Annotated in this window: 96 protein-coding genes and 1 pseudogene (1 of these 97 only partly in view); 43 read left to right on the top strand and 54 right to left on the bottom strand. The window is 55.0% G+C overall.

What is annotated here, in order from left to right:
* The 5 genes from lon to bolA form a co-directional block, all read right to left on the bottom strand.
* Nucleotides 1-1,092 carry the beginning of an endopeptidase La gene (gene lon, locus AB1287_RS02315; RefSeq protein ID WP_312624768.1) on the bottom strand. It extends 1,263 nt beyond the left edge of the window, so only the first 1,092 of its 2,355 coding nucleotides appear in the window; its start codon is at nt 1,090-1,092; the stop codon falls past the left edge of the window.
* Between the two features lie 183 nt (nt 1,093-1,275).
* On the bottom strand, nt 1,276-2,550 hold the full coding sequence (gene clpX / locus AB1287_RS02320) for an ATP-dependent protease ATP-binding subunit ClpX (RefSeq protein ID WP_312624769.1): 1,275 nt from the start codon (nt 2,548-2,550) through the stop codon (nt 1,276-1,278).
* A 107-nt stretch (nt 2,551-2,657) separates the two neighbouring features.
* Complete coding sequence (clpP, locus tag AB1287_RS02325) at nt 2,658-3,281, bottom strand: ATP-dependent Clp endopeptidase proteolytic subunit ClpP (RefSeq protein WP_097161504.1); 624 nt, start codon at nt 3,279-3,281, stop codon at nt 2,658-2,660.
* Nucleotides 3,282-3,538: 257 nt separating this feature from the next.
* Entirely contained in the window at nt 3,539-4,837 is a 1,299-nt protein-coding gene (gene tig, locus AB1287_RS02330) for a trigger factor (RefSeq protein WP_435616827.1), read from the bottom strand.
* Nucleotides 4,838-5,184: 347 nt separating this feature from the next.
* Nucleotides 5,185-5,502: a transcriptional regulator BolA gene (bolA, locus tag AB1287_RS02335; protein ID WP_312624771.1), complete on the bottom strand. Its 318-nt coding sequence runs from the start codon at nt 5,500-5,502 to the stop codon at nt 5,185-5,187.
* Between the two features lie 321 nt (nt 5,503-5,823).
* Between bolA and AB1287_RS02340 the strand changes: the two genes are divergently transcribed.
* The 8 genes from AB1287_RS02340 (at nt 5,824) to AB1287_RS02375 (ending at nt 14,687) form a co-directional block, all read left to right on the top strand.
* Nucleotides 5,824-6,402, top strand: coding sequence for a lipoprotein (locus tag AB1287_RS02340; RefSeq protein WP_097161501.1), 579 nt, complete (start codon nt 5,824-5,826; stop codon nt 6,400-6,402).
* A gap of 43 nt (nt 6,403-6,445) precedes the next feature.
* A complete protein-coding gene (gene ampG / locus AB1287_RS02345; RefSeq protein ID WP_435616877.1) occupies nt 6,446-7,921 on the top strand; it encodes a muropeptide MFS transporter AmpG in 1,476 nt (491 codons plus the stop codon).
* Between the two features lie 468 nt (nt 7,922-8,389).
* A complete protein-coding gene (gene cyoA / locus AB1287_RS02350; protein ID WP_435616828.1) occupies nt 8,390-9,334 on the top strand; it encodes a cytochrome o ubiquinol oxidase subunit II in 945 nt (314 codons plus the stop codon).
* A gap of 18 nt (nt 9,335-9,352) precedes the next feature.
* Complete coding sequence (gene cyoB / locus AB1287_RS02355) at nt 9,353-11,344, top strand: cytochrome o ubiquinol oxidase subunit I (RefSeq protein ID WP_435616829.1); 1,992 nt, start codon at nt 9,353-9,355, stop codon at nt 11,342-11,344.
* Nucleotides 11,334-11,948, top strand: a complete 615-nt coding sequence (locus AB1287_RS02360; RefSeq protein WP_154160238.1) for a cytochrome o ubiquinol oxidase subunit III — start codon at nt 11,334-11,336, stop codon at nt 11,946-11,948. Before cyoB ends, AB1287_RS02360 begins: the two co-directional genes overlap by 11 nt.
* Entirely contained in the window at nt 11,948-12,274 is a 327-nt protein-coding gene (locus AB1287_RS02365; RefSeq protein WP_312624776.1) for a cytochrome o ubiquinol oxidase subunit IV, read from the top strand. The genes AB1287_RS02360 and AB1287_RS02365 overlap by 1 nt, the downstream gene beginning before the upstream one ends.
* An 11-nt stretch (nt 12,275-12,285) precedes the next feature.
* A complete protein-coding gene (gene cyoE, locus AB1287_RS02370; protein WP_312624777.1) occupies nt 12,286-13,173 on the top strand; it encodes a heme o synthase in 888 nt (295 codons plus the stop codon).
* A gap of 149 nt (nt 13,174-13,322) precedes the next feature.
* Nucleotides 13,323-14,687, top strand: coding sequence for an MFS transporter (locus tag AB1287_RS02375; RefSeq protein WP_435616830.1), 1,365 nt, complete (start codon nt 13,323-13,325; stop codon nt 14,685-14,687).
* 68 nt (nt 14,688-14,755) lie between these two features.
* Here AB1287_RS02375 and exaC read toward each other — a convergent pair whose 3' ends face one another.
* Nucleotides 14,756-16,273 carry an acetaldehyde dehydrogenase ExaC gene (exaC, locus tag AB1287_RS02380; protein WP_435616831.1) on the bottom strand — a complete coding sequence of 506 codons (1,518 nt, stop codon included), beginning with the start codon at nt 16,271-16,273 and terminating at the stop codon, nt 14,756-14,758.
* A gap of 257 nt (nt 16,274-16,530) precedes the next feature.
* Here exaC and AB1287_RS02385 point away from each other — a divergent pair, with 257 nt between their 5' ends.
* Nucleotides 16,531-18,312 (top strand): sigma-54-dependent Fis family transcriptional regulator, encoded by a 1,782-nt coding sequence (locus AB1287_RS02385; protein WP_435616832.1) that lies wholly within the window; start codon nt 16,531-16,533, stop codon nt 18,310-18,312.
* On the opposite strand, the gene AB1287_RS02390 is transcribed toward AB1287_RS02385, so the two are convergent.
* Nucleotides 18,309-18,800, bottom strand: a complete 492-nt coding sequence (locus AB1287_RS02390; RefSeq protein ID WP_312624783.1) for a YajQ family cyclic di-GMP-binding protein — start codon at nt 18,798-18,800, stop codon at nt 18,309-18,311. The genes AB1287_RS02385 and AB1287_RS02390 overlap by 4 nt on opposite strands.
* A 144-nt stretch (nt 18,801-18,944) precedes the next feature.
* On the opposite strand from AB1287_RS02390, the gene panE reads away from it, so the two are divergent.
* Both panE and yajL read left to right on the top strand, forming a co-directional pair.
* The gene (gene panE / locus AB1287_RS02395; protein ID WP_312624785.1) at nt 18,945-19,859 is read left to right on the top strand and encodes a 2-dehydropantoate 2-reductase; all 915 of its coding nucleotides are present in this window, start codon (nt 18,945-18,947) and stop codon (nt 19,857-19,859) included.
* Nucleotides 19,819-20,412 carry a protein deglycase YajL gene (gene yajL, locus AB1287_RS02400; RefSeq protein WP_312624787.1) on the top strand — a complete coding sequence of 198 codons (594 nt, stop codon included), beginning with the start codon at nt 19,819-19,821 and terminating at the stop codon, nt 20,410-20,412. Before panE ends, yajL begins: the two co-directional genes overlap by 41 nt.
* Before the next feature lie 98 nt (nt 20,413-20,510).
* On the opposite strand, the gene thiI is transcribed toward yajL, so the two are convergent.
* Complete coding sequence (thiI, locus tag AB1287_RS02405) at nt 20,511-21,962, bottom strand: tRNA uracil 4-sulfurtransferase ThiI (protein WP_312624789.1); 1,452 nt, start codon at nt 21,960-21,962, stop codon at nt 20,511-20,513.
* Between the two features lie 197 nt (nt 21,963-22,159).
* Here thiI and xseB point away from each other — a divergent pair, with 197 nt between their 5' ends.
* From xseB to AB1287_RS02425, 4 genes are read left to right on the top strand one after another with little or no spacing between them, the layout of a single operon-like run.
* A complete protein-coding gene (gene xseB / locus AB1287_RS02410; protein WP_312624790.1) occupies nt 22,160-22,402 on the top strand; it encodes an exodeoxyribonuclease VII small subunit in 243 nt (80 codons plus the stop codon).
* A 4-nt stretch (nt 22,403-22,406) separates the two neighbouring features.
* Entirely contained in the window at nt 22,407-23,306 is a 900-nt protein-coding gene (gene ispA, locus AB1287_RS02415) for a (2E,6E)-farnesyl diphosphate synthase (protein ID WP_435616833.1), read from the top strand.
* A gap of 23 nt (nt 23,307-23,329) precedes the next feature.
* Nucleotides 23,330-25,192 (top strand): 1-deoxy-D-xylulose-5-phosphate synthase, encoded by a 1,863-nt coding sequence (dxs, locus tag AB1287_RS02420; protein WP_435616834.1) that lies wholly within the window; start codon nt 23,330-23,332, stop codon nt 25,190-25,192.
* Between the two features lie 57 nt (nt 25,193-25,249).
* On the top strand, nt 25,250-26,224 hold the full coding sequence (locus AB1287_RS02425) for an aldo/keto reductase (protein WP_312624793.1): 975 nt from the start codon (nt 25,250-25,252) through the stop codon (nt 26,222-26,224).
* A 91-nt stretch (nt 26,225-26,315) separates the two neighbouring features.
* Here the strand turns inward: AB1287_RS02425 and pgpA are convergent, their stop codons facing one another.
* The 6 genes from pgpA to nrdR all read right to left on the bottom strand — a co-directional run bounded on the left by pgpA (nt 26,316) and on the right by nrdR (nt 30,409).
* Complete coding sequence (gene pgpA, locus AB1287_RS02430) at nt 26,316-26,828, bottom strand: phosphatidylglycerophosphatase A (protein ID WP_312624794.1); 513 nt, start codon at nt 26,826-26,828, stop codon at nt 26,316-26,318.
* Complete coding sequence (gene thiL, locus AB1287_RS02435; RefSeq protein ID WP_312624795.1) at nt 26,809-27,783, bottom strand: thiamine-phosphate kinase; 975 nt, start codon at nt 27,781-27,783, stop codon at nt 26,809-26,811. The genes pgpA and thiL overlap by 20 nt, the downstream gene beginning before the upstream one ends.
* 71 nt (nt 27,784-27,854) lie before the next feature.
* Nucleotides 27,855-28,274, bottom strand: a complete 420-nt coding sequence (gene nusB, locus AB1287_RS02440) for a transcription antitermination factor NusB (protein ID WP_312624796.1) — start codon at nt 28,272-28,274, stop codon at nt 27,855-27,857.
* 19 nt (nt 28,275-28,293) lie between these two features.
* Nucleotides 28,294-28,764, bottom strand: a complete 471-nt coding sequence (ribH, locus tag AB1287_RS02445) for a 6,7-dimethyl-8-ribityllumazine synthase (protein WP_312624798.1) — start codon at nt 28,762-28,764, stop codon at nt 28,294-28,296.
* 88 nt (nt 28,765-28,852) lie between these two features.
* On the bottom strand, nt 28,853-29,956 hold the full coding sequence (ribD, locus tag AB1287_RS02450; RefSeq protein WP_435616835.1) for a bifunctional diaminohydroxyphosphoribosylaminopyrimidine deaminase/5-amino-6-(5-phosphoribosylamino)uracil reductase RibD: 1,104 nt from the start codon (nt 29,954-29,956) through the stop codon (nt 28,853-28,855).
* 3 nt (nt 29,957-29,959) lie between these two features.
* Nucleotides 29,960-30,409 (bottom strand): transcriptional regulator NrdR, encoded by a 450-nt coding sequence (gene nrdR / locus AB1287_RS02455; RefSeq protein WP_312624801.1) that lies wholly within the window; start codon nt 30,407-30,409, stop codon nt 29,960-29,962.
* Nucleotides 30,410-30,552: 143 nt separating this feature from the next.
* Between nrdR and AB1287_RS02460 the strand changes: the two genes are divergently transcribed.
* Together AB1287_RS02460 and AB1287_RS02465 are read left to right on the top strand one after the other, a co-directional pair.
* On the top strand, nt 30,553-31,095 hold the full coding sequence (locus AB1287_RS02460; protein ID WP_312624914.1) for a DUF3251 domain-containing protein: 543 nt from the start codon (nt 30,553-30,555) through the stop codon (nt 31,093-31,095).
* A gap of 309 nt (nt 31,096-31,404) precedes the next feature.
* Nucleotides 31,405-32,289 (top strand): nucleoside-specific channel-forming protein Tsx, encoded by an 885-nt coding sequence (locus tag AB1287_RS02465; protein ID WP_312624916.1) that lies wholly within the window; start codon nt 31,405-31,407, stop codon nt 32,287-32,289.
* 101 nt (nt 32,290-32,390) lie between these two features.
* Here AB1287_RS02465 and AB1287_RS02470 read toward each other — a convergent pair whose 3' ends face one another.
* The 6 genes from AB1287_RS02470 to queA all read right to left on the bottom strand — a co-directional run bounded on the left by AB1287_RS02470 (nt 32,391) and on the right by queA (nt 39,358).
* Nucleotides 32,391-33,782 carry a M24 family metallopeptidase gene (locus AB1287_RS02470; RefSeq protein ID WP_435616836.1) on the bottom strand — a complete coding sequence of 464 codons (1,392 nt, stop codon included), beginning with the start codon at nt 33,780-33,782 and terminating at the stop codon, nt 32,391-32,393.
* 112 nt (nt 33,783-33,894) lie between these two features.
* Entirely contained in the window at nt 33,895-34,866 is a 972-nt protein-coding gene (gene secF, locus AB1287_RS02475) for a protein translocase subunit SecF (RefSeq protein WP_312624805.1), read from the bottom strand.
* Nucleotides 34,867-34,876: 10 nt separating this feature from the next.
* On the bottom strand, nt 34,877-36,724 hold the full coding sequence (gene secD / locus AB1287_RS02480; RefSeq protein ID WP_435616837.1) for a protein translocase subunit SecD: 1,848 nt from the start codon (nt 36,722-36,724) through the stop codon (nt 34,877-34,879).
* 27 nt (nt 36,725-36,751) lie between these two features.
* The gene (yajC, locus tag AB1287_RS02485; RefSeq protein WP_097161468.1) at nt 36,752-37,084 is read right to left on the bottom strand and encodes a preprotein translocase subunit YajC; all 333 of its coding nucleotides are present in this window, start codon (nt 37,082-37,084) and stop codon (nt 36,752-36,754) included.
* A 22-nt stretch (nt 37,085-37,106) separates the two neighbouring features.
* A complete protein-coding gene (tgt, locus tag AB1287_RS02490) occupies nt 37,107-38,234 on the bottom strand; it encodes a tRNA guanosine(34) transglycosylase Tgt (RefSeq protein WP_435616838.1) in 1,128 nt (375 codons plus the stop codon).
* A 53-nt stretch (nt 38,235-38,287) separates the two neighbouring features.
* Entirely contained in the window at nt 38,288-39,358 is a 1,071-nt protein-coding gene (queA, locus tag AB1287_RS02495) for a tRNA preQ1(34) S-adenosylmethionine ribosyltransferase-isomerase QueA (RefSeq protein ID WP_312624812.1), read from the bottom strand.
* Between the two features lie 94 nt (nt 39,359-39,452).
* Between queA and acpH the strand changes: the two genes are divergently transcribed.
* Together acpH and AB1287_RS02505 are read left to right on the top strand one after the other, a co-directional pair.
* Nucleotides 39,453-40,034: an ACP phosphodiesterase gene (gene acpH, locus AB1287_RS02500; RefSeq protein ID WP_435616839.1), complete on the top strand. Its 582-nt coding sequence runs from the start codon at nt 39,453-39,455 to the stop codon at nt 40,032-40,034.
* Between the two features lie 169 nt (nt 40,035-40,203).
* The gene (locus AB1287_RS02505; protein WP_097161464.1) at nt 40,204-40,806 is read left to right on the top strand and encodes a peroxiredoxin C; all 603 of its coding nucleotides are present in this window, start codon (nt 40,204-40,206) and stop codon (nt 40,804-40,806) included.
* 205 nt (nt 40,807-41,011) lie between these two features.
* On the opposite strand, the gene AB1287_RS02510 is transcribed toward AB1287_RS02505, so the two are convergent.
* From AB1287_RS02510 to AB1287_RS02520, 3 genes are read right to left on the bottom strand one after another with little or no spacing between them, the layout of a single operon-like run.
* Entirely contained in the window at nt 41,012-42,880 is a 1,869-nt protein-coding gene (locus tag AB1287_RS02510) for an amidohydrolase (protein ID WP_435616840.1), read from the bottom strand.
* A gap of 20 nt (nt 42,881-42,900) precedes the next feature.
* Nucleotides 42,901-43,446, bottom strand: a complete 546-nt coding sequence (locus AB1287_RS02515) for an antibiotic biosynthesis monooxygenase (RefSeq protein ID WP_435616841.1) — start codon at nt 43,444-43,446, stop codon at nt 42,901-42,903.
* A 54-nt stretch (nt 43,447-43,500) separates the two neighbouring features.
* Nucleotides 43,501-44,142 (bottom strand): hydrolase, encoded by a 642-nt coding sequence (locus AB1287_RS02520; RefSeq protein WP_435616842.1) that lies wholly within the window; start codon nt 44,140-44,142, stop codon nt 43,501-43,503.
* Between the two features lie 294 nt (nt 44,143-44,436).
* Here AB1287_RS02520 and AB1287_RS02525 point away from each other — a divergent pair, with 294 nt between their 5' ends.
* Nucleotides 44,437-45,339 carry a LysR family transcriptional regulator gene (locus AB1287_RS02525; protein WP_435616843.1) on the top strand — a complete coding sequence of 301 codons (903 nt, stop codon included), beginning with the start codon at nt 44,437-44,439 and terminating at the stop codon, nt 45,337-45,339.
* A gap of 93 nt (nt 45,340-45,432) precedes the next feature.
* Here AB1287_RS02525 and malZ read toward each other — a convergent pair whose 3' ends face one another.
* A complete protein-coding gene (gene malZ / locus AB1287_RS02530; RefSeq protein WP_435616878.1) occupies nt 45,433-47,250 on the bottom strand; it encodes a maltodextrin glucosidase in 1,818 nt (605 codons plus the stop codon).
* 189 nt (nt 47,251-47,439) lie between these two features.
* Between malZ and AB1287_RS02535 the strand changes: the two genes are divergently transcribed.
* The gene (locus AB1287_RS02535) at nt 47,440-48,333 is read left to right on the top strand and encodes a LysR family transcriptional regulator (protein ID WP_435616844.1); all 894 of its coding nucleotides are present in this window, start codon (nt 47,440-47,442) and stop codon (nt 48,331-48,333) included.
* On the opposite strand, the gene AB1287_RS02540 is transcribed toward AB1287_RS02535, so the two are convergent.
* The 6 genes from AB1287_RS02540 to phoB all read right to left on the bottom strand — a co-directional run bounded on the left by AB1287_RS02540 (nt 48,311) and on the right by phoB (nt 55,859).
* Nucleotides 48,311-49,099 (bottom strand): extracellular solute-binding protein, encoded by a 789-nt coding sequence (locus AB1287_RS02540; RefSeq protein WP_435616845.1) that lies wholly within the window; start codon nt 49,097-49,099, stop codon nt 48,311-48,313. The genes AB1287_RS02535 and AB1287_RS02540 overlap by 23 nt on opposite strands.
* The gene (locus AB1287_RS02545; protein ID WP_312624822.1) at nt 49,096-50,418 is read right to left on the bottom strand and encodes an MFS transporter; all 1,323 of its coding nucleotides are present in this window, start codon (nt 50,416-50,418) and stop codon (nt 49,096-49,098) included. Before AB1287_RS02545 ends, AB1287_RS02540 begins: the two co-directional genes overlap by 4 nt.
* Nucleotides 50,419-50,675: 257 nt before the next feature.
* Nucleotides 50,676-52,049, bottom strand: coding sequence for a proline-specific permease ProY (proY, locus tag AB1287_RS02550; protein ID WP_435616846.1), 1,374 nt, complete (start codon nt 52,047-52,049; stop codon nt 50,676-50,678).
* Between the two features lie 75 nt (nt 52,050-52,124).
* Nucleotides 52,125-53,444, bottom strand: coding sequence for a branched-chain amino acid transporter carrier protein BrnQ (gene brnQ, locus AB1287_RS02555; protein ID WP_435616847.1), 1,320 nt, complete (start codon nt 53,442-53,444; stop codon nt 52,125-52,127).
* A 408-nt stretch (nt 53,445-53,852) separates the two neighbouring features.
* The gene (gene phoR / locus AB1287_RS02560; RefSeq protein ID WP_312624825.1) at nt 53,853-55,148 is read right to left on the bottom strand and encodes a phosphate regulon sensor histidine kinase PhoR; all 1,296 of its coding nucleotides are present in this window, start codon (nt 55,146-55,148) and stop codon (nt 53,853-53,855) included.
* Between the two features lie 21 nt (nt 55,149-55,169).
* Nucleotides 55,170-55,859: a phosphate response regulator transcription factor PhoB gene (gene phoB, locus AB1287_RS02565; RefSeq protein ID WP_435616848.1), complete on the bottom strand. Its 690-nt coding sequence runs from the start codon at nt 55,857-55,859 to the stop codon at nt 55,170-55,172.
* 173 nt (nt 55,860-56,032) lie between these two features.
* On the opposite strand from phoB, the gene sbcD reads away from it, so the two are divergent.
* Entirely contained in the window at nt 56,033-57,235 is a 1,203-nt protein-coding gene (gene sbcD / locus AB1287_RS02570; RefSeq protein WP_435616849.1) for an exonuclease subunit SbcD, read from the top strand.
* Nucleotides 57,232-60,372, top strand: coding sequence for an exonuclease subunit SbcC (gene sbcC, locus AB1287_RS02575; protein ID WP_435616850.1), 3,141 nt, complete (start codon nt 57,232-57,234; stop codon nt 60,370-60,372). Before sbcD ends, sbcC begins: the two co-directional genes overlap by 4 nt.
* A gap of 96 nt (nt 60,373-60,468) precedes the next feature.
* Here sbcC and mak read toward each other — a convergent pair whose 3' ends face one another.
* On the bottom strand, nt 60,469-61,374 hold the full coding sequence (gene mak / locus AB1287_RS02580; protein ID WP_435616851.1) for a fructokinase: 906 nt from the start codon (nt 61,372-61,374) through the stop codon (nt 60,469-60,471).
* A gap of 93 nt (nt 61,375-61,467) precedes the next feature.
* Here mak and rdgC point away from each other — a divergent pair, with 93 nt between their 5' ends.
* A complete protein-coding gene (gene rdgC / locus AB1287_RS02585; protein WP_097161667.1) occupies nt 61,468-62,379 on the top strand; it encodes a recombination-associated protein RdgC in 912 nt (303 codons plus the stop codon).
* 50 nt (nt 62,380-62,429) lie between these two features.
* Here the strand turns inward: rdgC and ppnP are convergent, their stop codons facing one another.
* From ppnP to aroL, 4 genes are all read right to left on the bottom strand, one after another.
* Nucleotides 62,430-62,714, bottom strand: a complete 285-nt coding sequence (gene ppnP, locus AB1287_RS02590) for a pyrimidine/purine nucleoside phosphorylase (protein WP_312624830.1) — start codon at nt 62,712-62,714, stop codon at nt 62,430-62,432.
* 84 nt (nt 62,715-62,798) lie between these two features.
* Nucleotides 62,799-63,476 (bottom strand): AroM family protein, encoded by a 678-nt coding sequence (locus tag AB1287_RS02595; protein WP_435616852.1) that lies wholly within the window; start codon nt 63,474-63,476, stop codon nt 62,799-62,801.
* 251 nt (nt 63,477-63,727) lie between these two features.
* The gene (locus AB1287_RS02600) at nt 63,728-63,919 is read right to left on the bottom strand and encodes a YaiA family protein (RefSeq protein WP_312624832.1); all 192 of its coding nucleotides are present in this window, start codon (nt 63,917-63,919) and stop codon (nt 63,728-63,730) included.
* A gap of 39 nt (nt 63,920-63,958) precedes the next feature.
* Nucleotides 63,959-64,513 carry a shikimate kinase AroL gene (aroL, locus tag AB1287_RS02605; RefSeq protein WP_312624920.1) on the bottom strand — a complete coding sequence of 185 codons (555 nt, stop codon included), beginning with the start codon at nt 64,511-64,513 and terminating at the stop codon, nt 63,959-63,961.
* 339 nt (nt 64,514-64,852) lie between these two features.
* On the opposite strand from aroL, the gene AB1287_RS02610 reads away from it, so the two are divergent.
* The gene (locus AB1287_RS02610) at nt 64,853-65,554 is read left to right on the top strand and encodes a DUF2076 domain-containing protein (protein WP_435616853.1); all 702 of its coding nucleotides are present in this window, start codon (nt 64,853-64,855) and stop codon (nt 65,552-65,554) included.
* Here the strand turns inward: AB1287_RS02610 and AB1287_RS02615 are convergent.
* Nucleotides 65,551-66,009, bottom strand: coding sequence for a YaiI/YqxD family protein (locus AB1287_RS02615; RefSeq protein ID WP_312624833.1), 459 nt, complete (start codon nt 66,007-66,009; stop codon nt 65,551-65,553). The genes AB1287_RS02610 and AB1287_RS02615 overlap by 4 nt on opposite strands.
* Nucleotides 66,010-66,122: 113 nt before the next feature.
* Here AB1287_RS02615 and proC point away from each other — a divergent pair, with 113 nt between their 5' ends.
* Nucleotides 66,123-66,932 (top strand): pyrroline-5-carboxylate reductase, encoded by an 810-nt coding sequence (proC, locus tag AB1287_RS02620; RefSeq protein ID WP_312624834.1) that lies wholly within the window; start codon nt 66,123-66,125, stop codon nt 66,930-66,932.
* 48 nt (nt 66,933-66,980) lie between these two features.
* Here the strand turns inward: proC and psiF are convergent, their stop codons facing one another.
* The 4 genes from psiF to AB1287_RS02640 all read right to left on the bottom strand — a co-directional run bounded on the left by psiF (nt 66,981) and on the right by AB1287_RS02640 (nt 69,937).
* Nucleotides 66,981-67,301 carry a phosphate starvation-inducible protein PsiF gene (psiF, locus tag AB1287_RS02625; protein WP_312624835.1) on the bottom strand — a complete coding sequence of 107 codons (321 nt, stop codon included), beginning with the start codon at nt 67,299-67,301 and terminating at the stop codon, nt 66,981-66,983.
* A 166-nt stretch (nt 67,302-67,467) separates the two neighbouring features.
* Nucleotides 67,468-67,728, bottom strand: coding sequence for an anti-adapter protein IraP (iraP, locus tag AB1287_RS02630; RefSeq protein WP_312624836.1), 261 nt, complete (start codon nt 67,726-67,728; stop codon nt 67,468-67,470).
* A gap of 190 nt (nt 67,729-67,918) precedes the next feature.
* On the bottom strand, nt 67,919-69,121 hold the full coding sequence (locus AB1287_RS02635; RefSeq protein WP_312624837.1) for a multidrug efflux MFS transporter: 1,203 nt from the start codon (nt 69,119-69,121) through the stop codon (nt 67,919-67,921).
* Between the two features lie 168 nt (nt 69,122-69,289).
* Nucleotides 69,290-69,937 carry an extensin family protein gene (locus AB1287_RS02640; protein WP_435616854.1) on the bottom strand — a complete coding sequence of 216 codons (648 nt, stop codon included), beginning with the start codon at nt 69,935-69,937 and terminating at the stop codon, nt 69,290-69,292.
* 94 nt (nt 69,938-70,031) lie between these two features.
* Here AB1287_RS02640 and ddlA point away from each other — a divergent pair, with 94 nt between their 5' ends.
* Nucleotides 70,032-71,132: a D-alanine--D-alanine ligase gene (gene ddlA / locus AB1287_RS02645; protein ID WP_312624839.1), complete on the top strand. Its 1,101-nt coding sequence runs from the start codon at nt 70,032-70,034 to the stop codon at nt 71,130-71,132.
* A 35-nt stretch (nt 71,133-71,167) separates the two neighbouring features.
* Here the strand turns inward: ddlA and AB1287_RS02650 are convergent, their stop codons facing one another.
* Nucleotides 71,168-71,386 carry a DUF2754 domain-containing protein gene (locus AB1287_RS02650; RefSeq protein ID WP_435616855.1) on the bottom strand — a complete coding sequence of 73 codons (219 nt, stop codon included), beginning with the start codon at nt 71,384-71,386 and terminating at the stop codon, nt 71,168-71,170.
* A 280-nt stretch (nt 71,387-71,666) separates the two neighbouring features.
* Between AB1287_RS02650 and AB1287_RS02655 the strand changes: the two genes are divergently transcribed.
* Nucleotides 71,667-71,969 carry a DUF2755 family protein gene (locus AB1287_RS02655; protein ID WP_312624841.1) on the top strand — a complete coding sequence of 101 codons (303 nt, stop codon included), beginning with the start codon at nt 71,667-71,669 and terminating at the stop codon, nt 71,967-71,969.
* Here the strand turns inward: AB1287_RS02655 and AB1287_RS02660 are convergent.
* The 3 genes from AB1287_RS02660 to AB1287_RS02670 all read right to left on the bottom strand — a co-directional run bounded on the left by AB1287_RS02660 (nt 71,960) and on the right by AB1287_RS02670 (nt 74,964).
* Entirely contained in the window at nt 71,960-73,069 is a 1,110-nt protein-coding gene (locus AB1287_RS02660) for a DUF1615 domain-containing protein (protein ID WP_435616856.1), read from the bottom strand. The genes AB1287_RS02655 and AB1287_RS02660 overlap by 10 nt on opposite strands.
* A 14-nt stretch (nt 73,070-73,083) precedes the next feature.
* A complete protein-coding gene (gene sbmA, locus AB1287_RS02665; RefSeq protein ID WP_312624843.1) occupies nt 73,084-74,304 on the bottom strand; it encodes a peptide antibiotic transporter SbmA in 1,221 nt (406 codons plus the stop codon).
* A gap of 126 nt (nt 74,305-74,430) precedes the next feature.
* Nucleotides 74,431-74,964: an isochorismatase family protein gene (locus AB1287_RS02670; protein WP_435616857.1), complete on the bottom strand. Its 534-nt coding sequence runs from the start codon at nt 74,962-74,964 to the stop codon at nt 74,431-74,433.
* Nucleotides 74,965-75,168: 204 nt separating this feature from the next.
* On the opposite strand from AB1287_RS02670, the gene ampH reads away from it, so the two are divergent.
* The 3 genes from ampH (at nt 75,169) to AB1287_RS02685 (ending at nt 79,269) form a co-directional block, all read left to right on the top strand.
* Complete coding sequence (gene ampH, locus AB1287_RS02675) at nt 75,169-76,326, top strand: D-alanyl-D-alanine-carboxypeptidase/endopeptidase AmpH (protein ID WP_312624845.1); 1,158 nt, start codon at nt 75,169-75,171, stop codon at nt 76,324-76,326.
* 145 nt (nt 76,327-76,471) lie between these two features.
* Nucleotides 76,472-77,446, top strand: coding sequence for a porphobilinogen synthase (gene hemB, locus AB1287_RS02680; RefSeq protein WP_435616858.1), 975 nt, complete (start codon nt 76,472-76,474; stop codon nt 77,444-77,446).
* A gap of 119 nt (nt 77,447-77,565) precedes the next feature.
* Nucleotides 77,566-79,269 carry a lysophospholipid acyltransferase family protein gene (locus tag AB1287_RS02685; protein ID WP_435616859.1) on the top strand — a complete coding sequence of 568 codons (1,704 nt, stop codon included), beginning with the start codon at nt 77,566-77,568 and terminating at the stop codon, nt 79,267-79,269.
* A 68-nt stretch (nt 79,270-79,337) separates the two neighbouring features.
* Here the strand turns inward: AB1287_RS02685 and tauD are convergent, their stop codons facing one another.
* From tauD to tauA, 4 genes are read right to left on the bottom strand one after another with little or no spacing between them, the layout of a single operon-like run.
* Nucleotides 79,338-80,189, bottom strand: a complete 852-nt coding sequence (gene tauD, locus AB1287_RS02690) for a taurine dioxygenase (RefSeq protein WP_435616860.1) — start codon at nt 80,187-80,189, stop codon at nt 79,338-79,340.
* Complete coding sequence (gene tauC, locus AB1287_RS02695) at nt 80,186-81,016, bottom strand: taurine ABC transporter permease TauC (RefSeq protein WP_312624852.1); 831 nt, start codon at nt 81,014-81,016, stop codon at nt 80,186-80,188. Before tauC ends, tauD begins: the two co-directional genes overlap by 4 nt.
* Complete coding sequence (gene tauB / locus AB1287_RS02700; RefSeq protein WP_435616861.1) at nt 81,013-81,780, bottom strand: taurine ABC transporter ATP-binding subunit; 768 nt, start codon at nt 81,778-81,780, stop codon at nt 81,013-81,015. The genes tauC and tauB overlap by 4 nt, the downstream gene beginning before the upstream one ends.
* Before the next feature lie 11 nt (nt 81,781-81,791).
* The gene (gene tauA, locus AB1287_RS02705) at nt 81,792-82,754 is read right to left on the bottom strand and encodes a taurine ABC transporter substrate-binding protein (protein WP_312624855.1); all 963 of its coding nucleotides are present in this window, start codon (nt 82,752-82,754) and stop codon (nt 81,792-81,794) included.
* Between the two features lie 524 nt (nt 82,755-83,278).
* Here tauA and AB1287_RS02710 point away from each other — a divergent pair.
* Both AB1287_RS02710 and AB1287_RS02715 read left to right on the top strand, forming a co-directional pair.
* On the top strand, nt 83,279-83,656 hold the full coding sequence (locus tag AB1287_RS02710; protein ID WP_312624858.1) for a DUF3302 domain-containing protein: 378 nt from the start codon (nt 83,279-83,281) through the stop codon (nt 83,654-83,656).
* Nucleotides 83,656-84,807, top strand: coding sequence for an HlyD family secretion protein (locus AB1287_RS02715; protein ID WP_435616862.1), 1,152 nt, complete (start codon nt 83,656-83,658; stop codon nt 84,805-84,807). Before AB1287_RS02710 ends, AB1287_RS02715 begins: the two co-directional genes overlap by 1 nt.
* 77 nt (nt 84,808-84,884) lie before the next feature.
* Here the strand turns inward: AB1287_RS02715 and AB1287_RS02720 are convergent, their stop codons facing one another.
* From AB1287_RS02720 to AB1287_RS02730, 3 genes are all read right to left on the bottom strand, one after another.
* Complete coding sequence (locus tag AB1287_RS02720; RefSeq protein ID WP_435616863.1) at nt 84,885-86,594, bottom strand: GGDEF domain-containing protein; 1,710 nt, start codon at nt 86,592-86,594, stop codon at nt 84,885-84,887.
* A gap of 220 nt (nt 86,595-86,814) precedes the next feature.
* The gene (locus AB1287_RS02725) at nt 86,815-87,261 is read right to left on the bottom strand and encodes a hypothetical protein (protein ID WP_435616864.1); all 447 of its coding nucleotides are present in this window, start codon (nt 87,259-87,261) and stop codon (nt 86,815-86,817) included.
* On the bottom strand, nt 87,254-87,985 hold the full coding sequence (locus tag AB1287_RS02730) for a transcriptional regulator (protein WP_435616865.1): 732 nt from the start codon (nt 87,983-87,985) through the stop codon (nt 87,254-87,256). The genes AB1287_RS02725 and AB1287_RS02730 overlap by 8 nt, the downstream gene beginning before the upstream one ends.
* A gap of 722 nt (nt 87,986-88,707) precedes the next feature.
* Here AB1287_RS02730 and AB1287_RS02735 point away from each other — a divergent pair.
* The 6 genes from AB1287_RS02735 to AB1287_RS02760 are packed head-to-tail and all read left to right on the top strand — an operon-like array spanning nt 88,708 to nt 94,736.
* On the top strand, nt 88,708-89,319 hold the full coding sequence (locus AB1287_RS02735; protein ID WP_312624866.1) for a LuxR C-terminal-related transcriptional regulator: 612 nt from the start codon (nt 88,708-88,710) through the stop codon (nt 89,317-89,319).
* Nucleotides 89,320-89,371: 52 nt separating this feature from the next.
* A complete protein-coding gene (locus AB1287_RS02740) occupies nt 89,372-89,926 on the top strand; it encodes a fimbrial protein (protein ID WP_435616866.1) in 555 nt (184 codons plus the stop codon).
* 56 nt (nt 89,927-89,982) lie between these two features.
* Nucleotides 89,983-90,654 (top strand): fimbria/pilus periplasmic chaperone, encoded by a 672-nt coding sequence (locus AB1287_RS02745; RefSeq protein ID WP_435616867.1) that lies wholly within the window; start codon nt 89,983-89,985, stop codon nt 90,652-90,654.
* A gap of 46 nt (nt 90,655-90,700) precedes the next feature.
* Entirely contained in the window at nt 90,701-93,214 is a 2,514-nt protein-coding gene (locus tag AB1287_RS02750) for a fimbria/pilus outer membrane usher protein (protein WP_435616868.1), read from the top strand.
* Nucleotides 93,205-93,729, top strand: coding sequence for a fimbrial protein (locus tag AB1287_RS02755; protein WP_436799815.1), 525 nt, complete (start codon nt 93,205-93,207; stop codon nt 93,727-93,729). The genes AB1287_RS02750 and AB1287_RS02755 overlap by 10 nt, the downstream gene beginning before the upstream one ends.
* A complete protein-coding gene (locus AB1287_RS02760; protein WP_312624873.1) occupies nt 93,726-94,736 on the top strand; it encodes a fimbrial protein in 1,011 nt (336 codons plus the stop codon). The genes AB1287_RS02755 and AB1287_RS02760 overlap by 4 nt, the downstream gene beginning before the upstream one ends.
* A gap of 11 nt (nt 94,737-94,747) precedes the next feature.
* On the opposite strand, the gene AB1287_RS02765 is transcribed toward AB1287_RS02760, so the two are convergent.
* Nucleotides 94,748-95,350 carry a LuxR C-terminal-related transcriptional regulator gene (locus tag AB1287_RS02765; protein ID WP_312624874.1) on the bottom strand — a complete coding sequence of 201 codons (603 nt, stop codon included), beginning with the start codon at nt 95,348-95,350 and terminating at the stop codon, nt 94,748-94,750.
* A 454-nt stretch (nt 95,351-95,804) separates the two neighbouring features.
* Here AB1287_RS02765 and AB1287_RS02770 point away from each other — a divergent pair, with 454 nt between their 5' ends.
* Both AB1287_RS02770 and AB1287_RS02775 read left to right on the top strand, forming a co-directional pair.
* Entirely contained in the window at nt 95,805-96,668 is an 864-nt protein-coding gene (locus tag AB1287_RS02770; RefSeq protein WP_435616870.1) for a transcriptional regulator, read from the top strand.
* On the top strand, nt 96,668-97,156 hold the full coding sequence (locus tag AB1287_RS02775; protein WP_312624877.1) for a hypothetical protein: 489 nt from the start codon (nt 96,668-96,670) through the stop codon (nt 97,154-97,156). Before AB1287_RS02770 ends, AB1287_RS02775 begins: the two co-directional genes overlap by 1 nt.
* A 99-nt stretch (nt 97,157-97,255) precedes the next feature.
* Here the strand turns inward: AB1287_RS02775 and AB1287_RS02780 are convergent, their stop codons facing one another.
* Nucleotides 97,256-98,809, bottom strand: coding sequence for a peptide MFS transporter (locus AB1287_RS02780; RefSeq protein WP_312624878.1), 1,554 nt, complete (start codon nt 98,807-98,809; stop codon nt 97,256-97,258).
* Between the two features lie 368 nt (nt 98,810-99,177).
* Between AB1287_RS02780 and AB1287_RS02785 the strand changes: the two are divergent.
* Nucleotides 99,178-99,563, top strand: a pseudogene (locus AB1287_RS02785) (integrase core domain-containing protein); the annotation flags it as partial.
* 204 nt (nt 99,564-99,767) lie between these two features.
* Here AB1287_RS02785 and AB1287_RS02790 read toward each other — a convergent pair.
* Nucleotides 99,768-100,661, bottom strand: coding sequence for a LysR family transcriptional regulator (locus AB1287_RS02790; RefSeq protein WP_435616871.1), 894 nt, complete (start codon nt 100,659-100,661; stop codon nt 99,768-99,770).
* Nucleotides 100,662-100,808: 147 nt separating this feature from the next.
* On the opposite strand from AB1287_RS02790, the gene AB1287_RS02795 reads away from it, so the two are divergent.
* Nucleotides 100,809-101,858, top strand: a complete 1,050-nt coding sequence (locus tag AB1287_RS02795; RefSeq protein WP_312624880.1) for an aldo/keto reductase — start codon at nt 100,809-100,811, stop codon at nt 101,856-101,858.
* Nucleotides 101,859-101,970 lie beyond the last annotated feature (112 nt).

Consider the following 101,970-nt stretch of genomic DNA (forward strand, 5'->3'; position numbering starts at 1 on the left):
AGAGGTTTTACCCACGCCAGGAGGCCCAACCAGGCACAGAATTGGCCCTTTAAGCTTGTTAACGCGGCTCTGGACTGCGAGATACTCAAGGATGCGATCTTTCACGCGTTCCAGACCGTAGTGGTCGGTATCAAGGATCTCCTGCGCCTGGCGCAGATCCTTTTTAACTTTACTGCGCGCGTTCCACGGAACCTGAACCATCCAGTCGATATAGCCGCGCACGACGGTCGCTTCTGCGGACATAGGCGACATCATTTTCAGCTTCTGAAGCTCGGCTTCCGCCTTCTCTTTTGCCTCTTTCGGCATCTTAGCGGCGTCGATTTTACGCTTCAGCGCTTCGTTTTCGTCCGGCGCATCGTCCATCTCACCGAGCTCTTTCTGAATGGCTTTCATTTGCTCGTTCAGATAGTACTCGCGCTGAGATTTTTCCATCTGTTTTTTGACGCGATTACGGATACGTTTCTCAACCTGCAGCAGGTCAATTTCCGATTCCATCATCGCCATCAGGTATTCCAGACGCTCGTTGATGTCAGACATTTCCAGTACAGACTGCTTGTCCGACAGCTTAAGCGGCATGTGTGCAGCAATGGTGTCTGCCAGACGAGCTGGATCGTCGATGCTGTTCAGCGACGTCAGCACTTCCGGTGGGATTTTCTTGTTCAGCTTGATATAGCCTTCAAACTGGCTAATCGCCGTGCGCACCAGCACTTCCTGCTCGCGCTCTTCGATATCCGGCGAATCAAGGTATTCAGCCTTCGCCGAGAAATGCTCGCCGTTGTCTGACAATGCGGAAATGCGCGCACGCTGAAGGCCTTCGACCAACACTTTTACGGTGCCGTCAGGCAGTTTCAGCATCTGCAAAATAGAGGCCACGGTCCCGACGGTGAAAAGATCGTTTACACCCGGCTCATCCGTTGACGCGTCTTTCTGAGCAACCAGCATGATTTTTTTATCATGGTCCATGGCAGCTTCGAGACAACGGATAGATTTTTCCCGCCCTACAAATAAGGGAATGACCATGTGCGGATAAACCACCACATCGCGCAACGGCAATACGGGGATTTCAATGCGTTCAGAACGCTCAGGATTCATAGAGCTCTCTCTTAGTTTAATGTCCGCCAGGGTAGTCAGTGGCGTTACTGTGATGACGCCACCGTTAACATGTAATCCAGTATATGGGGATGTTTCCCACACATTCAACGGCAGGAATACAGGAAAAGCAAAAGGGGGATAAAATATCCCCCTTTTCGTTAACTAACTGAGTAATTTGGTGAATTATTCGCCAGATGCCTGCTGCGTTTCGCTGGTACCGTAAATCAACAGCGGCTTGGTCTGGCCGTCGATAACGGACTCGTCGATCACCACTTTTTCGACGTCTTCCATGGAAGGCAGATCGTACATAGTGTCGAGGAGAGCGGCTTCAACGATAGAACGCAGGCCACGGGCACCGGTTTTACGGGCCATCGCTTTGCGGGCAATCGCGTCCAGCGCTTCATCGCGGAACTCAAGATCCACACCTTCAAGACTGAACAGCGCCTGATACTGCTTGGTCAGCGCATTTTTCGGCTCTTTCAGGATCTGAATCAGCGCGTCTTCACTCAATTCGTTGAGCGTTGCGACAACCGGCAGACGACCAATGAACTCAGGGATCAAACCGAATTTAATCAGGTCACCCGGTTCAACCTGCTCCAGCAGCTCGCCTTCGTTCGCTTTTTCAGATTTTGCCTTCACCGTTGCGCCGAAACCGATGCCAGAACCTGTTTCAACGCGGTTAGCGATCACTTTATCCAAGCCGGCAAACGCACCGCCGCAGATAAAGAGAATCTTAGAGGTATCGACCTGCAGGAACTCCTGCTGTGGATGCTTACGTCCGCCCTGTGGTGGAACCGCAGCCACGGTGCCCTCGATAAGCTTCAACAGAGCCTGCTGAACGCCCTCGCCGGACACGTCACGGGTAATCGACGGGTTATCCGATTTACGGGAAATTTTGTCGATTTCATCGATATACACGATACCGCGCTGCGCTTTCTGTACGTCATAGTCGCACTTCTGCAGCAGCTTCTGGATGATGTTTTCCACGTCTTCACCCACGTAACCGGCTTCGGTCAGGGTGGTGGCATCCGCCATGGTAAATGGCACATCCAGCAGACGCGCCAGCGTTTCAGCCAGCAGCGTTTTACCGGAACCGGTTGGGCCAATCAGCAGAATGTTACTTTTGCCGAGCTCCACGCCGTTGCTGGTATCGCCGTTACGCAAACGTTTGTAGTGGTTGTATACCGCCACGGCCAGCACTTTCTTCGCTCTTTCCTGACCGATAACGTAATCGTCCAGGTGGTGACGAATTTCATGCGGCGTCGGCAGTGCACTGCGCTCACGATGCGGAGCGACTTCCTTAATTTCTTCGCGAATGATGTCGTTACATAAATCAACGCATTCGTCGCAGATATACACGGACGGACCGGCGATCAGCTTGCGCACTTCATGCTGGCTTTTGCCGCAAAAAGAGCAGTACAACAGTTTGCCTGAACCGTCTTTGCGTTTATCTGTCATGAGTCCAAACCTCTTTCTATGTTCTTTGTGCCGCACATGACGACGCAAATGCCAGTCTTAACGGAATGCCACCCTTCTACAGTATAGCGGCACTCATCATAGTGGCATTAATTACGATGGGTCAAAATGGAGTCGACCAGTCCGTACTCCACGGCTTCTGCCGCGGACAGGAAGCGATCGCGCTCCGTATCGCGCTCAATCTGCTCAAGAGAGTGACCCGTGTGATGCGCCATAAGTTCATTCATGCGCGCTTTAACTTTCAGGATTTCTTTCGCGTGGATCTCAATGTCCGTCGCCTGACCCTGGTAGCCGCCCAGCGGCTGGTGAATCATTACGCGGGAGTTTGGCAGGCAGAAACGCTTGCCCTTCGCCCCGGCGGTCAGCAGGAATGCGCCCATGGAACAGGCCTGCCCCATACAAATAGTGCTGACGTCTGGCTTGATGAACTGCATGGTGTCGTAAATCGACATGCCTGCGGTGATCACGCCGCCCGGTGAGTTGATGTACAGGTAAATGTCTTTTTCCGGGTTTTCCGCTTCCAGAAACAGCATCTGCGCTACGATCAGGTTTGCCATGTGGTCTTCCACCTGGCCGGTCAGAAAGATAACGCGCTCCTTCAGAAGACGAGAATAGATATCAAAAGAACGTTCGCCGCGTGAGGTCTGTTCGATGACCATTGGCACCAGGGCCATATGGGGTGCAAAGTTATCTCGTTCGCCACTGTATGACATGTCCGTCTCCTGGATAAAAAGTGAATATACCTGCTGTACTGATTGTAACCTTGCGGACGGATCATCAGCCAGTCTGTCTGTTGCTTCCCCTTTTATGGGGGCGGCAGTGCCCTGTTTCAAGCATAACAATATTTTGCTGTAACGCTAACACCGAAACCGCGTTTTGGCACGCTTCGTCATCTATTACAGCAATAAAAAAACCCGTCACCAGAAGGTAACGGGTTTTTCGCTCAAACTTTAAACGGCAAAGGCGTTAATTACGCCTGCTGGTTCATCAGTTCGTTGAAAGAAGTGGCTTTTTCAGACACTTTCGCTTTGTTCAGAACGGCTTCAACAGCCTGCTCTTCCAGCGCGACGTTACGCATGTTGTCCATCAGCTCTTTATTTTTGCTGTAGAACTCGATCACTTCTTTCGGATCTTCGTAAGCAGAAGCCATCTCTTCGATCAGGCCTTTAACGCGGTCTTCGTCAGCTTTCAGCTCGTTGGTGCGAATCACTTCGCCCAGCAGCAGACCAACAACAACGCGGCGTTTAGCCTGCTCTTCGAACAGCTCGCGCGGCAGCTCCATCGCTTGTTTAGCGTTACCGCCAAAGCGCTGCGCAGCCTGCTGGCGCAGAACGTCGATTTCACCGTCAATCAGGGCTGCTGGCACGTCGATGTTGTTGGCGTTAACCAGACCTTCGATTGCCTGAGACTTGATGCGGTTTTTCACCGCGCCTTTCAGCTCGCGATCCATGTTTTTACGCACTTCAGCACGCAGGCCGTCTACGGAACCATCTTCAACGCCGAAACGCTTGATGAATTCTGCAGTCAGTTCTGGCAGCTCACGCTCTTCGACTTTCTTCAGGTTGATAGCGAATTTCGCTGCTTTACCTTTCAGATTTTCTGCATGGTACTCTTCAGGGAAGGTCACGTCGATGGTGAACTCTTCGCCCGCTTTATGGCCTTTGATTCCGTCTTCAAAGCCTGGGATCATACGACCCTGGCCCATTGCCAGTACGAAATCAGTGGCTTTGCCGCCTTCGAACTCTTCACCGTCTACGGAACCAGAGAAGTCAACGGTCACGCGATCTTCATCAGCAACAGCGCCGTCTTTCTCTTTCCAGGTCGCCTGCTGCTTGCGCAGGGTCTCCAGCATGCCGTCAACGTCAGCATCGGTCACTTCAACCACTGGTTTTTCAACTTCGATAGCTTCCAGACCCTGCAGCTCAACTTCCGGATACACTTCGAACTCAACGGCATAGGTGAAGTCTTCACCCTGTTTGTACTCACCTGGAACGTAGTTCGGGGAGCCAGCCGGGTTGATTTTCTCTTTGATGATCGCATCAACGAAGTTGCGGCTCATCAGGTCGCCCAGCACGTCCTGGCGAACAGAAGCGCCATAGCGCTGAGCAACAACATTCATCGGTACTTTCCCTTTACGGAAACCGTCGATGCGAACTTTTTTCGCTACGTTGACCAGCTCGCTTTTAACAGCGTTTTCGATGCTGTCAGCAGCGATAGTAATCGTTACACGGCGGCCAAGGCCCTGAGTGGTTTCAACTGAAACTTGCATCTTGTTACCTCAAAAAAATCACAGTGCTCGGTCAACTCTGGAAGCGCGTATCGCAAACTTCGCAGAACCGGGATGTCCGCTTCATTACAGAAGTACAATCCCTGTTGCCAGAATCATCCCGAAGACATTCCGAAAATAAGACGCAGCATTATAGCGGCATCACTGTAGTGAGTCGAGAACGGGAATGCCGCACGGGTGCGCCATTTTTCACAGTTTTGAGGTAATTTTGCCCTAAAAAATGCGTCTCTCGCTCAAAATTCAAGCAAAACAAAACGGCCCGCAGGCCGTTTCTCAATAATTCTGTACGCAACATACTGGAAAAGTTCCGACAGTTGCAAATGTGAATTCTATGCGATTGTACCTGCACCACGACATGGCGGGGAAGCAAAGATCGTATCCTGCAACCCTTCCCATTCCTTAACGGTATAGGTATGCAGCGCCAGCGCGTGCACGGTCGTGGACAATTCAGCGGTTAACGTGCCGTAAATCATTCGGTGACGATTAAGAAAACGTTCTCCAGAAAAGCGATCGCTGACCAGCACCACCTTAAAGTGACTTTCGGAGCCAGCCGGAACATTGTGGCGATAGCTTTCATCCACCACTTCGAGGAATAAGGGGTCAAACGCCGCCCTCAGTTTTTCTTCTATCTTTTCACGTATCATCATGAATTTACTCCTCCGACAACGCTGAGATGCCGCCCTTCCTTTTAAATGTTAGCCGCTTTTACCGTTTCCATAACATGAAAACAACAAAAATTTAGCTTTCGTCCTGGTTTCTCAGTCAAACGGATGAAGTTTGCGAACTCTGCCATGCGAATTATCGCAAAAAAGAGGATGAAACCAGGCCTGAGCTCAGAAAACAGTCAACACGATGAATTTACATGCATCACCCACTTCCCCTCGTCGTTGGCGATGTTATGATGGCGGGAATTTTTCGCCCGTTGAACTTTAAGTCCATTAAACAGCTGAAACGCCGAGAGTCTTAACATGTTAAAAAAAATCCTCTTCCCGTTGGTTGCGATGTTTATGCTGGCCGGTTGTGCCAAGCCGCAAACCACCATTGATGTCTCCCCTAAAATCACGCTGCCTTCCCAGGATCCAAGCCTGATGGGCGTTACCGTCAGCATCAACGGCGCGGATCAGCGTCCGGATCAGGCGCTGGCTAAAGTCACCCGTGACAATCAACTGGTTACGTTAACCGCTTCCCGCGACCTGCGTTTCTTGCTGCAGGAAGTGCTTGAGAAACAAATGACCGCGCGCGGCTATATGATTGGGCCAAACGGCGCTGTCGATCTGCAGATCATCGTCAACAACCTGTATGCAGATGTCTCTCAGGGCAACGTGCGTTACAACATCGCGACCAAAGCGGATATCGCCATCATTGCCACCGCGAAGAACGGCAACAAGATGACCAAAAACTACCGTGCAAGCTACCAGGTTGAAGGGGCTTTCACCGCCAACAACCAGAACATTGCTAACGCGGTGAACAGCGTGCTGACGGATACCATCTCCGATATGGCACAGGACACCAGCGTCCACGACTTCATCAAGCAGAACGCCCGTTAATCCTTTCTGACCCGGCCTCGTGCCGGGTCAGTTATTTATGCCCATGTCGACTCACTACTTTCGCTTTTTCCAGCAGCCCAAATCAGCCATTCTGCTGATTCTCGGCTTCGCCTCCGGCCTCCCGCTGGCGCTCACCTCCGGCACGCTTCAGGCGTGGATGACCGTTGAGAACATCGATCTTAAAACCATCGGCTTCTTTTCTCTCGTTGGCCAGGCCTACGTCTTTAAGTTCCTCTGGTCACCGATGATGGATCGCTACACGCCGCCGTTTTTAGGGCGACGTCGCGGCTGGCTGTTGACCACCCAGGTATTGCTGTTGCTCTCGATTGCCGCGATGGGATTCCTTGAACCGTCGAGTCAGCTGCGCTGGATGGCGGCACTGGCGGTCGTGATTGCTTTTTGCTCCGCCTCGCAGGACATCGTGTTCGATGCGTGGAAAACGGACGTGCTCCCTCCGGAGGAACGCGGAACCGGTGCGGCCATCAGCGTGCTCGGCTACCGTCTGGCAATGCTGGTATCCGGTGGTCTCGCGCTGTGGCTGGCCGATCAATGGCTTGGCTGGCAGGCGATGTACTGGCTGATGGCTGCCCTGATGATACCCTGCATTATCGCAACATTGCTGGCACCAGAACCGAGCGACGTCATTCCGGCACCGAAGACGCTTGAAGAGGCCGTGGCCGAACCCCTTCGCGACTTCTTTGGTCGTAATAATGCCTGGCTGATTCTGCTGCTGATCGTCCTTTATAAGTTGGGTGATGCGTTCGCGATGAGCCTCACCACAACCTTCCTGATTCGCGGCGTTGGGTTCGACGCAGGCGAAGTGGGCGTGGTGAATAAAACACTGGGTCTTTTCGCCACCATTCTTGGCGCACTCTACGGCGGCGTGCTGATGCAGCGTTTATCGCTTTTCCGCGCGCTGCTAATTTTCGGCATTTTGCAGGGTGCTTCCAACGCCGGTTACTGGCTGTTATCAATCACGGATAAGCACATGCTGAGCATGGGGACCGCCGTCTTCTTCGAAAACCTCTGCGGCGGCATGGGCACCTCGGCGTTCGTTGCCCTGTTGATGACGCTGTGCAATAAGTCATTTTCCGCAACCCAGTTCGCGCTGCTGTCAGCACTCTCCGCCGTCGGGCGCGTCTATGTTGGGCCGATTGCTGGCTGGTTTGTGGAAGCCCACGGTTGGCCGACCTTCTATCTGTTCTCCGTCTTTGCCGCCGTTCCGGGTATTTTGCTGTTGCTGCTGTGCCGCCAGACGCTGGAATACACCTGGCAAAGCGAAAGTTTTATGCCGCGTACGGCGTTTAAAGCTGGCTACTCAGTCGCACTGAGAGTACTGGCTATCGGCTGTCTGGTACTGGCTGTCTGGCTGGTGCTGCTGATCCTCAACGCGCTGGATCTGACAGCGTTTTCCTTCCTGACCGGCCTGCTGGAAATCGGCGCGCTGATTGCGGTGTTCGGGATTGTGCTGGGCGGGGCTCTTGACGCGCTGGCGCTGCGAAAAACACGTCTGGCTTGAGCAATAAATAAACATTATTTGCCGTTGTAGTTACCGTCTGTAATTATAACGGCAATAATCCATTCATTTTTTTCGATTGTTATTTTGTGCGTTATATATTTCGGAAATTACTGGAGCTATTTAAATTGAGGATATTTCCTTAACCGATTCAGCCAAAGAACGATTATTTTATTGTTTTCCCGATGTCGTCACTTTGATAATTAATTGTTAACCATTTGTGTTGCTTTGCCATTGGTTATACCTTTTACTAGGCGATTACATTTTTTCACTCCCGTTTTGTTATAAAACTGCGACAGTGCGCTATCTGCCTGGATTTTAGACACAATCGGCAACATCTGTGACAGGCCCGGCAGAACCCGGTAACACCCGAAAGACACTTCTCCAATCATGTTTACAGTAATGTAACCTTCCCGTAAAATGCCCCCACACTTTAAACGCCACCAAATCCCGTGGAATTGAGGTCGTTACATGAGACTCAGGAAATACAATAAAAGTTTGGGATGGTTGTCATTACTCGCAGGCACTGTTTTGCTCAGTGGCTGTGATTCTGCGCTACTTGACCCCAAAGGACAGATTGGACTGGAGCAACGTTCGTTGATACTGACGGCTTTTGGCCTGATGTTAATCGTCGTCATTCCCGCCATCTTGATGGCAGTTGGTTTCGCCTGGAAGTACCGTGCGAGCAACAAAGATGTGAAGTACAGCCCTAACTGGTCACACTCCAATAAAGTGGAAGCTGTGGTCTGGACGGTGCCTATCCTTATCATCCTGTTCCTTGCCGTGCTGACCTGGAAAACAACGCATGCGCTTGAGCCTAGCAAACCGCTGGTTCATGACGAAAAGCCGATCACCATTGAAGTCGTTTCAATGGACTGGAAATGGTTCTTCATTTATCCGGATCAGGGCATTGCCACCGTTAACGAAATCGCCTTCCCGGCAAACGTTCCGGTGCAGTTCAAAGTGACCTCCAACTCCGTGATGAACTCGTTCTTTATCCCACGTTTAGGTAGCCAGATTTATTCGATGCCTGGTATGCAGACCAACCTGCACCTGATCGCGAATGAAGCAGGCACCTACGACGGTATCTCCGCCAGCTACAGTGGCCCGGGCTTCTCCGGAATGAAGTTCAAAGCCATTGCCACACCGGATCAGGCAACGTTTGATCAGTGGGTCGCGAAGGTGAAACAGTCTCAGAGCACCATGAATGACATGGCCGCTTACGAGAAACTGGCTGCACCGAGCGAATACAACAAGGTGGAATACTTCTCCAGCGTGAAACCAGACCTGTTTGTTGATGTTATCAACAAATTTATGGGGCACGGTCACATGGACATGAGCCAGCCTGCCGGTGAGCACGCCTCACACGAAGGGATGGAAGGCATGGACATGAGCCACGCGGAAACCGCTCACTAAGGGGCCGAGGAAGAAACGATGTTCGGAAAATTAACACTGGATGCAGTGCCCTACCACGAACCGATTATCGTGGTTACGGTGGCTGCCATTATTATCGGGGGTCTGGCGCTGCTGGCGCTGATCACTTACTTCGGTAAGTGGACCTACCTGTGGAAAGAGTGGCTGACGTCTGTCGATCACAAAAAACTCGGCATCATGTACTGCATCGTCGGTATTGTGATGCTGATTCGTGGCTTTGCTGACGCCATCATGATGCGTAGCCAGCAGGTACTCGCCTCGGCGGGTGAAGCCGGCTTCCTGCCACCGCACCACTACGATCAGATCTTTACCGCTCACGGCGTTATCATGATCTTCTTCGTGGCGATGCCGCTGGTTATCGGCCTGATGAACGTGGTTGTTCCTTTGCAGATCGGCGCGCGCGACGTTGCGTTCCCGTTCCTGAACAACCTGAGCTTCTGGTTCACCGTCGTCGGCGTTATCCTGGTTAACCTCTCGCTCGGCGTCGGCGAGTTCGCTCAGACCGGCTGGCTGGCGTATCCGCCTCTGTCGGGCATTGAGTACAGTCCGGGCGTCGGGGTCGATTACTGGATTTGGGCGCTTCAGCTCTCCGGTATCGGTACGACGCTGACGGGGATTAACTTCTTCGTTACCATCATCAAGATGCGTGCGCCTGGCATGACCATGTTCAAGATGCCGGTTTTTACCTGGGCTTCCCTGTGCGCTAACATCCTGATTATTGCGTCGTTCCCAATCCTGACCGTCACCATCGCGCTGCTGACCCTTGACCGTTATATCGGTACCCATTTCTTCACTAACGAAATGGGCGGCAACATGATGATGTACATCAACCTGATTTGGGCCTGGGGCCATCCGGAAGTGTACATTCTGGTGCTGCCGGTGTTTGGTGTGTTCTCCGAAGTGGCGGCCACCTTCTCCCGCAAGCGTCTGTTTGGTTACACCTCGCTGGTGTGGGCAACCGTGTGTATTACCGTTCTGTCGTTCATCGTCTGGCTGCACCACTTCTTCACCATGGGTGCGGGCGCGAACGTAAACGCCTTCTTCGGTATTGCCACCATGATTATCGCCATCCCAACCGGGGTTAAGATCTTCAACTGGCTGTTCACCATGTATCAGGGCCGTATCGTGTTCCATTCCGCGATGCTGTGGACCATCGGCTTTATCGTCACCTTCTCGGTCGGCGGTATGACCGGCGTTCTGCTGGCGGTGCCGGGCGCGGACTTCGTGCTGCACAACAGCCTGTTCCTGATTGCGCACTTCCATAACGTCATCATCGGCGGTGTGGTGTTCGGTTGCTTCGCAGGGATCACCTACTGGTGGCCGAAAGCCTTTGGCTTCACCCTGAACGAAACCTGGGGCAAACGCGCCTTCTGGTTCTGGATCATCGGCTTCTTCGTGGCGTTTATGCCGCTGTACGTGCTGGGCTTCATGGGCATGACCCGTCGCCTGAGCCAGAAGATCGATCCGCAGTTCCACCCAATGCTGGTTGTTGCAGCCTGCGGTGCGGCGCTGATTGCCTGCGGTATCCTGTGCCAGCTGATTCAGTACTACGTCTCTATTCGCGACCGCGAGCAGAACCGTGACCTGACCGGTGACCCATGGGGTGGTCGTACGCTGGAGTGGGCAACATCCTCTCCTGCGCCGTTCTACAACTTTGCCCACGTACCGCACGTTCATGAGCGTGACGCGTTCTGGGAAATGAAAGAGAAAGGCGAAGCGTACAAGAAACCTGCAGGCTATGAAGAGATCCACATGCCGAAAAACAGCGGCGCCGGCATCGTGATTGCGGCCTTCGCGACTATCTTCGGTTTTGCCATGATCTGGCATATCTGGTGGATGGCGATCGTCGGCTTCCTCGGCATCGTGATCAGCTGGATTGTGAAAAGCTTCGACGAGGACGTGGATTACTACGTGCCGGTTGCAGAAATCGAAAAACTGGAAAATCAGCATTTCGATGAGATCTCAAAGGCAGGGCTGAAAAATGGCAACTGATACTCTGACAAACGCGCACGCCCACGCGCACGAACATGGGCACCATGATACAGGGCCGACGAAAGTCTTCGGCTTCTGGATCTACCTGATGAGCGACTGCGTTCTGTTCTCTATTCTGTTCGCGACCTACGCGGTGTTGGTAAACAACACCGCCGGTGGCCCGGCAGGTAAAGACATTTTCGAGCTGCCGTTCGTGTTGGTTGAAACTGCCCTGCTGTTATTCAGCTCCATCACCTACGGCATGGCGGCGATCGCCATGTACAAAAACAACAAGAGCCAGGTTATCTCCTGGCTTGCCCTGACCTGGCTGTTCGGTGCAGGGTTCATCGCGATGGAAATCTACGAATTCCATCACCTGATTGTTGAAGGTATGGGCCCGGATCGCAGCGGCTTCCTGTCCGCGTTCTTCGCGCTGGTCGGCACCCACGGTCTACACGTGACTTCTGGTCTTATCTGGATGGCAGTACTGATGTTCCAGATTAGCCGTCGCGGCCTGACCAGCACCAACCGTACCCGTATCCTGTGCCTGAGCCTGTTCTGGCACTTCCTGGACGTGGTGTGGATCTGCGTGTTCTCTGTAGTCTATCTGATGGGGGCGATGTAATGAGTCATTCAACCGATCACGGCGCTTCCCACGGCAGCGTAAAAACCTACATGACAGGCTTTGTCCTGTCGATCATCCTGACGATTATCCCGTTTGCGATGGTGATGAACGGTTCGGCTTCGCACCTTGCCATGATTGGCTGCGTGCTGGCAGCAGCGGTAGTACAGATCGTGGTGCATCTGGTGTGCTTCCTGCACATGAACACCAAGTCAGATGAAGGCTGGAACATGACGGCTTTCGTCTTTACTGTGCTAATCATTGCGATTGTGGTGGTAGGTTCAATCTGGATCATGTGGAACCTTAACTACAACATGATGGTTCGATAAGAGCGGCGAGTATGTTTAAGCAATACCTGCAAGTTACAAAACCAGGCATCATCTTCGGTAACCTGATCTCGGTGATCGGCGGTTTCCTGCTGGCCTCCAAGGGCCACATCGATTACCCGCTGTTTATCTACACTCTGGTTGGCGTGTCGCTGGTCGTTGCGTCCGGCTGTGTGTTCAACAACTACATCGACAGGGATATCGACAAGAAGATGGAACGAACCAAGAATCGGGTGCTGGTTAAAGGCCTGATTTCTGCGAACGTTTCGCTGGTGTATGCCACTTTGCTGGGTATTGCTGGCTTCGCTCTGCTGTGGTTCGGCGCGAATCCGCTGGCCTGCTGGCTTGGCGTAATGGGCTTCGTGGTGTACGTCGGCGTTTATAGCCTGTATATGAAGCGCCATTCCGTTTACGGCACGCTGATTGGTTCCCTTTCTGGCGCGGCGCCGCCGGTAATTGGCTACTGTGCCGTGACCGGCAGCTTTGACAGCGGTGCGGCCATTTTGCTGGCGATTTTCAGCCTCTGGCAGATGCCGCACTCCTACGCCATCGCGATTTTCCGCTTCAAGGATTATCAGGCGGCCAACATTCCGGTTCTGCCGGTTGTTAAGGGAATTTCCGTTGCCAAGAACCACATCACGCTCTACATCATCGCCTTCGCCGTTGCGACACTGATGCTCTCTCTGGGCGGTTATGCCGGATACAAATATCTGGTGGTGGCCGCCGCGGTGAGCGTCTGGTGGCTCGGGATGGCGCTGCGCGGGTACAAAGTGGCAGATGACAGAGTCTGGGCGCGCAAGCTGTTCGTCTTCTCAATCGTTGCGATTACCTCGCTTTCGGTGATGATGTCCGTCGACTTTATGGTGCCGGATTCACATTCCGTGCTGGCTTACGTCTGGTAAACCCAGCTAACCGGTCAAAAGGGTGCTTCGGCACCCTTTTTTATTCGCATTATCAATAAAATCCCGATGTAATATTTGTTACACAACCCCTTATTTACCCTGCCCTTCCCTGGCCTTACACTAAGCGCTGCTTTTATTCTGAGGTGGAAATGAACGATTTTAAAATGACGCCGGGCGAACTGCGCGCAACCTGGGGTTTAGGGACCGTATTCTCACTGCGCATGCTCGGCATGTTTATGGTTCTGCCCGTTCTGACCACCTACGGCATGGCGCTACAGGGCGCAAGCGAAGCGCTGATTGGCATCGCCATTGGTATTTATGGCCTCGCTCAGGCGGTGTTTCAGATCCCCTTCGGCCTGATGTCCGATCGCATTGGCCGCAAGCCGTTGATTATCGGCGGCTTACTGATTTTCGTCCTCGGCAGCGTGATTGCCGCACTCTCTGACTCCATCTGGGGCATCATTCTTGGCCGCGCATTGCAGGGTTCCGGCGCGATTGCCGCCGCCGTGATGGCGCTGCTGTCCGACCTCACCCGCGAGCAGAACCGAACCAAAGCGATGGCATTTATCGGCGTCAGCTTTGGCGTCACGTTCGCTATCGCCATGGTGCTCGGTCCGATTATCACCCACAGGCTTGGCCTGCATGCCCTGTTCTGGATGATCTCAGGACTTGCCACGCTGGGTATTTTACTGACGCTGTGGGTCGTGCCGAACAGCGAGAACCACGTCCTGAACCGCGAATCCGGCATGGTAAAAGGCTGCTTCAGCAAGGTGCTGATGGAGCCAAAACTGCTGAAGCTCAACTTCGGCATCATGTGTCTGCACATTCTGCTGATGTCGACGTTTGTTGCCCTGCCAGGCCAGCTTGAGGCCGCAGGATTCCCGGCAGCGGAACACTGGAAAATTTACCTCGTCACCATGGTCGTCTCCTTTGTCGCCGTGGTGCCATTTATCATCTATGCCGAAGTAAAACGCCGCATGAAGCGCGTCTTCCTGCTCTGCATCGCCCTGATTCTGATTGCGGAAATTGTGCTCTGGGGATCGGGGGCTTACTTCTGGGAGTTGGTTGCAGGCGTGCAGCTGTTCTTCCTTGCCTTCAACCTGATGGAAGCGCTGCTGCCGTCGCTCATCAGTAAAGAATCCCCGGCGGGCTATAAAGGCACCGCGATGGGCATCTACTCCACCAGCCAGTTTTTGGGTGTCGCTATCGGCGGCTCACTCGGCGGCTGGCTGGATGGATACTTCGACTCACAAACCGTGTTTCTGATGGGGGCTCTTCTGGCTACGGTCTGGCTACTGGTGGCGATGACCATGCAGGAGCCGCAATACGTCAGCAGCCTGCGTATCGCCATTCCTGATGGTATTGACGCCGACGAGCACCTGAAAAACCGCCTGCTGGCGAAAGAGGGCGTGAAAGAAGTACTCGTCATCGCCGCAGAACGTTCGGCGTACGTAAAAATCGACAGTAAAGTGACCAACCGCTACGACGTCGAAACCCTGATAGCCAATCCTTAAACGGGCGATACAGAAAAATGAACGGCTTCCCCAGGGAAGCCGTTGTGATATTTGCGCCTGATAAAAAATCAGAACAGGCCTAACGGTGCCGTGCCGTAGCTCACCAGAATATTTTTGGTGTGCTGATAAGCATCCAGCGCCATTTTGTGGGTTTCGCGTCCTACGCCGGACTGCTTGTAGCCGCCAAACGCCGCGTGTGCCGGGTAGACGTGGTAACAGTTCGTCCAGACTCGTCCCGCTTTAATTCCTCTTCCCATGCGGTAGGCAAGATTGCTGTCCCGCGTCCAGACGCCAGCCCCCAGGCCATACTGCGTGTCGTTGGCCAACGCCAGCGCTTCCGCCTCATCCTTAAAGGTCAGGATACCGATCACCGGGCCAAAGATCTCCTCCTGGAAGCTGCGCATGGCGTTGTTGCCTTTGATCAGGGTCGGCTGAATGTAGAAGCCGTTATCCAGATCGTTGACCATCGCCTTATCTCCGCCCGTGAGGATTTTCCCGCCCTCTTCGCGGGCAATATTGATATACGACATGATCTTATCGTACTGCTGACGCGAGGCCTGCGCGCCAATCATGGTGTCTGTGTCAAACGGATCGCCGCGGCGGATATTAGCGATTTTCGCCATCACGCGTTCCATAAACGGCTCGTAAATCGACTCGTGGATCAGTGCACGTGACGGACAGGTACAGACTTCACCCTGGTTGAAGAAGCCCAGCACCAGCCCTTCCACCGCTTTTTCAATAAAGGACTCTTCGGCGTCCATGACGTCGGCAAAGTAGATATTCGGTGATTTTCCGCCAAGCTCCACGGTACAGGGGATAATGTTCTCTGCCGCACAGGCCATAATGTGCCGCCCAACCGGCGTCGATCCGGTAAAGGCAATCTTCGCAATGCGCTTGCTGGTTGCCAGCGCCTCACCTGCTTCACGGCCGTAGCCCTGAACGATGTTTACTACGCCCGCCGGGAAGAGGTCACCGATAATTTCCATCAGCAGCGTGATGCTTAATGGCGTCTGTTCCGCAGGCTTGAGCACCACGCAGTTACCCGCCGCCAGCGCCGGAGCGAGCTTCCACGCCGCCATCAGCAGCGGGAAGTTCCAGGGGATAATTTGCCCAACCACGCCCAGCGGCTCGTAGAAATGGTACGCCACCGTATTTTCGTCAATCTCCGCCGTACTGCCTTCCTGGGCGCGTAAACAGCCCGCAAAATAGCGGAAGTGATCCACTGCCAACGGAATATCCGCATTCAGCGTTTCACGCACGGGTTTACCATTATCCCAGCTTTCGGCAATCGCCAGCCTCTCCAGATGCTCTTCAATCCGGTCAGCGACCTGCAACAGCAAATTAGAGCGATGCTGCGCGGAGGTTTTACCCCAGGCCACCGCAGCGCGATGGGCCGCATCCAGCGCCTTATCAATATCCGCTGCGCCGGAACGCGGGAACTGGCCGATGTTACTGCCATCCACGGGCGAGGTATTCATGAAGTACTCGCCGTTCACGGGTTCGACGAACTGACCGTCGATGTAGTTGCCGTAGGTGGCCTGAAGCGTGATCAGGGCACCCGGCTTGCCAGGATGTGCATAACGCATGGCGAACTCCTTCTGTAGGGTTGAGGAACAGCGGCGTGACTCTATTTGGTCTCGCGTACTGTTGTTCAACCAATGCATCCAGCATGCCAGAATTCACACGGCCTCATAATTTATTTAATATCAATAACTTAATAATTTAGATACATGGACAGAGTGCATTTATCTCAGCAATGTTCGCTTCCGTGTTGCGTAACGCAACATTAAACAAACCACTAAGCTACAATATCGCAACACTTTCTCGTCCATTGAGGTGTCTGATGCAGGGAAAATCAACCGACAGCGTTGGTCATACCCACTGCAGCCCGCTGCTGCGCGAGTCGTGGTTTCGCAGCGAGCTGTATGGCCTGGAGCGTAACGCCGAAGACTTCCCGCTTCTGGGGCAGGGAGAGCTGGCCGATCGTCTTGCCAGTCATTCCGGCTTACAGCGCTACGCCTTACCCATGGTCACTCAACTGGCGAAAAGCCTCACGGAAACCCAGTCGGTGGTGGTATTAACCGATGACACAGGCGTGGTGTTACAGACGGTAGGCAATCTGAGCGCAATGGAAAAAGCGCAGCGTTTCGCGCTTTCGCCCGGCACGCTCTGGAGCGAAAGCGGCCGTGGAACAAACGCGATTGGCACAGCCCTCGCCATTGATGACAGCTGTGAGATCGACGGCGAACAGCATTTCCTCACCAGCAATCAAAACCTTTATTGCGCCGCCATTCCTCTGCAAACGCCGGATGGTCAGATCGCGGGCGTGCTGGACATCTCCGGCCCGGCACACTTCTCTCATGCGCATACGCTGGCCTGGGTCAAAAGCGCCGCACGGCAGATAGAGTATCTGTGGGTCAAACAGAGTCTCCATCCGCAACAGTGGTTGATGAGCCTGCACCCCGATCCGCAAAAGCTCGACAGCGTTGAAGAGTTACTGCTGGTGTTTTCCGACAATACGTTGATCGCAGCCAACCGTCTCGCGCTGCGCAGGCTGGGCATCGACCCCGCCCGACTCGGCCATATCACTTTTGGGCAGTTATTCCCTTTACTGAAGCAAACCCCCTGCCCGCTGCCAGCACCGGTCACCCACTCCGCTCAGACCTACTATTACCGCCTGCGTGCGCCGACGCAAACCCTCGTCAGCGTGCCGCCAAAACCTGCCGCGGAGTGGCCTTTTTCACTGAAGCAGGACGGCGAAAAAATGGTGCGCCTGCTCAACGCTGGCGTGTCGTTGTGTATTCAGGGGGAAACCGGCAGCGGGAAAGAGTTTGTCAGCCAGACGCTGCATCAGCGCAGCCGCTGGCGGGAAGGGAAATTTATCGCGATTAACTGCGCGGCTATTCCGGAGTCACTGATTGAATCAGAGCTGTTTGGCTATCAGCCCGGCGCGTTTACCGGCGCGAACAAAAACGGCTATATCGGCAAAATCCGTGAAGCGGACGGCGGGATCCTGTTCCTTGATGAGATTGGCGACATGCCGCTCGCTCTGCAAACCCGTCTGCTCAGAGTGTTGCAGGATAAGGTCGTCGCGCCGCTGGGCTCAAGCCGTAGCTGGCCGGTGAATTTTGCCGTGATTTGCGCCACCCACCGTAATCTGGCGCAGCTTGTCGCCGACGGCGAATTTCGCGAAGACCTGCTTTATCGTTTGCAGGAATTTACCCTGACCATCCCACCGCTGCGGGAATGGCCGACGCTTCCGGCATTTATTGAACAGCAGTGGCAGGAGCTTGGTGGACCAGCGCGGCACATCACGCTTTCTCCGCCGCTGCTGAAAACGCTGGCACACTTTGCCTGGCCGGGGAATGTCCGCCAGTTACGCAGCCTGATGAAAGTGCTGCTGGCGCTGGCTGAAGAAGGGGAAACGCTTGGCGTTGATGCTTTACCGGCTGAGTACCGGCAGGCCACGCCTGAAGTTATGGAAAACCTGAAACAGCATGACACAGCCCTGATTGCCAGCACGCTAGCGCGCTTCAACGGCAATATCAGTAAGGCCGCCCAGGCGCTGGGCGTGGCGCGCAGCACGCTCTACCGGCGTGCCGCACGCGTCCGTGACGGGAATTAATCGCGGAAGTTTTTAAACTGGAACGGCTGGCCGAGATTGCCGCCGCGAACCAGCGCCATCACCGCCTGCAGATCGTCGCGGGATTTACCGGTCACGCGAATCTCTTCGCCCTGAATCTGCGCCTGCACCTTCAGCTTGCTGTCTTTGATCAGCTTGACGATTTTCTTCTGCACCGAACTTTCGATGCCGGTTTTCAGCTTCGCTTCCACAAACCAGGTCTTGCCGCTGTGAACGAACTCTTCCGGCACCTCGATTGAGCTGCCTTCGATGCCACGTTTAAGCAGCTTGGCGCGCAGGATGTCCAGCAGCTGATTCACCTGGAAATCAGATTCGCTCAGCACCTTGATGCTCTCATTCTTTTCATTCAGCTCGATGCTCGCCTCCACACCGCGAAAATCGAAGCGAGACTCCACTTCGCGCGCAGCATTATCCACGGCGTTTTTGGCTTCCTGAAGATCAACTTCAGAGACAATATCGAAAGATGGCATGTTTTATTCTCCCTCTCTTTTTGTTGCGATGCATAATACCCGCAACGTCAGAGAACACAACCTGTTATCCCGGTGACGGCGGGCATGCTGTCGGCGCTATACTGATAACATCACGCCCGATCCCGCAGCAGGTGAGGAGGAACAATGAAAATTACCGTGCTTGGATGCGGCGCCCTGGGACAATTATGGCTGACTGCGCTTATCCGGCAAGGGCATGACGTTCAGGGCTGGCTGCGCGTGCCTGCTCCGTGGTGCAGCGTCAACCTGCAGGATACTGACGGGCGCGTCTTTAACGAGCTGGTGACGGCCAACGACCCCGATTTTCTCGCCAGCAGCGATTTGTTGCTGGTTACTCTGAAGGCCTGGCAGGTATCGACCGCCGTCAAAAACCTGGCCCTCCAGCTTCCGGCTACCTGCCCCATTTTGCTGATGCACAACGGCATGGGAACAGTGGACGAACTGCGTTCGCTGAAACAGCCGCTGCTGCTCGGCATGACCACGCAGGCCGCTCGCCGGGATGGCAACCTGATTATTCATGTCGCCAACGGCACTACTCATATCGGCCCCGGTAACGCCGTCGCTCAGGAGTACAGCTTTCTGGCCGATACGCTGCATACCGTGCTGCCGGATGTCGCGTGGCATAACGATATCGGCAATGCAAGCTGGCGAAAGCTGGCGGTGAACTGCGTCATCAACCCGCTGACGGCGCTCTGTGATTGCCCAAACGGGCAGCTGCGCGATTATGCCAGCGAAGTAGAGCGCGTCAGCGCGGAAGTCGCCATGGTGATGGCGCGTGAGGGGCACCACGCCAGCCCCGAAGATTTGCTGGCCTACGTCTGGCAAGTGATTGACAGCACGGCGAATAACATTTCGTCCATGCTTCAGGATGTGCGCGCACAGCGCCAGACTGAAATCGACTATATCACCGGATACCTGCTCAAACGGGCCCGCGCCCATGGGATCGCGGTGCCGGAAAACGCCCGCCTGTTTGAACAGGTTAAACGTAAGGAGAATTCGTATGAGCGCATCAGCGCTGGTTTGTCTCGCCCCTGGGAGTGAGGAGATGGAAGCGGTGACCACCATCGATCTGCTGGTTCGCGGCGGCATCAAGGTCACTACCGCAAGCGTCGAAAGCAGTGGCGATCTGGTCATTACCTGTTCACGCGGCGTGAAGCTGCTTGCCGACGCGCCGCTGGTTCAGGTGGCCGACGGTGACTTTGATGCCATCGTGCTGCCGGGTGGCCTGAAGGGCGCAGAATGTTTCCGCGACAGCCCGCTGCTGGTGGAAACGGTAAAACAGTTCCATCGTTCAGGCCGAATCGTCGCCACCATTTGCGCCGCAGCAGGCACCGTGCTGGTGCCGCACGACATTTTTCCGATTGGCAACATGACGGGGTTTCCGGCGCTGAAAGAGACGATTCCGGAAGGGCAGTGGCAGGATAAGCGCGTAGTCTGGGACCCACGCGTCAACCTGTTAACCAGCCAGGGGCCCGGCACCAGCATTGATTTTGGGCTGAAGCTTATCGACCTGCTGGTGGGTCAGGAAAAGGCCTATGAGGTCGCCTCACAGCTGGTGATGGCTGCCGGGATTTACAACTACTACTCAGAGTAATTTAGCGCAGTGCCGGGTGGCGGCTATGCCGTACCCGGCCTACGGTCCGGTAGGCCGGGCAAACAACGTGCCGCCCGGCAGTTTTACGACGCGGCAGATTACTCCGGACGATAAACCTTCACGTTAGCAAAGCCCTGCTCGCGCAGATACAGCGCCTGCAGGCGGCTCATCACCCCACGCTCGCACCACAGCAGGTAGGTTTTGCTCTGATCCAGATCGCCGAATTTGGTGCTCAGCTTGTAGAACGGCAGAGAAGCGATTTCCACGCCTTCAACCTTCAGCGGCTTGTCGTCCTGCTCATCAATAGAGCGGATATCAAGGATCACGTCGTTGGCGCTGAAGCCGCTGACGGTTTCCACTTCCACGACGTCCTGCTGGGTCTGCTGCGCGATGTCACGGATATCGACATTGTTGGCTTCCGCCACCACTTTATCGAGGATCGTGAAATCGAAGTTCTGCTCTTCTGCTTCTATCTTCGCCTTCACCGCCTTCACGGTTGGGCTCTTCGAAATCACGCCGCAGTATTCCGGCATGGTACGGGCAAAATCTTCGGTACCGATTTCACGGGCCAGATCGATAATGTGCTCTTTATCGTGAGAAATCAGCGGACGCAGGATCAACGTGTCAGAAACGTTGTCGATGAGACGCAGGTTGGTCAGCGTCTGGCTGGAGACCTGGCCCAGCGCTTCGCCGGTGACCAGCGCCTGCACGCCGTAGCGTTCTGCTACCTGAGAAGCTGCACGCATCATCATACGTTTCAGCACCACGCCCATCTGGCCGTCGTCGATTTTTTCGAGGATTTCACCGACAACAGGCTCAAAGTTGATCGCCACGAAGCGTACGCGGTGCGAGCTGCCGTAACGGTTCCACAGATAGTGCGCCACCTGACGAACGCCGATTTCGTGCGCCGCGCCGCCAAGGTTGAAGAAGCAGTAATGCACACGACAGCCGCGACGCATCAACATGTAGCTGGAGACGCCGGAATCGAAGCCGCCGGAAATCAGCGACAGCACGTCTTCCTGAGTGCCAATCGGGAAACCGCCGATGCCTTCATAGCGGCCTTTCACCAGCAGCAGGCGATCGTTTTCGATCTCCAGATGCACGGTGACGTCCGGGTTGGTCAGCTTCACGCGCGCCGTTTCAATGTGCTGGTTCAGGCCGCCGCCGACGTAACGTTCCACTTCAATGGAGGTAAACTCATGTTTACCGCGACGTTTGACGCGCACGCAGAAAGATTTACCTTCCAGCTGTTCGCGCCACAGCGGCAGCGTCTGCTCGAAGATGTCATGAAGGGAAGTGAACGGCACATCTTCCACTTCCAGAATATGGTGAATGCCGGGAATGCGGGTCAGCGCATCGCGGATAATCGGGCGCTGGTTCTCATCTTTAGCGCGAACTTCGATGTGATCCCAGTGACGAACAACGGCGAGCGTCTCGTCATAGTGCTTCAGCACATTACGAATGTTCCCGGTGAGCATCTTAATAAAGCGTATGCGCACAGATTGGCTCTTGATGGTGATTTCCGGGAACAATTTAATGATAAACTTCATGGCGGCAATGGTTCGTTGGCAAACCCGACGGGGTCTGTAGAAAAAAATACAGCAGCCATGACTTCCCGGCTGCATCCAGGCGCGGAAGTATACCACCATCGCGGTCAACCTGCGCGTTACCATTATGCGTTATTTCATATGCCCGAGGACTTCGCTACCATAGGCAAGTCGCGATAAAACAGAGTCAAACATTCACTATGCCAAAGAAAAATGAAGCGCCAGCCACTTTTGAGAGTGCGCTGACCGAACTTGAGCAGATTGTTTCCCGCCTCGAAAACGGCGACCTGCCGCTGGAAGACGCGCTGAATGAGTTTGAGCGCGGCGTGCAGCTGGCGCGTCAGGGTCAGGTGAAGCTGCAGCAGGCCGAGCAGCGCGTGCAAATCCTGCTGGCCGACAGCGAAGATGCCCCGCTGACTCCCTTCACGCCGGACGCAGAGTAAAGAAATGGAGTTCTCGCAACAGTTGCAGTCCTGCGTTGAGCGGGCTAACGAAGCGCTGCGCCAGTTTATTGCGCCGCAGCCCTTTCAGAACACTCCGCTGGTGGAAGCCATGCACTATGGCGCACTCTTGGGCGGTAAACGTCTGCGCCCGTTTTTGGTTTACGCCACCGGCCGCATGTTTGGCGTCAGCCTCTCCACGCTTGATGCGCCCGCCGCTGCGGTGGAATGCATTCATGCTTATTCGCTGATTCACGACGATTTACCGGCGATGGATGATGACGATCTGCGCCGGGGTCAGCCAACCTGCCATATTAAATATGGTGAAGCGAACGCGATTCTGGCCGGAGACGCGCTGCAAACGCTGGCCTTTTCTATACTGAGTGATGCGCCGATGCCGTTCGTTACCGACGCGTTCCGCCTGAAGATGGTCTCCGAACTGGCGCAAGCCAGCGGCGTGGCGGGCATGTGCGGCGGTCAGGCGTTAGATCTGGAAGCCGAAGGCAAGCAGGTCGATTTGCAGGCGCTGGAGCGTATTCATCGCCATAAGACAGGAGCGCTGATTCGCTCCGCCGTGCGCCTGGGTGCACTCAGCGCAGGCGAAAAAGGCCTGGCTGCGCTGCCGGTGCTCGACAAATACGCCGAAAGCATTGGCCTCGCCTTCCAGGTGCAGGATGACATTCTGGATGTGGTAGGGGATACTGCGACCCTTGGTAAACGTCAGGGTGCCGATCAGCAGCTTGGCAAAAGCACCTACCCTGCCCTGCTGGGACTTGAGCAAGCCCAAAGCAAAGCCCGTGATCTCATTGAAGAGGCCCGCCAGTCGTTAACGGTACTGGCCGCACAGTCTCTGGACACCACGGCACTGGAAGCGCTAGCGAATTACATTATTCAGCGCGATAAATAAAAAAACACCACGATGAGTCTCTGATGAGTTTTGATATTGCCAAATACCCGACGCTGGCGCTGGTGGAGTCCACTCAGGAATTGCGTCTGTTGCCTAAAGAGAGCCTGCCGAAGCTCTGCGACGAGCTGCGTCGCTACCTGCTCGACAGCGTGAGCCGCTCCAGTGGACACTTCGCCTCCGGGCTTGGCACGGTGGAACTCACCGTGGCGCTGCACTACGTCTATAACACCCCGTTTGATAAGCTTATCTGGGACGTGGGCCACCAGGCTTACCCACACAAAATTTTGACCGGACGACGCGACCGCATCGGCACCATTCGCCAGAAAGGTGGCCTGCATCCGTTCCCGTGGCGCGGTGAAAGCGAGTATGACGTGCTGAGCGTTGGCCACTCGTCGACCTCCATCTCCGCCGGTATCGGCATTGCCGTTGCCGCAGAAAAAGAAGGCAAACAGCGCCGCACCGTCTGCGTGATTGGCGACGGCGCGATCACCGCAGGCATGGCGTTTGAGGCCATGAACCACGCAGGCGACATCAAGCCTGACATGCTGGTGATCCTCAACGATAACGAAATGTCGATTTCCGAGAACGTCGGCGCGCTGAACAATCACCTCGCCCAGCTGCTCTCCGGAAAGCTTTACTCCTCGCTGCGGGAAGGCGGCAAAAAAGTCTTCTCCGGCGTGCCGCCGATTAAAGAGCTGCTCAAGCGTACCGAAGAACATATCAAAGGCATGGTAGTGCCCGGCACGCTGTTTGAAGAGCTTGGCTTTAACTACATCGGCCCGGTTGACGGTCACGACGTGCTGGGTCTGGTCAGCACGCTGAAGAACATGCGTGACCTGAAAGGCCCGCAGTTCCTGCACATCATGACCAAAAAAGGGCGCGGCTACGAGCCCGCGGAAAAAGACCCAATCACCTTCCACGCCGTGCCGAAATTCGATCACACCAGCGGCGTGCTGCCGAAAAGCAGCGGCGGCCTGCCGAGCTACTCAAAAATTTTCGGCGACTGGCTGTGCGAAACGGCGGCAAAAGACGACAAGCTGATGGCCATCACGCCCGCCATGCGTGAAGGCTCCGGCATGGTGGAGTTTTCCAAAAAATACCCTGACCAGTATTTCGATGTGGCAATTGCCGAGCAGCATTCGGTCACCTTCGCGGCGGGACTGGCGATCGGCGGCTATAAGCCCGTGGTCGCGATTTACTCCACCTTTCTGCAACGCGCCTACGATCAGGTCATTCACGACGTCGCGATTCAAAAGCTGCCGGTGCTGTTTGCCATCGACCGCGCGGGCATCGTCGGTGCCGACGGTCAGACCCATCAGGGCGCGTTTGATCTCTCCTATCTGCGCTGCATCCCGGATATGGTCATCATGACTCCAAGCGATGAAAACGAATGCCGCCAGATGCTGTTTACCGGCTATCACTACAGCGACGGCCCAAGCGCAGTGCGCTATCCGCGCGGCAGCGGCACGGGCGCAGCGCTGGCCCCGCTGGAAAAACTGCCGCTCGGCAAAGGTATCGTTAAACGTCAGGGTGAGAAAATTGCCATTCTGAATTTCGGCACCCTGCTGGCAGATGCCGAAGTCGTGGCAAATAATCTCAACGCTACCCTGGTCGATATGCGCTTTGTGAAGCCGCTGGATGAAGCGCTGATTCTGGAGATGGCCGCGCAACACGACGCGCTGGTGACGCTGGAAGAAAACGCCATCATGGGTGGCGCAGGCAGCGGCGTGAATGAAGTGCTGATGGCACACCGCAAGCCGGTGCCGGTGCTGAACCTCGGCCTGCCGGACTTCTTTATTCCGCAGGGCACGCAGGAAGAAGCTCGCGCGGCTATCGGCCTCGACGCCGCAGGTATCGAAACCAAAATCACCGCCTGGCTCGCCTGATCCCTCCCCTTTCCGCTCCTGCTATGCTTAAAGGATGTTCATCGCAGGAGTGGAACCATGCAATACAACAAATTAGGATCGACCGACCTCAACGTCTCCCGCTTGTGTCTCGGCTGCATGACCTTTGGCGAGCCCGACCGCGGCAATCACGCCTGGACGCTGCCGGAAGAGAGCAGCCGCCCAATCATCAAACACGCCCTGGAAGGCGGCATTAACTTCTTTGACACCGCCAACAGCTACTCCGACGGCAGCAGCGAAGAGATTGTGGGCCGTGCGCTGCGGGACTTTGCCCGCCGTGAAGACGTGGTGGTCGCGACCAAGGTTTACCATCAGACCGGCGATTTGCCGCAGGGGCTTTCGCGGGCGCAAATTCTGCGTTCAATTGACGACAGCCTGAAGCGTCTGGGCATGGAGTACGTCGACCTGCTGCAAATCCACCGCTGGGATTACAACACGCCGATTGAAGAAACCCTCGAAGCGCTGAATGATGTCGTAAAAGCCGGAAAAGCGCGCTACATCGGCGCATCATCTATGCACGCCTCGCAGTTTGCCCAGGCTCTCGATTTGCAGAAAAAGCACGGCTGGGCACGCTTTGTCACCATGCAGGATCACTACAACCTGATTTACCGCGAAGAAGAGCGCGAGATGCTGCCGCTGTGCTACAGCGAGGGCGTGGCGGTGATCCCATGGAGCCCGCTGGCGCGCGGACGTCTTACGCGTCCATGGGGTGAAACCACCGCGCGTGTCGTGTCTGACGAGTTTGGTAAAACGCTCTACAGCACGACGGAAGATAACGATGCGCAGATCGCCGAGCGGCTGGCGGCAATCGCCGAAGAGCTGGGGGTTTCGCGTGCGCAGGTCGCGCTGGCATGGCTGCTAAGCAAGCCCGGCGTGGCCGCGCCCATTATCGGTACGTCCAGAGAGGAACAGCTGGATGATTTGCTGAACGCCGTCGATATTACGCTTAAGCCGGAGCAGATTGCCGAGCTGGAAACGCCTTATCAGCCGCATCCGGTGGTGGGGTTTAAGTAGAGCCAGATTGCCCGGTGGCGCTGTGCTTACCGGGCTTACAAACCGGGCCGGAGCAGGCCGGGAAAACGGCGTGCCGCCCGGAAAATCGCTGTCAGATCAATCCGATCGGCCAGTGATGCCCAATCAGATACAGCAGGCCCGCGGCGATGATCCCGGCGATAATGTCATCAACCATGATCCCCATCCCGCCGTGCACGTTGCGATCGAACCAGCGAATTGGCCACGGCTTCCACATGTCAAAAATGCGGAACAGCACAAAGCCGATCGCCACCCACTGCCAGGCGTTGGTCGGCAGCGCCATCAGCGTTATCCACATGCCGATAAACTCATCCCAGACGATGCTGCCGTGATCGTGCACGCCCATATCCTTCGCGGTGCGATGGCAAATGTAGACGCCGATGCAGATCCCAAGCATCACCACCAGCGAATAGAGCTGCCAGGGCAGGAAGGTCATCAGATACCAGAAGGGAATAGCGGCAATCGATCCCGCCGTACCGGGCATAATCGGGCTCAGCCCGCTGCCGAAACCGGTGGCTAACAGGTGCCACGGATTCAGCAGGTTCAGGCGGCTTTTGGCGACATCTTTACTGCGCAAAATGGTCATATCCCTTCCAGTCGAGCGTGACCGGCTTGCCGTCACGTTGAAAATGCAGGCCTTCCACGTCGGCGCTAATCTGGCCGATGCAGGTATATTTCATGCCAAAATGACCGAGCGCCACGTCCAGCGCACCGCGGTTGAGTTCAGGTACGGTGAAGCAGAGCTCATAGTCTTCGCCGCCGGACAGCGCCCAGCGCAGCGCCTGCTCAGGCTCCACGCAACGCTGCATCGCTTCAGAGAACGGCAGTGCATCCAAATCGATTCGGGCGCCGCACTCGCTGGCCTTGAGGATATGACCGAGATCGGAAATCAGGCCATCAGAAAGATCGATAGCCGCATTCGCCAGACCGCGCAGCGCCTGCCCCGCCAGGATTCGCGGAGTCGGGTTCAGATGACGCTTCACCAGATAGTCTGCGTCTTCTTTCACCGAAACCCGCAAACGCTCCTGCAAAATCGCCAGCCCTGCCGCGCTGTCGCCCGGCGTACCGGTGACGTAAACCCAGTCGCCCGGTTTCGCCCCGGAACGCTTGAGCGCTCGTCCTTCCGGCACAAAGCCGTGAATGCCCAGCGTCATCGACAGCGGCCCTTTAGTGGTGTCACCGCCAATCAGCTGCATATCGTAGTAGTTCAGCTGTTCAAACAGACTGTCGCTGAACGCGGCAAGCCAGGCTTCGTCGACGGCAGGTAAGGTCAGCGCGAGCGTGAGCCACGCAGGATCGGCGCCCATTGCGGCGAGATCGCTTAAGTTCACCGCCAGCGCCTTGCGGGCCAAATCAGCAGGATTAATATCCGGTAGGAAATGAATGCCCGATACCAGCGTATCGGTGCTGATCGCCAGGGTTTGTTTTTCGGGAACGTTCAGCAGCGCGCAGTCGTCGCCGATGCCGGTTTCAACATCCAGACGGGAGCTTCTGACGCGATCAAAATAACGGGCAATGAGAGAAAATTCGCCGCAAGCCATAGGTCATGCCTCGAGCCGGGAAAAGAGAATGCCGACGATAACGGAGTGCCCGTTAACGTCGGCTAAACAGATTACTTCTTGCGGGGACGGATGACCGGAGCTGCTTTATCCAGCACGCCGTTAACGAACTTGTGGCTGTCTTCAGCGCCGAAGGTTTTCGCAAGCTCGATAGCTTCGTTGATGGCCACTTTGTACGGCACATCGTCACGCTTAGCCAGCTCGAACAGCGCGATGCGCAGCACGGCTTTCTCAACCTGACCCAGCTCTTCGAGCAGGCGGGAGAGATACGGCTTCATCAGGCCGTCAAGATACGCGCTGTTGGTCGCCACTCCGGACAGCAGTTCGCGGAAGTACACGACGTCGACGTCTTTCACGTCCTGTTCCGCCAGGAACTGATATTCAACATCAGCGATGTCGTTATGGGACAACTGCCAGGAGTAAAGCGCCTGGACAGCACACTCACGGGCGCGGCGACGAGCAGCAGGTTTCACGGAATTCCCCTTACAAAATTCAGGCCTTGATGGCCTTCAATACATTAATCATTTCCAGCGCGGTCAGTGCAGCTTCTGCACCTTTGTTACCGGCCTTGGTGCCAGCGCGTTCGATGGCTTGTTCGATGCTTTCGGTGGTCAAAACGCCGAAGGCAACCGGAATTTCGCTCTCCTGCGCAACGTGCAGCAGGCCATTGCTTGCGCCACCGGCGACATATTCAAAGTGAGCAGTACCGCCACGAATTACGGTGCCCAGCGCGATCACCGCGTCGTATTTGCCGGTCTTCGCCAGTGCGCCCGCTGCCAGCGGCAGTTCGTACGCGCCCGGAACCCAGACAACGGTAATATTTTCGTCTTTCACCTGACCAATACGCTTCAGGGCGTCAACCGCACCTTCCAGCAGGCTTTCATTGATGAAGTTGTTGAAACGCGCAATGGTGATGGCGACGCGGGCTTCAGGTGCCGCTACGTTAGCTTCGATAATGTTCATACTTTTCCTTTTGGGATTCGACTTACCCCATGAGGGGGGCGGATTTTATCATAATATTTCGTGTGCTGCTTCGGTTATTGAGAGCAACTTACGCAGGTCTTAAATGCAAACAGAGATCCGGGCCAACGTGGCGTATCTCGCTGAAACTGAACTGGGGTGCATCGGCGAGTTTCTCAAGCCCTGGCAGGACACATAATCCACGGGCATCGCTGCCTAATAGTTTAGGCGCGACGTACACAATCAGCTCATCAACCAGCCCGGCCTGGAGCAGCGCTCCCGCGAGCGTCGGACCTGCTTCCACCCAGATGCTGTTAATTTGCTGTTTGCCAAGCTGCATCATCAGCAGGACGAGATCGAGATGGCCGTTGTGTTCCGGAATTTGCACAGTGCGCACAGACTCCGGCCATTCACGTGAGTCAGGCTGAGTTCGGGCAAACCAGGTTTCGCCCGGCTGCTGCACGATGCGATGCTCCGGCGTGACCTGATTCAGCCTGTCGAGCACGATGCGCACGGGCTGCCGCAGATTTTCCTGCGGATAGCTGGCCTTCACCTCTTCGTTGAGCTCTTCCCAGCGCACGGTCAGCGCCGGGTTATCCGCCAGCACCGTGGCGCTGGTGGTTAAAATTGCGTGGCTTTCGGCGCGCAGACGCTGCACGTCACGGCGTGCCTGCGGGGAAGTTATCCACTGGCTTTCACCGCTCGCCATTGCCGTACGGCCATCGAGGGATGCGCCCAGCTTGAGCTGAATATACGGAAAGCCGGTGCGCATACGCTTCAGGAAGCCTTTATTGAGCGCTTCTGCTTCGCTCATCATCAGCCCGTGGCTGACTTCGATGCCTTCCTGCTGCAAACGATACAGCCCACGCCCGGCCACCTGAGGGTTAGGATCCTGCATCGCGGCCACGACGCGACTGACGCCTGCAGTAATGAGCGCTTCGCAGCACGGCGGCGTGCGGCCATGATGGCTGCACGGTTCGAGAGTAACGTAGGCCGTTGCGCCTTTGGCTTTTTCGCCCGCCATGCGCAGAGCGTGCACTTCCGCGTGAGGTTCCCCCGCACGATAGTGTGCCCCTTCCCCGACGATTTCGCCGTCTTTCACGATAACGCAGCCGACGCGTGGATTAGGATGCGTGGTAAAACGCCCCAGAGCGGCCAGCTGCAGGGCTCGCGCCATGTACATTTCGTCTTGCATCGGTCAATCCTGTAGGCGGGCGATCTCTTCGCCGAATTCTTTAATGTCTTCAAAGCTGCGGTAGACGGAAGCGAAACGAATGTAGGCGACCTTATCCAGTTTCTTGAGCTGTTCCATCACCAGATTACCGATTTGCTTGCTCGGTACTTCACGTTCGCCTGTTGCACGAAGCTGAGATTTAATGTGATTGACCGCCATCTCGACGTCATCTGAGCTCACCGGGCGTTTTTCCAGCGCTTTCTGTAAACCACTGCGCAGCTTATCTTCATTGAACGGTTCACGCACATCGTTACTTTTCACCACCCGCGGCATAACGAGTTCTGCCACTTCAAAGGTGGTGAAGCGTTCGTTACACACCAGGCACTGGCGGCGGCGGCGTACGGAGGATCCTTCCCCGACCAGGCGGGAGTCGATCACTTTGGTATCTACAGCGAAACAAAATGGGCAATGCATGGCGCGTCCTGACGAAGAAGTGTGACATCTTTCTATTTTACCACGACCCGCACTCAGCCGTCATTTTGAGACAATCCCCCGTGAGGAATAATCCCCTCTCCTGCTACCATTATCCCCGGCAGACCCCTACAAGGATCCTCATGATGACAAGACGTTTCGTTCGACTTCTCGCGCTGGGCAGCCTGTTTACCCTGAGCGCCTGTGCACAGCAAACCGAAATTCACCAGATGCAGCAGAGCGTCAGCGCGCTGAATCAGGATATGAGTAAGCTCAATCAGGAAACGGTGAAAATCACCCAGCAAAATTCGCTGAACGCCAAATCGGCAAGCGGCGTCTATCTGCTGCCGGGCTCTCATACGCCAGCACGTCTGGAAAGCCAGATTGGCACCCTGAAAATGTCGCTGATTAATATTGCGCCAAACGCCGATGGCCTGCGCGCCACGCTGCGTATTCAGGGCGAATCCAACGATCCGCTCCCCGCATTTAGCGGCACAGTCGAGTGGGGCGTGATTCAGGGCACCACCGATAGCTTCCAGGAAGTGAACGTTAAAAACCAGCTGATCAACGCTCCGGCCAGCGTTCTGGCCCCGAGCGATGTGGACATTCCGCTGCAGCTGAGCGGCAGTGATGCCAAACAGCCGGTATTTGTGCGCATCCACGATATTCAGCCCGTCACGCCGCAGTAATCCTTTATGGCCGGATAGCGCCCGTTATCCGGCAACGTTTGACTCCTTCCGCTTATCTTTCGACACCCTCTGCAATCTTTTCCGTTTTTCAGAAAACCCTGGAAACATTTACGATAATCCGTACAATCCCCGCCGACAATGTACGCAAACGTGAACGCAATCGATTACGTACTTGAGAAAACTGTGAAACACCACATATTTTTGTGAGCAATGATTCTTATAATAGGCCTCGCAGAAAACCGTTACATTTAGAAACGCTCCGGCGATTCTTTTCACTCCCCGCGAGGGATTTCAACAAGTGGCATCATGATGAAAAAAACATTACTTGCAGCCAGTGCAGTGCTCGCTCTTTCTACATCTTTCACCGCAGGCGCAGCAGAAAACAGCAAACCTGAATACGTTTCTGACTGGTGGCACCAGAGTGTCAACGTGGTAGGAAGCTATCACACCCGTTTCGGACCACAGATCCGTAACGATACCTATCTGGAATACGAAGCCTTCGCCAAGAAAGATTGGTTCGATTTCTATGGTTATATGGATGCACCCGTCTTCTTCGGTGGCAACACCGACGCAAAAGGTATCTGGAACCACGGCTCTCCATTGTTTATGGAAATTGAACCGCGCTTCTCCATCGATAAGCTGACCGGTGCTGATCTGAGCTTCGGCCCGTTCAAAGAGTGGTACTTCGCCAACAACTACATCTACGATATGGGCCGCAACGCCTCGGGTCGTCAGAGCACCTGGTATATGGGCCTGGGTACGGATATCGACACCGGCCTGCCAATGAGCCTGTCCATGAACGTCTATGCAAAATACCAATGGCAAAACTACGGTGCAGAAAACCAGAACGAGTGGGACGGCTACCGCTTCAAGGTGAAATACTTCGTGCCAATCACCCAGCTGTGGGGCGGCCAGCTGAGCTATATCGGCTTCACCAACTTTGACTGGGGTTCTGAGCTCGGCGACATTGGCTTCCGCGACAATAACGGCAACAAGGCACGTACCAATAACTCTATCGCCTCCAGCCACATCCTGGCGCTGAACTACGATCACTGGCACTACTCCGTAGTTGCCCGTTACTGGCACAACGGCGGCCAGTGGAACGACGACGCCAGCCTGAACTTCGGCAACGGCGACTTCAGCGTCCGTTCAACCGGCTGGGGTGGTTATCTGGTCGTGGGTTACAACTTCTGATAAGCGTGATGCCCGGCGGCGCAGGCTTGCCGGGCCTACAGAAGTCAATCCTGATATGAACCACAGGCCGGGTGGGCATTGCGGCCACCCGGCTTTTTTTATTACCTCAGACTCAACGCGTTACTCTGATCCAACAGCCACGGGCGCAAATACCCAACGGTATTGGAAAACGGCAGCACGCACTCCGGTAAGTTAATCCCCACTTCTCTCTGGATCCACTCACGCCTTGCCTGAACTCGCGCCCAAAGTTGCGGATACTCAGAAGCAAGCTGTTGACGCAGCGCTTCATCGGCCAGCGCCACGGTGTCCTCAATGCTTGCCCCCGCATAACCCGCGCGGGAGGGAATAATATCAATTTGCAGCAGCATACCGCTGGCTAATGGAATGTCCGACCGGGCTGACACCGGCGAGCAGAGCCACTCTTCATCCGCCACCAGGTGTCCAGGATTCAGATGCCAGTGATAGTCGGCTTTCGGTAAAACGCCTTCGATAAGCTGATACAGCTCACCGCCGGTCATGCCCGGATGGATGTTCTCCAGCCACGCTACAACAGCACGGAAATAAGGTATCGCAACCACGTCCAGATAATCACTGACGGCTTCCGGCAGCTGAGAAGCGCTTTCCACCACGTAGGCTGCACGACTGCTGAGGCCGCCTTTGTAGCTGACGGTCAAAGAGAATTTGTCACCCTTCTGAACCTGCTTATCGCCAGGATAGAGATTCGCATGTGCAAAACGATCGCCGGTGGCAGCGATGGTCACAACGTTATTGAGCTGCCCGTCTGCCGCCAGGAGGCTGGCAATCTGCTTTTCAGTTTTCCCCACCTCTATCGCATTCAGCGCACGCTGGATAGCCGTCGAAGCCAGATTTGCGCCGTACTCGTAGTGCGCAAGCTCATTGGCATTATTGATAACGCGCGCACCGTTTGCCGGTGAGATAAACAGGCCGGTGGCATTGCACAATTCTGCGTCCGGGGCCGCTTCGCGAATGGCATCGACAATGAACGCCGGCATGTCGAACATCTGGCGTACGTTTTCATTCAGGCCTGTAAACAGCTTCCAGCCCGCCAGCCCCAAAATTTTTCCCGACGCCAGGCCCGCATCCCGCAAAATTTCGGGCAAAGACTGCGTGTTATCCATCGGCTGATTCGGTAAAGAGAACCACGGCGCGTGCAGCACCCGGTTTTTGAGCCGCGCATGAGGGGCAAGCTTCAGGTTTTCGTTACCGAGCACCAGCACCGCTTCCCCATCCTGATGCAACACCAACAGCGCCTCTTCAAAACGCGGAATAAACCCGGTGAGGTATTCGAAATTGCCGCCGTGCTCTTTGTCGGCATAGATAATCAGCGTATCGAGTTTCTGCTGACGCATACCTGCCAGCACGCGGTTTTTACGTTCCGCAAGCGTGGCATCACTCAGGATGACGGATGGTAAGTCGGTCCAGGTTTGCGGTGGTGAAACATTTTGCAGGCGAATGTGATGAGACGTGGTCATTTCTGTAGCGTCCTTTAAACAGAGATAATCCGCTAACCCTACCGGAAACCCATAAATTTGGCATAAAAAAATCCCGGCCATTTGACCGGGATTCGATTTTGCAACGCAGGCCTTACGGCAGGATTGAAGGCTGATCGGCGCCCTCTTTCTCCACTTTCTGCTGCAGCAGATGCTCGCGCTTCATGCCCAGCTTCAGCGCCAGCGCAGATGCCACGTAGATGGAGGATGCAGTACCAATGGAGACACCGATAAGCATGGTCAGCGAGAAGCCTTCCAGCACCGGGCCACCAAACAGGAACAGCATCAGGATAACCATCAAAGTGGTACCGGATGTGATCAACGTACGGTGCAGCGTCTGGGTCAGGGAGACGTTAAAGATCTCGTAAGGCGTACCGCGACGGATCTTACGGAAGTTCTCACGAATACGGTCTGAAACCACGATGCTGTCGTTCAACGAGTAGCCGATAACCGACATCAGCGACGCGACGATAGTCAGGTCAATCTCAATATGGAACAGCGAGAGAATGCCCATGGTGATCACCACGTCGTGCGCAAGGGCGATAACCACCCCCGCCGCCAGACGCCACTCGAAGCGGAAACCAACGTAGACCAGAATGGAGATCAGTGCCGCCATCAGCGCCATTGCCCCGCTCTGCGCCAGATCGGCACCGACGCTCGGCCCTACAAACTCAATACGCTTCACCGCCGCGTTCTGAGAGGTAGATTCGTTAATCACGTTCAGCACTTTGCTGCCCAACTCCTGGCTGCCGCTCTCGGTTTTCACCGGAGGCATGCGCACCATGATGTCATGGCTGCTGCCAAAGTTCTGCACCAGTGGCTCAACGAAGCCTGCTTTTTCAAGCGAGGCGCGCGTTTGCTCCATATCCACTGGTTTTTCCAGGGTAATTTCAATCACCGTACCACCGGTGAAGTCGAGACCCCAGTTGAAGCCGCGCACGCCAATCACGATGATGGACGCCACCAGCAACAGGCCTGATATTGCAAAGGCCCAGAAGTCCCAGCGCATAAAGTCATAGACTTTACGGCCGTGGTTCAATTGTTCAACGGTATATTCCTGTGCCACAACGCACTCCTCAGATAGACAGCTTGTTGATGCGTTTGCCGCCGTACAACAGGTTTACGATGGCACGGGTGCCGACGATCGCGGTAAACATGGAAGTCGCCACACCGATACCGGTGGTGATGGCGAAGCCTTTAATTGCACCGGTACCGACCGCATACAGGATGATGACTTTGATCAGCGTGGTAATGTTCGCATCGAAGATGGAGCTGAATGCGCCACGGTAACCTTCGTCAATCGCCTGCTGAACGGTACGTCCGTTGCTGAGCTCTTCCTTAATACGTTCGTTAATCAGTACGTTAGCATCGACCGCTACCGCAAGGGTTAACACGATACCCGCAATCCCAGGCATACTCAGCGTCGCCCCCGGCAGCAGCGACATGATGCCGACGATCAGCACCAGGTTCGCAATCAGCGCAGAGGTCGCGATCAGACCAAACTTCTTGTAGAAGAAGATCATGAACAGAATCGACACCACCAGACCGGCCAGACACGCTTCCAGGCCCTGCTTGATGTTCTGCAGACCGAGAGTTGGACCGATGGTGCGTTCTTCAACAATCTGGATTGGCGCAATCAGCGCACCGGCACGCAGCAGCAGCGAAAGCTGACGCGCTTCGTTCGGGTTGTTGATCCCGGTAATACGGAAGCTGTTGCCCAGGCGAGACTGGATATTAGCGACGTTAATCACCTCTTCCTGTTTCACCAGAACGGCACGGCCTTTCGCATCTTTTTTACCGCTGTCTTTGTACTCCACAAACAGGGTCGCCATCGGCTTACCGATGTTGTCCTTGGTGAAGTTAGACATGATGTTACCACCGGCGCTGTCGAGCGAGATGTTAACCTGCGGCTGGTTGTATTCGTCCTGGCTTGAGGTGGAATCGGTGATGTGGTCACCGGTCAGGATCACGCGCTTGTACAGCACAATCGGCTGGCCTTCACGGGTGTTTTTCACCTCAGAGTCGCCCGGTACGCGGCCTGAAGCGGCAGCAGACTGATCGACGTTGGTATTCACCAGACGGAACTCCAGGGTCGCGGTCGCGCCCAGAATTTCTTTCGCACGGGCGGTGTCCTGAATACCAGGCAGTTCCACCACGATGCGGTCTGCCCCCTGACGCTGTACCACCGGCTCGGCAACGCCCAGCTGGTTCACACGGTTACGCAGGATGTTGATATTCTGCTGTACGGCATACTCGCGCGCTTCTTTCATGCGTGCATCGGTCATCACCGCGCGCAGCTGGTTGCCGCCCTGGTTTGAGATAACCAAATCACGATGGCGAGGCGCAAGATAGTCGATAGCCTGATCGCGCGCCGCGCTGTCGCGGAACGTAATGCTCAAACCGTAGTTATCGGCTTTTTGAACCGTGGTGTAGCCAATGCCCTTTTCACGCAGATCGCTGCGCAGGCCATCGATGTTTTGTTCCTGGAGTTTACCCAGCGCGGTGTCCATATCCACTTCCATCAGGAAGTGTACGCCGCCGCGCAGATCAAGGCCGAGCTTCATCGGCTCAGCTTTCAGCATAGCGAGCCAGCGCGGCGTCGCCGGAGCCAGGTTAAGCGCCACGACATACTTGTCACCCAGCAGATCGACCAGCGCTTCGCGCGCGCGCAGTTGGATGTCAGTGGAGTCGAAGCGAGCAAGAATTGCGCCCTCTTCCAGTGCCACAGACTTCGCGGTGATTTTTTCTTTTTCTAAAGTGTTCTGGACCTGGATCAGCGTTTGCTCACTGGCGGCGTTACCACGCACGCCAGTGATTTGAACAGCCGGATCCTCACCATACAGGTTGGGAAGTGCGTAAAGCAGGCCGACGAGAATCACGACGACCAGCATAATGTACTTCCACAAAGGATAACGGTTTAACACGGCAGTTCCCTTTGGGAAAACAAGAAATTACAGCGCCTTCATGGTGCCTTTCGGCAGCACGGCAGCGACGAAGTCACGCTTGATAACCACTTCGGTGGTATCGTTCAGCGCGATAGCGATGTAGCCCGCTTCAGCAACTTTGGTTACGCGACCAACCAGACCGCCGTTGGTCAGCACTTCATCACCTTTAGCGATGGAGTCCATCAGCTTTTTATGCTCTTTGGTACGCTTCTGCTGCGGGCGCAGGATCATGAAGTAGAAAATCAGACCGAACACCACCAGCATCAGGATCAGAGACATCGGGCTGCTTTGGCCCGGTGCACCGGTAGCGGCTACCGCATCAGAAATAAAAAAGCTCATTGAATTTCCCTCATTATTAAAATTAATCAACGTTTAAAGGCGGAACATCCCGACCCTGGCGTTGGTAAAACTCCGTCACAAAGCTCTCTAATTTACCCTCTTCGATAGCCTTGCGTAAACCAGCCATTAAGCGCTGATAGTAGCGAAGATTATGGATGGTATTGAGACGCGCGCCCAAAATCTCGTTGCAACGATCGAGATGATGCAAATAAGCGCGTGAATAATGGCGACAGGTGTAGCAATCGCACTCTGCGTCGAGTGGGCTGGTGTCGCTTTTATGCTTCGCATTACGGATTTTCACCACGCCGTCGGTGACAAACAGGTGACCGTTGCGGGCATTACGCGTTGGCATCACGCAGTCGAACATGTCAATACCGCGACGAACGCCTTCCACCAGGTCTTCCGGCTTGCCCACTCCCATCAGGTATCGTGGTTTGTCTGCCGGGATTTGCGGGCAGACATGCTCGAGAATGCGGTGCATGTCTTCCTTCGGCTCGCCGACAGCCAGGCCGCCGACAGCGTAGCCATCAAAACCAATCTCCACCAGACCTTTCACGGAGATATCGCGTAAATCTTCGTAAACGCTGCCCTGAATAATACCGAACAGCGCATTTTTATTCTCAAGCGAATCAAAACGATCGCGGCTGCGTTTCGCCCAACGCAGGGACATTTCCATTGAGCGCTTAGCGTAATCCCAGTCCGCCGGGTACGGCGTACATTCGTCAAAGATCATGACGATGTCAGAACCGAGATCGTACTGAATCTCCATGGATTTTTCCGGATCGAGGAAAATCGGATCGCCGTTGATCGGGTTGCGGAAGTGCACGCCCTCTTCCGTGATCTTACGGATGTCGCCGAGGCTGAACACCTGGAAGCCACCGGAGTCGGTGAGGATCGGTCCTTTCCACTGCATAAAATCGTGGAGATCGCCGTGCAGCTTCATGATCTCCTGGCCCGGACGCAGCCACAGATGGAAGGTGTTGCCGAGAATAATCTGCGCGCCGGTGGCTTCGACTTCTTCCGGCGTCATCCCTTTTACGGTGCCGTAGGTGCCAACGGGCATAAAGGCAGGCGTTTCAACCACGCCGCGATAGAAGACCAGGCGGCCGCGGCGTGCGCGTCCGTCGGTAGTATCCAGTTCAAATTTCATTATTGCTCCAGCGTCAGAAAGACAGTCTGACGTATTAACCCAGCGCCGCGGAATTATTCCCCAACGCGTTCATGAATAGCCGACGGATTGTACGTGATGTACATGGCATCCCCGTAGCTAAAAAAGCGATATTTTTGTTCTACCGCAGACTTATAGGCGTTCATCGTGTGCTGATAACCGGCAAAGGCCGAGACCAGCATGATGAGCGTCGACTCCGGCAGGTGGAAGTTGGTCACCAGCGCATCGATCACTTTGTACTGATAGCCCGGATAGATGAAGATTTGCGTGTCGCCGAAGAACGGTTCGATGAGATCCCCCTTCGCCGCCTGCGCCGCGCTTTCCAGAGAACGAACAGACGTGGTGCCTACCGCAACCACTTTGCTGCCGCGCGCTTTCGCTGCCAGCACCGCATCCACGACTTCCTGCGGCACTTCCGCATATTCGGAGTGCATGATGTGATCTTCGATGCTGTCGACACGTACCGGCTGGAAGGTACCCGCACCGACGTGCAGCGTCACAAACGCCATCTCAATGCCTTTTTCGCGCAGTTTCGCCAGCAGAGGCTCATCGAAATGCAGACCCGCCGTCGGCGCAGCTACCGCGCCGGGCTTTTGGCTGTAGACGGTCTGGTACAGCTCGCGGTCTGAGTCTTCGTCCGGACGATCGATGTACGGCGGCAGCGGCATATGGCCGATAGCGTTGAGGATATCGAGCACCGGGCGCTCATCGTTGAACTCAACTTCAAACAGCGCGTCATGGCGAGCGACCATCGTCGCGTTGATGCTTTCATCGTCGCCCAGCAGCAGTTCCGCACCAGGCTTAGGCGCTTTCGAGGCGCGAATATGTGCCAGAATACGTTTATCATCGAGCATCCGCTCAACCAGCACTTCAATCTTGCCGCCGCTGGCCTTACGACCGAACAGGCGCGCCGGGATCACGCGGGTATTGTTAAAGACCAGCAGATCGCCAGGGTTGAGCTTCTCGAGCAGATCGGTGAAAGTACCGTGCGTCAGCGCGCCCGTTGGCCCATCCAGCGACAGCAAACGGCAGCCACTGCGCTCCGGCTGTGGGTAGTGGGCAATAAGAGATTCGGGCAGTTCAAAAGAAAAATCGGCGACGCGCATGACGGTAACTCAAGCATAATAAAGAGGCGGGTAGTCTAGTGGCAGGCTGCTTTGGCTGCAACCTGTAAGCCCTTTAAATACGGATAACGGACTCATGAACTTTCTGGCTCACCTGCATCTCGCACACCTCGCCAACAGCTCGCTGCCGGGCAATTTGCTGGCCGATTTTGTTCGCGGTAACCCGGACGATGACTATGCCCCTGATGTCGTCAGCGGTATCTACATGCATCGCCGTATCGACGTGCTGACGGATAACCTGGCTGAAGTGAAAACTGCGAAAACGTGGTTTCGCCCGGAAACCCGCCGCGTGGCGCCCATTACGCTCGACGTGATGTGGGATCACTTCTTATCGCGGGACTGGGAAAAATTGTCACCAGAGATGTCGCTGCGCGCATTTGTTCGCCACGCTCACGCGCAGGTATCCACCATTTTGCCCGACTCGCCGCCGCGCTTTGTGAATCTCAACCACTACCTGTGGTCCGAACGCTGGCTCGAGCGCTACAGCGATATGGATTTTATTCAGAGCGTACTGAACGGCATGGCAAGCCGCCGCCCGCGCCTGGATGCCCTGCGTGATTCCTGGCAGGATCTGGACACGCATTACGCACAGCTCGAAGAAACTTTCTGGGCGTTTTACCCGCGCATGATGGCGCAGGCGAAAGCACAAGCGCTGTAAAACTTGCGCTTTCTCACAGAATCGCTAAGCTGGAACGGTTGTTAAAATAATAATTGATAGGTAAAACCTGTCTCAACGATTGTCAGCGCCTCATTGAGTCACCTGCTTCCTCTCCCTATACTGGCCCGCGTTGCGTTCCATTAACCTTATAAATTTAGAGGAGAACCTCATGGTTCTGGTAACCCGTCCTGCTCCTGACTTTACCGCCGCTGCTGTACTGGGTAACGGCGAAATCGTTGATAACTTCAACTTCAAGCAGCACACCGCTGGCAAAGCGACCGTGCTGTTCTTCTGGCCAATGGATTTCACCTTCGTATGCCCGTCTGAGCTGATTGCTTTCGACAAGCGTTACGAAGAGTTCCAGAAACGCGGCGTAGAAGTGGTTGGCGTTTCCTTCGACTCCGAATTTGTTCATAACGCATGGCGCAACACCCCTGTCGACAAAGGCGGGATCGGTGCAGTGAAATACGCGATGGTTGCGGACATTAAACGTGAAATCCAGCAGGCTTACGGCATCGAGCATCCGGACGCAGGCGTTGCGCTGCGCGGTTCCTTCCTGATCGACGCGAACGGCATCGTTCGTCACCAGGTTGTGAACGATCTGCCGCTGGGTCGTAACATCGACGAAATGCTGCGTATGGTTGACGCGCTGCAGTTCCACGAAGAGCACGGCGAAGTATGCCCGGCTCAGTGGGAAAAAGGCAAAGAAGGCATGAACGCCTCTCCAGCCGGTGTTGCTAAATACCTGACTGAGAACGTCAACGGCCTGTAATCAGCGCTGATTGATGAACGAAAGGCCCGCGAATGCGGGCTTTTTTATGTCTGGTGATTGAGGTTTCTCCCTCTCCCTAACCCTCTCCCGCAGGGAGAGGGAACTGTTCTGTGCGGTTTTCTCCCTCCCCCTCTTGAGCTGGGCTCTTTTTTCTCCCTCTCCCTTTGGGAGAGGGCCGGGGAGAGGGGATCAGGCCGCTCCGATCTCAAAAAGCAAAACAGCTGCACCCCAGCACGCCCCAGAAGGCCTGGTCATCCGATACCGGAATACCTGACTTCCGCGCAATATCATGCGAATGCCCATGCACACCACAGCTGCCGGCGCACTGATGCATCTGCACCACCGCGCCAACCTTCGCTGCGGCTGGCGGTGCGGAACGATAATGTCCGGGCACTTTCAACACCGGCGACCAGTCCGGTACGATTGGGATAGACGGCGGCGCAAGCGGGCTGAAGTGCCCGGCGGCGTAAACCACCTTGCCGTCGACAATTGTCAGCACCGATTCAATGCCTTTGATCTCCTCTTCCGGCACGCGGAAGTAGTCTTTCGACAACACCACCAAATCCGCCAGCTGATCGGCAACAATACGCCCTTTTTTACCCTGTTCGCTGGAGAACCAGGCGCTGCCCGCCGTCCACAGCTCCAGCGCCACGTCGCGCGGCAGTCGGTTGTTATCGTCATACATTGCCATCCCGCCGACGGTACGGCCAGACACCAGCCAGTACAGCGCGGTCCACGGGTTGTAGCTCGCCACACGAGTTGCATCCGTACCCAGACCAACCGGCACGTCCAGTTCGAGCATTTTTGCCACCGGCGGGGTGTGTTTCACCGCCTCTTTGCCGTATCTGTCGACAAAGTACTCCCCCTGGAACGCCATTCTGTGCTGCACGGCAATGCCGCCGCCCAGCGCTTTTACGCGCTCAATGTTACGCTCGGTGATGGTTTCCGCATGGTCAAAGAACCAGTGCAGGCCGTTGAAGGGAATATCACGGTTCACCTTCTCGAACACGTCAAGCATCCGACTGATGGACTCGTCGTAGGTGGCATGCAGACGGAACGGCCAGCGGTGCTCAACCAGGTGGCGCACCACGCGTTCCAGCTCGTCTTCCATCCCTTCCGGCAGATCGGGGCACGGCTGCAGGAAGTCTTCAAAATCGGCCGCCGAAAACACCAGCATCTCCCCGGCACCATTGGCACGGTAGAAATCAGTGCCCTGCCCCGGTTTAAGCATATCAGTCCAGCGTTCTAAGTCCTCCAGCTCCTGTTTCGGACGCTGAGTGAAGAGGTTATAGGCGATACGCACCGTCATCTGATCTTTGGCGTGCAGCTCGTCGATCACCTGATAATCTTCCGGATAGTTCTGGAAGCCGCCGCCCGCGTCGATGGCGCTGGTTAACCCAAGACGGTTCAGCTCACGCATAAACTGGCGAGTGGAGTTTACCTGCATCTCGATCGGCAGCTTCGGCCCCTTCGCCAGCGTCGAATAAAGGATCATGGCATTAGGCTTCGCCACCAGCATCCCTGTCGGATTGCCGTTTTTATCACGAACGATCTCGCCGCCGGCCGGATCGGGCGTATCTTTGGTGTAGCCCACCGCCTTCAGTGCCGCACGGTTAAGCAGTGCACGATCGTAGAGATGCAGCACAAACACCGGCGTGTCCGGCGCGGCGTCGTTCAGTTCTTCAATGGTTGGCATACGGCGTTCAGCAAACTGGAACTCACTCCAGCCGCCCACCACGCGCACCCACTGCGGCGAAGGCGTACGATCGGCCTGATCTTTCAGCATGCGCAGCGCGTCGGCAAGCGACGGCACGCCCTCCCAGCGCAGCTCCAGGTTGTAGTTCAGGCCGCCGCGGATCAGGTGCAGGTGGGAATCGTTCAGGCCGGGGATCACCGTATGACCTTTCAGATCGACAATCTGCGTTCCGTCATTGGCGAAACTCATCACGCGTTCGTGAGTGCCCGCAGCGATGATCTTCCCGTTAGCTATTGCAACGGCTTCCGCCAGCGGGTTCTGTTTATCAAGCGTATGAATGTCACCGTGGGTCAGGATCAAAGTGGCGTATTGAGACATTTCAGACTCCTCAGGCCGGCTCAGGCTTTTTTCAGCCAGCCGGCAAAAATTCGGGTAACGAGGGGCATCCAGAGCCAGACGACCAGTGCCACCACGCAGGCATCGTTTATCAGATGCAACAGCAACGAGCCTTTCAGCATCGGGAACAGCGTGCCGGTGACGGCAGGCACCAGGTTCGTGCTCGGGAAAATCACCAGCAGCGTAATGAGAAACTGCTTCCAGCGTTTAGGCTGACGAACGTTTGCGGCAGGCGGGGTGAACCAGAAGGCCGCTTCGGTGCGCACCTCTGTCCGGTCGCCTTCGGTCAGCAGCGGCGTGATCTCATCCACCAGTTGCCGGCGGGTTTCGGACTGCGTCCAGGCGTAGAGATGCTCAAGCGTATCGAAACGAATAATGATGTTCCACATCCCCTGGCCGTCGGCCGGACGAATAACGTTGGCCCCAAGATGGCCGGGAAATTCCGCCGCCACGGGCATAATTTTCCCCAGCCACGCTTCGTATCGGGAGCTATCCTGCGGGTTCAGCGCATGGGTGATGACCAGCGTCACGTGTTTCTGTTGGCTCATGGCGATGGATTCCTTACGGTCGCAAAAAGGCGGGCCATCGCCCGCCGGTCAGCATTACGCTTTACGTTCAGGCGCGCCGTGCACCAGGGTATAAGCGTAGTCCACGCCCATCCCGTAAGCGCCGGAGTGTTCACGCACCAGATCCATTACTGCGTCGTAAGTGGCTTTACGTGACCAGTCACGCTGGTACTCAAGCAGCACCTGCTGCCAGGTCACCGGCACCGCGCCCGCCTGCACCATACGATCGATAGCGCGTTCATGGGCATCGACGGACGTACCGCCTGAGGTATCAGTCACCACGTAAACTTCAAAACCTTCATCCAGCGCCATCAGCGCCGGGAAGGTCAGGCACACTTCGGTCCACAGCGCGGAAATAATGAGCTTTTTGCGCCCGGTTGCCTTCACCGCTTTCACAAACGCCTCATCCTCCCAGGAGTTCATGGAAGTACGCTCAATCGGTTTGACGTCCGGATGCACGGCCAGCAGCTCTGGCCAGATATATCCACTAAAGCTTTTGGTTTCCACGGAGGTATAAAGGGTTGGCACATTAAAAATTTTGCCGGCCTTAGCCAGTGCGACGGTATTATTTTTCAGCGTCTGACGGTCAATATTCGCTACGCCAAAAGACATTTGCGGCTGGTGGTCAATAAAAATAAGCGCAGAATTTTGTGGGTCAATCAGTTCCCGGATAGACATATCACACCTTCTTAATCAATAAGTTAAAAGGCAACGGTCTAAGACTGTTGTAAACAGTTGGATCCTGAGGGAGAAAGTCAGATGAGTATAGGCGGAAATTTCTAACGAGTTATTAAAGAAATTTTTCCGTTTGCTGACAGCAGGCCGAAATATATTTTCGCCACACTCATTCACCCGGCAATAATTATCAGGCTTAGTCAAAAAATTGCGCCGGAGCGTTCTTATTTTTTCACTTTTATCGATAAACGGGTTCAGGGAAAATCTCAGTATTGTTTCCTCTGACGCTTTCCCACCATGCGCTTAAACCTTGATGTCTTACTGATTCTGGATGCACTGGACAAACATGGATCCTTCGCCACGGCGGCGGAATCGTTGTTCAAAACCCCCGCCGCGCTCAGCTATATGATTCAAAAGCTGGAAAGCGATCTGAATATCACGCTGTTAGATCGTTCCGGTCACCGGGCTAAATTCACCGATACGGGCAGGATGATGCTGGAGAAGGGGCGTCTGCTGCTGAACGCGGCAAAAGATCTGGAGAAACAGGCGGTGCAGGTGCACTCCGGCTGGGAGAAAGAGCTGTCGATTGCGCTGGATGACTCCTTTCCATTCAAAGCCCTGCTTCCGCTGATCGATGAGTTTCACGCCCTCAACAAACAAACACGACTCAATTTCACCCATCACACACTCGCGGGCGCGTGGGAAGAGTTGACGCATCATGGGGCGGATATGATCCTCGGCGCCATCAACGAGCCACCCACGTCAGCCGCGTGGTCGTACAAAATGCTCGGCACGCTGGATAACGTCTTTGTTGTGGCCCCTTCACACCCGCTGGCGCAGATATATATGCCACTCTCCAACGATCAGCTCTGCCTGCATCGCGCAGTAGTGATCAGCGACAGCGCCCGCAGCTGTCAGCCTATCAACAGCAATCTGATGGACGAACAGCCGCAAATTCGCGTGGATGATTTTCATTCCGAAGTCATGCTGCTGCGGGCGGGCATGGGCTGCGGTTTCCTCCCCCGTCACATCGCCCGGCCGTGGCTTGAAAACGGTGAACTGGTGGAGAAAGAGGTGCTGTCGTTTCGTGAGAAGGACGTAGCCTACATGGCATGGCGCAACCATAACGATGGGCTGGCCCAGCGCTGGTGGCGGGAAGCGCTACTGGGTAAGGATTCTTTTATAAAGTTATATCATTAACATGCCGGGTGGCGGCTGCGCCTGACCCGGCCTACATGAGAACATTTCCGTTGTAGGCCCATGCAAGCGAAGCGCCGCCGGGCATCCTGACCGCTAATTACCAAACCACACAGAAGCGGAAATAGCCGGCAGCGCCAGCACATCGTCCGCCAACGTGCCTTTGCCCTCTTTGAGCAACCATTCTTTAACTGCCAGCAACGGAGAGGCTTCCAGCACGACTTCGCACGGCTCGCCCCGGTTTATCGCCACCAGCACGCGCTGCTGTTTCAGTACGCGGACGAACACCACCACATTATCCTCGGCGTAAAGAACCTGACAGCCACCGTGGCGCAGCGCCTGCGTGCGATGACGCAGCTTCGTCATCCGCTGATAGAGCGCCAGCAGATCTCTGTCCTGTTGCTCTTTATCCCACGGGAACGGCTTGCGGCAGAACGGGTCGTTGTTGCCATCAAGTCCTACCTCGTCACCGTAATAAATGCAGGGCACACCCGGCCAGGTGAACAGCCACACCACCGCCAGCGGCAGGCGCGCCACATCCTTGCCGAGCAGGGATTTAAAGCGCGCAGTGTCGTGGCTGTCCAGTTGATTAAACATCCTCAGCTGCTGCTGGTGCGACAGGCTGGCGCGGTAGTTATCCATCCACGCCATGCAGGTCTGCGCATCGATCATCTGCGGATCGTACGAGATATCGGTATTCGCGAGGAAGCCCCACAGCGGGAAGGTAAAACCGCGATAATTCATCGCCGCATCTTCCGCATCGGCCTGCAGCCACTGGCGCGCATCGCCAAAATGCTCGCCGAGAATATAGGCTTCCGGCTGCGTCTCTTTTGCCGCCCGGGTAATTCCTGCGATGTGCTGAAGGTTGTTGCGCGCCCCGCCGCCTTCGCCCAGCATATGCACCACGTCCAGCCGCCAGCCGTCCATGCTCCAGGGTGCCTTCAGCCAGTGGCGCACGATGCTGTCCTCATCGCGATAGATCTCATTGATCAGCGTTTCGGAACTGAAATCCAGCTTCGGCAGGCTGGCGTAGCCGAGCCAGTCCAGCGCTTTACCTTCTGCTGAGAAGCTATACCAGTCGCGCCAGTGTGAAGAAGAGTTGTGGCAGGCGCCATCGCTCCCACGGTTATGTCGGTCAAACCAGCTGTGCGAATCGCCGCTGTGGTTAAACACGCCGTCGAGGATAAGCCTCATTTCCTCCCGACGAGTATTGTGCCGAAGCCGCAGCAGTGCCTGGTCGCCGCCAAACTGCGGGTCAACGTGGCGGTAATCTTCGGTATCGTACTTGTGCACGCTGGGGGCGACGAACACCGGGTTCAGGTACAGCGCCGTGACGCCAAGTTTTTTCAGGTACGGCAGATTTTCGCTGATGCCGTCGAGATCGCCGCCGTAAAACGTCGATCCTCCGGCTTCTGCCGTTAAAGGATCATCCCAGCGGCGCAGCACAATATCGCGCCCGGCGGCATGGTGATAATAGACGTTGTCCTGTTCCGCGGTGCGCGGTTCACTGCGGGCGAAACGGTCGGGGAATATTTGATAGAAGACCTGATCGGCGACCCACTGCGGCCCGGTATCCGGCACGTCAACCGCAAACTGCTCCAGCCGCGCGGGTGGATACGCGCTAAAGCCCTGCGGCGTAAACCAGCGCTGACGGTTGGCCCACAGCAGCTTAAAGCTGTAGCGGCGGCGGGGCTGGCCGCGACTCAGATCGATTTCCGCACGCCAGGCGGTCACGCCCGGATGCGGCTCACTGCGCAAACGGTGCATCGGCAGCGAGATCTCCTCGTTATCCTCTTCCGCACGAAGCGTAACCTTCAGCGGCAGCGTCTCCCCGCTCAGCCACAGCGTAATCGTCAGTCGGTCCTGCTGCTGTTTAATGAACGGCGCAACAGGCAGATGCCATGCCTTCAACATCATCATTCCCCTTTGTTCAAAATGCGTTCACCATGCCACAGTCAGACGGCGTACAACTCATCATTATGGCGCTTTCTTTGGGTGGAGAGAGGGGGTGGAGAAACCGAAATAAGGCTGAAAAGTGTGAGTGCGTCGGCAAAGAGAGTTACGATACACTGTATGTTATCCAAATGTTAACTGAGACGCACCGTGCCTGATTTTGACCTCCAGGATCTGTACGCTTTTATCGCCCTGTGTGAACACGGCAGCTTTCGCTATGCGGCGGAAGCCATCTGTATTTCGCAATCGGCCCTCAGCCGCCGGATTGAAAAACTGGAATCGGCCCTTGGCGTTCGACTCTTCGACAGAACAACCCGCAGCGTCACCTTAACGCAGGTAGGCAGAACCTTTGCCCCGCGAGCCCAGCTGCTGCTGGCGGATTTCGAAGATGCGCTGACCGGCATTAGCGACAAAATGTTTTACGGCAGCGGCATTGTCACCGTGGCCTGTATCCCTTCTGCCGCCTACTATTTTATGCCCAAAGTGATCGCTCACTTTCGTCAACGCTTCGCCAGGGCCAGGATCAAACTGGTGGATACCAGCGCAGGTAACGTCTACTCCGCCGTGCAGAACCGGCAGGCCGATTTTGGGCTCAGCTTTCTTTCCAGCGGGGAATCCGATCTCACCTTTATGCCGCTGGTGGATGAAACCTATCAGCTCATTTGCCGGCACGATCACCCGCTGGCGCATCTGCCCTCCCTGAGCTGGAAAACGTTTTTCGAAGCCGATTACATCTGGCTCAATAAATCGTCCGGTAACCGGCATTTGCTCGACCAGGCATTAGGCGACATTACCGCGCGCAGACCTGCGGTTTGTGAAACCCGCCATGTCACAACGATGATCGGAATGGTGGAAGCCGGGCTGGGTATTGCCGCCGTGCCGTCCATGGCGCTACCGGAAGGCGGTAACCCGGCGCTGGTGCAAAAACCGCTGACTGACCCGATAGTAAAAAGACAGGTTGGCCTGATCAAAAAAGCGGGGACCGAACTTTCCCCGCTGGCAACCGAACTGGAGCAGATGATTATCGGCCTGTTCCGGCCTTAGCGGGCAGGGGATCAAGCCCGGTTTCGCGGACTATCGCCTGGGCCTGCGGCGAAGCAAGATAACGCAGTAAAGCACGGGCCTGGTTCTCATGTGCCGCTTTGTTAACCACCGCACCGGCAAAGCGTGTGACGTACTGAACCTGCTCAGGAATTCGCCCGACAAATTCCGCCCCTTTCACCGGCAGCAGCTCGCTAACCTGCTGGAAGCCCACGGCGTACTCTCCTTTTGCCACCAGCGAGGCGACGGGCGTTTTTTCGATCATCTTTGCTTTGCCCTGCACGTCCTGTGCAATGCCAAGTTTGGTGAAAAGCTCGCTTTGTACGTAGCGTCCGCTGGCGCTGTCAGAGTAGGCTATCGATTTGGCTTTCAGCAGCGTCGCTTTGAGTGCCGCTTCGGAACGGATATCCGGCGCGAGTTCACCTGCTTTCACCACCATGCCGATGCGGGAGTCTGCCAATTCCATTCGGCTAGCTGGCGCAATTTTTCCCGCTTTTTGCAGGTTATCCAGCGCATATCCCACCATGATCACCGCATCAGCAGGCTGCCCTGCCGCCAGCCGGTTCGGAATGGCCTCCGGAGATTTCCCCATCGACGGACCATGAACAATATGCACCGTATCGCCCGTTGCCTTTTCATACTGCGGGGCCAACTTATCGAGCGCTGCGGAAAAGCCACCGGAAATCATCACCGTGATCTCTTCAGCACTGGCGCTCAGGCTAAAGGTGCCCGCAAAGGTGAGTGCCATCCAAAAGGCTAAACGTTTCATCGTGTTGCTCCTGAAGGGTGAGAGTGACGGCTGCTCCAGCCGTGAGATGAGGCTCGATGATAGAGATAGAGCGTGGCAAGCAGCGCACAGATAGCAGCGAAACTCATCCAGTATCCCGGTGCCGCTTTATCGCCGGTGTATTGAATTAACGCGGTGGAAACGGCCGGCGTGAAGCCGCCAAAAAGCGCCGTCGCAAGGCTATAGGCCAGAGAGAAACCAGCGACGCGCACTTCCCCGGGCATGATTTCCGTTAGTGCCGGGATCATCGCGCCGTTGTATATGCCATAAATAAAGGAGAGCCACAGCAGCACAATCAGCATCATGCTAAAACTCGGCGCATGGGCGAGCACGGTTAACGCAGGCCAGCTGGTGAAAATCGCCAGCAGCGTCATGGCAATCAGCACCGGCTTGCGGCCAAACCGGTCCGAAATCATGCCGCCGATCGGTAGCCAGATGAAGTTAGAAATCGCCACCAGCAAAGTGACCAGCAGGCTGTCGGAGGCGCTGAGCAGCAGGACTTTTTTGCCAAACGTCGGAGCATAAACGGTGATCAGATAAAACGCGGTGGTCGTCATTGCCACCATCAGCATGCCTGCCACCACCACACGCCAGTTTTGCAGCAGCGTACTCATCGCCTGTTTCAGCGGCAAATGGTTGTCGCGCTGTTCGTACTCCTGCGTCTCCGTCAGCTGACGGCGCAGCATAAAGATGAACGGCACAATCAGACAGCCCACAACGAACGGGATACGCCATCCCCAGGCCTGCAGAGTGTCTGCCCCCATCATTTCATTCAGGGTAAAGCCCAGCAGCGCCGCCACCATGATTGACACCTGCTGGCTACCCGACTGCCAGCTGGTGTAAAACCCTTTGCGCCCCGGCGTGGCAATTTCTGCCAGATAGACCGACACCCCGCCCAGTTCGGCACCGGCAGAGAAGCCTTGCAGCAAACGTCCACACAACACCAGCAGCGGCGCCCACAGCCCGATGGACTGATAGCCCGGCACCAGCACGATCATAAACGTCCCGGCAGCCATAATGGAGAGCGTGACGATAAGCCCCTTGCGGCGTCCAACTTTGTCGATCCACGCCCCCAGGACAACCGCCCCAATCGGGCGCATCAGGAAGCCTGCGCCAAACACCGCGAAGGTCATCATCAGCGAAGCAAATTCGCTTTCTGCCGGAAAAAAGGTGTGGGCAATATAGGTGGCGTAAAAGCCAAACAGGAAGAAGTCGAACTGCTCAAGGAAGTTGCCCGACGTCACGCGCAGAATGGCCATCGCCCTGGCGCGGAATGCAGTAGTTTCAGTGGTGACAGGCATCTCGCCCTCCATGATTAACAAATCAGTTAACATATTTAACTTTTTATCAACCATGAGGATGCGTGAAAATGCGCGACTGAATAAGTGCATTTACCGCATCTGTTAATGCGTCAGACGCATTAATGCCGGAGAAGACGAGTCACCATGCACAAATTGCTCATATATGAGCAGGGAATCGCTTAACGCGTTTTGTGATTTCTCACACGTTTGAACCAGAAGGGAAACCCGGCAGCAGAACGCCGCCGGGCTTAAAAAGATTACTGCGCGAAAGCCCGCTGGCGCTCGCGACGAACCTTAAACTGCCAGCCAATCAGCAGCAGCACAATCCACGCGAAGCCGACGTAAAGCGAAATACGGGTATCCGGATGCCAGCCAATCAGCACAATGATAAAGACCAGGAACAGCAGACCGACAACGGTGGTAAATACGCCGCCAGGCACCCTGAATTTAAGATTCTTCACTTCTTCCGGCGACAGGCGACGACGGAAGGCAATTTGCGACAGCAGGATCATGATCCACACCCAGACGGTGGCGAACGTCGCGAGCGATGCAATCACCAGGAAGACGTTTTCGGGCATGATGTAGTTCAGGTAGACCGCCAGCAGCAGAGCAATGGTCATCACCGCCACCGTCACCCACGGCACGCCGCGACGCGAGGTTTTGGCGAACACCTTCGGCGCGCTGCCCTGCTCCGCCATGCCGTGCAGCATGCGCCCCACGCCGAAGACGTCAGAGTTAATCGCGGAAAGCGAAGCCGTCAGCACCACGAAGTTCAGGATGCTGGCCGCAAAAGTAATGCCCATATGCTGGAAGGTCATCACGAACGGGCTGCCGTTGGTGCCGACCTGGTTCCACGGGTAAATCGACATGATCACAAACAGCGTGCCCACATAGAACACCAGAATACGCATGGGTACCGAATTGATAGCGCGCGGAATAGATTTCTCCGGGTCTTTCGCCTCACCGGCAGTAATGCCGATGATTTCAATCCCGCCGTAGGCGAACATCACCATCTGCAAGGACATCACCATCCCGATCCAGCCGTTGCTGAAGAAGCCGCCGTTGCTCCAGAGGTTGTGAATACCCGTCGGCTGCCCGCCGTTGCCGATCCCCCAGATGATGATGCCAAACCCGGCAACGATCATCACGATGATGGTGGCAACCTTAAAGAACGAAAACCAGAATTCCAGCTCGCCGAAGACCTTCACGCTCATCAGATTAATGGCACAAATCAGCAGCACCACGCTCAGCACCCAAATCCAGTGCGGCACAGCCGGGAACCAGACGCCCATGTAGATGCCGAACGCCGTGACGTCAGCAATGGCGACAATCAGGATTTCAAAGCAGTAGGTCCAGCCGGTGATGTGGCCTGCAAGCGGGCCTAAGTTTTCCTGCGCGTAGCGGGAAAAAGAGCTGGCAGACGGGTTGTGCACCGACATTTCGCCGAGCGCACGCATGATGATGTAAGCGGCCACGCCGCCGATGAGGTACGCCAGCAGCACGCTGGGACCGGCCATTTTAATGGCGTCTGCCGAGCCATAAAAAAGACCGGTGCCGATAGCCGAACCGAGCGCCATAAAGCGGATGTGACGGGCGGTAAGCCCACGCTTTAGCTTGTTATCTGTTGCCATGAATTCCACTGCCTTAACAAAAACAAAACCACGGAGCCGATGGCCCCGTGGTTAATTTCAATCCTCGCCCGCTAATTAATGCGCGCTGGAGGTTACCTGACGACCTGCTGCGCGATCCCATCCCATCGCCAGCACGGCGGCGACAATCGTTGGCATCAGCCATGCAAGACCCTGCTGTGCCAGCGGCAGATGCGCGGTCCAGCCGGGAAGGATATCAGCAAACACGGAGGCTTTCACGCCATCCAGCAAGCCGAACACCAGGCTGATGAACATTGCCGGGGCGATCACGCGGGTCGAATTATGCCACCAACCGCGGGTAAAGCTTAATACTACCAGTGCAATACATGGCGGATAAATCGCGGTGAGCACCGGAATGGAAATCTGAATCAGGTGGCTCAGGCCCAGATTGGACACCACCATCGAGAAGATGCCAAGGATGAAGACCAGCGTTTTGTAAGAAAGCGGCAGGTACTGAGAGAAGAACTCGGCGCATGCTGTGGTCAGGCCCACCGCAGTCACCATACAGGCCAGGAAGATCAGCGCCGCCAGCAGGAAGCTGCCTGCGCCACCAAAGGTGTGCTGAACGTACGCGTGCAGAATAGTTGCGCCGTTGGCGTTCTGATCGACAAGCGATGCGCTGTCGGAACCCAGACGGAACAGCGCCAGGTACAGCAGCGTCAGGCCAACGCCCGCCATCAGGCCCGCCCACACGGTATAACGGGTCAGCAGGCGCGCTTCACTCACGCCACGGGAGCGTGCGGCATTCACGATAACAATGCCGAACACCATCGCACCGAGGGTATCCATCGTCAGATAGCCATTAACGAAACCGTTAGAGAACGGCGCAGTCTGATAGGCTTCCAGCGCGTGGCTGATTGGGCCCGCAGGCCACATGATAGCCGCCACGGCCAGCACCACGAGGGCAATGATTTTCAGCGGAGCCAGGAAGTTGCCAACGGTATCCAGCAGTTTGCCCGGATAGAGGGAAACCAGAATCACCAGCGCAAAATAGACAAGGCTGTAGAGGAACAGCGGCAGCGCGCCATCACCAGTCAGCGGGGCGATCCCCACTTCGAAAGAAACCGTTGCGGTGCGCGGCGTGGCGAACAACGGCCCCACAGCCAGATAGCACACCACTGCCAGCAGAACGCCCGCCACTTTACCAATCGGGGTACTGAGGTTGTCTACGCCACCACCCACTTTCGCCAGCGCGATAATCGTCAGCACAGGCAGGCCCACACCGGTAATCAGAAAGCCGATCGCCGCCGTCCAGACATGTTCGCCAGCCTGCAGGCCGACCATAGGAGGGAAGATAATGTTGCCCGCGCCAACGAACAACGCAAAGGTCATAAAGCCCAACGCGATGATATCGCGAGATTTTAACTGATGGGTCATAAACTCTTTACTGCCTGTGGATGTGGTGTTGAATGTCAAAACGTCGTACTTATTCCTGCGGAACAGAACAACGGTGAAAGCGTGTCATACAGTGGGAAACACTCCCGATGTTCACGCGAAAAGAATAGTTATTGGGTTTATCGCGTGAAGGCAGTCAGACTGCGACTGCATGGGGGGCAATTTAAACGCTTATAACGTTTTAATGCAACAAGGGATCGTAAAACCAGAGGATTATAGCAACAACTAATTCGCATGTAGCATGAACAACCATATATGCGAAAAACCTCTGGCTAATCATGCGAACAAAAAAGCAGCAGACGATTAATAATTATTCGCCGTTTGGCCGACCGGAAAGATAAAAAACCGGCTTTCGCCGGTCTTTGTCAACCAATCCTTCCAGACAGCTCTTCAGGCACTTTTATTGGCAACCAAACGTTCCGGCAGCACAAAGCTAAAGCGCGTCATCTTGCCTGGAATACTTTCAATATCGAGTCGGCTGTCATGGTGATTAACCGCATGCTTCACAATCGCAAGCCCCAACCCGCTGCCGCCTGTCTGCCGGGAGCGCGCTTTATCAACACGGTAAAAACGTTCGGTCAGCCGTGGAATATGCTCGGCCGCAATGCCTGGCCCGTTATCTTCCACGCTGAACTGCGCTCCGTGCGGAGCACGCTGCCAGCGCACCACTATCTCCGTGCCCTCCGGCGTATGGTTCACCGCGTTGTACACCAGATTCGACATCGCGCTGCGCAGTTGTTCTTCGCTACCCAAAGCCAGCAGCGAATCATCAATCTCAAAATGCAGAATGTGCTTTTTGTGGCTGAGGGTTTGCGCTTCACGTTCAACCACGCGCAGCATCATGGGCACATCGATACGCTCATTCAGCGCGGCCAGCGGTGCGGCCTCAATGCGCGACAGCGTTAACAGCTGACGCACCAGCCCTTCCATGCGCTGCGTCTGCTCACGCATAGTGTGCAGCGCTTTTTCGCGCGGTGCGCCCTCCAGCGTTTGCTCCTGCATCATCTCCAGATAGCCCTGCAACACCGTGAGTGGCGTGCGCAGCTCGTGGCTCACGTTGGCGAAGAAATTACGCCGCGCACCTTCCAGCTGGTGCATCTGGGTGACGTCACGCGCAACCAGCAGTAGCTGTTTTTCGCTGTAGGGCATCACGCGGATTTCCAGATGACGCCCGGTGTTGAGCACCAGATTGAGCGGTTTGGTGAAATCGCGGGATTTCAGGTAGCGGGAAAATTCCGGGTAGCGCAGCAGGTTGAGGATGTTCTGACCGCTGTCGTCCGGCCAGCGCAGGTTGAGCGTCTGCTGAGCCAGGCCGTTACACCAGAACATCGATCCCTCTTCCGTAATCAGCACCACCGCATCAGGCAACGATTCCGCCCCGCTGCGAAAACGCTTTATCAGGCTCCCCAGCTCACGGCGACGCTTTTTATTACGCATCTGCATCTGATGCAGACCGTAAAGCAGCGGCTCCCAGCTTCCTTTACCCGGCGGCGGCGTCATACTCCTGTCGACCCAAAGCCACCACGAAAGCTGAAGCAAATTCCAGAAATGCCAGATCAGCAGTCCGGTGACGGCCGCCAGCAGAAACCACGGCAGATAGCCGAAAAAAGCCCCGAGGATCAGGGCCGGTATACAACAGAGGATGAGCTCAAAAACCAGCCTTTTCCATGACAGCCGTTCCAGCACGGGTCACACTCCAGTCAATTGTCAGAAACGGGCGGAGAAACGATAGCCCGTGCCGCGGACGGTCTGCACCATCCGGTCGTGACCGCTGTGTTCCAGCGCTTTACGCAGACGGCGAATGTGCACGTCCACCGTACGATCTTCCACATAAACGTTGGTGCCCCAGACGTTGTTCAACAGCTGTTCGCGGCTGTAGACGCGCTCCGGGTGCGTCATAAAGAAGTGCAGGAGCTTAAATTCCGTTGGCCCCATGTCCAGCGGGTTTTCACCAGTCATGACGCGATGAGAGGACGGGTCGAGGCTCAGGCCCTGCATCTCAATCACCTCTTCAACCGCCATCGGCGAAATGCGGCGCATCACGGCTTTGATGCGCGCCACCAGCTCTTTCGGGGAAAACGGTTTGGTGATGTAATCATCTGCGCCGGTTTCCAGACCCCGCACGCGATCTTCTTCTTCACCTCGCGCGGTCAGCATGACCACTGGAATATCACGCGTCAGCGCTTCACGCTTAAGATGCTTAATAAACTGAATGCCTGAACCGCCCGGCAGCATCCAGTCCAGCAGGACTAAATCCGGCCACGGCTCATTGAGCTGATTCACGGCACCGTCAAAATCTTCGGCTTCTACAGGCTGAAAGCCATTTTGCTCCAGGACGAAGCAGACCATCTCGCGAATCGGGGCTTCATCTTCAACGACCAGAATACGTCTCGCCATTATTTATCCTGTTTATTAATCATATGCGTATCATGCGGCGTCATTATGCGTCAGATTTGTGACAGATTTATGATAGTGTTTTTTTCAATTATGACACCGAAAAACACGTCATCGCCCTGATATCCGTAACCGTTTATACTTGCCGTCACGCTTTTTTGCCACAGGCCACCTTAATGCGCATCCTCCATACCTCTGACTGGCACCTTGGCCAGAACTTTTACAGTAAAAGCCGCGCCGCCGAACACGAGGCGTTTCTCGACTGGCTGTTGAACACCGCAGAGGCGCAAGAGGCAGATGCCATTATCGTGGCGGGCGACATCTTCGATACCGGTTCGCCGCCGAGCTACGCGCGCGAACTTTACAACCGCTTTGTGGTGAAGCTCCAGCAGACCGGCTGCCAGCTGGTGGTGCTGGCGGGCAACCACGACTCCGTCGCCACGCTCAACGAGTCCCGCGATATTCTGGCGTTTCTCAACACCCTGGTGGTGGCGGGCAGCGGCACACCGCCCTGCGAACTGAAGTGCCGCGACGGCAAGCCTGGCGCCATTCTCTGCCCGGTTCCGTTCCTGCGCCCGCGCGATGTTATCGTCAGCCAGGCGGGTGCATCGGCGGGGGAAAAGCAGCAGCATTTATTACAGGCGATCACGAACTACTATCAGCAGCAGTATCAGCAGGCATGCGAACTGCGGGGCGAGCGCCCTTTGCCAATCATCGCCAGCGGCCATCTGACCACCGTCGGTGCCAGCAAAAGTGACGCGGTGCGTGACATCTATATCGGCACGCTTGACGCCTTCCCGGCGCAGAATTTCCCCCCCGTCGACTACATCGCGCTGGGCCACATTCACCGTGCGCAAAAAATTGGTGGCACGGAGCACATTCGCTACTGCGGCTCGCCGATTTCCCTGAGCTTTGATGAAACCGGTAAAGCCAAAACCGTCAACCTGGTGCATTTCAGCGAAGGCAGGCTGGAAAGCGTGGAGCCGCTCGAGGTGCCCGTTACGCAAAAGCTGAGCGTGCTGAAAGGCGATTTCGCCAGCATCAGCCAGCAGCTGGAACAGTGGCGCGACGCCGATCCCGCCTCACCGGTGTGGCTCGATATCGAAATCACCAGCGACGAATATCTGCACGATATTCAGCGCAAAATTCAGGCGCTGACCGATGATTTACCCGTCGAGATATTGCTGGTTCGCCGCAGCCGCGAACAGCGCGAGCGCATCCTGGCAAACGAGCATCGCGAAACGCTGAGCGAACTGAAAGTCGAAGACGTTTTTGAGCGACGTCTGGCGCTGGAAGCGCTGGAAGCCCCGCAGGAGCAACGCCTGCACCAGCTTTTCGCCGAAACCCTGAGCGAACTTTCCGGGGAGGAACAGCCATGAAAATCCTGAGCCTGCGGCTGAAAAACCTCAGTTCGCTGAAGGGCGAATGGAAGATTGATTTCACCGCTGAACCGTTTGCCAGCAACGGCCTGTTCGCGATTACCGGGCCAACGGGCGCGGGCAAAACCACGCTGCTGGATGCCATTTGCCTTGCGCTGTACCACGAAACGCCGCGCCTCAGTACGCTGTCGCAGTCGCAAAACGACCTGATGACCCGCGATACCGCCGAGTGCCTCGCGGAAGTGGAGTTTGAAGTGAAAGGCGTGGCCTATCGCGCCTTCTGGAGCCAGAACCGTGCCAGAAATCAGCCAGACGGCAATCTCCAGGCCCCGCGCGTGGAGCTGGCCCGCTGTGAAGACGGCAAAATTCTGGCAGAAAAAGTCAAAGATAAGCTGGAGTTGACCGCCTCACTCACCGGTCTCGACTATGGCCGCTTCACCCGCTCCATGATGCTCTCCCAGGGCCAGTTTGCCGCTTTCCTCAATGCCAAGCCGAAAGAGCGTGCTGAGCTGCTGGAAGAGCTGACCGGCACCGAAATTTATGGCCAGATTTCGGCGAGAGTATTTGAGAAACATAAAGAAGCCAAAACCGAACTGGAAAAATGCCAGGCGCAGGCTTCCGGTATGATTTTACTGACGGAAGAGCAGCAGCAGGCGCTGCAGCAACGTTTGCAGGCGCTTACTGACGAGGAGAAACAGCACCAGGCGGAGCAGCAGCGCGTCCAGCTCTGGCAGCAGTGGCTAACGCGCGAAGCGGAAATGCAGGACGCACAGCTTCGCTCACAGACAGCGCTCGCCGCGGCACAGGATGCATTAAACGCCGCCCGGCCGCGGCTGGAAGCCCTCGCCCTGGCACAGCCCGCCGACAGGCTGCGCCCGCTGTGGCTGCGCTTTCAGGACGATCAGGCGTCGCTGACGCAAACGCAGCAAAAAATTGAAGAAGTGAATACTCGCTTACAGGCTCAGCTCACACAGCGCGGGCGGTTACGCCTGAGCGCCGAACGCCAGCACGAGGAGCTCACCGGCCAGCAAAAGGTACTCTCAGCGTGGCTTACCGAAAACGCGCGCTTCCGCCACTGGTCGAGCGAACTGACTGGCTGGCGCGCGGCCTTTAACCAACAGGAGCGCGATGCCATACATCTGCAAGAGCTGACTCAGCGTGAGAACGAGCTCGCCCGTCAGCGTGATGCCCTGCCGCCGTCCACATTGACGCTGGATGAGGCCGCCGTGGCCGCTGCGCTCGAACAGCATCAACGCCTGAGGCCCCTTCGTCAGCAGCTGAACACGCTGCAAGGGCAGTTTCAGCCGCTCAGCAAGCGGCGCCAGCAGCTACTCCCTCTGTTGGCCCAGCGCCAGCAGGCGCTGGAAAAAGGCGGAGCGGAGCTCGCCGCGCGTCGCCAGCAATACAAAGAGAAGCTCCAGCAGTTCAATGACGTCAGAACGTTGTGCGAGCAGGAAAAAATCATTGCCGACCTCACTGCCGAACGCGCCCGTCTGCAACCCGGTGCCCCTTGCCCGCTTTGCGGATCGGTGGAGCATCCGGCGGTGGCGGAATATCAGGCGCTCAGGCCAGGCGTGAACGAAGCCCGCCGCGACGCGCTGGAAAAAGAGGTCAACCAGATTCGTGAACTCGGCGCCAGCCTCAAGGGTGAGCTTGATGCACAACAGAAGCAGCAACAGGCCGAACAAAGCGAGCTACAGTCGATCGCCGAACAGGAGCAAGCGCTCACCTCACGGTGGCAAGCCACCGTTGACGGGCTGCAAATCACCTTAACGCCGGACGAGGATGTCAGCGGCTGGCTTAACGAACAGGAGAATCTCGGGCAGCAGTTGTATCAGCACGGGCAGCGGCTGGCGCTGGAGCGGCAAATTCAGGCGCTGAACGCCGAGCGCCGGGCTCGTGAACAGGAAGCGAAAGCGCGACTCGCGGAGCTGAGCGAAGCCCTCGCCGCATTTAGCCTGACGTTACCCTCACAAGGCGAAGGAGCCGCATGGCTGGCCTCACGCGAAACGGAAAGCCAGCACTGGCAAAAGCAGAGCGAGCGCCAGCAAACCGTCGCACAGGAACTGTCCCTTCTTCAGCCTTTGCTGGACACCCTGCCGCCTGTTTCCGGGCAAGAAACATCGGGCACAGCTACGCTTGACGGCTGGCAGCAGGTTCACCACGACTGCGTTTCGCTGGAAAGCCAGCGGCAGACGCTACAGCAGCAGGAAACGCAGGCGCGTGAACGGCTTCTGCTCGCACAGAAAGCCTTCGACGATGCGCTGGCTGCCAGCCCGTTTGCAGACCAGCCGGCCTTCCTTGCCGCCCTGCTCGACGACGAGACGCAACAACGCCTGGAGCAGCTAAAGCAGCAGCTTGAAAGCCAGCTCACGCAGCAGCAAGCGCTGGCCGCTCAGGCGCAAACCACGCTGGCGGCGCACCAGCAGCAGCGCCCGGAAGATTTACCGCCAGCGCACACCCGCGAGCAGGTGCAGGCCGCGTTAGCTCAGCTGGCGCAGCAGCTGCGGGACAACAGCGCCGCGCAGGGCCAGATTCATCAGCAGCTAAAGCAGGACGCCGATAACCGCCAGCAGCAACAGGCGTTGATGACACGCATCGATGCCGCCGCGCAAACCCTCGAAGACTGGGGCTGGCTGAACCAGCTTATCGGCTCGAAGGAAGGCGATAAGTTCCGCAAATTCGCTCAGGGCCTGACGCTGGATAATCTGGTGTGGCTGGCGAACGAGCAGCTCAGCCGCCTGCACGGGCGATATCTGCTCAAACGCAAGGCCAGCGAAGCGCTTGAGCTGGAAGTGATGGACACCTGGCAGGCCGATGCCGTACGTGATACCCGCACGCTTTCCGGTGGGGAAAGTTTCCTCGTGAGCCTCGCGCTGGCGCTGGCGCTCTCGGATCTGGTCAGCCACAAGACTCGCATTGATTCGCTGTTCCTTGACGAAGGCTTTGGCACGCTCGACAGTGAAACGCTGGATACCGCGCTGGATGCGCTCGACGCCCTGAACGCCAGCGGGAAAGTGATCGGTGTGATAAGCCACGTCGAGGCGATGAAGGAGCGGATCCCGGTGCAGATTAAAGTGAAGAAAATTAATGGGCTGGGCTATAGCAGGCTGGATAAGGTATTTGCAGTGGAATGATATCGTGACAATGCCTGGCGGCGCTACGCTTGCGCAGGCCTACGCAACGAAAAGTAGGCCCGGAAAGGCGCAGCCGCCACCGGGCACATAACGAAATTACAAAGGCCATAGCCATGCCGCACCGCGCACGCCGCTTGAGTCGCCGTGCAATGCCTTGCGAATCGGGGTTTCACATTCGCCGCCAAAAACGAAGTGCTTCACTAAATCCGGCACTGTTTTGTACAGTCGCTCCACATTGCTCATGCCGCCGCCCAGTACAATGACGTCCGGATCCAGAATATTGACCACGTGCGCCAGCGACTTCGCCAGGCGCAGCTCGTAGCGGCTGAGCGCCAGCTCTGCAACGGCATCCTGTTCTTCCACAAGACGCATGATCTCATTCCCTTTGAGCAGGCTGCCGCTTAAGCGATGGTAATCAGTAGCAAACCCGGTGCCGGAGATAAACGTTTCGATGCAGCCCTGCTTGCCGCAGTAGCATGGCACTTCAGCGCGGTAGCGCAGCTCGTCCTCATCCATCCACGGCAGCGGATTATGGCCCCATTCACCCGCCGTACCATTGCCGCCAATATGCGCCCTGCCACCCAGCGCCACGCCAGCGCCGCAGCCTGTACCGATAATCACCGCAAACACGGTTTGAGCCCCGGCAGCCGCGCCGTCGATAGCTTCCGAAACCGCCAGACAGTTAGCGTCGTTGGCCAGCCGCACTTCACGATTCAGACGCTGACTCAGATCCTTGTCGAAAGGCTGGCCGTTAAGCCAGGTCGAGTTGGCGTTTTTGACCACGCCGGTATACGGCGAAATCGAACCCGGAATGCCCATCCCCACCGTCCCGGTTTGCCCGGTTTCTTTTTCGGCCATTGCGACCAGCGTGGCAATAGTTTCAATCGTCTGCCGATAGTCGTCACGCGGCGTAGGCAGGCGATGACGGAACAGTTGCTCCCCTCGATCGCTGAGCGCAATGACTTCAGTCTTCGTTCCACCCAAATCTATTCCTATACGCACAGATGCCTCCCCGGTGCCTGATTAACAATGCAAGCATAGTGACAATTCGCTATCATGCCCGCTGAATTTAACGTTAACCCCGTGGAAATTATCATGCTGTGGTTCAAAAATTTAATGGTTTACCGTCTTAGCCGCGACATTTCTCTGCGTGCTGATGAGATGGAAAAACAGCTGGCCGCGCTGGCGTTCACGCCCTGCGGCAGCCAGGACATGGCCAAAACCGGCTGGGTTCCGCCGATGGGTTCACACAGTGATGCTTTCACCCACGAAGCCAATGGTCAGATCCTGATCTGCGCTCGCTATGAACAAAAAATCCTGCCCGCTCCGGTTGTGAAGCAGGCGCTGGAAGCGAAAATCCTCAAGCTCGAGGCCGATCAGGGCCGCAAGCTCAAGAAAACTGAAAAAGACTCCCTGAAGGACGAAGTACTGCACTCGCTGTTGCCTCGCGCCTTCAGCCGCTTCAGCCAGACGATGCTGTGGATCGATACCGTCAACGGCCTGATCATGGTCGACTGCGCCAGCGCGAAAAAAGGCGAAGATACCCTCGCCCTGCTGCGTAAAACCCTCGGCTCACTGCCGGTAGTGCCGCTGGCGCTGGAAAATCCGATTGAGCTGACGCTCACCGAGTGGGTACGCTCCGGCAACGTGGCGCAGGGCTTCCAGCTGCTCGATGAAGCAGAGCTAAAAGCGATCCTCGAAGACGGCGGCGTGATCCGTGCGAAGAAGCAGGATCTGGTCAGCGATGAGATCGCGGTGCATATCGAAGCCGGAAAAGTGGTGACCAAACTCGCACTCGACTGGCAGCAGCGCATCCAGTTTATGATTTGTGACGACGCCTCCATCAAGCGTCTGAAGTTCTGCGATGAACTGCGCGATCAAAACCAGGATATTGAGCGGGAAAACTACGATCAGCGCTTTGACGCCGACTTTATTCTGATGACCGGAGAGCTGGCGGCGCTGGTTGCGCAACTGGTGGAAGGTCTGGGCGGCGAAGCCCAGCGTTAAGCGAATGCCTTCCTGTGCAGACAGGAAGGCGCATTACTTCAATAAAGAGATTACAGGTAGCGGCAAAGATAAGAGGTCGGTTCAGCGACCTGAAGATGGAACTCGCTGTGGCCCGGCACGTTAAACACCTGGCCGGCAGCATAGGTTTTCCACTCTGTTTCACCCGGCAGCAGCACGTGCAGCGCTCCGCTCACGACGGTCATTTCTTCAGGCTGCGCCGTACCAAACGTATATTCCCCTTCCAGCATCACGCCAACGCTGGCACGACCAGTACTGCTGCTGGTAAACCCGATGGACTTCACTTTCCCGTCAAAGTATTCATTGCTTTGGAGCATAACTGGCCCTTATTGGTGTCGTTGTTGTGTACCAATCCAATATAGGGGGCGTGACAGCAGGCTGTCACGCAAAAAAAAATCAGCTCAGACCAGCAGTTCCGCCGCAAGCCTTGCCACCAGCACATTAGACAGCAAAACCGGCACATCAAGCGCTTTCTGCAGCAGGTCGCGGTGCCGTTGATGGAAGCCGAGGCAGTCGAGCATCAGCACATCCGCGCCAAGGCCAATCAGCTGCTGTCCGGCGGCGATAAGCTCGTCGCTTGTGCCATGAACAGGGTTGGCGAGCGCGTAATGTGGCGCATTCTGTAACGCCTGCCATTTGCTGCGCTGGGTGTTCATCAGCTCAGGAATGGGCACGATGACGCCGACCTGATGACCGTCGACAATGGAGCCAACCAAAGGCGGAATAATACGCTGGGGTTCGATAAGAATGGCATTGCGGGCAACGAGACCGCCGATCGGCGCGGTGCTCATCAGCAGGATAACGTCATAATCCTGATTATCCAGAACCTCCACCACCGACTGCAGATCGCGTTCAACCTTCGCGCGAGACACTTCAGCCAGTTGATTATCATTGAGAAGAGTAATCAGCACCTCTTCGCCGGGGCTTGCGGCGTACTCTTCCATGACCGCTTCACGCGTCATTTTACCCAGCAGACTGACATGGGTTATTTGATCTTCCCTGATGTGCTCCGTTAGTAGCGGCAACACCTCACGCAACGGAACCACACCGATGGTAAGAATGGCCAAAGTCGCACTCATGTTATGACCCTTTTATTACAACACCACAGCTTCGATACAGGCTTACTGCTGCTGACAGCCCCCTGGATGGCTAAAAAACAACCGTTCAGAAGCGTAGCAGCTTCATTCCAGAACTGTTTGTAAAGTTTCCAGTTAGATCCAGTTTACGTCAGCATTATCTGGATATTAACTTTTTATTAACATCAATGTTTAGCTAAAAAGTGTGATTTACGCCCGCATTGGGCGGGCGTTGCGCAACGCTTTTGTGCAAATTATGACTTGCCTGGATCTTCGTAACGCCGTTTGGCATCGAGCGCTTCCGCCTGAGTTGAATGTTCGCTAATCAATGAGTCGGGTTTAGGGTGATCGGCCCGCAGCTCATACCAGGTCACCGACTGACCCGGCTCACCTTTCTCGACGGTGACAATACGGGCTTTACGTGGATACGGGGGATTGGACGGCATAGCTCTTCCTCTTTAGGTTCAGAGCTTTAAGTATAGGCGTTAGCCAGCAGTTGCTGACTTTAATGGCTGGACCGGTGCGCGATCTGCGGCGAGGACCGCCAAAATCTGCGCAACGACTTCAACAGGCTCACCGGCAGCATCAACCACGTAGTGCGCGGTTTCACCGTATAGCGCATCACGTTGGGCGAGAATTTCACGCACTTCTTCAACGATGGGCTTACCGGTCAGCGTCGGGCGCTGTGAATCCTCCGGGGAGAGCTCGAGGCGCCCTGCAAGCACCGATACGGGCGCTTTCAGGTAAATCACGATCCCATTATCACGCAGAAATTCCCGGTTCACCGGCGCCAGAATAATGCCGCCACCGGTCGCAACGACCGCGTGCGATGCCGCCAGCGACTGTAATGTCCGGGTTTCAAGTGCGCGAAACGCAGGCCAGCCTTCATCAGCCACAATATCCGCAATGCTTCGCTGCGCGCGCTGTTGCAGGATCTGGTCGGTATCGATGAAAGTAAACTGGCAGGCCTGAGCAAGCTTTTGCCCGACCGTGGTTTTACCGCAGCCGCGGGCGCCGATAAGAAAAATGGGCTGTGTTATCACTGAGTTCCCCCTGGTACGGCGGTATTACGAGCCGTGCGCATGAGCGACGATAATATCATCAAACTAGTACGCAAGTAAGTGTAAAAATAGAGTTACACACGCAACATCTACTCTCTCTTTTCGTTGTGGTTATTGGTCGGAAGAGAATGTGCGAGTGTAAAGAAATAGTGTCATTAAGTGTTGCGGCAACCTTACATGAAACGGCCGTCTGTTGACAAGCACGCCCCGCTGCAAAAGGTAACACATTTCCGCACAGCTTTACGTTACTCGCCTTTACAGCACGAAGGTTTCAGACAAACTAAGCGCTATCGTGTCCGTGCTATTGAGGAGTCACTCATGCAATCCGAAGAACAACGGCTGATCGACGGGCTTTTCTCTCGCCTGCAGCAGGCCGAAACCCAAAGCGCGCCGCGCGATGCTAACGCCGAGCGCATCATTGCGCAACATGTTCAGGCACAGCCTGCCGCGCCCTACTACATGGCGCAAACCCTGCTGATTCAGGAAGCGGCAATCAAACAGCTGAACGAGCGAATTCAGGCGCTGGAAAGCGATCTGGCACAGCTTCAGGCTACAAAACAGAGCAGCGGTGGCTTTCTCGCTGGGCTGTTTGGCGGCAGTCAGCCTCAGCCGCGCGGGGCAGACCCTATTCCCGGCGCGCAAAACTATGGTCGCCCAACGGCACCGCCGCAGACCGGTTATACCGCTCCTCAGGCTCAGAATTACGCACCAGGGCGCAGCGGCGGCGGTTTTATGGCCGGAGCATTGCAGACAACCGCAGGCGTCGCGGGCGGCGTGGTGCTCGGCAACATGTTGATGAACATGTTTTCGGGCTCGCATCCCCAGGAAATCGTCAACATCATCGAGGAAACGCCGGCTCCGGCCGCCGATGACCTGACGCAGGCCAGCGACGCGCAGTTCCTGCCGGATGACGGCACCGATTTCGCCGCTAGCGGCAATGATGACTGGAACAATACCGGCTTCAGCACCGACGACTTCGATAACGACGATTTCGGCAGCGACGACGACAGCTGGGTCTAAGCCTGCCCGCGCTTCACCGCCAGCAGCCATTTATCGAGCTCAGCGGCAAACTGCTGGCGATCGCGCTGTGAGAGGCTGTCCGGACCGCCGGTCTGGATGCCGCTCGCCCGCAGCGTATCCATAAAGTCCCGCATCGTCAGGCGTTCACGGATGGTGGCTTCGCTGTAGCGCTCGCCGCGCGGGTTCAGCGCCGCACCGCCTTTCGCCAGCACTTCTGCCGCCAGTGGAATATCCGCGGTGATCACCAGATCGCCCGGCTGACACTGGCGCACAATTTCGTTATCCGCTACGTCAAAGCCAGAAGGCACCCGCAGCGAGCGGATAAACCGCGACGGCGGCACACGGATATTCTGATTCGCCACCAGCGTGACCTGCGTTTGCGTTCTGTCCGCCGCGCGAAACAGGATCTCTTTAATCACATTCGGACACGCATCCGCGTCCACCCAAATTGCCATATCGACTCCTGAATCCGTTAACCGCGGCATTGTCGCCTGCTTTACTCTTCCCGCAAAGCCACAAGATGATAAGCTAATAACCATTATCGGAAAAACGCTGAGGGAGAGACAGAATGGAGAAGAAGATCGGTTTCATCGGCTGCGGCAATATGGGGAAAGCTATCCTCGGTGGCCTTATCGCAAGCGGCCAGGTGCAGCCCACACAGATTTGGGTCTACACGCCGTCGCCGGAAAAAGTCGCCGCCCTGCACGATCAATATGGTATCAACGCCGCGCAAAGCGCGCAGGAAGTGGCTCAGGTCGCCGATATCGTCTTCGGCGCCGTGAAGCCTGGCATCATGACCAAGGTACTGAGCGACGTCGCCTCCAGCTTCAATAAGGAGACGCTGGTGGTGTCTATTGCCGCAGGCGTCACGCTCGATCAGCTCGCCCGCGCGCTGGGTCACGATCGTAAAATTGTTCGTGCTATGCCAAACACCCCTTCGCTGGTCAACGCCGGGATGACCTCCATTACGCCAAACGCGCTGGTGACCAGCGAAGACATCGCCGATGTGGTGACCATTTTCCGCTGCTTTGGCGAAGCCGAAGTGATTGCCGAGCCGATGATCCACCCGGTCGTCGGCGTTAGCGGCTCTGCGCCAGCCTACGTGTTTATGTTTATTGAAGCGATGGCCGATGCGGCCGTGCTTGGCGGTATGCCGCGTGCACAGGCGTACAAATTCGCCGCTCAGGCGGTGATGGGTTCAGCCAAAATGGTGCTGGAAACCGGTATGCACCCTGGCGAGCTGAAAGACATGGTTTGTTCTCCAGGCGGCACCACCATTGAAGCGGTGCGCGTGCTGGAGGAGAAAGGCTTCCGTTCGGCGGTGATCGAGGCGATGGTCAGCTGTATGGAAAAATCAGAGAAGCTGAGTAAATCATAACGATAAACGGGTGAGTCTGACTGCGGCTCACCCGCCCTTTTCCCGCCTTTAACCTGTTTTCTTCAGACAGGCGCTCATGAATTTTTTGCGATCGTCACCTTTGAGCGACTGTTGCGTCGCGGTGGCGTTACATTCACGCATTTTCTGCTGCTGCGGGGTCAGACTTTTTTCTTCCGGTTTTGAGCTACCGTTTTTCAGGCAGTCGCTCATATAGGTTTTACGCGCGTCGCCTTTCAGCGTTTTTGACGTTGCCTGTTGGTTACAGGTGGTCATACGCTGCTGTTGCGGCGTCATCGTTTTTTCTGCTGCATGCGCAGTGGTCATAAACGCCATGCCACACAGCAAAGACACCAGTAATGTTATTTTCATTGCACCATCCTTTTGTGAAGTAGCACCGTAATTTTGGCTGCTTCAGAGAAAAAAATCACGAGGGATGAAAAAAAAATAGCAATAAAAGCCGTCAGCACTGTCAGGATTAATTGTTAAGCGGCAATCATACTGGAGTGAATTGCGGCTTAACAATACGGCATCCTCCTTAATTACGCGGATGCCGTAACAGCTTTTTTATATACTGATGCAGTAATTCGGTGTCGTGCTCGGGAACCTGAAGTTCAGGTTTGGCTTGTTCTAATGCCGCTTCAATATCCGTGATCAAAGCCTGTTGTTCCGGCTGCCGCATATGGCGTAACAGCGCGGTCACCACAATCTCCAGCGCTTCAACCTGTACCACTAACTCTTTTGATTCTTCTTCCTTTTGTGCAAGCTTAACCAACAACTCTGCAATCAGATTTTTCATGGCGAGACTTCCTTATGAGAATGCCTGAGACGGTAGCACCGATGGTCCATAATGCATAGTCGGTATAAGAATTATTTGATATTTTCGCCATTATGCAAATTCAGTCGATGGCGAAACGTTTCTCTCGCATAAATAACCCCCACCAGAATTGAGGGGGAGCGGAATAATAATGCCTCCGCCCCGTTATCTCTTATTTCGCTGAAAGGCTCTGGCGGCGGCGTAACATAAAGGCAAGCTGCAAAAGATTGATGAGCACCACAATCGCCGTTGCGACAAATACCCAGCGAAAACCAGCCATCGCGGAAACAGACGCGCCAATCAGCGGCCCGACAACGTTCCCCAGATACATAAACGACTGGTTATAGCCGAAGATACGCCCGGTAACCTGATCGCTCGAATATTTCAGCAGCAGCGTTTGCACCGCAGGCAGCATCGCACCATCAGCAAAGCCGAGCAGAAAACGCAGGACGCCAAGCTGGAACGGCGTGGTTACAAAAGACATGGCAAAGAACATCACCACCGCGCAAAACAGCGTCGCCAGCAGGATGCGGTGAGCGCCAATTCTGTCGCCCAGTTTCCCCAGACGCGGCGCGGAGATAAGCGCAGAAATCCCCGGCACGGCAGCGATCATCCCCGCCAGAAACGCAATATTGGTGCTGTCCGGCGACATGGATTTAATAAACAGCGCCAGAATCGGGCCGATGGAGCCATTGCAAAGCTGAATAACCAGCGTGGTGAAAAACAGACTGATAACAAGCCCGGGATAAGTGAGCGAAGCAAAAACAGCTTTCCCACTCAGGCGGTCGGCTTTGCTGACCTGAGGGCGAGCGCCTTCTTTAATCAGGAACAACGTTACCAGGAAGCTTACCGTCAGCAGGATGGCGGTGATAAAAAACACCGCACGCAGGCCGACATGATCGGCTAAAAATCCGCCCAGCAGCGGCCCGCCAATCACGCCGCTGATCTGTGCGGTTGATAAGGTGCTTAACGCCCAGCCGCTGCGCTCACGCGGCACCTGCGAGGCCACCAGCGCCATCGCATTCGGGATATAGCCAGAGGTCAGCCCCATGACGGCACGCAGGATGAACAGCTGCCAGACGTTAGTGGCAAAGGCCTGGAGCAGAATGGCAATCGCCATCCCCAGAGAGGCGCGCAGCAGCATGAGCTTGCGCCCTTTACGGTCCGCAAGGCTGCCCCACATCGGCGAGACAATCGCCGACACCAGAAACGTGACGCTGAAAGTCAGCCCCGACCACATCGACAGCGCCTCGTGGGACGTGACCCCCAACTGGGAAACATACAGCGGCAAAAAAGGCAGGATTTGACTAATGGCAAGGCCAGTGAAGAAACAGCCAAACCAGACGGAAATAAGGTTAACCTTCCAGGATTCCATAACTACGGGTTTTCATTCGTTTTTGGTACGTAATGCCCAGCATAGCAAGCCAAAAGTCTGCTTGTATGGCGCGAGATGCGCTGAACGGGAGTTTGGTGTTTTATTTCCTTATCGCTTGTTTATGTGATTAATCTCACGAAAAAGCGTCCATTTCACAGAGCGATATACTCACCGGCAAAGTCCGTAACCGCGCATTCCCAGGTGAAAGTGGTTCGCATGCGCGGCGTTGTACTCTGGACCCAGGCCATTTCCATAATAGCGGCAGCTCGCTGAGAGTACCGCCTGCAGGAAAGGTGCCTGTGCTGGCTGATACCAGCCCTTTAAGACGGTTATTCGCTGCCCATTGGCAAACCGAAAACCGCTGACATCCAGCGCATCGGCGCTCGCATGTTCGCTCAACCGGGCGTTTTCCCGGTGATAGATATTCCGGCAGGCATAGCTGCCAAGATGGTCAATCTGGCGCAGCGCCGATCCCTGCATTCGTTGCGCCAATGGCTTAATCTGCTGCTGCACAAAAAGTGCGCTGCTGAGCCGGACATCTTCGAAGTTCATCACCCGCACAGGCTGGTGTAATGGACAAGGTCCGTCGCTATCGGGCAACGTTTTACTGCTAATCCAGCCGCGCTCGTTAGCCTGCTGCAGTAGCACCGGACAGCTTGCCTCCGGCAAACGGCGTAACTTGAATTGAGCAATGCGCCCCGGCGGATCGTCCAGTGAAAACGGTGCAAACGGATTGTAGTAAGGTGGCAGAAAGCGCCAGGTCAGGTACCCCGCCACTCCTATCGCCAGCAAAGCAATGATGCCCTTCACGCCCATTTTCACTCCCGCTGAGAAAACTAAGATTATGGCAGAAGCGACCGGGTCGACGTGCTATGGTATCGGCTTTCTGTTTTTGTAGATGAGTGTGGAAATGGCTAAGTTGCGGGTTGGGGTCGTCTTTGGCGGTAAATCAGCGGAGCATGAAGTCTCTTTGCAGTCGGCGAAGAACATTGTAGAAGCGATGGACAAGTCGCGATTTGACGTGGTGCTGCTGGGCATTGATAAACAGGGGCAGTGGCACATCAATGATGCCAACAGCTATTTGCTGAACGCGCAGGATCCTGCCCGTATTGCACTGCGACCGTCCGATGTCACGCTTGCCCAGATCCCCGGCAAAGCAGCTGAGCAGCTCATCAACGCGGAAAATGGCCAGCCGCTTCCGGCCATCGACGTTATCTTCCCAATCGTGCACGGCACGCTGGGGGAAGACGGTTCCTTACAGGGCATGCTGCGCATGGCGAACCTGCCGTTTGTCGGCTCTGATGTCCTGAGCTCCGCCGCCTGTATGGATAAAGACGTCACCAAGCGTCTTCTGCGCGATGCAGGCCTGGCAATAGCACCTTTCGTGACGCTGACGCGCGCCAACCGCGACACATTCAGCTTCGTCGATGTGAAAGAAAAACTCGGTCTGCCGCTGTTCGTCAAACCGGCGAACCAGGGCTCCTCCGTGGGCGTCAGCAAAGTGAAAACCGAAGAGCAGTATCTGCAGGCGGTGGCATTGGCCTTTGAGTTTGACCATAAAGTGGTGGTGGAAACCGGCATCAACGGCCGCGAAATCGAATGCGCCGTCCTCGGTAACGACTATCCGCAAGCAAGCACCTGCGGTGAAATCGTCCTGAACAGTGAGTTTTACGCCTACGACACTAAATACATTGATGATAACGGCGCGAAAGTGGTGGTGCCTGCAGCCATCGATGCAGCGGTGAACGACAAAATCCGCCAGACCGCCGTTGACGCGTATCAGGCACTCGGCTGCAGCGGCATGGCCCGCGTGGACGTGTTCCTGACGGCAGATAATGAAGTCATTATTAACGAAATCAACACGCTGCCTGGCTTCACCAACATCAGCATGTATCCAAAACTGTGGCAGGCGAGCGGTCTGGATTACACCAGCCTCATCACCCGCCTGATTGAGCTGGCGCTCGAACGCCATCAGGCCAACGTGGCGCTGAAAACCACCATGAACACCTGATATGATAAGGCCGGGTGGCTCCCTCGCTGCCCGGTTTACACTTCCGGGTTTGGCTTCTCTTCCACCGGGCGACGGCGAATGACAAACCCTGCCAGCCAGAAGCTAATCACCCATGTCACCAGCCCAACGGCATATGTTTGCCAGCCCTTCGCTTCAAATCCCAACAGCCCGACGACGCCGTTCAGGATAAAAATCAGGCCGATGGCAAAGGCATAGTAATGCCAGTCGCGGCGAATTTTATCAGGCAGTTTCATAACCACTCCGTATGAGAAAACGCTATCGTCGCACATTCCCGGGCCGCAGTCTGCGCGGCACTTAGCAAATATTTAACATCATCAGGTTCCGTTGCGGGCCACTTTGTGATCGCGGCTAAAAAATTCCCCTTTAGGAATATTACCTGGCGTAAATTACCACGAATCTGATATTGACAATCGCTATCTGCTGTCAGACTCACTGCAACAGAGCCTGGCTGAGGCCAGCACTAAAACAAAATGCCTGACGCAGTCAGCGCGCAAGTTGTATCAGGAGGTTGTTATGACTGAATTCACCTTATCCAGGTCGATTATGGCCGGGAGAAAAAGGAGATCCTCCGCGCCGGGTAACGTCGCGTATGCGCTTTTTGTGCTGCTCTGCTTCTGGGCGGGTGCGCAGGTGCTCAATCTGCTGGTTCACGCCCCAGGCGTGTACGAACATTTGATGCAGGTTCAGGACAGCGGCCGCCCGCGGATTGAAATCGGTTTCGCCGTCGGCACGCTGTTTGGACTGATACCTTTTCTGGCAGGCTGCGCCGTACTCGGCGTAATTGCACTCTTCCTGCGCTGGCGTCGCTACTTCTGACCTGACGCCATACAGCTGGCCCGACGATCGTCGACCCGTTTCGCAAACCATGCCGTGGTGAGGTTACGAGTGATTTTCGGGCTCTCAAGCTGGATCCCCGGCAGCATTTCTCGCGCTAACGCCTTCCCGGTTTTCGCTTCCGCCAGTCGATAAACGCCCTTATAGAGCGCCATCTCTTCAAAATCCTGGCTGTCGCCCTTTTGCAGCTGCTGATGAATTTCGCGGTTGCTCAGGCCAAGCTGCGAGGCCAGTTTCTGCACCGCCAGCTCGGTTTTACCCGCCTCATCGCTGTCATAACGAATCAGATCGCCGTCCAGCGCCAGCTTCACCCCGCTTGCCCGGCTGACCGCATTCTGGAAAGCAGCATTGCGGCTCGCGTACCAGCCGGCGTTAAAATCAGCAAAACGATACAGCGGCGCGCTGTAGCTCGCCGGATAGTTAAGCAGGTGATACGTCCCGAACCACAGCCCGCCGCGCAGAGAGAACACTTCCTGACGCACGGTGCCTTCCATTTTCCACGGATAGCCTTTTTGATGCGCCTCGGCGAACGCAATGCTGACCTGCATCGGGCCGCCGGTATGCACCGGATTGAGCGAACCAAACAGCGTCTGCCCCATGGGCACCATGCCGATGAAATCATCAAAAATAGCGCTGAGCTGCTTTTCGGTTTTCACCGTATCCAGGCGCTCACTGTAGGATTTGCCGTTCGGCGACGAGATCTTCAGGGCGGTGTGCACCACAAATAACGGAACATGCACCTTCTGGGCCCGGCGGTCTATCTCCTGCCAGGCTATTTTGCTCAGGCCCGGCACCGCAGGATCGGACTGATAGTTCGACTCCTGCTGCGCCACAGCCAGCACCGAGCAGACGTTCTCTTCGGTAGGCGCGAGCTTCTGGCTTTCGAACGCCTTCGCGATGCTTTGCGCCCACTCTTCTCTGTCTTTTACGCCGGCGGGCATTTTCTGCCTGACCACCGCGGCGACATCCACCGGCTTTTCCCCCGCTTTCATCACCGGCTTCTGGCTGGTACAGCCTGCCAGAATGACGCCAGCGAGCAGCGTCAGTGAAATCGAACCCTTACGTGATGTGGCTGTCGCCATCGGGCATCCTTGTATTAGCTGAATGAGCTTGTCACTTCCTGCTCGGGATTATTATCAAGTTCACGCTCGAAGCTGCGCAGACGCTTGTAGATGGACATCAGTTCCACCAGCGTCGTCCAGGAGCTAATCAGATACTGGAACGAACCGCGCACCTGACTGAAAGCGTTGTTAATTTGCGACATCAGGCCGAGGGTAATTGTGCCCGCAACGATGGACGGGAACATCAGGAACAGACCGAAAACGTTGTCCGCCTGCAGGTACAAAATGCGCGCAATATTGAAATAGGTGTAGTGGAAATAGAGGCGGAAATAGTTCTTACGCACGGCGGTAAACAGCTCTTTAACCGTTGGCGGCGTGGCGCGATCCGCATGATCCTCGCCATACACAAGCTCTTTACGGTAGGCGGCTTCCACGCGCTGGTTTTTGAAATTCAGGCCAGGCAGTTTGATACCGACCACAGCCAGAAGTCCGGTCCCCATCACTGACCAGATGATAGCCGCCCAGACGAGACCGTAAGGCACGGAGCCGACAATCGGCAAATCCTTCACGTTTGGCGATAGCGCAACCAGCACCGGTAAGAAAGCAATCAGCGTCATGATGGCATTGATGAAGCCCACACCAACGTCCTCAAGAGTCGAGGAAAAACGCATGGTGTCTTCCTGCACACGCTGAGCGGCACCTTCGATGTGGCGCAGACGTGACCAGTGCGCCATATAGTGATCGTTCATTGCGGTACGCCAGCGGAACACGTAATGGCTGATAAAGAAGTTACTCAATACGCCAATCACCACGGCGATCAGGGCGATACATAAGAAGACATTCAGTTCCTGATAAAACTGTTCAATTTTGATCTTATGCGGGGTGGCCATCGCTTCCTGGATCATGTTGTAAAAAGGCGCATACCAGGCGTTAATCGCCACACCGACTTCAACCTGGAACCAGGTGACAAAAATGATGAGGGCAGTCCCCCAGACCGACCAGATCTGCCAGCGGTGCGGGCTGTACAGGAACCAGAACAGTGCGAAGGCGCCCACCACAAACAGGTAGTAAGCATAAAAGACAAGGTAATCCATCGACACAAATCGGGAGGCGCCAATCGGCACATCGCCCTTTGCACCCGCCAGGTTCAGCAGCCACTTACCGCCATCCACCTGCCAGAAAATCACCGCAATAAGCGCCCAAATGGCAGCCGACAAAAAGAACGGCCCCGGTTTGGGGAAAAAAGACTTAAACATACCTACTCTCCTGCTGAATTCTTATCGTTTTTCACTGCTGCTGTGTACCACCAAAATCGCCGCGGCAGCCACCACGGCAAAAGTGAAACGCATTCAAACCGTTGAATCTGACCAGACGGTACAGGCTTAGTTCGCCTGCCATTGCTTCACAATTGTTTCCACGAGTTTCACGCTGACGGGATTACCGGGAACGGTCAACGTACGCCAGACGTCATTGTAATGAGCAATGAGCGTTTCGGCCTCGGCGGCTGGCCGGTTTGCCGTGGTGTGCGCATCTTCCGCGACGGTAATCCGGTAGCCTTTGCTGGCCCCGACCTTCAGCGTGGTATCGACGCAATAATCTGTTGCACAACCGCACATCACAAACCCGGTAATCTCATGGGCGGCCAGGACCTGTTCGAGCGTCGTCTGATAAAACGCATCACAGGCCGTTTTCGTCACGTAAAGGGCGTTGTCCGGCCTCAGCAGGTCCGGCAATAGCGCAAATCCGTCGCTGTCTGCTTCAAGACCGCCCTCTTCCTCGTGCTGAATAAAAATAACGCGGTCAGCCGCCTGAGTAAGCTGATTCACTTTTGCCACGCACGCCTGCTGTTGACGGCGAGGCGTAGCGAAAACGCCGTTTTGCATATCCACGACCATGACAACGCGCTTATCTGACATCTTTTGCTCCGTAACTGTCTGTGAAGGTTGAGGGTATCATACGCGCGAGTTCACAGAAGCACGCAAACACTCGCTGGAAAAATATTCATATTTACCCGTCGTTACGTTTTTCCTGCCGCAATCCCGCAGAAAGGCGCTTTGCAAGCGGCCGTTTAATAGTATAAATACGCATTATCTTTTCATTTCAATTCATGGATGCTTTCCTTGAAACGTAGTCTGCTCTTCCTGGCGGCGCTGTGTGCTGCTTCGCTGCCTGCGGCCCAGGCCGCACAAACCTCTCCGGATCCGGTTTTTGCTTCTGACATCGTCGATCGTTACGCCAACCACATCTATTACGGCAGCGGTGCAACGGGCATGGCGCTGGTAGTGATTGACGGCAATCAGCGAGTTTTCCGCAGCTTTGGCGAGACGCGTCCCGGCAGCAACGTGCATCCTCAACTGGATTCCGTTATCCGCATCGCATCGTTAAGTAAGCTGATGACCAGCGAAATGCTGGTGAAGCTGCTGGATCAGGGCGTGGTCAAGCTTAACGATCCGCTGAGTAAATACGCCCCGCCTGGCGCAAGCGTGCCGACTTATCAGGGCACACCTATCACGCTGGTGAATCTGGCAACCCACACCAGCAGCCTGCCACGCGAACAGCCCGGCGGCGCAGCCCACCGTGTGGTCTTCACCTGGCCCACGCACAATCAGCGCTGGAACTGGCTGACCACGGCGAAACTGACGAAAGCACCGGGCACCCAGGCCGCCTATTCCAACCTCGCGTTTGATCTGCTGGCAGATGCGCTGAGCACCGCGGCGGGCAAGCCATATCCGCAGCTGTTTGAGGAACAAATCACCCGTCCGCTGGGCATGAAGGACACCACGTTTACGCCGTCACCGGATCAGTGTCAGCGTCTGATGGTCGCTGAAAAAGGAGCAAGCCCCTGCGATAACACGCTGGCGGCCATTGGCAGCGGCGGCGTCTACTCCACGCCGGGCGATATGATGCGCTGGATGCAGCAGTTCCTCTCTTCTGATTTCTATACCCGTAACCCACAGGCCGACCGGATGCAGACGCTTATCTATCAGCGCAGCCAGCTCACCCGCGTTATCGGGATGGACGTGCCCGGTAAAGCCGATGCGCTCGGAATGGGATGGGTTTATATGGCGCCGAAAAATGGCCGTCCGGGCATCATTCAGAAAACGGGCGGCGGCGGCGGTTTTATCACCTATATGGCGATGATCCCGCAGCATAATATCGGTGCGTTCGTGGTCGTTACCCGCTCTCCGCTGACCCGCTTTGTGAATATGAGCGATGGTATTAACGATCTGGTCTCTGAGCTGAGCGGCAACACGCCACAGGTTGTACCAGCCTCCTGATCCTGAGTTCTTAAAGGGTAAACGGTCACCGAGATCCGTTTACCCTTATCTCTTCTCCTCTGTGCCATAACCACCACGATAGTGAAACAAACGCCCGGTCGATCGGGTAAACTCACTCAATTGTCCCATTACCTTCAGGCCTATCATGACAGATTTGATCACACGCCCTCGCCGCCTGCGCAAATCAGCTGCGCTGCGCGCCATGTTTGAAGAAACATCCCTGACCCTGAACGATCTGGTGCTGCCGATCTTCGTTGAAGAAGAGATTGACGATTACAAGGCCATTGAGGCCATGCCTGGCGTCATGCGCATCCCGGAAAAACATCTCGCCCGTGAAATTGAACGCATCGCCAACGCCGGTATTCGCTCGGTGATGACCTTCGGTATCTCGCACCACACCGACGCCACCGGCAGCGATGCCTGGAAGGAAGACGGTCTGGTGGCGCGCATGTCCCGCATCTGCAAGCAGGCCGTGCCGGAGATGATCGTCATGTCCGACACCTGCTTCTGCGAATACACATCGCACGGTCACTGCGGTGTGCTGTGCGACCACGGCGTGGACAACGACTTAACGCTGGCGAACCTCGGCAAGCAGGCCGTTGTTGCGGCGGCGGCAGGTGCAGACTTCATTGCGCCGTCGGCGGCGATGGATGGCCAGGTGCAGGCGATTCGCCAGGCGCTGGATGCGGCAGGCTTCACCGATACTGCTATCATGTCCTACTCTACCAAGTTCGCCTCATCGTTCTACGGCCCTTTCCGCGAAGCCGCTGGCACGGCGCTGAAAGGCGACCGTAAGACCTATCAGATGAACCCGCTGAACCGCCGCGAAGCGATTCGTGAATCACTACTGGACGAAGCCCAGGGCGCAGACTGCCTGATGGTGAAACCGGCAGGGGCCTATCTCGACATTCTGCGCGATATCCGTGAACGCACCGAGCTGCCGATTGGCGCCTACCAGGTGAGCGGCGAATACGCGATGATCAAATTTGCCGCCCAGGCGGGCGCCATCGACGAAGAGAAAGTGGTGCTGGAAAGCCTTGGCGCCATCAAGCGCGCCGGTGCCGATCTGATCTTCAGCTACTTCTCCCTCGATCTGGCCGAGAAGAAAATCCTGCGTTAATCCTTCACGCCCGGCGCTCCCTGCCGGGCGAATTTCCATCCCCAAAACATCATCTCGCTGACACGTAACCGTCACGCCGCGCGCCTACTTTCGTCATCAGGACGGAAAAAGGAGCCGCTATGTTTAGTCTCGACAATGTCCTCGACGATCTCTGGCCGCAGGCAACGCCTGCCCCCTGGCAAAAAAGCCTGCTCAAAAAGCTACTGTACGAAAAGGAGTTTCAGCAGTTTGCCGCAGATCATCCGCACCTTCGCGGGCTGGATATGGTCGAACAGGTGCTGGAACATCTGCATATCTGCTGTGACATTGCCCCTCGCGAACTGGAAAATATCCCCGAACATGGCCCGCTGGTCGTCATCGCCAACCACCCCACCGGTACGCTGGACGGTTTAGCGCTGCTGTACGCCGTCTCGCGCGTGCGCCGCGACGTCAAAGTCGTCACCAACCGGATGCTCACCCATCTGGAACCGCTAAGCGGCCTGTTTATTCCGGTAGATAACATCAATGGCCGCACGCGCAAATCCTCTCTGGGCCTGATGGAGCAACAGTTGCAAAGCGGTGGCGTGCTGATTTTCTTCCCGGCGGGGGAAGTGTCGCGACTGACGCGCCGGGGCATCGCCGACGGCCACTGGCATCCGGGGTTTATCAGGCTGGCGGAGAAATTCCGCGTGCCGCTGCTGCCGGCGTTTATCCACGCCCACAACAGCCCGCTGTTTTACGCAACAACCTGGCTGTCGCCGACGTTTTCGATGCTGCTGCTGATGCAGCAGATGTTCCGCCGCCGCCACTCCAGCCTGCCGGTAACGCTCGGCGAGCGCATTCCGTGGGAAAGCTGGTATCAGCCGCAGCTGGCGTCAAAAGAGCAGGCGAAGCGCTGCCGCCAGCACGTGCAGCTGCTGGGCAAAGGGCTGCCGGGGAAATTCAGAACGGAAAGCGCCATCGGGCGGCCTGAAGATCGTGCCCTGCTGCGGCGGGAGCTGGCGAATGCCGAGTGTCTTGGCACCACCGCCGACGGAAAAGCCATCTATCTCTGGCAGCGGCAGGACGTCCATCAGGATGCACCACTGCTGCGCGAGCTGGGTCGGCTGCGGGAAATCGCGTTTCGCGCGGTAGGTGAAGGTAGCGGCAAACGCCGCGATCTGGACCGCTATGATGATGACTATCTGCATCTGATCCTGTGGGACGAAGCCGATCTGGAGATCGTCGGCGCGTACCGCTTTATGCCCACCGCACAGCAGATAAAAAAGCGCGGGATAGACGGCCTCTACAGCCACAGCCTGTTTCACTACGATGAGAAGATGGATGATGTTCTGCAGCAGGGCATTGAGCTTGGCCGCAGCTTTATTCAGCCGCGCTACTGGGGACGTCGCGGGCTGGATTACTTATGGTCCGGCATCGGGGCTTATCTGGCGCGCTATCCGCAGTACCGCTATCTGTTTGGCCCGGTATCGATTTCCGGCGGCTTACCGCCTGCGGCTCGCGATTTGCTGGTCGCCTTTTATCGTCTTTGGTTCCCGGCAAGCCACCCGCTGGCGGTGTCACGCAGCCCTTACCCTGCCTCGCTGCCGGACGTGCTGGCGCAGTTCGGCGGTGAAGATTACACCGAGGACCTCACCCGCCTGAAGTCGCTACTCAACAATCTCGGCTGCGCCATCCCGCCGCTGTACAAGCAATATTCGGAGCTATGCGAGCCCGGTGGCGTGCAGTTTATTGATTTTGGCAGCGATCCGGCCTTTAACCACTGCATCGACGGGCTGGTGCTGGTTGACTTGAGCTACCTGAAAGCGAGCCGGTATCAGCGTTATATCGAAGCGCATTTGTAATGCTGCCGGATGGCGCTGACGCTTATCCGGCCTACAGTTGCTATTCCGTAAACCGCCACCCGGCATCGTTATGACACGCGGAAGAAAGGCTTATCACCAAGAATCGTCGCGCGGTGCATGATGCGCCGCTGCGGCAGGTAATCGGCGTTGGCGTAGTGCTGCGTGACGCGGTTATCCCAGATAGCCACGTCCCCTTCCTGCCAGCGCCAGCGCACCTGAAACTCCGGCTTCGTGACGTGAGCGAACAGGAACCCGAGCAGCGCCTCGCTCTCTTTCTCCGTGACATCCACAATCCGCGTGGTAAACCCTTCGTTGACGAACAGCGCCTGTTTGCCGGTGACCGGATGCGTGCGCACCACCGGATGCAGCAGCGGCGGATTTTTAGCCACTGCGTTCAGCCAGCACTGATGTTCTTCCTCAGACTTCAGGTGCTTCCATTCGGGGAACGATTTACGAAAGTCATGCTCGGCCCGCAGGCCGCTCAGCAACGCCTTCAGTGGTGCAGAAAGCGACTCGTAAGCGGCAATACCGCTGCTCCAGAGCGTGTCACCGCCGGTTTCCGGCAGCTGCTTCGCCGCCAGAATCGCCCCGGCGGGCGGCGTATCAATAAAGGTCACGTCGGTGTGCCAGTTATCGTTATCCGGTGGGTTATTGTCGTGGGTGTCCAGCACGATAATCTCTTCGACGCCCACGGCGTGCGGGTAAACCGGGTGAATATGCAGATCGCCAAAGCGCTGCGCCAGGGCACGCTGCTGCTGAGGCGTTACCGGCTGTTCGCGCAGGAAAACGACCTGATGGCGCAGTACGGCGTGGTACAGCTGTTCAAACTGGTTGTCGCTCAGCGGGCGGGTTAAATCGAGCCCCGCCACCTGGGCGCCGATAAACGGCCCCAGCGGGGTAATGCTCAGTCGTTCACTCATGCTATTTCTCCATGCCACGGCGTCAGGCGGCGTTGCAGCGCGCGCAGGCCCAGCTCTAATACGAAAGCGATAATCGCAATCACCGCGATGCCGGCCAGCACCACGTCTGTGGCCAAAAACTCACCGGCGGATTGCACCATAAACCCAAGGCCCCGCGTGGCGGCGATAAGCTCTGCCGCCACCAGCGTCGACCAACCCACGCCAAGCCCAATGCGCAGCCCGGTAAGAATTTCCGGTAGAGCACCCGGCAAAATAACAAACCATAAGATTTGCGCCCTGCTGGCCCCGAGCGACTGCGCAGCCCGCAGCCTTACCTGCTGCACGCTTTTCACGCCAGCCAGTGCCGACATTGCCACCGGAGCGAAAATTGCCAGATAAATCAGCAGGATTTTTGAGGTTTCACCAATACCAAACCAGATAACCATTAGCGGCAGATAGGCCAGCGGCGGGATCGGGCGGTACAGCTCAATCAGCGGATCGAAAATCCCCCGCACGGTCGGGCTCAGCCCCATCGCAATCCCGACCGGGATCCCTATCAGCGTCGCCGCAGCAAGTGCAATCAAAATGCGCGTCAGGCTGGCGGCCAGGTGTTGCCAGAGGGTCGCATCCATAAACCCCTGCGGCCCGGCGATCGTCAGCAGTTTGTGGAGAACCGCGCCAGGAGGCGGCAGAAACAGCGGCGCAATCAGCTGTAATGCCGTTACCGCCCACCACAGCGCCAGCAGGAACGCCAGCGTGACAAAGCCAATCGTCAACTGTCGAGACAGCGGCCATCGCCAGCGCCACGCCAGGCGGCGGCGGAGTTTATCGTTCGCCACAATGCTCATGAGAAAGCCTCCCGGTGTTCAAAGACGCGGCTCAGCACGTATTCACGCTGGGCGATAAACGACGGATCGGATTTGATGCTACGACAGGATTCCCCGGCCACGAATCGGCGGGAAAAATCGAGCGACAGCCGCTCCGTCACGCTGCCCGGCCCGGCGGAAAGCAGCACCAGTTCGGTGGCCATAAACACGGCTTCTTCAATGTCATGGGTGATAAGCAGCACCTGTTTGCCTGTCTCATGCCACAGGCGCAGGAGCAGCGTTTGCATCTGCTCGCGGGTAAACGCATCCAGCGCGCAAAAAGGTTCATCGAGCAGCAACAGCTGTGGGTCTGCCGCCAGCGCGCGGGCAATCCCGACGCGCTGGCGCTGGCCGCCGGAAAGCTGCCAGATAAAGCGTTTCTCCGCCCCTTCGAGCCCGACTTTCTTCAGCATCTTCCGGGCAATTTCCTGCCGCTCTGGCTTGCCCACGCCCGCGAGCTGGAGGCCAAAGGCCACGTTATCCTGCACGTTTCGCCACGGCAGCAACCCTTCGTTCTGAAACACCACGCCGCGTTCTGCACCCGGCCCGCGAACCGGCTCACCGTTCAGCACGATGCTGCCGGAGTGATACGGCGTGAAACCGGCCACCAGGTTCAGCAGCGTGGTTTTACCGCAGCCTGACGGCCCCAGCACCACCAGCAGCTCACCGCGATCGACGTTCAGCGAAATGTCATTCAGCACCGGTTTGCCGTCATATTGCGCACTCAGATGGGAAATTTGCAGCATGGCGACCTCCGTTACTTCACAAATTTATCGGTCACGTACTGACTGTAATCTGCGGCGACCGCGGGCACTTTGCCCTGCTCTTTGAGGAACTGCGCGGTATCGACAATGGCTTTATTCACCGGGCCGTTAAGCTGCTGCGCCTGTTGGGAAGCGGTCAGATAGGTATTGCCTTTCACCAGCCCGGCGACGTCACTCTCCGGCACGCCACTCAGCTTCGAGAGCTTTTGCAGATTCTCCTGCTGCTCGAGCCAGCTTTGCGGGTTATCAATGTACGGCCGCTGCGCCTCGATTGCGCTGCGGGCAAAGGCCTTCACCACGTCAGGATGCTGCTCGGCGAAGTCTTTGCGCACCACCCACACATCAAGCGTTGGCGAGCCCCACTTCCCGACCTGGGCCGAATCGGTCAGCACCGTCCCGTCTTTCTCCAGCTCATTCACCGCAGGCGCCCAGACGTAGGCTCCGTCAATATCTCCTCGTTGCCAGGCGGCAATGATAGCGGGCGGCTGAAGGTTCACGATCTGTACCTGGCCCGGTTTGATGCCCCAGTGCTTAAGCGCCGCCAGCAGGCTGTAATGCGTGGTGGAAATAAACGGCACCGCGATGCGTTTGCCGATCAGGTCTTCTGGTTTGCTGATGTTCTTTTTCACCACCAGCGCTTCGGAGTTACCGAGCTGAGAGGCGAGCAGGAAAACTTCAATTGGCACCTGCTGGCTTGCCGCGACCGCTAAAGGGCTGGAACCGATATTGCCGATCTGCACATCGCCGGAGGCCAGGGCGCGCACAACGCTTGCGCCGCTGTCGAATTTGCGCCAGTCGACGGTCGCCCCGCTCTCTTTGGCAAAAGTGTTATCTGCCTGCGCAACTTTGGCGGGCTCAGCGGAAGTCTGATAAGCGACGGTGACGTTGACCGCCTGCGCCTGAAAGGCAATGAAGGCCAGTGCGGCCAGGATTGAAAGCTGCGAAGTGCGTGCCATGGTGTCTGCTCCCCTTGTGGTTATGGGCGCAGTATTTCTGGCAGCAGAAGTTTGATAAAGGAATTAAAAATTCTGGCTAATGCCAATCCGTTTTTAGAAAAAAAACGGCAAAGCTTAGTCATTTAGCGCACCAGCGTCAGTTTTCCACGACGGCGTGAAAGCTGTGGGGATGCGGTGGTAATAAGAAAGAGAAAGGGTCGCCAGGCCATAATAGCCTCCTGTATCACTTTCTTTCAGCATGTCGCCCTCGCCTCACTCGCGCCGTCAGACAAAAGCCTGATTCAAAGGTGAAATATCACCCTTTTGCCTCAGCGCAAACACCTTACTCCCGAAGGCGTTTTTTTATTTCCCCCTCCGCTAAATTTATTTTTAAATAAAACAACGCCCTCGCCCCGACGGTTCCAAATTTATTTTTATATAAATGCGAGTTTGTCCGCTCCAGACTTTTATGGTCTTCTTTATTCTGACGGTGATTTTCACCCTGTACATTTTGCATTTTTGCTAACGCCCTGGAGTGTTTAAGCATGACCCTGGACTATGTTGCACTGGCCATTCTGAGCGTAGTGCTGATCGTTTTCTTTTACGGAATTATCGCCATCCACGATATTCCTTATGACATCGCGAAAAAACGTAACCATCCTCATCAGGATGCCATTCATTACGCAGGCTGGGTAAGCTTATTCACCCTGCATGCGCTGTGGCCCTTCCTGTGGATTTGGGCCACGCTGTGGCGTGAAGACCGTGGCTGGGGCATGCATCGCATCAGTGAAGATCAGCAGGCTGTCCATCTTCAGATGAACCATCTGCTGATTCAGATGGATGCTTTAAAAAACGAAATTAATCAGCTTAAAGCCTCGTCTGCGATGGCACCTGCGTCCACTGTCGCGAAGAGGGAACAATAATGGAAACGTTATTACTGCTCTGCTATGCCGCATTCTGCGTCATTATTTTCAAGGTTTTTCGTATTCCCCTGAATAAGTGGACCGTGCCCACTGCGGTGCTCGGCGGGATTATCTTTATTTCCCTGATCATTCTGGTAATGAATTACAACTATCCGTTCAGCGATATAGGTAAACAGGCCTACCGCACGGTACCGATTGTGTCGCAAAACCGCGGGCGCGTCATTGACGTGCCGGTCAAACCCAACACCCTGCTGCAGAAAGGCGACGTACTGTTCCGCATCGATCCGACGCTGGCCCAGGCGAAAGTAGACGACCTGAAAGCACAGGTAAAAGCGGCAAGCCAGGATGCGCTTTCTCTGGATGCAGGTGTCGATCAGGCCGGGGCCGATCTCAATAAAGCCATCGCCGACAGGGACAAGGCGCAGCGGGAATACACCCGTTACAACGAAGGCCACGCCAAAGGCGCATTTTCCGATCAGATGGTCGACACCCGTCGCCAGACGTATAAAGCCACCGATGCCGCCGTGATCGCCGCCAGGGCAAAACTGGAGCAGGCAAAAAATAACCTGAACTCGGTCGTGAACGGCCAGAATACCAAAGTCGCCTCGCTGCTGGCCCAGCTGCGTGAAGCTGAGTTCCGTCTGGAAAACACGGTCGTTCGCGCACCTTCGGCAGGTTATGTCAGCAACGTCGCCCTGCGTGAGGGCAACATGTCCACGGCGCTCGGCCTTGCACCCGTGATGACATTTATCCCTGTGGATGCCGACTCGCAAAACAGCTACGTGGCGGCCTTCCGCCAGAATTCAGTTCAGCGCCTGAAACCAGGCTACAAGGCGGAGCTGCTGTTCCCGTCCATTCCGGGCACCGTATTCAGCGGCGAAGTGGTGGAAGTGCTGCCCGCCATCGGTGAAAGCCAGTTCCAGGCGCAGGGGAAACTGCTGACAACGGCAGATCTGGCCGGCCAGGGTCGCGTGATGGTGAAGGTGAAAGCCACCGACCCGCGCCTGAAAGGCTATGCATTGCCGCAGGGGACGCAGGGGACGCAGGTCGAAATCGCCGTCTATTCCGGCCACTTCAAGGAGCTGTCGCTGATACGTAAGGTTTTAATTCGAATGAAGAGCTGGGAAAACTACGTCTTCCTTGACCACTAAAGAGTGACGCCTGGTGGCTCAGATTGCCCGCTGGCGGCTACGCCTTACCGGGCCTACAAAACGTCCCGGCCCCGCCTTCAGGCATGTGAGGTGGGCAGGCCGCAGATTTTATCCCGTCCGCTGTTTTTCGCTTCGTACAGCACCGCATCGGCTTCGGCAAGCATATCGCCCAGCTCTCGCTGCCAGCCGGACGTCACGCCAAAACTTGCGGTAATCGAAAACGCTTCCCCTTTCGGCCCTGCAAAGCGCAGCCTGCGAATTTCATTCTGAATGCGGCTGGTGTAGCCCATCACATCCTGATGACCAGGGGCGAGGAACATCACGGCAAACTCCTCCCCGCCCAGCCTCGCAATCACGTCGCCAGGTCGGCTGAATTTTTTGAGGGTGGCGGCCAGCGCCACCAGCACCTTGTCACCGGTTGGGTGGCCCCAGGTATCGTTAATGGATTTGAAGCGATCGACGTCGATCATTATCAACCAGGCCGGGGTTGCCTGACTTGCTTTAAGCAGTAAATTCCCCGCAAGCGCATCGAACGCCCGGCGGTTAAAGAGGTGCGTCAACGGATCTTCTTCCGACTGACGTTGTAGCTTTTTACTCAGGTGTGTTTGCTCGCGCAGCTTATTGCCGAGCGTGCCCAGCGACGAGAAGAGCTCCTGAACTTCTTTCGCCGTGCTTTCATCCATCAGGGCATCCTGATGATCGCCCGCGATGATCCCCGTTGCTATCTGGTTGAGTCGCAAAATAGGCTGCAGCACGCGGGTGCGGATGTAGTAGATCAGCCCGGAGGTCAGCAGGCAGAGCAAAATCAGGATCGCTATCACCATGACCAGATGCAGCAGGGCCTTCTGTTGAGCATGAACGTAATGTTTTTTCACGCCTGTCAAATAGGTATTGAGCAGATCATCAAAGGAACTAAGGCTGGCGTGATAGCGCATGGCAAAACTTTCCGCATCCACGCTATAAGCCTCGCCATTACCACTCTCCGCATGAAGCATTTTGATCAGCCTCACGCCCTGTTCTTCGAACTGCTGACGAGTGTTTTCCAGCTGCTTCTGGAAGCCAGGTAAATACCCTGCCTCGTCACCCTGGGTGCGAAGAAGCCACCACAGAACGTTAATCCGCTCCATTCCACGGCTCAGCGCCTCGTCGTTATGCAACGGAATTGGCGTGCGGGTTGCCAGCGGGATCAGCAGTTGGGAACCCAGGCGCCCCGTGGCATCGCGAAGCTCGCCGAGCGCCTGAGCACGCAGAATCGGCCCGAGCGCTGACGGTTCGAGCAGCAAAAATTCAGACGTGTGCTGAAACAGCGCTTCATGATAGAAATCCGTCGCCTCCACCATCGCATTGATAGCCCGCTGGGCTTCGACCGGATCCTGGAGCACCCTGTCCTGATAGAAATTGACGCTCAGACGCGAGCGCTTCAGTTGCTCAACCGTGGCCGTCAGCAGCGCCTGCGACAGCAGATTGGCGGGCACCTTTTGCAGATCGCTATCGGTAATCTGTCGGCTTTCCTGCAGCGCCTGCCAGGTTTTTGCTTTCGATGCCTGCGGACTCAGCACCAGCTCATTAGAAAAGGCCCGTTCGCTTGCCAGGTCATTGGAAACCTGCAAAACAAGATAGAAGTTGTCGAACTGAAGTACGTCATTTCTGGCGCTGTTCCAGGCCTGCCAGGAGCCGGAAAGTAGCCACCACGAGAGAATCGACGTCAACACAAGGGTTGCCGTTGCAGACCCCCACAGATAGCGCAGAACGTTAGAAGGCGAAGAGGCTTTTTTGAGTTTTTTCATTCGGTAACCAGGAGACGTGAATTCGGGTACAGACCCCATTATGCCTGCTGCTTAAGTCAGACAAAGTGTAGCGTAGTGCCGCCAATTGTTTTTATCTTCGTCAGTTTACCGTACCAGTGAAAAATACCAAACTTCGTAACGGCGATATTTCCTCTCCGGGCAACTCAACACCAAAGTTTATATTTAAACAACCGTAGCCTGTCCTGGCAATTGATTACTCTCAGGGTTTGGAGCAAATAAATAAAACATCAGATACAAAACTGATCGCGAGGCTGTATGGCGAAAATTCGCGAATACTCATAAACAGTTGCATTCCTCCCTTCAGGAAAAAGAGGGGATAGTGCATTCTCATCGATTCAGGATGCACCGTCTCACCTGAAAACGAAATGATTTTATCGGACGTCAGCTGATAGCCTGTATCATCTATCGACTTATAATGAAACAATACCTGCCGGCTGATAACTGATTTTTTATTCCCTTCATCAAAAACGCCTTGCATAACCACCGTTCCACTATTTTTCGCCATATGTAGCTTGTAGGTTACAGATACAGTATCGTTACCATGATGTAATTTATGGATAATATTGCAGTCTATAACTTTCACCGCCCCAACAGCGGGACATGCATACAATGCGGCAAGCATCACGGCACTAATAAATTTATTCATAATGGGATATCTCGGTAAATGAAGTACAGCGTTTTAACTCCTTGTCACATTGAATACCCGTCAGCTTACCAGGAGTTACGCTGATATAGACCGGTTTATCGCTGCTGCACATAATTTTGTATGAATGAATGATGTCCACGGCCTCTTCCGTCGATATGTCGGCATCCTTTTTTAGTAAAAGACATGCCGGTAGCGCATTTACAGGACGAAAACGCTGAGACACATATTCATGGCGATGAAAAGAAATGAATACCAGCTTCACCATGACCACACAAAACCCGATAATAAATGTGGTTAACAGCTTATTGGTTTTCAGCCATGAGGTAATGACCCGACTGCGCGGAAAGACAGATAAAGAAGAAACGTCCTGCTCCGGATTCACTTCCACCACAGTTATCCTAGCGTCCGGATCAAGTTTCATCCCCTCTTTGGGCACAGTGATAACGAGCTCGGCTTCATAACCAATGATCTTCAGCTGTTTACGTAAGTTAACAAAGCACTGATAATAAGCACTGGGCGACGTTGAAGGACCTTTAATTTCGCCCCAGCCAATCTTATAAAGTTCTTCCTGCCTGATGACTTCTCCCTGACGTTCGATCAACGCCTGCAAACAGTTTGATGCGGGCGTATGCAAGCTCGCGCTTATATTTTCTTCGATGTTTTTCAGTAATTTATCAGCTGGAGAAAATGACAATACGTTATTGATCAGGTAGATAACAGTCATCGGTTCGCATCTTATTTTAGGAATTTTCCCAACCATACTATCAGACAGCTTATAAATCTAAAAAGATTCCTAATCAAGAAGTTAACGCCTTGCAAGAGATGTTACAGACGCGTTTCAGATCTTCTGAAACAGGCAGATGTCACGCTACAGCCCGCGTCAAAACCTCGAACTTTTGATTAAGGTTTGACTAATTTTGATTACTTTCCCGCTTTTTAGATCCAAAAAAGAACTCAGGACAAACGCCATTCAGGGGAATGTGAACAGTGAAAAGGACAATAGCAGCAAGCGTTCGAAAAATGATGCCGGTTAATACGATGATTAATGCTACAGGCGTAGATAATAATCCGCTAAAAAACAATAGCCTGACTCGACACCTGCGATTATGACCCGCCCATCAGCGGGAGGGCACGGTGTTTGGCAATATAAAGATCTGCGGCTCGTGCTAACAGCGACATGGCTCTCAGAAATTAACGGAAAATAAGAAATTTCCATGGATTATTCCGAAGAAAGTTAGCGTGATGTGAATAAAAAGGGTGCATTTTTTAACGGGCAAGACCAGTATAAAACCCCACAAAAAGGCGCCAAAACCTTACTATAACATTCAAAAATTTCAACAAACACAGAACAAGCAGCATTAAAAACTAAAAAACAGGTCTTTGCGAGGCAGCATTGATTTATTTGTAAAAAAAAATCACATTAACAACACAAACAGAGGGGGCAAGATGATGATTACCGCATTTTCTCCTGGGCATAATAAAACAGTCGCGATCATGGGAGCGGATAATTTTGCCAGAGGTGGACTATCAAACCTGATACAGGAAATTAGCCCACGCATCCATATTAGAGCGTCGGTTCGTGAACAAAAGGTTCTCGATCTTTTTTTATCGCAAACCGCCGTCGATATTTTATTTATCTCTGACAATAAATCAGGAATCCAGGGTTATGACTGCATTAGTTATCTTCAGCAGTTAAAAGAAACGTATCCAGGAATGACTATCTGTATTTATTCAGCGTGTAGCAGCCTTTACTTTTGGGCATGCGGTGCGGTAGATGATTACTTATCAACGGACGAACCGATCTACTCCCTGAAATACAGATTAAAAAGAATACTTGAAAACCGTCGTGGTACGCTAAATCGCTTTCCCGCACAGCGAATGTCGCTAACCCATGCCGAATGGAAAGTATTAAAAGGTATAAAAAGTGGCTTTTCCATGCACCATATTGCACACAAAGAAGAAATTCCTTATCGCCGGGTGAGCGCTTTAAAAACCTCGGCGATAAGAAAACTGGGACTTCGAAATAAAACAGATTTACTGGTATTTCTTACCAGCTAAACATCTATTTATTAGATGTCTATTTAATCATGCCATTATGTAGGGTAATTTCATGAACTCGCTTATTCGTACTAAATCTTTGCTGTCCATCAGCTTATTATTGTTACTACCAGCCGTAGGTGCGGTTCATGCTGCAGAAGTCAGTGGCGGCACGGTGAATTTTCACGGCAGCGTGGTCACCACTGCATGTGCCATCAGCAGCAACAGCGCAGATATTAATGTGGAGCTTGGCGAGATCCGCGCAGCTTCTTTGAAAACCGCAGGTAGCCAGTCTGCTACGGCTAAAAACTTCGCCATCGTTTTACAGGGTTGTGACACCAAAACCTCAACGGGCGTCGCGATTACCTTCAGCGGCACACCCGATAAAGCTGACCCCACAAGCCTGGCTGTAGGCTCCAACGGCGGGGCTTCCACGGCGCAAAACGTGGCTATCCGTCTGTATGATGAGGACGGGGCTCAGGTAAAACTGGGCGTCGCATCCAGCGTCACCAGCCTGCGTGATGGCGAGAATACACTCAACTTCAGCGCTAAATATTACTCATCAGCGGGCGATGCCACCGCAGGTGATGCCAGCGCCGTTGCCACTTATACCCTGACCTATTCCTGATGACAAAGGCCCGTTCCGGGAGCGGGCCTTCATTATTGCTAAGTATAAGGACATTCATGAAACGCTTTCACTCACTCATTCTTCTGCTGATATTCAGCGCCATTGATGCCCGCGCCGGGGGCGTCGGGCTGGGAACCACGCGTCTTATCTACACCAGCGACAGTAAACAATCCTCACTGGAAGTCAGAAACACCGATTCGCAGTCACAGTTTCTCATCCAGTCATGGATAGAGAACGAACAGGGGCAGCCCTCACGCGATTTTGTTATTACGCCGCCGCTGTTCGTGCTCAAGCCTGCCAGTGAAAATATGCTGAAGGTCCTGTTTGCCGGAAAACCACTTACTCAGGATCGGGAAACGCTTTACTGGATAACGGTGAAAGCGATTCCGCAGATGCAAACCACCACATCTGAAAATACATTGCAGTTTGCGTCTGCCAGCAGAATAAAGCTCTTTTACCGCCCGCAGAGTATTGCTGAAGGCGCTGTTCAGAGCCATACAAAAATAAAAGCAAACAATCATAACGGGACAATCACTTTTAGCAACCCGACACCTTTTTACATTACCACTACAAATGTCCGTATTGACAATAAGAGCGTTGCACCGGTGATGATCGCGCCGAAAAGCGAAGCGACAATCCCGGGAAAATTTCAGGCTGCACAGCGCATTAGCTATCAAACCATCAACGATTTTGGTGCATTAACCCCGGTGATGGACGTGCATTTTTAGCCGCAGTTTTGAGTTAACTTAATCGCGCAAAATGAATCAGGTTAAAATGAAAGTTAAAATCATTTTTATGGCATCGTCATTAACTCTGCTGGTGGATAACGCCGTTGCTGAAAGTGATTTACGCTTCAACCCGGCCTTTATTAATGGCGAAGTCGATAATAACGTCGATCTTTCGTGGATCGGCAGCGGCAATGAAATTCCACCGGGTCACTACAACGTTAATATTTATATCAACGATAATTTTGCTTTCACCGCCGACATTCCCTTCGCGATGAGGGAGGGGGTCGTTTCACCTAAGTTCAGCAAAGAGCAACTCAGCGCGCTGGGAATCGATCTTAAACAGCTTGCTGACGCCAATGCGTTTCAGCAGCAACAAGCCGGGCTCTGGTCTCTTGAAGATATCCTGCCCCAGGCCACATTTTCATTCATCAACAAAACCATGACGCTGCAAGTTAACGTTCCCCAGCGCTACATGGTCAACCTGCCGCGCGGCTACGTTAATCCAGAAAGCTGGGACTACGGGCTGACCTCCGGATGGGTGAACTATGTGATCAACGGCTCGCGTGATGACGCGCAGGCTCCGGAACAGCTTTTCATCGGGCTTTCCAGCGCGCTGAACTGGGGCGCATGGCGTTTACGCGACTACTCCACCTGGACCAAAAGCCAGGCGGATGGTTTTTCTCATGGACGCACCTGGCTTCAGCGCGATCTGAAAGCGCTGGACTCCCAGCTTTCCGTCGGGGAAGTGCTCTCTTCTCAAAAGCTGTTCGACTCCGTCGGCATGCGCGGAATTATGCTCAATTCCGACGATAATATGCTGCCGGACAGCCTGCGCGGGTACGCCCCGGAAGTAAAAGGCATTGCCAAAAGCCATGCCACCGTGACCGTACGGCAAAATAACAACATTCTCTACCAGACGACGGTTTCACCCGGCCCTTTCATTCTGAAAGATCTGTACCCGACGGCATTTGGGGGGGATCTGGACGTTACCATTGAAGAGGAAAATGGCCAGAATCAGCATTTTACCGTGCCGTTCGCAAGCGTGCCTGACATGTTGCGTCGGGGGCAGGTTCATTACGCCGTAGGGGCAGGCAAATATCAGGCCGCTGGTAACCAGAACGAGCCACAGCTGTTTTGGGGGGAGGCGTACTGGGGAACATTCGATAACCTGACGCTGTACGGCGGCACGCAGCTTACGCCCGATTACCGCGCGGTGGCTATCGGCGCGGGACAAAATCTGGGGATCGTGGGTGCTTATGCCGTCGATCTTACCCACGCACGCAGCCGACTGGCCGATGGTCATCTCTATTCAGGTAATTCTGTTCAGGTTCGTTACAGTAAATTGCTGAACTATTACGGCACCCGGCTTAATTTTTATTCCTGGCGCTATTCAACCGCAGGCTTTTACAGCCTGAGCGACACCACATGGCGGGCCATGAAAAGCGGTGCCCCGCCGCAAACGACAAACAGCGACGGAACCGTCACTTATCAATACGACAATTATTACGATTTAAGCAGGGCCAAAAAAGCCAAAAACCAGCTCGAGATATCTCAGCAGATGGGCGATTTAGGATCGCTTTCGCTCTCCTGGGTACGACAAACCTGGTGGAAATCGAATCAGACGTCAGAAAGCACTCAATTCGCCTGGAACAGCACCTGGCGGCGTTTATCGTTTGGCCTGAGCTACCAGCGGAGCACTTCACTCGGCAGCGGGAAAAAGGAAAACATCCTGTCGTTAGCCGTTTCTGTTCCGCTGGGCTCGCCCGCTGCCGCTACGCGGGCAAACTTCTCCGTACTACAGCCCAGTGCTTCACCTGCGGTTTATAACCTGGGTATTAGTGGCTACATGCCAGGCAACAAAAGTCTGTTCTACAGCGCCAGCCAGAGAATAAATTCGCAGAATGAAAACGGCGGGAATCTCGCGCTGCAATATTCCACCGGAAAAGGTGACTACAACCTGGGCTACGGCTATTCGCCACAGTCCCGCAATATCAGCTATGGCGCAAGTGGCGGTATCGTCCTTCATGAGGGAGGCGTGACGCTCAGCCGCCCATTAGGCAACACCAACATTCTGGTCAAAGCACCGGGAGCCGAGGGCGCCTCGCTGCGTAATAACCCGAATGTTACCACCGACAGCCATGGCTACGCCGTTATCCCCTGGGCTTCACCCTATCGTCAGAACCGGGTTGAAATGGACGTCACGACCGCCGGGCAGAACGTCGAGATCGAAAATGCCATTGTGAACGTGGTGCCGACAGAAGGCGCTCTCGTCAGAGCGGAAATTAAAACCCAGACCGGGCTCAAAGCGATGTTCTTTATCCGCCACGGCCGGAGCGATCTGCCTTTTGGCAGCCTCGCCTCCATCAGCCAGCGCCAGCAAAACAGCGGCATCGTCGGCGACAACGGCAGCTTATACATGTCGGGTTTAGCGGAGTCCGGCACGCTGAAAATCGTCTGGGGAAAAGGGGCGGATAAGCAGTGCCAGGCCTCTTATTACCTGAAACCCCAACATTTCAATCCGGCGACCGGCCTTTACACACAGGAGCTGAATTGCCAATGAATAAACGTTTCTGTGCAATCGCCCTGCTGGCGGGCTCTCTTCTGCAAGCCCCAGCCCACGGGTACGACGTTTTAATTTCCATCACCGGCAGCATCATTGGCAATACCTGCGACGTTGCCGCAGATGCAAAGACCCTGACGGTTCCTCTTGGCACAATCAGCACCGGACAGTTTCGTACAGCAGGCAGCATGGGCAATGTGAAATCCTGGTTCACGCTGAGCCTTCAAAACTGCGGTCCAACGTTCACCGGGGCAAAGGTTCGCTTTACCGGCACGCCCGCCCCTGCCAACGCACAATGGTTAAAAACGACCACCGGCGGCGCAAGTGGAGTTGCCCTTGCGCTATTCGACTCAGACGACCAGCTCGTGCCTTTAAATACGCAGACTAAGTTCTATGGACAGGCAGGAGCCAGCGACGTAGAGATGAAATTTTATGCCCGTATGATCGCCACGCAGTCCACTGTCGGCGCCGGGGATGTATCAGCAACGGCCACCTGGCTTGTGGAGTACCAATGAAGACATTGACTTTTTTAATCACTTTTCTGTTCAGCATCCAGGCCTGGGCATTGAACTGGGTCGCCGATATCGTGCTCTCCCCTGTCCCACTGACCTACTCCGGTCCGGCAAACTCCATCGTTCCGGGTAAAGTAATTGGCAGCAACTGGAGCGCCACTGCAGATGTGCAGGAGGTGTTCTGGTGTGGGCTGGTCTTTTTGTGCAGCAAAGGCACGATGGAACCCGGTAGCGGGACTGTCTCGACCGGCATGAGCGTAACGCTCGACGGCAAAAGCTACACCATCTTCGAAACCGGCATTCCGGGCATTGGCTACATTATTGGCCTGAAAGATTTTTACGGCAGCGCCTACATGCCATTGCAAAACGGCGTAACGCAAACCTATCCGGCAGACGGCACCAGCGGGTTTGCGCAAAATCTGGGGTGGTCCGGCAAGGTGACCTTTATCAAAACAGGACAGCCGCTGGTATCAGGGGTTTATGTCACGCCGACCATCAACGCAGCGCTGCTCACGGCATACAACAATGAAACCAAAACGGCCAGCGTTATCATTAACCCCACCACAATCACCGTCACCGCGACCGGCTGCGTGGTGATCACCAAATCTGCAAGCGTCAATCTGGGTGCTGTGGATATTCGTCAACTGCCCACGGTAGGCAGCATGGCTGCTGCCGGCGCATTTAACGTCACTCTGGATTGCGACGCCGGCATCTCCCTGAGCGCCGTCCTGAGCGATCAAAGTTACCCGTCAAACAACAGCGACGCGGTTGCCCTTACCTTAGATTCAACCGCCGGCGCGCTGGGAGTAGCGTTTTATTACGATGGCACAGGCCCTCTTCATCTGGGGCAGGATAGTTCCGCAGCGGGCACAGCCAACCAGTTTTACATCACCACCACTACCACGGCGCAAACCGTCTCGCTGCCTTTCCAGGTGAGGTATGTACGTAAGGGGACCATTGTGCCAGGCACGGCTAACGCGTTAGCCAGCCTGACATTTTCCTATCAATAACGCACAACAACTTAACGCGTCAGAAATAACAGCAGTTCTGTTTTATTGCGCAACCCAAGTTTACGGATTGCCGAGTTTTTTAATGCACTGACCCGGCGATAGCTGTTTTCTGTTTTTACGGCGATATCCTGCAAAGAGTCGCCCGCTTTAATGGCTTTAAGGACTTCCCATTCACTTTCCGTTAACGGAAACTCACCGGAATTTTTTTTGCGTGAACAGGTGCTGGCATCGATCACTTTCATGATATAGCTTCGCCATGTCGACAAGGGTTCATTCAATGAGAGCCAGGCATCAATATGACCACGAATATACAATGAGGAGTCAGGCTGTTGTGAGTACATGCAGATTGCCATTTTTGGGTATTTTTCCCGCGCCTCTTTGACATATTCCAGACAGCCATATCCGGTGCCTGATTCCAGACCGGACCAGAATACCAGGTCGATATCACTTTGTTCCTGCGTATTTTCCAGCAATGGATAATTTCTGACCGAGACGCTGATTTTCCCCTGCGTATCCAGCTCCTGTAATAAAGTATAAATTGCGTTGCGGACAAAATGATTCGCATCTGATAATGCAACGGTCATCCGCCCTTCTGACCCTGGTATATTCAGCATAACCCCCTCCTTACTCCCTGGTGCACATGCCGTTAGATTTGTTCTGATTTTGATTACTGAGTTGTCATTCCATTATGGCGAAGAGGCTTTCCCAGGCGCACCTGAAATTATTTGAAGTATTTCCGCTGCATATTTAAAGCCAAATAAAGATTAATTCACAATCATTTCAAAAACATCAGCCACCACAAAAATTATCGGTTACCGGTGCCAATAAATAACACAGCGCAGTCATAGAAAAGAGCCCTTTCCTTAAGTTTTCTGCCCGCTGTAAAAATCAAGTTTAGAAGCATGAGCATTGCTAAATATGACTATTTTTCAGAAAAATCCTTTTTCAGGGGGTGTATAATCCAAGAAATAATCTTTAACAAACACCCTTTATCAGTTAAAAAAACCTCAATTTATCTCTTACAAACAAAGAACTGCTTTATATTTATGGAGAAAAAGAAAGGAAGCTATGCACAATCATTATATTATAAATAACACTTTAGAATTTCATCCAGCGACGAGTACGCTACGGGATTTGCATGACCCCAACAATGTAGTGGTACTAAATTATCCCGCCAGTCGCTGTCTGCTGTTATTGATTAATCGCCAGGGAAATATCGTTACCCAACATGAGGTCATGGATATTGTCTGGGAGCAAAGTGGGATGCAAGTCTCACTGAATACCTATTATCAGAACATCTCAATTCTACGAAAGGGATTAAAAAAGTTAGGGGTAGTTGAAAATCTGATCGTGACCATTCCGCGCATTGGCCTGACGCTGGCCAGCGGCACCCAGGTTAAGAAGCTGGTCGCCGATAATGAGGTGGAAATCAGGCACGATCATGCAAATGCTATTCATGAACAAGAAGATGACAGCATGAGCCCAGGTTTAACCATCGAGACACAGCATGCTCCAGGGGACACAAAATTGTTCCCACCAGCACAGAAAGCTAGCCTGCGTGTTCTTGCTCACCGGCTATCAATCAAGCAGATAAGCAGCCTTATCCTCATTATTTTTATTTTGTTGACGCTCTTTATGGCATTTGCCATAGGCTCTGACAATGCCACTAATCACCGCTACTTTGAAACCTATTCTGCCTCTATTTCACACGGAGAATGCAGAGTCTTTCTTTCAAATAATATCAAAAGCAAAGCTGATAAAGATAAAGCCCTTTCATATGTGAACCGTTTCGAGAGAAGCTGCCAGAACTATCCCTGGCTATATATTTCACACTTTCCGATGTTGCCTCGAACCTCTATCATTCGCTGTGATAAGCCGATGAGCCAACATAATACCTGTATTTCAGATTATTTCTTTGAGTCCAATAAGTGATGCTAAAGAATTTATCGGTACTTCTTCTGATTGCTGTAGCGCTGTTTGCCAGCGCCAGCCTGACTTATATCCTCTGGATATCGAAGCATGATAATACCATTTCCTGCGTGGCTAATCACATAAGCCATGGTTCACAAGGTAATGTTCATGGAACATCGCACTACGTATTCAATAAAACAGGTGGTTCCCTGAGCCTGAACGGCTATCTGGAAGAAGATCCCACTAAGATCTTCAATCGAAAAATTTTATTTGATTACCAACGGAATCAAAATACCTATGTATTACGCTCGATGCATAATATCAAGTATCCCGATGATTCCGTCAGCGATGAGTGGATGGCACAGCGCTTTCCTGATTTTTATGTTTATGAAGGCAAAGATATTTACATTAAAATAATAAAACAGTTCAATAACAACTATCTTTTTTTTATAGGGACACTACCGACATTCTCCTGCAAACGTTCCTTCCAGGCCGTAGTGGTGAAGTGAAGCCATTAGCTCACGTTAAGTTTCAACTAAAGCATACAGCTGATTATGACAAAACAAACAGGCCCAAATAGGGCCCGTTTATTCAGATAAAGAAAATGATCAGACGTTTGCGGTAGGTTTTGTTTCCGTCTTAACCTGCGCATTTTCCAGCATTCGGCGTACCGGGACAATCAGCACAATTAATACCGCAGCACAGATCAGCAGCGCCACAGAACAACGAGCGAAGAGGTCTGGCAGCATATCCAGCTGGTCGGCCTTGACGTGACCGCCAATCAGACCTGCCGCCAGGTTACCCAACGCGCTGGCGCAGAACCACAGCCCCATCATTTGACCGCGCATTCTTTCCGGCGCCAACAGCGTCATGGTCGCCAGGCCAATCGGGCTCAGGCAAAGCTCACCGAGCGTCAGCATAAGGATGCTACCTACCAGCCACATCGGTGAGACACCTGCGCCACCGTTGCCAAGCACGTCCTTCGCCGCCAGCATCATCAGGCCAAAGCCTGCGGCAGCAAACAAAATGCCGATCACGAACTTGGTGATACTGCCCGGGCGAACGTTCTTGCGCGCCAGCATCGGCCACAGCCAGCTGAACACCGGGGCCAAAATAATGATAAACAGCGCATTGATGGACTGGAACCAAACTGCCGGAATTTCAAAATCACCGATCATGCGATTGGTGTAGTCGTTCGCAAACAGGTTGAAGGAGGTTGGCTTTTGCTCAAATGCCGACCAGAAGAACGCCGCAGAGACCAGCAGAATAAAGCACACCAGCAGTCGTGCGCGCTCTTTGCGGTTCAGACCGGCGAAGAGGAAAAGATAAATGAAGTAGAGCGCCACGGAGGCCGCAATAACGTACACCAGCGCGCTGGCAACCGCGACAGGGTTGATAATGATAATGCCCCGGGCAATCAGCGTGACAATCACTGCAACGCCCACTGCCAGCGCCAGCAGCCAACCGCCAACGCCTTTTTTCTTCGAAACCGGGCTGTTCCAGGTGGAATCCAGCCCTACTTCGCGGTCGTAGCGTTTCATTGATGGTACGGCAAACACGCGGAAAATAATCAGCGCCACCAGCATCCCGATGCCGCCGATGCCAAAGCCCCAGTGCCAGCCGTGTGTTTTAATCAGCCAGCCGGAGATCAGCGGTGCGATAAACGAACCGATGTTAATGCCCATGTAGAACAGCGAAAAACCACCGTCGCGTCGGGCATCACCGGCTTTGTAGAGCGTGCCCACCATAACCGAAATACAGGTTTTGAACAGGCCAGAGCCGAGTACGATAAACATCAGGCCAACGAAGAACAGCGTATCGCCCATAAAGGCCGACAGTGCAATTGACAGGTGCCCGAGCGCAATCAGAATCGAACCGTACCAGACTGCTTTCTGCTGGCCAAGCCAGTTATCCGCAAGCCAGCCGCCCGGCAGAGCCGCCAGGTACATGGCCCCGGCAAAAATCCCGACGATGGCCGAGGCGTTTTCACGTGCAAGCCCCATTCCGCCGTCATAAACGGTCGCCGCCATAAACAGGATCAGCAGTGGACGAATGCCGTAGAAGGAAAAGCGCTCCCACATCTCAGTGAAGAACAGCGAACCGAGAGGATAAGGGTGGCCGAAGAACGTCCGGCCTTCGTTATGTTGAGCAGAGGACTGCATAAATACTCCCGAAGAGGTGTGTCACGGTGTTTGCAAACGCTGAGATACATGCCGACCTTTATGTAAAAATTTAGTCGGTCATTTACGCTCAGCAAAAAATCTTTTAACCATTTGATAACCAAGCACTGGTTTTGTCTAGTGCCAACCCGGGGACTTTAAGATGAAAAGTCGACAAATGTCTACTTTTACAGCTTTTTAGTTTGATAAAAGTCGTAAGTGATTGACTTTAAGCAACAACAGTGACCAGCCCCCCGTTGATTAATACACCGTGATGTTTGTAATGTCTTCATCAACAACGTAAGGGCATCCATGCGAAGAAGCGTTTTTCCGACGAACAGATCATCAGTATTCTCCGCAAGGCCGAAGCCGGGATTTCAGGCGTACAGGTCACGCGTATTCTGGACAGTATCGCGCTTTTCCCTGGCTATCCGACTACGATAAGACCGATCAGGGTCCGGAATTCACCTGCCGCGCACTGGATCAATGGGCCTTTGAGCATGGCGTGGAGCTGTGTCTTATCCAGCCGGGCAAACCGACTCAGAACGGGTTTATTGAGAGTTTTAACGGATGATTTAGAGATGAATGCCTGCATGAGCACCGGTTCAGCGATATTGTTCACGCCCGGAAAACAATTAATGACTGGCGGCAGGATTATAATAAGTGCCGCCCACATTCATCGCTGGATTACCAGACTCCAGCTGAATTTGCAGTGGACTGGCAATATGAAGAAAAACCAACTGACATGACTAACTGAAGGTTGTATCTAATCCTGGGGCAGGACATGGTGAGTGGACATATATGCTTGAAGATAACGACTCATTCCAGTGTATTTAGACGCTGGCCAGCACGATATGAGAGCTAACTTGACGATTGAAGATATAACAATTAAGGAAGTTAACTGAGTGGCAAAGGTATAGGGGATTTTAATGTCACAACTTTACTACTTAACTGAAGAATATCACTTATCCTTCCAGCGCAACGCCTCTGTCAGCGCCCTTAACGCAGGCGTTATTTGCCTGTTGGGATAATATAAATGACAACCGTGAAATACGGGGCTCCACTCATCGAGTACTGAGACAAGCCTGCCATCAGCCAGCTCCTCTGTGATTTCATGCTCCAGTAAGACCCCCAGCCCTGCGCCAGCACGAATGGTTGCACCAGCAAGTACCCCGTCATTAACGATCAATTGCCCCTGAGTCCTGATATTTATCATTTCGCCCTCACGCTCAAATCGCCAGGGCGTAATCTCACCGGTCGTTACCCTGCGATAATTAATGCAAATATGCTCCTGCAAGTCATGCAGTGATTGTGGGCGGGGATGACGTGCGAAATAGCCAGGTGTACTCACGACTCGTGTGCGGGAATCAGGTTCAAGCCTGATGGCAATCATATCATTTTCAACAACCCCGCCAGGTCTGATCCCGGCATCAAAACCTCCGGCGACAATATCGGTCAGCCGGTCATCAATGGTGACTTCAACAGTCACGTCAGGATATTCCCGCAAAAAAGCAGGTAGCCGGTCGGCAAGGAGAGTTCGGGAGGCATAGTGAAGCGTGGTCAGTCTGATATTGCCCGCTGGCGTGCCCCGCCAGCTCGCAAGCGAGGCCAGGCCTTCAGCCAGTCCGGCAAGGGCAGGCTCCAGCGAATGCAATAATTGTCTACCTGCTGCTGTTGGTGCAACGGAACGGGTAGTTCTGGCAAGCAGCACGACGCCCAGCCGCTGCTCAAGCCCACGCATGGCATGACTCAGCGCAGAGGGTGATAACCCCATTTCTGCAGCTGCACGAGTGAAGCTACGCGTTCTTGCCACGACAGCAAATGCTGCCAGATCGTCGAGATCGCCACGTTTCATTGTTGCATCCCACTCACAAGGTCTTGCCATGAACCGGGGCTAGTTATTCCGTAACATGGTCGTATGCTAATAACTTTTCTGACTCATTGAAGAGATACTACCATGAATCTTTGCAGCTATCGCACTCTGGGGCGCTCAGGCCTTATCGTGAGCCCACTTGCACTGGGGGCTATGACTTTTGGTGCCGGACGCTGGGGAGTCGATGAAGCCGGTGCCCGCGCTATTTTCGATGCTTATATCAATAACGGTGGTAATTTCGTCGACACCGCTGATGTCTATGCGGGTGGCAATAGCGAAGAGATGCTGGGGCGTTTTATTAACAGCAGTGGCAATCGTGAGAAGGTCGTTATCTCTACCAAAGCGGGTTTTCCACGCAGGCAGGATACGCCGCTGACCGGGGGGAATTCAGCCCGTAACATCCGTAACGGCATCGAAGGCTCCCTCAGGCGTCTGGGAACAGATTATATCGACCTTTTCTGGACACATGTGTGGGACCAGACAACCCCGCCTGAAGAGGTTCTGCATGCATTAACCGATGCCGTTCGCCGGGGAGATATTCTCTACTATGGGTTCTCTAACGCACCTTCATGGTACGTTGCCCAGATTGCCACTCTTGCCCGTGCAAATGGGTTACCTGAGCCTGTGGGTCTGCAATATTCCTATTCACTGATAGACAGAGGCGTTGAGCTGGATATCCTCCCTGCAGGAAAAGCACTGGGTATGGGATTAGTTGCCTGGAGCCCGCTGGGAGCGGGGTTATTGACGGGGAAATATGGCCGGGAGAAGCTGAGTAACGCCGGTCCTGCGGGGAGCCTGCCTAACACGTCGGGCGAATCCGGGCAGAAAAGCGATGGTCGTCTGAATGGCGATAATCCCTTTGGCGGACTGCTCTTCACTGAAACAAATTTTCAGATTGTGGACACCCTGCGTGAAGTCGCAGAAGAGATGGGCAGGCCCATGGCGCAGGTCGCACTCGCCTGGGTCGTGAACAGGGCCGGAGTATCATCCGTACTGATTGGTGCCAGCAGAGCAGAACAAATTGTACAGAATATTACTTCGCTCGATATTATCCTCCCTGACGAGTCTCTTGAAAAACTGAATGCTGCTGGTGCACCACCTTTACTTAACCCTTACTACATCACCAGTCTGCCGAAGGAACGCATTTTTTCCGGGTATCCCGTTGAAGGGTGGCTATAAAGATCAAAGAGTAAAACTCATTTTTATTCATTATCTGGCGGCAATCTTATCGCCAGATATATCTCTATTGCTTATTAGGCTCGTAATGATGTGTAAGCATCCCTGCAAAACG

Origin of the sequence: Scandinavium sp. UTDF21-P1B, assembly GCF_040750395.1 — a bacterium.
In the GTDB taxonomy this organism is placed as follows: domain Bacteria; phylum Pseudomonadota; class Gammaproteobacteria; order Enterobacterales; family Enterobacteriaceae; genus Scandinavium.

Coding starts and splice junctions, on each gene's coding strand:
- AB1287_RS02720 (WP_435616863.1), bottom strand. CDS start 86,594: ATGAAAAAACTCAAAAAAGCCTCTTCGCCTTCTAACGTTCTGCGCTAT.
- malZ (WP_435616878.1), bottom strand. CDS start 47,250: ATGTTGAAGGCATGGCATCTGCCTGTTGCGCCGTTCATTAAACAGCAG.
- AB1287_RS02470 (WP_435616836.1), bottom strand. CDS start 33,782: ATGACCACGTCTCATCACATTCGCCTGCAAAATGTTTCACCACCGCAA.
- panE (WP_312624785.1), top strand. CDS start 18,945: ATGAAAATTACCGTGCTTGGATGCGGCGCCCTGGGACAATTATGGCTG.
- AB1287_RS02735 (WP_312624866.1), top strand. CDS start 88,708: ATGATGATTACCGCATTTTCTCCTGGGCATAATAAAACAGTCGCGATC.
- sbcD (WP_435616849.1), top strand. CDS start 56,033: ATGCGCATCCTCCATACCTCTGACTGGCACCTTGGCCAGAACTTTTAC.
- AB1287_RS02365 (WP_312624776.1), top strand. CDS start 11,948: ATGAGTCATTCAACCGATCACGGCGCTTCCCACGGCAGCGTAAAAACC.
- thiI (WP_312624789.1), bottom strand. CDS start 21,962: ATGAAGTTTATCATTAAATTGTTCCCGGAAATCACCATCAAGAGCCAA.
- AB1287_RS02725 (WP_435616864.1), bottom strand. CDS start 87,261: ATGAATAAATTTATTAGTGCCGTGATGCTTGCCGCATTGTATGCATGT.
- AB1287_RS02385 (WP_435616832.1), top strand. CDS start 16,531: ATGCAGGGAAAATCAACCGACAGCGTTGGTCATACCCACTGCAGCCCG.
- ispA (WP_435616833.1), top strand. CDS start 22,407: ATGGAGTTCTCGCAACAGTTGCAGTCCTGCGTTGAGCGGGCTAACGAA.
- AB1287_RS02340 (WP_097161501.1), top strand. CDS start 5,824: ATGTTAAAAAAAATCCTCTTCCCGTTGGTTGCGATGTTTATGCTGGCC.
- AB1287_RS02790 (WP_435616871.1), bottom strand. CDS start 100,661: ATGAAACGTGGCGATCTCGACGATCTGGCAGCATTTGCTGTCGTGGCA.
- queA (WP_312624812.1), bottom strand. CDS start 39,358: ATGCGCGTCGCCGATTTTTCTTTTGAACTGCCCGAATCTCTTATTGCC.
- AB1287_RS02465 (WP_312624916.1), top strand. CDS start 31,405: ATGAAAAAAACATTACTTGCAGCCAGTGCAGTGCTCGCTCTTTCTACA.
- cyoA (WP_435616828.1), top strand. CDS start 8,390: ATGAGACTCAGGAAATACAATAAAAGTTTGGGATGGTTGTCATTACTC.
- AB1287_RS02610 (WP_435616853.1), top strand. CDS start 64,853: ATGCAATCCGAAGAACAACGGCTGATCGACGGGCTTTTCTCTCGCCTG.
- AB1287_RS02730 (WP_435616865.1), bottom strand. CDS start 87,985: ATGACTGTTATCTACCTGATCAATAACGTATTGTCATTTTCTCCAGCT.
- AB1287_RS02640 (WP_435616854.1), bottom strand. CDS start 69,937: ATGGGCGTGAAGGGCATCATTGCTTTGCTGGCGATAGGAGTGGCGGGG.
- AB1287_RS02360 (WP_154160238.1), top strand. CDS start 11,334: ATGGCAACTGATACTCTGACAAACGCGCACGCCCACGCGCACGAACAT.
- cyoE (WP_312624777.1), top strand. CDS start 12,286: ATGTTTAAGCAATACCTGCAAGTTACAAAACCAGGCATCATCTTCGGT.
- acpH (WP_435616839.1), top strand. CDS start 39,453: ATGAACTTTCTGGCTCACCTGCATCTCGCACACCTCGCCAACAGCTCG.
- AB1287_RS02775 (WP_312624877.1), top strand. CDS start 96,668: ATGCTAAAGAATTTATCGGTACTTCTTCTGATTGCTGTAGCGCTGTTT.
- AB1287_RS02765 (WP_312624874.1), bottom strand. CDS start 95,350: ATGCTGAATATACCAGGGTCAGAAGGGCGGATGACCGTTGCATTATCA.
- thiL (WP_312624795.1), bottom strand. CDS start 27,783: ATGGCTTGCGGCGAATTTTCTCTCATTGCCCGTTATTTTGATCGCGTC.
- AB1287_RS02390 (WP_312624783.1), bottom strand. CDS start 18,800: ATGCCATCTTTCGATATTGTCTCTGAAGTTGATCTTCAGGAAGCCAAA.
- AB1287_RS02525 (WP_435616843.1), top strand. CDS start 44,437: ATGCGCTTAAACCTTGATGTCTTACTGATTCTGGATGCACTGGACAAA.
- proY (WP_435616846.1), bottom strand. CDS start 52,049: ATGGCAACAGATAACAAGCTAAAGCGTGGGCTTACCGCCCGTCACATC.
- exaC (WP_435616831.1), bottom strand. CDS start 16,273: ATGCGTTATGCACATCCTGGCAAGCCGGGTGCCCTGATCACGCTTCAG.
- AB1287_RS02760 (WP_312624873.1), top strand. CDS start 93,726: ATGAAGACATTGACTTTTTTAATCACTTTTCTGTTCAGCATCCAGGCC.
- tgt (WP_435616838.1), bottom strand. CDS start 38,234: ATGAAATTTGAACTGGATACTACCGACGGACGCGCACGCCGCGGCCGC.
- ribD (WP_435616835.1), bottom strand. CDS start 29,956: ATGCAAGACGAAATGTACATGGCGCGAGCCCTGCAGCTGGCCGCTCTG.
- brnQ (WP_435616847.1), bottom strand. CDS start 53,444: ATGACCCATCAGTTAAAATCTCGCGATATCATCGCGTTGGGCTTTATG.
- clpP (WP_097161504.1), bottom strand. CDS start 3,281: ATGTCATACAGTGGCGAACGAGATAACTTTGCACCCCATATGGCCCTG.
- AB1287_RS02425 (WP_312624793.1), top strand. CDS start 25,250: ATGCAATACAACAAATTAGGATCGACCGACCTCAACGTCTCCCGCTTG.
- AB1287_RS02710 (WP_312624858.1), top strand. CDS start 83,279: ATGACCCTGGACTATGTTGCACTGGCCATTCTGAGCGTAGTGCTGATC.
- tauB (WP_435616861.1), bottom strand. CDS start 81,780: ATGCTGCAAATTTCCCATCTGAGTGCGCAATATGACGGCAAACCGGTG.
- ampG (WP_435616877.1), top strand. CDS start 6,446: ATGTCGACTCACTACTTTCGCTTTTTCCAGCAGCCCAAATCAGCCATT.
- AB1287_RS02670 (WP_435616857.1), bottom strand. CDS start 74,964: ATGTCAGATAAGCGCGTTGTCATGGTCGTGGATATGCAAAACGGCGTT.
- cyoB (WP_435616829.1), top strand. CDS start 9,353: ATGTTCGGAAAATTAACACTGGATGCAGTGCCCTACCACGAACCGATT.
- clpX (WP_312624769.1), bottom strand. CDS start 2,550: ATGACAGATAAACGCAAAGACGGTTCAGGCAAACTGTTGTACTGCTCT.
- tauC (WP_312624852.1), bottom strand. CDS start 81,016: ATGAGCATTGTGGCGAACGATAAACTCCGCCGCCGCCTGGCGTGGCGC.
- sbmA (WP_312624843.1), bottom strand. CDS start 74,304: ATGTTTAAGTCTTTTTTCCCCAAACCGGGGCCGTTCTTTTTGTCGGCT.
- AB1287_RS02600 (WP_312624832.1), bottom strand. CDS start 63,919: ATGCCGTCCAATCCCCCGTATCCACGTAAAGCCCGTATTGTCACCGTC.
- AB1287_RS02780 (WP_312624878.1), bottom strand. CDS start 98,809: ATGCAGTCCTCTGCTCAACATAACGAAGGCCGGACGTTCTTCGGCCAC.
- tauD (WP_435616860.1), bottom strand. CDS start 80,189: ATGAGTGAACGACTGAGCATTACCCCGCTGGGGCCGTTTATCGGCGCC.
- AB1287_RS02520 (WP_435616842.1), bottom strand. CDS start 44,142: ATGTCTATCCGGGAACTGATTGACCCACAAAATTCTGCGCTTATTTTT.
- AB1287_RS02510 (WP_435616840.1), bottom strand. CDS start 42,880: ATGTCTCAATACGCCACTTTGATCCTGACCCACGGTGACATTCATACG.
- AB1287_RS02540 (WP_435616845.1), bottom strand. CDS start 49,099: ATGAAACGTTTAGCCTTTTGGATGGCACTCACCTTTGCGGGCACCTTT.
- ribH (WP_312624798.1), bottom strand. CDS start 28,764: ATGAACATTATCGAAGCTAACGTAGCGGCACCTGAAGCCCGCGTCGCC.
- ddlA (WP_312624839.1), top strand. CDS start 70,032: ATGGCTAAGTTGCGGGTTGGGGTCGTCTTTGGCGGTAAATCAGCGGAG.
- xseB (WP_312624790.1), top strand. CDS start 22,160: ATGCCAAAGAAAAATGAAGCGCCAGCCACTTTTGAGAGTGCGCTGACC.
- AB1287_RS02460 (WP_312624914.1), top strand. CDS start 30,553: ATGACAAGACGTTTCGTTCGACTTCTCGCGCTGGGCAGCCTGTTTACC.
- AB1287_RS02770 (WP_435616870.1), top strand. CDS start 95,805: ATGCACAATCATTATATTATAAATAACACTTTAGAATTTCATCCAGCG.
- yajL (WP_312624787.1), top strand. CDS start 19,819: ATGAGCGCATCAGCGCTGGTTTGTCTCGCCCCTGGGAGTGAGGAGATG.
- AB1287_RS02660 (WP_435616856.1), bottom strand. CDS start 73,069: ATGGCGACAGCCACATCACGTAAGGGTTCGATTTCACTGACGCTGCTC.
- AB1287_RS02615 (WP_312624833.1), bottom strand. CDS start 66,009: ATGGCAATTTGGGTGGACGCGGATGCGTGTCCGAATGTGATTAAAGAG.
- ppnP (WP_312624830.1), bottom strand. CDS start 62,714: ATGCTCCAAAGCAATGAATACTTTGACGGGAAAGTGAAGTCCATCGGG.
- AB1287_RS02375 (WP_435616830.1), top strand. CDS start 13,323: ATGAACGATTTTAAAATGACGCCGGGCGAACTGCGCGCAACCTGGGGT.
- AB1287_RS02595 (WP_435616852.1), bottom strand. CDS start 63,476: ATGAGTGCGACTTTGGCCATTCTTACCATCGGTGTGGTTCCGTTGCGT.
- AB1287_RS02515 (WP_435616841.1), bottom strand. CDS start 43,446: ATGAGCCAACAGAAACACGTGACGCTGGTCATCACCCATGCGCTGAAC.
- tauA (WP_312624855.1), bottom strand. CDS start 82,754: ATGGCACGCACTTCGCAGCTTTCAATCCTGGCCGCACTGGCCTTCATT.
- AB1287_RS02750 (WP_435616868.1), top strand. CDS start 90,701: ATGAAAGTTAAAATCATTTTTATGGCATCGTCATTAACTCTGCTGGTG.
- AB1287_RS02715 (WP_435616862.1), top strand. CDS start 83,656: ATGGAAACGTTATTACTGCTCTGCTATGCCGCATTCTGCGTCATTATT.
- AB1287_RS02635 (WP_312624837.1), bottom strand. CDS start 69,121: ATGGAATCCTGGAAGGTTAACCTTATTTCCGTCTGGTTTGGCTGTTTC.
- AB1287_RS02650 (WP_435616855.1), bottom strand. CDS start 71,386: ATGAAACTGCCTGATAAAATTCGCCGCGACTGGCATTACTATGCCTTT.
- bolA (WP_312624771.1), bottom strand. CDS start 5,502: ATGATGATACGTGAAAAGATAGAAGAAAAACTGAGGGCGGCGTTTGAC.
- iraP (WP_312624836.1), bottom strand. CDS start 67,728: ATGAAAAATCTGATTGCAGAGTTGTTGGTTAAGCTTGCACAAAAGGAA.
- tig (WP_435616827.1), bottom strand. CDS start 4,837: ATGCAAGTTTCAGTTGAAACCACTCAGGGCCTTGGCCGCCGTGTAACG.
- AB1287_RS02745 (WP_435616867.1), top strand. CDS start 89,983: ATGAAACGCTTTCACTCACTCATTCTTCTGCTGATATTCAGCGCCATT.
- AB1287_RS02685 (WP_435616859.1), top strand. CDS start 77,566: ATGTTTAGTCTCGACAATGTCCTCGACGATCTCTGGCCGCAGGCAACG.
- AB1287_RS02545 (WP_312624822.1), bottom strand. CDS start 50,418: ATGCCTGTCACCACTGAAACTACTGCATTCCGCGCCAGGGCGATGGCC.
- psiF (WP_312624835.1), bottom strand. CDS start 67,301: ATGAAAATAACATTACTGGTGTCTTTGCTGTGTGGCATGGCGTTTATG.
- sbcC (WP_435616850.1), top strand. CDS start 57,232: ATGAAAATCCTGAGCCTGCGGCTGAAAAACCTCAGTTCGCTGAAGGGC.
- phoB (WP_435616848.1), bottom strand. CDS start 55,859: ATGGCGAGACGTATTCTGGTCGTTGAAGATGAAGCCCCGATTCGCGAG.
- rdgC (WP_097161667.1), top strand. CDS start 61,468: ATGCTGTGGTTCAAAAATTTAATGGTTTACCGTCTTAGCCGCGACATT.
- pgpA (WP_312624794.1), bottom strand. CDS start 26,828: ATGACCATTTTGCGCAGTAAAGATGTCGCCAAAAGCCGCCTGAACCTG.
- AB1287_RS02740 (WP_435616866.1), top strand. CDS start 89,372: ATGAACTCGCTTATTCGTACTAAATCTTTGCTGTCCATCAGCTTATTA.
- dxs (WP_435616834.1), top strand. CDS start 23,330: ATGAGTTTTGATATTGCCAAATACCCGACGCTGGCGCTGGTGGAGTCC.
- nrdR (WP_312624801.1), bottom strand. CDS start 30,409: ATGCATTGCCCATTTTGTTTCGCTGTAGATACCAAAGTGATCGACTCC.
- yajC (WP_097161468.1), bottom strand. CDS start 37,084: ATGAGCTTTTTTATTTCTGATGCGGTAGCCGCTACCGGTGCACCGGGC.
- proC (WP_312624834.1), top strand. CDS start 66,123: ATGGAGAAGAAGATCGGTTTCATCGGCTGCGGCAATATGGGGAAAGCT.
- AB1287_RS02655 (WP_312624841.1), top strand. CDS start 71,667: ATGACTGAATTCACCTTATCCAGGTCGATTATGGCCGGGAGAAAAAGG.
- hemB (WP_435616858.1), top strand. CDS start 76,472: ATGACAGATTTGATCACACGCCCTCGCCGCCTGCGCAAATCAGCTGCG.
- AB1287_RS02505 (WP_097161464.1), top strand. CDS start 40,204: ATGGTTCTGGTAACCCGTCCTGCTCCTGACTTTACCGCCGCTGCTGTA.